Origin of the sequence: Peribacillus glennii (assembly GCF_003429105.1) — a bacterium.
GTDB lineage: Bacteria > Bacillota > Bacilli > Bacillales > DSM-1321 > Peribacillus > Peribacillus glennii.
In genome coordinates this window covers 1-115,343 of the sequence record NZ_QVTD01000012.1, presented here as the reverse complement: position 1 = coordinate 115,343, position 115,343 = coordinate 1, and the positions used below count along the sequence as shown (strand labels likewise).

At 41.2% G+C, this 115,343-nt stretch carries 103 protein-coding genes, 3 pseudogenes and 4 riboswitches (1 of these 110 running past the window's edge); of the genes and pseudogenes, 82 read left to right on the top strand and 24 right to left on the bottom strand.

Annotation, left to right across the window (positions count from 1 at the left end; translation table 11 throughout):
* The 10 genes from ligA to D0466_RS16950 form a co-directional block, all read left to right on the top strand.
* Positions 1–507 carry the end of an NAD-dependent DNA ligase LigA gene (gene ligA, locus D0466_RS16995; protein WP_117323737.1) on the top strand. The gene continues 1,500 nt to the left of window position 1, outside the view, so the window shows 507 of its 2,007 coding nt (coding positions 1,501–2,007); its start codon lies off the left edge, out of view; its stop codon occupies positions 505–507.
* A 12-nt stretch (positions 508–519) separates the two neighbouring features.
* The gene (locus D0466_RS16990) at positions 520–1,686 is read left to right on the top strand and encodes a CamS family sex pheromone protein (protein WP_117323736.1); all 1,167 of its coding nucleotides are present in this window, start codon (positions 520–522) and stop codon (positions 1,684–1,686) included.
* A 148-nt stretch (positions 1,687–1,834) separates the two neighbouring features.
* Positions 1,835–3,382 (top strand): L-glutamate gamma-semialdehyde dehydrogenase, encoded by a 1,548-nt coding sequence (gene pruA, locus D0466_RS16985; protein WP_117323735.1) that lies wholly within the window; start codon positions 1,835–1,837, stop codon positions 3,380–3,382.
* Between the two features lie 341 nt (positions 3,383–3,723).
* Positions 3,724–4,014, top strand: coding sequence for an Asp-tRNA(Asn)/Glu-tRNA(Gln) amidotransferase subunit GatC (gene gatC / locus D0466_RS16980; RefSeq protein ID WP_117323734.1), 291 nt, complete (start codon positions 3,724–3,726; stop codon positions 4,012–4,014).
* Between the two features lie 12 nt (positions 4,015–4,026).
* Positions 4,027–5,484 (top strand): Asp-tRNA(Asn)/Glu-tRNA(Gln) amidotransferase subunit GatA, encoded by a 1,458-nt coding sequence (gene gatA, locus D0466_RS16975; protein WP_117323733.1) that lies wholly within the window; start codon positions 4,027–4,029, stop codon positions 5,482–5,484.
* A 12-nt stretch (positions 5,485–5,496) separates the two neighbouring features.
* Positions 5,497–6,927 carry an Asp-tRNA(Asn)/Glu-tRNA(Gln) amidotransferase subunit GatB gene (gene gatB, locus D0466_RS16970; protein ID WP_117323732.1) on the top strand — a complete coding sequence of 477 codons (1,431 nt, stop codon included), beginning with the start codon at positions 5,497–5,499 and terminating at the stop codon, positions 6,925–6,927.
* 248 nt (positions 6,928–7,175) lie between these two features.
* Positions 7,176–7,262, top strand: a riboswitch (cyclic di-GMP riboswitch).
* 158 nt (positions 7,263–7,420) lie between these two features.
* The gene (locus D0466_RS16965; RefSeq protein WP_158555935.1) at positions 7,421–8,299 is read left to right on the top strand and encodes a methyl-accepting chemotaxis protein; all 879 of its coding nucleotides are present in this window, start codon (positions 7,421–7,423) and stop codon (positions 8,297–8,299) included.
* Positions 8,300–8,328: 29 nt separating this feature from the next.
* Complete coding sequence (locus D0466_RS16960; protein ID WP_117323730.1) at positions 8,329–9,789, top strand: aldehyde dehydrogenase family protein; 1,461 nt, start codon at positions 8,329–8,331, stop codon at positions 9,787–9,789.
* A gap of 298 nt (positions 9,790–10,087) precedes the next feature.
* Positions 10,088–10,786 (top strand): DUF2306 domain-containing protein, encoded by a 699-nt coding sequence (locus tag D0466_RS16955; RefSeq protein ID WP_117323729.1) that lies wholly within the window; start codon positions 10,088–10,090, stop codon positions 10,784–10,786.
* 195 nt (positions 10,787–10,981) lie between these two features.
* Positions 10,982–11,548, top strand: coding sequence for a GNAT family N-acetyltransferase (locus D0466_RS16950; protein WP_117323728.1), 567 nt, complete (start codon positions 10,982–10,984; stop codon positions 11,546–11,548).
* Positions 11,549–12,043: 495 nt separating this feature from the next.
* Here D0466_RS16950 and D0466_RS16945 read toward each other — a convergent pair whose 3' ends face one another.
* The 3 genes from D0466_RS16945 to D0466_RS16935 form a co-directional block, all read right to left on the bottom strand.
* Positions 12,044–12,907, bottom strand: a complete 864-nt coding sequence (locus D0466_RS16945) for a carbohydrate ABC transporter permease (RefSeq protein ID WP_233522687.1) — start codon at positions 12,905–12,907, stop codon at positions 12,044–12,046.
* Entirely contained in the window at positions 12,904–13,932 is a 1,029-nt protein-coding gene (locus D0466_RS16940; RefSeq protein ID WP_233522686.1) for a carbohydrate ABC transporter permease, read from the bottom strand. Before D0466_RS16940 ends, D0466_RS16945 begins: the two co-directional genes overlap by 4 nt.
* Positions 13,933–14,002: 70 nt before the next feature.
* The gene (locus D0466_RS16935; protein WP_233522685.1) at positions 14,003–15,313 is read right to left on the bottom strand and encodes an ABC transporter substrate-binding protein; all 1,311 of its coding nucleotides are present in this window, start codon (positions 15,311–15,313) and stop codon (positions 14,003–14,005) included.
* A 329-nt stretch (positions 15,314–15,642) separates the two neighbouring features.
* Between D0466_RS16935 and D0466_RS16930 the strand changes: the two genes are divergently transcribed.
* On the top strand, positions 15,643–16,557 hold the full coding sequence (locus D0466_RS16930) for a diacylglycerol kinase (RefSeq protein WP_117323726.1): 915 nt from the start codon (positions 15,643–15,645) through the stop codon (positions 16,555–16,557).
* A 290-nt stretch (positions 16,558–16,847) separates the two neighbouring features.
* Here D0466_RS16930 and D0466_RS16925 read toward each other — a convergent pair whose 3' ends face one another.
* A complete protein-coding gene (locus D0466_RS16925; RefSeq protein WP_117323725.1) occupies positions 16,848–17,063 on the bottom strand; it encodes a methionine aminopeptidase in 216 nt (71 codons plus the stop codon).
* A 321-nt stretch (positions 17,064–17,384) separates the two neighbouring features.
* Between D0466_RS16925 and rlmD the strand changes: the two genes are divergently transcribed.
* The 4 genes from rlmD to D0466_RS16905 all read left to right on the top strand — a co-directional run bounded on the left by rlmD (position 17,385) and on the right by D0466_RS16905 (position 22,425).
* Positions 17,385–18,755, top strand: a complete 1,371-nt coding sequence (gene rlmD, locus D0466_RS16920) for a 23S rRNA (uracil(1939)-C(5))-methyltransferase RlmD (protein WP_117323724.1) — start codon at positions 17,385–17,387, stop codon at positions 18,753–18,755.
* Positions 18,756–19,027: 272 nt separating this feature from the next.
* A riboswitch (cyclic di-GMP riboswitch) is annotated at positions 19,028–19,114 on the top strand.
* 55 nt (positions 19,115–19,169) lie between these two features.
* Positions 19,170–19,850, top strand: coding sequence for a hypothetical protein (locus tag D0466_RS16915; protein WP_117323723.1), 681 nt, complete (start codon positions 19,170–19,172; stop codon positions 19,848–19,850).
* A 25-nt stretch (positions 19,851–19,875) separates the two neighbouring features.
* Positions 19,876–20,796: an HD-GYP domain-containing protein gene (locus tag D0466_RS16910; protein WP_117323722.1), complete on the top strand. Its 921-nt coding sequence runs from the start codon at positions 19,876–19,878 to the stop codon at positions 20,794–20,796.
* Positions 20,797–21,450: 654 nt separating this feature from the next.
* Positions 21,451–22,425 (top strand): tRNA dihydrouridine synthase, encoded by a 975-nt coding sequence (locus tag D0466_RS16905; protein WP_117323764.1) that lies wholly within the window; start codon positions 21,451–21,453, stop codon positions 22,423–22,425.
* A 1,167-nt stretch (positions 22,426–23,592) separates the two neighbouring features.
* Here the strand turns inward: D0466_RS16905 and D0466_RS16900 are convergent.
* Positions 23,593–23,745, bottom strand: a complete 153-nt coding sequence (locus D0466_RS16900; RefSeq protein WP_117323721.1) for a YjcZ family sporulation protein — start codon at positions 23,743–23,745, stop codon at positions 23,593–23,595.
* A gap of 1,099 nt (positions 23,746–24,844) precedes the next feature.
* Here D0466_RS16900 and D0466_RS16895 point away from each other — a divergent pair.
* The 3 genes from D0466_RS16895 to D0466_RS16885 all read left to right on the top strand — a co-directional run bounded on the left by D0466_RS16895 (position 24,845) and on the right by D0466_RS16885 (position 27,384).
* On the top strand, positions 24,845–25,342 hold the full coding sequence (locus tag D0466_RS16895; RefSeq protein ID WP_117323720.1) for a YehS family protein: 498 nt from the start codon (positions 24,845–24,847) through the stop codon (positions 25,340–25,342).
* Between the two features lie 28 nt (positions 25,343–25,370).
* Positions 25,371–26,078, top strand: a complete 708-nt coding sequence (locus D0466_RS16890; protein ID WP_117323719.1) for a M48 family metallopeptidase — start codon at positions 25,371–25,373, stop codon at positions 26,076–26,078.
* 346 nt (positions 26,079–26,424) lie between these two features.
* Positions 26,425–27,384 carry an aldolase catalytic domain-containing protein gene (locus D0466_RS16885; protein ID WP_117323718.1) on the top strand — a complete coding sequence of 320 codons (960 nt, stop codon included), beginning with the start codon at positions 26,425–26,427 and terminating at the stop codon, positions 27,382–27,384.
* An 18-nt stretch (positions 27,385–27,402) separates the two neighbouring features.
* Here D0466_RS16885 and D0466_RS16880 read toward each other — a convergent pair whose 3' ends face one another.
* Entirely contained in the window at positions 27,403–27,699 is a 297-nt protein-coding gene (locus D0466_RS16880) for a glycosyl hydrolase family 95 catalytic domain-containing protein (RefSeq protein ID WP_142919943.1), read from the bottom strand.
* 203 nt (positions 27,700–27,902) lie between these two features.
* Positions 27,903–28,058: a hypothetical protein gene (locus D0466_RS22300; RefSeq protein ID WP_158555934.1), complete on the bottom strand. Its 156-nt coding sequence runs from the start codon at positions 28,056–28,058 to the stop codon at positions 27,903–27,905.
* Between the two features lie 670 nt (positions 28,059–28,728).
* Between D0466_RS22300 and D0466_RS16875 the strand changes: the two genes are divergently transcribed.
* The 19 genes from D0466_RS16875 to D0466_RS16785 all read left to right on the top strand — a co-directional run bounded on the left by D0466_RS16875 (position 28,729) and on the right by D0466_RS16785 (position 52,652).
* Positions 28,729–30,798 (top strand): bifunctional aldolase/short-chain dehydrogenase, encoded by a 2,070-nt coding sequence (locus D0466_RS16875; RefSeq protein WP_117323716.1) that lies wholly within the window; start codon positions 28,729–28,731, stop codon positions 30,796–30,798.
* A gap of 187 nt (positions 30,799–30,985) precedes the next feature.
* Positions 30,986–31,645 (top strand): transaldolase family protein, encoded by a 660-nt coding sequence (locus D0466_RS16870; RefSeq protein ID WP_117323715.1) that lies wholly within the window; start codon positions 30,986–30,988, stop codon positions 31,643–31,645.
* 16 nt (positions 31,646–31,661) lie between these two features.
* Positions 31,662–33,170, top strand: coding sequence for a xylulokinase (locus D0466_RS16865; protein WP_117323714.1), 1,509 nt, complete (start codon positions 31,662–31,664; stop codon positions 33,168–33,170).
* A 62-nt stretch (positions 33,171–33,232) separates the two neighbouring features.
* Positions 33,233–33,664 (top strand): RbsD/FucU family protein, encoded by a 432-nt coding sequence (locus D0466_RS16860; protein ID WP_117323713.1) that lies wholly within the window; start codon positions 33,233–33,235, stop codon positions 33,662–33,664.
* Between the two features lie 204 nt (positions 33,665–33,868).
* The gene (locus tag D0466_RS16855; RefSeq protein ID WP_117323712.1) at positions 33,869–35,371 is read left to right on the top strand and encodes a sugar ABC transporter ATP-binding protein; all 1,503 of its coding nucleotides are present in this window, start codon (positions 33,869–33,871) and stop codon (positions 35,369–35,371) included.
* A gap of 42 nt (positions 35,372–35,413) precedes the next feature.
* Positions 35,414–36,415: an ABC transporter permease gene (locus D0466_RS16850; protein WP_117323711.1), complete on the top strand. Its 1,002-nt coding sequence runs from the start codon at positions 35,414–35,416 to the stop codon at positions 36,413–36,415.
* An 89-nt stretch (positions 36,416–36,504) separates the two neighbouring features.
* Entirely contained in the window at positions 36,505–37,467 is a 963-nt protein-coding gene (locus D0466_RS16845; protein WP_117323763.1) for an ABC transporter substrate-binding protein, read from the top strand.
* Positions 37,468–37,631: 164 nt separating this feature from the next.
* A complete protein-coding gene (locus tag D0466_RS16840) occupies positions 37,632–38,369 on the top strand; it encodes an SDR family oxidoreductase (RefSeq protein ID WP_117323710.1) in 738 nt (245 codons plus the stop codon).
* Positions 38,370–38,384: 15 nt separating this feature from the next.
* The gene (locus D0466_RS16835; protein WP_117323709.1) at positions 38,385–39,353 is read left to right on the top strand and encodes a Gfo/Idh/MocA family protein; all 969 of its coding nucleotides are present in this window, start codon (positions 38,385–38,387) and stop codon (positions 39,351–39,353) included.
* 25 nt (positions 39,354–39,378) lie between these two features.
* Positions 39,379–40,029, top strand: coding sequence for a class II aldolase/adducin family protein (locus tag D0466_RS16830; protein ID WP_117323708.1), 651 nt, complete (start codon positions 39,379–39,381; stop codon positions 40,027–40,029).
* Between the two features lie 30 nt (positions 40,030–40,059).
* The gene (locus D0466_RS16825) at positions 40,060–41,532 is read left to right on the top strand and encodes a rhamnulokinase (RefSeq protein WP_117323707.1); all 1,473 of its coding nucleotides are present in this window, start codon (positions 40,060–40,062) and stop codon (positions 41,530–41,532) included.
* A gap of 24 nt (positions 41,533–41,556) precedes the next feature.
* The gene (locus tag D0466_RS16820) at positions 41,557–43,347 is read left to right on the top strand and encodes an L-fucose isomerase (protein WP_117323706.1); all 1,791 of its coding nucleotides are present in this window, start codon (positions 41,557–41,559) and stop codon (positions 43,345–43,347) included.
* Positions 43,348–43,440: 93 nt separating this feature from the next.
* A complete protein-coding gene (locus D0466_RS16815) occupies positions 43,441–45,123 on the top strand; it encodes a ribulokinase (RefSeq protein WP_117323705.1) in 1,683 nt (560 codons plus the stop codon).
* A 110-nt stretch (positions 45,124–45,233) separates the two neighbouring features.
* The gene (locus tag D0466_RS16810) at positions 45,234–46,268 is read left to right on the top strand and encodes a LacI family DNA-binding transcriptional regulator (protein WP_117323704.1); all 1,035 of its coding nucleotides are present in this window, start codon (positions 45,234–45,236) and stop codon (positions 46,266–46,268) included.
* Between the two features lie 196 nt (positions 46,269–46,464).
* On the top strand, positions 46,465–47,223 hold the full coding sequence (locus D0466_RS16805; protein WP_117323703.1) for a DeoR/GlpR family DNA-binding transcription regulator: 759 nt from the start codon (positions 46,465–46,467) through the stop codon (positions 47,221–47,223).
* Between the two features lie 744 nt (positions 47,224–47,967).
* Complete coding sequence (locus tag D0466_RS16800; protein WP_117323702.1) at positions 47,968–48,456, top strand: hypothetical protein; 489 nt, start codon at positions 47,968–47,970, stop codon at positions 48,454–48,456.
* Positions 48,457–48,709: 253 nt separating this feature from the next.
* Positions 48,710–50,386, top strand: coding sequence for a M4 family metallopeptidase (locus D0466_RS16795; protein WP_117323762.1), 1,677 nt, complete (start codon positions 48,710–48,712; stop codon positions 50,384–50,386).
* A 606-nt stretch (positions 50,387–50,992) separates the two neighbouring features.
* On the top strand, positions 50,993–51,778 hold the full coding sequence (locus D0466_RS16790; protein ID WP_117323701.1) for an SDR family oxidoreductase: 786 nt from the start codon (positions 50,993–50,995) through the stop codon (positions 51,776–51,778).
* A 577-nt stretch (positions 51,779–52,355) separates the two neighbouring features.
* The gene (locus D0466_RS16785) at positions 52,356–52,652 is read left to right on the top strand and encodes a hypothetical protein (RefSeq protein ID WP_117323700.1); all 297 of its coding nucleotides are present in this window, start codon (positions 52,356–52,358) and stop codon (positions 52,650–52,652) included.
* 163 nt (positions 52,653–52,815) lie between these two features.
* Here the strand turns inward: D0466_RS16785 and D0466_RS16780 are convergent, their stop codons facing one another.
* Entirely contained in the window at positions 52,816–53,163 is a 348-nt protein-coding gene (locus tag D0466_RS16780; protein WP_117323699.1) for a DnaD domain protein, read from the bottom strand.
* 259 nt (positions 53,164–53,422) lie between these two features.
* Positions 53,423–53,519: riboswitch (cyclic di-GMP riboswitch) on the bottom strand.
* A gap of 476 nt (positions 53,520–53,995) precedes the next feature.
* Here D0466_RS16780 and D0466_RS16775 point away from each other — a divergent pair.
* From D0466_RS16775 to D0466_RS16770, 3 genes are all read left to right on the top strand, one after another.
* Complete coding sequence (locus D0466_RS16775) at positions 53,996–55,849, top strand: Ig-like domain-containing protein (RefSeq protein ID WP_158555933.1); 1,854 nt, start codon at positions 53,996–53,998, stop codon at positions 55,847–55,849.
* A 168-nt stretch (positions 55,850–56,017) separates the two neighbouring features.
* Entirely contained in the window at positions 56,018–56,158 is a 141-nt protein-coding gene (locus D0466_RS22295; RefSeq protein ID WP_158555932.1) for a hypothetical protein, read from the top strand.
* 125 nt (positions 56,159–56,283) lie between these two features.
* Complete coding sequence (locus tag D0466_RS16770) at positions 56,284–58,308, top strand: methyl-accepting chemotaxis protein (protein ID WP_233522684.1); 2,025 nt, start codon at positions 56,284–56,286, stop codon at positions 58,306–58,308.
* Positions 58,309–58,405: 97 nt separating this feature from the next.
* Here the strand turns inward: D0466_RS16770 and ndk are convergent, their stop codons facing one another.
* Positions 58,406–58,867, bottom strand: coding sequence for a nucleoside-diphosphate kinase (ndk, locus tag D0466_RS16765; protein WP_117323697.1), 462 nt, complete (start codon positions 58,865–58,867; stop codon positions 58,406–58,408).
* A gap of 425 nt (positions 58,868–59,292) precedes the next feature.
* Positions 59,293–59,372: riboswitch (glycine riboswitch) on the top strand.
* Positions 59,373–59,529: 157 nt separating this feature from the next.
* Between ndk and D0466_RS16760 the strand changes: the two genes are divergently transcribed.
* From D0466_RS16760 to D0466_RS16735, 5 genes are all read left to right on the top strand, one after another.
* On the top strand, positions 59,530–60,873 hold the full coding sequence (locus D0466_RS16760; RefSeq protein WP_117323696.1) for an amino acid permease: 1,344 nt from the start codon (positions 59,530–59,532) through the stop codon (positions 60,871–60,873).
* 199 nt (positions 60,874–61,072) lie between these two features.
* Positions 61,073–61,228 (top strand): DUF1540 domain-containing protein, encoded by a 156-nt coding sequence (locus D0466_RS16755; protein WP_117323695.1) that lies wholly within the window; start codon positions 61,073–61,075, stop codon positions 61,226–61,228.
* 241 nt (positions 61,229–61,469) lie between these two features.
* A complete protein-coding gene (locus D0466_RS16750) occupies positions 61,470–62,438 on the top strand; it encodes an NAD(P)-dependent alcohol dehydrogenase (RefSeq protein ID WP_117323694.1) in 969 nt (322 codons plus the stop codon).
* A gap of 846 nt (positions 62,439–63,284) precedes the next feature.
* Positions 63,285–63,479, top strand: a complete 195-nt coding sequence (locus tag D0466_RS16740) for a YwbE family protein (RefSeq protein ID WP_117323692.1) — start codon at positions 63,285–63,287, stop codon at positions 63,477–63,479.
* 518 nt (positions 63,480–63,997) lie between these two features.
* The gene (locus D0466_RS16735) at positions 63,998–64,369 is read left to right on the top strand and encodes a cyclic-phosphate processing receiver domain-containing protein (protein WP_117323691.1); all 372 of its coding nucleotides are present in this window, start codon (positions 63,998–64,000) and stop codon (positions 64,367–64,369) included.
* Between the two features lie 770 nt (positions 64,370–65,139).
* On the opposite strand, the gene D0466_RS16730 is transcribed toward D0466_RS16735, so the two are convergent.
* Positions 65,140–65,244, bottom strand: a complete 105-nt coding sequence (locus D0466_RS16730; protein WP_117323690.1) for a YjcZ family sporulation protein — start codon at positions 65,242–65,244, stop codon at positions 65,140–65,142.
* 129 nt (positions 65,245–65,373) lie between these two features.
* Here D0466_RS16730 and D0466_RS16725 point away from each other — a divergent pair.
* The 6 genes and pseudogenes from D0466_RS16725 to D0466_RS16700 all read left to right on the top strand — a co-directional run.
* Positions 65,374–65,562: pseudogene (locus tag D0466_RS16725) on the top strand (EamA family transporter); the annotation flags it as partial.
* A gap of 43 nt (positions 65,563–65,605) precedes the next feature.
* Positions 65,606–65,857, top strand: coding sequence for an ABC transporter permease (locus D0466_RS16720; RefSeq protein WP_117323689.1), 252 nt, complete (start codon positions 65,606–65,608; stop codon positions 65,855–65,857).
* Between the two features lie 314 nt (positions 65,858–66,171).
* Positions 66,172–67,398 (top strand): serine/threonine transporter SstT, encoded by a 1,227-nt coding sequence (gene sstT / locus D0466_RS16715; RefSeq protein WP_117323688.1) that lies wholly within the window; start codon positions 66,172–66,174, stop codon positions 67,396–67,398.
* A gap of 417 nt (positions 67,399–67,815) precedes the next feature.
* Entirely contained in the window at positions 67,816–68,241 is a 426-nt protein-coding gene (locus D0466_RS16710; protein WP_117323687.1) for an ASCH domain-containing protein, read from the top strand.
* A gap of 385 nt (positions 68,242–68,626) precedes the next feature.
* Positions 68,627–68,770: a hypothetical protein gene (locus D0466_RS22290; protein WP_158555931.1), complete on the top strand. Its 144-nt coding sequence runs from the start codon at positions 68,627–68,629 to the stop codon at positions 68,768–68,770.
* 362 nt (positions 68,771–69,132) lie between these two features.
* Positions 69,133–70,593, top strand: a complete 1,461-nt coding sequence (locus tag D0466_RS16700) for an aldehyde dehydrogenase family protein (RefSeq protein ID WP_117323685.1) — start codon at positions 69,133–69,135, stop codon at positions 70,591–70,593.
* 286 nt (positions 70,594–70,879) lie between these two features.
* On the opposite strand, the pseudogene D0466_RS16695 reads toward D0466_RS16700, so the two are convergent.
* The 3 genes and pseudogenes from D0466_RS16695 to D0466_RS16685 form a co-directional block, all read right to left on the bottom strand.
* Positions 70,880–71,452 (bottom strand): annotated as a pseudogene (locus tag D0466_RS16695) (thiazole synthase); the annotation flags it as partial.
* A gap of 2 nt (positions 71,453–71,454) precedes the next feature.
* Complete coding sequence (locus D0466_RS23655; protein ID WP_407675644.1) at positions 71,455–71,544, bottom strand: hypothetical protein; 90 nt, start codon at positions 71,542–71,544, stop codon at positions 71,455–71,457.
* Between the two features lie 836 nt (positions 71,545–72,380).
* Positions 72,381–72,887 (bottom strand): hypothetical protein, encoded by a 507-nt coding sequence (locus D0466_RS16685; protein WP_117323683.1) that lies wholly within the window; start codon positions 72,885–72,887, stop codon positions 72,381–72,383.
* 97 nt (positions 72,888–72,984) lie between these two features.
* On the opposite strand from D0466_RS16685, the gene D0466_RS16680 reads away from it, so the two are divergent.
* Both D0466_RS16680 and D0466_RS16675 read left to right on the top strand, forming a co-directional pair.
* Positions 72,985–73,587, top strand: coding sequence for a vWA domain-containing protein (locus tag D0466_RS16680; RefSeq protein ID WP_117323682.1), 603 nt, complete (start codon positions 72,985–72,987; stop codon positions 73,585–73,587).
* Positions 73,588–73,899: 312 nt separating this feature from the next.
* Positions 73,900–75,360, top strand: a complete 1,461-nt coding sequence (locus tag D0466_RS16675; protein WP_117323760.1) for a protein adenylyltransferase SelO — start codon at positions 73,900–73,902, stop codon at positions 75,358–75,360.
* 621 nt (positions 75,361–75,981) lie between these two features.
* Here the strand turns inward: D0466_RS16675 and D0466_RS16670 are convergent.
* Complete coding sequence (locus tag D0466_RS16670; RefSeq protein ID WP_158555930.1) at positions 75,982–76,194, bottom strand: hypothetical protein; 213 nt, start codon at positions 76,192–76,194, stop codon at positions 75,982–75,984.
* A 408-nt stretch (positions 76,195–76,602) separates the two neighbouring features.
* Between D0466_RS16670 and D0466_RS16665 the strand changes: the two genes are divergently transcribed.
* The 8 genes from D0466_RS16665 to D0466_RS16630 all read left to right on the top strand — a co-directional run bounded on the left by D0466_RS16665 (position 76,603) and on the right by D0466_RS16630 (position 85,734).
* Positions 76,603–76,926, top strand: a complete 324-nt coding sequence (locus tag D0466_RS16665; protein WP_199484580.1) for a thioredoxin family protein — start codon at positions 76,603–76,605, stop codon at positions 76,924–76,926.
* 116 nt (positions 76,927–77,042) lie between these two features.
* The gene (locus tag D0466_RS16660) at positions 77,043–77,708 is read left to right on the top strand and encodes a haloacid dehalogenase type II (protein WP_117323680.1); all 666 of its coding nucleotides are present in this window, start codon (positions 77,043–77,045) and stop codon (positions 77,706–77,708) included.
* Between the two features lie 568 nt (positions 77,709–78,276).
* Complete coding sequence (locus tag D0466_RS16655) at positions 78,277–78,921, top strand: LytTR family DNA-binding domain-containing protein (protein WP_117323679.1); 645 nt, start codon at positions 78,277–78,279, stop codon at positions 78,919–78,921.
* Between the two features lie 136 nt (positions 78,922–79,057).
* Complete coding sequence (locus D0466_RS16650) at positions 79,058–80,578, top strand: acetyl-CoA hydrolase/transferase family protein (protein ID WP_117323678.1); 1,521 nt, start codon at positions 79,058–79,060, stop codon at positions 80,576–80,578.
* Positions 80,579–81,289: 711 nt separating this feature from the next.
* Complete coding sequence (locus tag D0466_RS16645; protein WP_117323677.1) at positions 81,290–82,090, top strand: SDR family NAD(P)-dependent oxidoreductase; 801 nt, start codon at positions 81,290–81,292, stop codon at positions 82,088–82,090.
* A 770-nt stretch (positions 82,091–82,860) separates the two neighbouring features.
* A complete protein-coding gene (locus tag D0466_RS16640; RefSeq protein WP_117323676.1) occupies positions 82,861–83,640 on the top strand; it encodes an SDR family NAD(P)-dependent oxidoreductase in 780 nt (259 codons plus the stop codon).
* 1 nt (position 83,641) lies between these two features.
* Positions 83,642–84,628: an aldo/keto reductase gene (locus D0466_RS16635; protein ID WP_117323675.1), complete on the top strand. Its 987-nt coding sequence runs from the start codon at positions 83,642–83,644 to the stop codon at positions 84,626–84,628.
* A 584-nt stretch (positions 84,629–85,212) separates the two neighbouring features.
* Positions 85,213–85,734 (top strand): YbaK/EbsC family protein, encoded by a 522-nt coding sequence (locus tag D0466_RS16630; protein WP_117323674.1) that lies wholly within the window; start codon positions 85,213–85,215, stop codon positions 85,732–85,734.
* Positions 85,735–86,035: 301 nt separating this feature from the next.
* Here the strand turns inward: D0466_RS16630 and D0466_RS16625 are convergent, their stop codons facing one another.
* The gene (locus D0466_RS16625; protein ID WP_117323673.1) at positions 86,036–87,205 is read right to left on the bottom strand and encodes a pyridoxal-phosphate-dependent aminotransferase family protein; all 1,170 of its coding nucleotides are present in this window, start codon (positions 87,203–87,205) and stop codon (positions 86,036–86,038) included.
* Between the two features lie 517 nt (positions 87,206–87,722).
* On the opposite strand from D0466_RS16625, the gene D0466_RS16620 reads away from it, so the two are divergent.
* Positions 87,723–88,700, top strand: coding sequence for a ring-cleaving dioxygenase (locus D0466_RS16620; RefSeq protein WP_117323672.1), 978 nt, complete (start codon positions 87,723–87,725; stop codon positions 88,698–88,700).
* 47 nt (positions 88,701–88,747) lie between these two features.
* Here the strand turns inward: D0466_RS16620 and D0466_RS16615 are convergent, their stop codons facing one another.
* Positions 88,748–89,647 carry a TetR/AcrR family transcriptional regulator gene (locus D0466_RS16615; RefSeq protein WP_117323671.1) on the bottom strand — a complete coding sequence of 300 codons (900 nt, stop codon included), beginning with the start codon at positions 89,645–89,647 and terminating at the stop codon, positions 88,748–88,750.
* A 185-nt stretch (positions 89,648–89,832) separates the two neighbouring features.
* Here D0466_RS16615 and D0466_RS16610 point away from each other — a divergent pair, with 185 nt between their 5' ends.
* The 6 genes and pseudogenes from D0466_RS16610 to D0466_RS16585 all read left to right on the top strand — a co-directional run bounded on the left by D0466_RS16610 (position 89,833) and on the right by D0466_RS16585 (position 97,353).
* Positions 89,833–91,341 (top strand): DHA2 family efflux MFS transporter permease subunit, encoded by a 1,509-nt coding sequence (locus tag D0466_RS16610; RefSeq protein ID WP_117323670.1) that lies wholly within the window; start codon positions 89,833–89,835, stop codon positions 91,339–91,341.
* 65 nt (positions 91,342–91,406) lie between these two features.
* Positions 91,407–92,015: a methyltransferase gene (locus D0466_RS16605; RefSeq protein WP_117323669.1), complete on the top strand. Its 609-nt coding sequence runs from the start codon at positions 91,407–91,409 to the stop codon at positions 92,013–92,015.
* 281 nt (positions 92,016–92,296) lie between these two features.
* Positions 92,297–93,190: a 50S ribosomal protein L11 methyltransferase gene (locus tag D0466_RS16600; RefSeq protein WP_158555929.1), complete on the top strand. Its 894-nt coding sequence runs from the start codon at positions 92,297–92,299 to the stop codon at positions 93,188–93,190.
* An 879-nt stretch (positions 93,191–94,069) separates the two neighbouring features.
* Positions 94,070–94,951, top strand: a complete 882-nt coding sequence (locus D0466_RS16595; RefSeq protein ID WP_117323667.1) for a hypothetical protein — start codon at positions 94,070–94,072, stop codon at positions 94,949–94,951.
* Between the two features lie 165 nt (positions 94,952–95,116).
* A pseudogene (locus D0466_RS16590) lies at positions 95,117–95,320 on the top strand (oxalate/formate antiport family MFS transporter); the annotation flags it as partial.
* Between the two features lie 848 nt (positions 95,321–96,168).
* Positions 96,169–97,353 carry an ABC transporter substrate-binding protein gene (locus D0466_RS16585; RefSeq protein ID WP_117323666.1) on the top strand — a complete coding sequence of 395 codons (1,185 nt, stop codon included), beginning with the start codon at positions 96,169–96,171 and terminating at the stop codon, positions 97,351–97,353.
* Between the two features lie 304 nt (positions 97,354–97,657).
* On the opposite strand, the gene D0466_RS16580 is transcribed toward D0466_RS16585, so the two are convergent.
* Positions 97,658–97,861: a hypothetical protein gene (locus D0466_RS16580; protein ID WP_142919941.1), complete on the bottom strand. Its 204-nt coding sequence runs from the start codon at positions 97,859–97,861 to the stop codon at positions 97,658–97,660.
* Positions 97,862–98,172: 311 nt separating this feature from the next.
* Here D0466_RS16580 and D0466_RS23375 point away from each other — a divergent pair, with 311 nt between their 5' ends.
* Entirely contained in the window at positions 98,173–98,301 is a 129-nt protein-coding gene (locus D0466_RS23375; RefSeq protein WP_267897400.1) for a hypothetical protein, read from the top strand.
* A 66-nt stretch (positions 98,302–98,367) separates the two neighbouring features.
* Here D0466_RS23375 and D0466_RS16575 read toward each other — a convergent pair whose 3' ends face one another.
* Both D0466_RS16575 and D0466_RS16570 read right to left on the bottom strand, forming a co-directional pair.
* Positions 98,368–98,799 (bottom strand): hypothetical protein, encoded by a 432-nt coding sequence (locus D0466_RS16575; RefSeq protein ID WP_199484582.1) that lies wholly within the window; start codon positions 98,797–98,799, stop codon positions 98,368–98,370.
* Positions 98,800–98,816: 17 nt separating this feature from the next.
* Positions 98,817–99,167 carry an ASCH domain-containing protein gene (locus tag D0466_RS16570; RefSeq protein WP_117323663.1) on the bottom strand — a complete coding sequence of 117 codons (351 nt, stop codon included), beginning with the start codon at positions 99,165–99,167 and terminating at the stop codon, positions 98,817–98,819.
* Between the two features lie 173 nt (positions 99,168–99,340).
* On the opposite strand from D0466_RS16570, the gene D0466_RS16565 reads away from it, so the two are divergent.
* The 6 genes from D0466_RS16565 to D0466_RS16540 all read left to right on the top strand — a co-directional run bounded on the left by D0466_RS16565 (position 99,341) and on the right by D0466_RS16540 (position 105,596).
* Positions 99,341–100,069, top strand: coding sequence for an SGNH/GDSL hydrolase family protein (locus D0466_RS16565; protein ID WP_117323662.1), 729 nt, complete (start codon positions 99,341–99,343; stop codon positions 100,067–100,069).
* A gap of 432 nt (positions 100,070–100,501) precedes the next feature.
* Positions 100,502–101,158, top strand: coding sequence for a 5-bromo-4-chloroindolyl phosphate hydrolysis family protein (locus D0466_RS16560; RefSeq protein ID WP_117323661.1), 657 nt, complete (start codon positions 100,502–100,504; stop codon positions 101,156–101,158).
* Positions 101,155–102,330 carry a toxic anion resistance protein gene (locus D0466_RS16555; protein WP_117323660.1) on the top strand — a complete coding sequence of 392 codons (1,176 nt, stop codon included), beginning with the start codon at positions 101,155–101,157 and terminating at the stop codon, positions 102,328–102,330. The genes D0466_RS16560 and D0466_RS16555 overlap by 4 nt, the downstream gene beginning before the upstream one ends.
* A gap of 688 nt (positions 102,331–103,018) precedes the next feature.
* Positions 103,019–103,840, top strand: a complete 822-nt coding sequence (locus D0466_RS16550; RefSeq protein WP_233522683.1) for a GNAT family N-acetyltransferase — start codon at positions 103,019–103,021, stop codon at positions 103,838–103,840.
* A gap of 32 nt (positions 103,841–103,872) precedes the next feature.
* Entirely contained in the window at positions 103,873–104,982 is a 1,110-nt protein-coding gene (gene menC, locus D0466_RS16545; protein WP_117323658.1) for an o-succinylbenzoate synthase, read from the top strand.
* A gap of 191 nt (positions 104,983–105,173) precedes the next feature.
* The gene (locus D0466_RS16540; RefSeq protein ID WP_117323657.1) at positions 105,174–105,596 is read left to right on the top strand and encodes a hypothetical protein; all 423 of its coding nucleotides are present in this window, start codon (positions 105,174–105,176) and stop codon (positions 105,594–105,596) included.
* A 94-nt stretch (positions 105,597–105,690) separates the two neighbouring features.
* On the opposite strand, the gene D0466_RS16535 is transcribed toward D0466_RS16540, so the two are convergent.
* The 3 genes from D0466_RS16535 to D0466_RS16525 all read right to left on the bottom strand — a co-directional run bounded on the left by D0466_RS16535 (position 105,691) and on the right by D0466_RS16525 (position 107,021).
* The gene (locus D0466_RS16535; RefSeq protein ID WP_117323656.1) at positions 105,691–105,909 is read right to left on the bottom strand and encodes a hypothetical protein; all 219 of its coding nucleotides are present in this window, start codon (positions 105,907–105,909) and stop codon (positions 105,691–105,693) included.
* A 211-nt stretch (positions 105,910–106,120) separates the two neighbouring features.
* Positions 106,121–106,582: a hypothetical protein gene (locus D0466_RS16530; protein ID WP_117323655.1), complete on the bottom strand. Its 462-nt coding sequence runs from the start codon at positions 106,580–106,582 to the stop codon at positions 106,121–106,123.
* A gap of 22 nt (positions 106,583–106,604) precedes the next feature.
* The gene (locus D0466_RS16525) at positions 106,605–107,021 is read right to left on the bottom strand and encodes a hypothetical protein (RefSeq protein WP_117323654.1); all 417 of its coding nucleotides are present in this window, start codon (positions 107,019–107,021) and stop codon (positions 106,605–106,607) included.
* Positions 107,022–107,132: 111 nt separating this feature from the next.
* On the opposite strand from D0466_RS16525, the gene D0466_RS23055 reads away from it, so the two are divergent.
* The 5 genes from D0466_RS23055 to D0466_RS16505 are packed head-to-tail and all read left to right on the top strand — an operon-like array spanning position 107,133 to position 112,334.
* A complete protein-coding gene (locus D0466_RS23055; protein ID WP_233522682.1) occupies positions 107,133–107,351 on the top strand; it encodes a hypothetical protein in 219 nt (72 codons plus the stop codon).
* A gap of 20 nt (positions 107,352–107,371) precedes the next feature.
* A complete protein-coding gene (locus tag D0466_RS16520; RefSeq protein WP_233522681.1) occupies positions 107,372–107,896 on the top strand; it encodes a hypothetical protein in 525 nt (174 codons plus the stop codon).
* Positions 107,897–107,947: 51 nt separating this feature from the next.
* Entirely contained in the window at positions 107,948–108,247 is a 300-nt protein-coding gene (locus tag D0466_RS16515) for a hypothetical protein (RefSeq protein ID WP_117323653.1), read from the top strand.
* A gap of 29 nt (positions 108,248–108,276) precedes the next feature.
* Positions 108,277–108,657: a hypothetical protein gene (locus D0466_RS16510; RefSeq protein ID WP_233522680.1), complete on the top strand. Its 381-nt coding sequence runs from the start codon at positions 108,277–108,279 to the stop codon at positions 108,655–108,657.
* A gap of 20 nt (positions 108,658–108,677) precedes the next feature.
* Complete coding sequence (locus tag D0466_RS16505; RefSeq protein ID WP_117323652.1) at positions 108,678–112,334, top strand: cupredoxin domain-containing protein; 3,657 nt, start codon at positions 108,678–108,680, stop codon at positions 112,332–112,334.
* A 220-nt stretch (positions 112,335–112,554) separates the two neighbouring features.
* On the opposite strand, the gene D0466_RS16500 is transcribed toward D0466_RS16505, so the two are convergent.
* Both D0466_RS16500 and D0466_RS16495 read right to left on the bottom strand, forming a co-directional pair.
* Positions 112,555–113,037, bottom strand: coding sequence for a hypothetical protein (locus D0466_RS16500; RefSeq protein WP_117323651.1), 483 nt, complete (start codon positions 113,035–113,037; stop codon positions 112,555–112,557).
* Between the two features lie 132 nt (positions 113,038–113,169).
* A complete protein-coding gene (locus D0466_RS16495; protein ID WP_117323650.1) occupies positions 113,170–113,448 on the bottom strand; it encodes a hypothetical protein in 279 nt (92 codons plus the stop codon).
* Positions 113,449–113,735: 287 nt separating this feature from the next.
* Between D0466_RS16495 and D0466_RS16490 the strand changes: the two genes are divergently transcribed.
* Both D0466_RS16490 and D0466_RS16485 read left to right on the top strand, forming a co-directional pair.
* Positions 113,736–114,791, top strand: a complete 1,056-nt coding sequence (locus D0466_RS16490; protein ID WP_117323649.1) for an LSm family protein — start codon at positions 113,736–113,738, stop codon at positions 114,789–114,791.
* 248 nt (positions 114,792–115,039) lie between these two features.
* The coding region (locus D0466_RS16485; RefSeq protein ID WP_158555928.1) for a hypothetical protein at positions 115,040–115,343 on the top strand (304 nt) is incomplete at its 3' end.

Genomic DNA, 115,343 nt, shown 5'->3' with positions numbered 1-115,343 from the left:
AATTCACTGGAAAAACTGCTCTTTGGACTGGGAATCCGCCATGTTGGCGCAAAGGCAGCCAAGACACTGGCCCAACAGTTCGAAACTATGGGAAAGTTAGGCAGTGCTACGTTGGAAGAACTTACAGCCATCAACGAAATCGGGGAAAAGATGGCTGACTCGGTTGTGACGTTTTTCGAAAGCGAAGAAGTAGGGGAACTGATCAATGAGCTCGAAACGGCTGGTGTAAATATGGGTTATAAAGGAGCAAGACCTGTTAGCCAGGAGGATTCAAATTCGTTTTTTGCAGGAAAAACCGTTGTGCTTACCGGTAAGCTGGAACAGCTGACGCGCAATGAGGCCAAGGAAAAGCTTGAAGAATTAGGGGCAAATGTTGCGGGCAGCGTATCCAAGAAAACCGATCTCGTCGTTGCTGGCGAAGACGCAGGCTCAAAGCTCGCCAAAGCGCAAGACCTTGGCATCGAAGTATGGGATGAGGAGAGACTGATCAGAGAATTAAAGAAATAAGAGGTGTAATCCATGAAAAAAATCTCCTTGGTCGGACTGATGCTTGCGTTGCTTCTTGGCGGGTGCGCCCCGCAATTCGAGAAGCAGCAAGAAGTGGTCCAGGAATCGGATAATTCAAAGGAGAAAGTCATCATACCGAAATATAACATTTCGGATAAATATTATCGTACGATACCACAGTTTGAACCTTCAAAAGCGCGCGGGCTCGTCGTTTCAAATTTAAACACGCGGTACGATATAGAAGAGTTTGAAACCGGCCTTATGCGGATTGCCCAGGACCAATTCGACCCTGACCGGTATTTGTACCAGGAAGGCCAGCATTTGGATAAACGGACGGTCCAGCTCTTGCTCAACCGTAAATTTACAAAGGAACAGCTAAAGGAAGAGGGCCTGAAACCGGAAGATAATATTGGCCTCAACCCACTGGATCCCGGAAAAGGTGACATTGACAAAAGGAATCAAGAGAACCCGATTTATTTAGCGCACATTCTTGAACAAAATTACCTGGTAAGAAATAATGATGACAAACTCGCGCTTGGGGGAGTTGTCATCGGGCTCGCACTTAATTCCATCCACTATTACCAGAAAGAAGAATACGGGGCCACCTATAGTTCCGATGTAAAAAACATGGAACAGGAAGGAAAGAAGATTGCCCAGGAATTACTGCAGAGATTGAGGAAAATGGAGAAATTAGATTCTGTTCCAATCACGATCGCCCTATTTGAACAAAAAGAAAATTCATCTGTTGTACCTGGGAATTTCATCTCCTATACAAACGTTGATGAAGGAAGCAGCCGAATTGGCAGATGGAAAGATATCAATGAAAAATATTATTTATTCCCGGCCGATGAGAAAACAAAAAATAAATTCCGTGCTGATGTAAATGCCTTCGAAAGTTTCAAACAGGACGTCGAGAAATATTTCCCTAACTTTAATGGCGTGATTGGGCGCGCTTTCTATGTCGATGACCAGCTGAAAGAGCTGGATATTAATATTCCGATTCAATTCTACGGAAAATCAGAAGCTGTAGGCTTTACCCAATATGTAACAGGGAAGGTCATGCAGCACTTCCAGGATTATATTTCCGTGCAGGTATCAATTACCTCCGTCAACGGACAAGAAGCGCTTATTGTTCGAAAAGCAGGAGAAAAAGAGCCATTTGTCCATATCTATAACTGAGAAATGCCCGCAGTAAGCGGGTTTTTTTTCGTCTAAATATCTGACTATTCCTAATCATTGAAATACATTTACATGTTTGAACACTTAGAAAATATCGGTTAAAATGGTATTGGAAAGCACTTGAAGTTATACATTGGAGGGGATTTAATTGGTACAGTCATACAAGCATGAACCATTTACTGATTTCTCTCATGACACGAACAAAAACGATTATTTAACAGGCCTCAAGACAGTTCAAGCATATTTGGGCCAAGACTATGATTTACTCATCGGAGGAGAGCGGATTTCCACTGAAGATAAAATCGTTTCCTATAACCCTGCCAATAAACAAGAAGTGATCGGCCGCGTATCCAAAGCGAACCGCGAATTGGCGGAACAGGCAATGAAGGCAGCTGATCATGCATTCAATATTTGGAAAAAGGTAAAACCTGAAGTACGGGCGGATGTTCTATTCAAGGCCGCTGCAATCATTCGGCGCCGCAAGCATGAATTCTCAGCCCTTTTAACAAAAGAAGCCGGCAAGCCATGGAATGAAGCAGATGCCGATACGGCTGAGGCGATTGATTTCCTGGAATTTTACGGACGGCAGATGTTGAAATTGAAAGACGGGATTCCGGTTCAAAGCCGGGCAAATGAATATAACCGTTATGATTATATCCCGCTTGGGGTAGGCATTATCATTTCTCCATGGAACTTCCCGTTTGCCATCATGGCAGGCACGGCTGTTGCGGCAATTGTAACGGGCAATACGATCTTATTAAAACCGGCTTCCACTACTCCTGTAGCTGCGGCCAAGTTTGTGGAAGTAATGGAAGAAGCAGGGCTTCCGAAAGGCGTCCTTAATTATGTACCGGGAAGCGGGGCTGAGGTTGGAGATTTTTTGGTTGACCACCCGCGCACTCGTTTTATATCCTTTACAGGGTCTCGCGATGTCGGAACACGCATTTTCGAACGCGCTTCAAAAGTAAATGAAGGCCAAATCTGGCTGAAGCGTGTCATCGCTGAAATGGGAGGGAAAGACACGATTGTTGTCGATAAAGAAGCCGACCTGGATCTCGCGGCCCAATCCATCGTGAAATCTGCTTTCGGGTTCTCCGGACAAAAATGTTCAGCATGCTCCCGTGCAGTGGTCGTCGAAGATGTATACGATGAAGTACTAAACCGTGCTGTCGAGCTAACAAAAGAGCTTACCATCGGCAACCCGGAAGAACAATCAAACTTCATGGGTCCGGTCATCGATCATAATGCGTATAAGAAAATCATGGAATACATTGAAATCGGCAAACAGGAAGGCAGGCTGATGACAGGCGGTGCAGGGGACGATTCCACCGGGTTCTTCATTAAGCCGACCATTTTTGCCGACCTTGATCCAAACGCACGCATCATGCAGGAAGAAATCTTCGGGCCGGTCGTGGCTTTTTCCAAGGCCAGGGACTTCGACCAAGCGATTGAAATCGCGAATAATACAGAGTATGGGCTGACAGGAGCTGTAATTACCAAAAACCGCATGAATATGGAGAAGGCACGCGAACACTTCCATGTAGGAAACCTTTACTTCAACCGCGGCTGCACAGGGGCCATTGTAGGCTACCAGCCATTTGGCGGCTTCAATATGTCCGGTACAGATTCAAAGGCGGGCGGCCCGGATTATCTCTTGCTTCATATGCAGGGCAAGACAACATCTGAAATGTATTGAGGAAAATTTCGGCCTTCCCCTGAAAATGCGGGAAGGTTTTTTATAAAGACAATCTTCAGCATTTTTCTTATTTCCCGGACAATATTATTGGTATTTCCTGAAAAAACAGCAGATTTCAACAAATTGTCGACGTTAATTTAAAAAGTTATTACTGAGGGCAGTCTTATGGTTATTGCTTTACTATGAAAAAGTTTGATATGATTATATTATTGTTTTTAGACAATTTCCGGTATAATTGATATTGTGTTTCTCAACTGAAAAAACGGGTTCAAAGACGGCTTACCGGTTCAGGAATTAAGCCGCTTTTTTAATAATTGAAAAAAGCTTTGGAGGTGGAGAGAGTGTCACGTATTTCTAAGGACCAGGTTAAGCATGTTGCCCATCTGGCACGGCTGGCGATAACTGAGGAAGAAACAGAAATGTTCACGAAACAGCTGGATCAAATCATTTCATTTGCCGAGCAATTGAATGAACTGGATACAGAAAATGTTGAACCGACTTCTCATGTTCTGGATATGAAAAATGTCATGAGAGAGGATATCCCGCAAAAGGGGCTGCCGGTTGAAGAAGTGCTGAAAAATGCACCTGACAGTAAGGGTGGACAAATCCGCGTTCCATCTATTTTGGATTAAGGAGGGGAAATAATGTCACTGTTTGACCATAAAGTATCAGAGCTTCATCAGCTTTTACATAAGAAAGAACTATCCGTATCTGATCTTGTGAACGAATCGTACGAGCGAATCGGCCAGGTGGAAGATAAGGTGAAATCGTTTTTGACATTAAATGAAGAAAAAGCGAGATCACAGGCAAAAGAGCTGGACGAAAAGATTGCAAAAGGGGAAGTGAAGGGCAACCTATTCGGAATGCCGATCGGCGTTAAGGATAACATCGTGACGAAAAACATTCGGACAACCGCCGGCAGTAAGATTCTTGAAAATTTTGACCCTATTTATGATGCAACAGTTGTCCAGAAGCTTCAGGATGCTGAGACTGTCACAGTCGGCAAGCTGAATATGGATGAATTTGCGATGGGATCCTCGAATGAAAATTCAGCCTACCAGGCTACCCGTAACCCGTGGAACCTTGAGTATGTACCCGGAGGTTCTTCAGGTGCGTCGGCGGCTTCCGTCGCAGCGGGCGAAGTCTTGTTTTCCCTTGGTTCGGATACAGGGGGTTCCATCCGCCAGCCAGCAGCTTATTGCGGTGTGGTCGGCCTTAAGCCTACTTACGGGAGGGTTTCTCGTTTCGGTTTGATTGCGTTTGCCTCTTCACTCGATCAAATTGGTCCAATCACAAATACAGTAGAAGATAATGCTTACCTGCTTGAAGCGATTTCGGGCATTGATCCGATGGATTCCACTTCAGCCAATGTTCAGGTGCCAAGTTTTGTGAATTCCTTAACAGGGGATATCAGAGGATTGAAAATCGCGGTTCCTAAAGAGTACCTTGGCGAGGGTGTCGGCGAAGAAGCGAGAAACTCTGTCCTTGAAGCGTTAAAGGTACTAGAAAAACTGGGAGCGACATGGGAAGAAGTTTCATTGCCTCACTCAAAGTATGCCTTGGCTACTTATTATCTGCTTTCTTCTTCGGAAGCATCCGCAAACCTTTCGCGTTTTGACGGGGTACGTTACGGCTACCGTACCGACAATGCAGCTAATCTGATCGAAATGTACAAGCAGACCCGCGCGGAAGGCTTCGGCGATGAAGTGAAGCGCCGGATTATGCTCGGAACCTTCTCATTAAGCTCCGGATATTATGATGCGTATTATAAGAAGGCCCAGAAGGTCCGTACACTGATCAAGAAGGACTTTGAAGATGTCTTCCAGAAATATGATGTGATCGTCGGGCCGACAACGCCGACTCCGGCTTTTAAAATTGGTGAAAAAACAAGCGACCCATTGACAATGTATGCAAACGATATTTTAACGATTCCTGTAAACCTTGCCGGGGTTCCTGGTATTTCCGTGCCATGCGGCTTTGCGAATGGGCTTCCGCTTGGGTTGCAGATTATCGGAAGGCATTTTGACGAAAGCACAATTTACCGCACTGCCCACGCATTTGAGCAGGCGACTGATTTCCATAAACAAAAACCGCAGCTGTAAGGGGTGAAAAAAATGAAGTATGAAACGGTTATTGGACTCGAAGTGCACGTTGAGCTTAAAACAGATTCCAAAATATTCTCGGCAAGCCCGAACCATTTCGGCGCTGCCCCGAATACAAATACGACGGTGGTGGACCTTGGTTACCCAGGTGTGCTTCCTGTACTAAACAGAAAAGTCGTGGACTATGCAATGAAAGCTGCCATGGCGTTAAACTGCGAAGTGGCGACAGATACGAAGTTTGACCGAAAAAACTATTTTTACCCGGATAACCCGAAGGCTTACCAGATTTCCCAGTTTGACAAACCAATCGGGGAGCATGGCTGGATTGAAATAGAGGTAAACGGCAAAAAGAAGAAAATTGGAATTACGCGTATCCATATGGAAGAGGATGCGGGAAAGCTGACCCATACAGGGGACGGTTACTCGCTATGTGATTACAACCGCCAGGGGACGCCTTTGATTGAAATCGTGTCCGAGCCGGATATATCTTCTCCTGAAGAGGCGTATGCTTATTTGGAGAAATTAAAGTCCATCATCCAGTACACCGGTGTTTCCGATTGCAAGATGGAAGAAGGATCGTTGAGATGTGATGCAAATATCTCGCTTCGCCCGGCAGGTCAAAAGGAATTCGGAACAAAGACGGAACTGAAGAACTTAAACTCCTTCAACTTTGTCCGAAAAGGCTTGGAGTATGAAGAAAAGCGCCAGGAAGAGGTATTAAGTTCCGGAGGTGCGATTGAACAGGAAACGCGCCGTTTTGACGAGGCAACCGGCAAAACATTATTGATGCGTGTTAAAGAAGGTTCAGACGATTATCGTTATTTCCCTGAGCCGGATCTATTGAACATTTATATTGATGAAGATTGGAAAGCCCGGGTCCGTGCGGAAATTCCGGAGCTTCCAGATGCCAGGAAGCAGCGCTACATGGAAGAGCTTGCCCTTCCGGCTTATGATGCAGCTGTTTTAACGGTAACAAAGGAAACTGCTGACTTCTTTGAAGCGGCAGTTGCAAAGGGTGCCGATGCAAAACAGGCATCCAACTGGATCATGGGTGAACTTTCCGGCTATCTAAATGCAGAAGGAAAAGAACTGCATGAGGTTGCCTTGACGCCTGAAGCATTGGCGGGGATGATCAAGCTGATCGAAAATGGTACGATTTCTTCCAAAATCGCCAAGCAAGTCTTTAAGGAACTGGTTGAAAACGGCGGGGATGCCGAGACAATCGTGAAAGAAAAAGGCCTTGTCCAAATTTCGGATGAGGGCGCGCTGAAGAAGATTGTCGGCGAGGCATTAGATAACAATCCGCAATCGATTGAAGATTTCAAAGCTGGAAAACAAAAGGCGATTGGCTTCCTTGTCGGCCAGATCATGAAGGCGACAAAGGGACAGGCCAACCCGCAGCTTGTCAATAAAATCCTTTTAGAAGAGATTCAGAAAAGGTAAGAAAAACTCTCCCATCACAATCCTGGTAGAGTCATGAGCAGAGGGACTAGACTTGCGCAGATACAACTATCTGTGAACAAAAGGCTGTATCACTTAATAAGTGGTACAGCCTTTTTATTTGATTACAATAGTAAACAATGCATTAAAATAGCGATGAACCAAATATCATAGGTATATTATCCTAATTACTGTCAATAAACGTCAAAAAACGTTGAAATAATAAGCTGAAAGATTTAACATTTAAGTGACAATCGAAACGGCAAACTTATTGAAAGATAAGGACGCAAAGCCACGAGTCTAAGGCATTTTACTGCTATGACAGTCGGGTTGCCAAAAAGGTATGAAAGTAACAGGGAATATGTTTAATGATTAAACTGCCTTCGCGAATCTTTTGGCGGATTTTTTTATATTCAATTTGGGAATCAGCATTAAATTATGAAACTAGAAATTTATGATCTGCCTTCATAACTATCAAAAGAATGGAGATTCTATTATGAAAAGTCTATTGGATGGACCGCATGATATAAATCCTGATCAAGAATTACATCCTAGAATTGCAGCATTCATGGAAGTTGCCCCGCTTCTTAAAGATTTGTTCCCGCAAGACTTCACAATTGGTGTTTCTGACAGGGAAAAATTGTTATTGGGTGTGGGTTCCAAGACGATACCACCATTGGAGACAGGATACATACTTCATCAAGGTGATGGGATGTATGAAGCAGTTCAATATGGAAAAGTACAACAAACCATTTTACCAAAGGAAATCTTTGGATTTCCAGTACAGGCCAATGCCATTCCTATATCTGATGAGAAAGGAAATGTCATCGGGGCTGTAGGGGTTGCCAGTTCCTTGGAACAATATAACAACTTATTTGATATTGCATCAAAGCTATCCGTGGCCGTGGAACAGGTAACGGCAACCATACAGGAATTAGCCGGGTCGGTCACTTCTTTTTCAGAAACGATGCATTTCATTTCCGAGCAATCGAATAGTGTGTTGGAAAGTGTGCAGGAAATAGAAAAAGTGGCGAAAATGGTAAGGGAAGTTTCAGACCATAGCCAAATACTTGGTCTCAATGCTTCAATAGAAGCTGCAAGGGCGGGTGATTATGGGAAAGGGTTCTCGGTAGTCGCACAGGAAATCCGTAAAATGGCCGGCAACTCCAAGGAACATACCGAAACAATAAGAAGCACGGTTTTAAAGATTGATGGGCTTATTTCACAGCTGCATAAATCCGTCTCTAAAAGTAATTCAGAATCAGAGAGCCAATCGGCTGCACTGGAGGAGCTTGCCGCCACGATGCAGGAAATCAATCATAATGCAAATTCCTTGGCGGAGTATGCTGAAAAGATTATTAAGAGTGAAATATAATCAGGTAGTATTAAGGGGAGAGATTTATAATGGTTCGCTATGAAAATTTAAATAAAAGCTTTATAAACGGTGAATGGACAGAAGGTCTCAGCGAAAGAACCTATGATATACTAAATCCTTATGATAATTCAGTTATCACCAAAGTTCGGCTGGCCACGCAAGACCAGCTTGGCAAAGCCTTTGAAATTGCAAAAAGTGCACAAAAAAAATGGGCAAAATCTTCCGTGGAAGAAAGAAGAGCAGTGCTTATTAAAGCAGCGGAGTACTTAAAAGCAAATCGTGAAGAAATTGTGGATGTAGTAGTTCGGGAAACCGGGGGAACAATCATTAAGGCAAATATCGAAGTTCAAGTATCAATAGATGAAATAGAAGAAGCGATTGTTATGGCTGATGAACTTTATCAGGTTCGGGAAGTTCCCTCTATGGTAGATGGCAAGGTGAATCATATTCATCGCTTGCCACTCGGGGTCATTTCTTCGATTTCACCGTTTAACTTTCCTATGAATCTATCGATGAGAACGATTGCACCGGCAATTGCGTTAGGAAACAGTGTCGTTCATAAACCTGATATCCAAGTTGGGTTATCAGGCGGTTCCATTATTGCAAAAGCATTTGAAGAAGCCGGTCTGCCGAATGGGGTATTTAATATGATATTGACCGACCTGCAGGAAATCGGCGATGAGATGTTAACCAACCCAGTTCCAGGCTTGATTAGTTTCACAGGTTCCACTCCGGTCGGAAGACATATCGGCAAGATTGCGGGGGAAAACCTTAAACGTGTGGCACTTGAGCTCGGAGGAAATGGCCCATTTGTTATTCTTTCCGATGCAGATATTGATGCGGCTGTTGATGCAGCTATTTTTGGTAAATTCCTTCATCAAGGCCAAATCTGCATGATTACAAATCGAATTATTGTTCAAAAAGACAAATACGACCAGTTCGTTGAGAAATTTGTTGAAAGAGTGAAAGGCCTGCCTTATGGTGACCCAAGAGATCCAAAAACAGTTATTGGTCCGCTTGTGAATGAGCGTCAGCTTGAGAAAGCACTTAATGTGATTGAGGATGCAAAACATGCGGGCGAAAAACTTATACTTGAAGGAAAACGTGAAGGCAATATTTTAACACCGTATGTATTTATTGACGTAAAGAACTCAAGCAAACTTGCACAAACCGAATTATTTGCCCCTATTGCTACCATTATAAAAGCGGACTCTGATGAAGAAGCTATCGATATGGCGAATGAAACTGAATATGGGCTAGCTTCAGCTATTTTCACAAGCGATTTGGTAAAAGGGGAAGAACTTGCCCTTCAAATTGATGCCGGAATGACACATGTGAATGATCAAACCGTTAACGCACATCCTAACTTACCGTTTGGAGGAAATAAGGCGAGTGGCTTAGGCCGCTTTGGAAGCCCATGGGTAGTTGAAGAATTTACAGTGACCAAATGGGTATCGGTTCAAACTCAATTTAGGAAGTTTCCTTTTTAATCGTGCAGAATAAATAACATTATTTCAGGTGGGAGCAGGCCAAGGCCGCTCCTTTTGTATTTGTTCTTAATTACATATAAAATCACATTGAAATAATAGAAGTTGAATTTTAAAGAGTATTTTACTAGTTTAAATATTTGTCTTTTCTTTCGCCAACGGGGAGGAAGAGGTTGAAAACGGATAAATTTTTGTTGAATAAATTATATAAAAAATGGTAGGTTTTGTTATATATGGAATATTAATTCTCGGGAAGCTGGTTGATAAATCTGAATAAAATGGAATAAAGGGGGTCAATTACTTGGCAGTTTTTTCTTTATTTAGAATTATCCATATCATCGCAGGCTTTTTAGCCTTGATTATTTTTTGGATTCCTATGGTGACTAAAAAAGGAGGGAAAATACATAACAGGGTTGGATGGATTTATGTGTATTCAATGAGTATAGTAGCGGCATCAGCCTTTTATATGGGGGTTTATCGGGTTTTTTTTGATACAAATGCTGATAATGAAAGAATCTCTTTTTCGTGGTTCTTAATATTTATTTCCATTTTAAGTGGTGCTTCCGCATGGTATGGAATACGTGTACTTCGTTTCAAAACAAGGAAACAGCCCCATCGGAGTATCCCGGATCTTCTTGTAAGCACTTTATTAGTTGTTTCAGGACTTGGAATTGGGATTTACGGTTTTACGATTGGGTCACCGTTAATTACTTATTTCCCACTGCTTGGACTTTTTCTTGGCGGAATTCAGTTAACCTACTGGATACGCAGGCCTGTGAAAAAAATGCATTGGTATTTTGAACATTTCGGAGGTATGATTGCCTGCTGTATATCAACGGTGACTGCTTTTACTGTTTTTGGCGCTCCGAAATTATTAAATATACAATCCTCGAACCTGCTATTATGGTTACTGCCGACTGCCATCTTAGTGCCGGTTCTAATAGGCTTTAAGATTTATTACGAGAAAAAATTCGATATCAATAAAAACCGTCAAGGTTAGTTAACCTTAGATCAGGGGCACCTGCCTTATGTTTCCCGCAAATTTCAATGATTTTAGATTTAAAGTGGAAATTGCCTGCAAGCAGTATGGTGCTGTTGAATTTCTTAAAAGCAGGATTGTAGGGTCACCGAGAAGTTTATTAAAACTGCCCATATAAAATTATAGGTGTTAGAAAAACTCGAGGGGGGATTGGGGATGCAAGGACAAGTAAGATTTTTAGAAGGTGAAAGGGTATACTTAAGGCCATACGATGAGGGGGATCTTGATTTTTTTTACCGCGGTTTATATATTTTCGAAACAAGAAGATTAACAGGGTTAAAAAAGGTATACAACAAAGAGTTTATGGGTGAATACCTCTCTAAAATCAGTAAAGATGAAAACCGTATTTTCCAAGTTATCCTTGATAAATCGACGCATGAATTAATAGGTGATGTAGAATTAAGCTATATAGATCTGTTAAACAGAACTTCATATATCAGGATTCAAATATCCAATGATAAATATCTCTCAAAAGGCTATGGAACGGAAGCTATGAAATTATTATTGGATTATGGGTTTGGTGTGTACAATCTTCATCGAATCGAGTTGGAGGTTTATTCATATAATCCCAGAGCCATCAGGGCATACGAAAAACTTGGGTTCAAGCAAGAAGGCATCAGACGTGAAAGTATGTATTACAATCATGAACATCATGACACGATTATTATGGGGCTTCTTAAACCGGAATATCAGAAAATGACTAACAACGGTCAGAAACAATAGAAAAATACGTACATGAAGAACAACTGTTAACTGCACCCCAATCGAATTTCACTTTTCCAATTTAATCAATCGTTTGATTAATTAATCCAAAACCGAGTGAGTATTGATATTTCACTGCCCCATCAAGTTTAATTAATCGTTTGATTAACAAATATGCTAAAAGGTTACGAGAAAAACCAGTAGCATTAATGATTCAGAATGAAAGAAGAACTTGGCGAGTTATATCCTCTAACGATTGAACAGTTATTATAGAATATGGTGTGGATACATATCGAGGCACCTAATTATATCTATTATTTGTTTATAGGTTTCAGGTGGGTATGGAAAACAACAATGGCAGGATAAGTGTAGAGAAGACACTTTGACTCGGAGTGTGAAGGGTGTAGGAACGAATAAGTATCTTTAAAAACATCGAGGAGACTGTGGGGGGTTAGCGTATAAAGGCGGAAACTTAAAGCAAAGAGGACTGGTCGTTAAAACCAGTCCCCTTACATATCAACCCTTCGTCCCTGATGAAATGTTGGCTCCATTCATAAAGAATCTTTGGAAAATAAAGAATAAGAAGACTGTCGGAAGCAGGATCGTCACGGACATGGACATTAAATAATGCCATTGCACCTGGACGCTGCCTTTAAAAGTTTGCAAACCAAGCTGGAGCGTATACAGATTTTCATCATTCAGATACAGAAGCGGCCCCAATAAGTCATTCCAGGCGCCGTTAAAGGCAAAAATGCCAACTGTAATGAGTGCGGGTTTTGTCAGCGGCAGCATAATATGCCACCAAATTTTGAAATGGCTTGCCCCATCCATAATGGCTGCTTCACTGAATTCTTTCGGAATTGTCAGCATGAATTGGCGGAGCAGGAAGATGAAGAAAGCACTGCCCAGGAAAGCAGGGACGATAAGGGGCAAATAGGTATTTACCCAGCCGAGCTTCGAGAACAGCATATATTGCGGGACCAGTGTAACAAATCCCGGAATCAGCATCGTTGCCAGTATGATTACAAATAAAGTATTTCTGCCTTTGAAACGGATTTTTGCGAAGCCATAGGCAATGAACGAGTTCACAAATACGCTGCCAATTGTGACGATCACGGAGATGAATAGCGTATTAAGTCCCCAGCGGGTAAACGGGCCGGTTTGCCAGGCCTCGATATAATTCGAAAATTGAAAGGACTCCGGCATGAATGCGGGAGGATGCTGTGCAATCTCAGCGGGTGTCTTCAAGGAAGTAGAAACCATCCACCACAGCGGAGTAAGGAGCACCAGGCTCCCAAGAATCAAGATGGACAGGATTATTGTATTCTTAACATATCGCCTGAATTTCATAGTTTGATAAAACTTTACGCTGCCGTTCACTTGTTGTCCCCTCCATCGTAGTGTACCCATTTTTTGCTGAATTTGAGGTTGAATACTGTCAGAACCATGATGATGACGAATAAGAACCAGGCCATGGATGACGCATACCCCATGTCGAACACTTCAAAAGCTTTATTCCACATATGTAGGTTGAAGAATAATAAAGAACCGCCCGGGCCGCCGTCACCATTTTCTGTCATGACATATGCTTCCTGGAAGATCTGGAAAGAGGCAATCGTACTTGTGATGATGTCAAAGAAAATGATCGGTGTCAGCATCGGCAGGGTAATATGCCAGAACTTCTGGAAGGCATTGGCCCCGTCGAGGTCAGCAGCTTCGTATAATACATTGGAAACGCCTTGCAACCTTGCTAGGTACAAGAGCATACCGCCGCCGACACTCCATAATTTCATTAAAATAAGGGCAGGCTTTGTCCATTCGGGATCAAACAGCCACGAAGGACCCTGGATGCCGAACCAGGCAAGCACGGTATTAATGAGGCCTGTAGTCGGGCTTAACAGCTGCATCCAAAGAAAATACACGGCTATGCCGGAAAGTACGGCTGGAAGATAGTAAATCGTACGGAAAATTTTCATGCCGGGGATCTTCTGGTTTAAAAGTACGGCAATGAAGACGGCACCCGCTGTTGTTAACGGGACGGAAAATAGGACAAAATATAAGGTATTCCATAATGAAGTCCAAAATAAGTCATCCATTGTAAACATACGTTTATAGTTATCAAAACCGATGAAGTTCATTTTAGAAGTGATATTATAATCTGTAAAACTGACATATAAAGAAAATAGCATGGGGCCTGCTGTCAAAAAGATCAGCCCAAGAAGCCAAGGGGAAATGAATAAATAGCCGATCAAGTTTTCTGAGTTTCCCGGCCGCCATTTTCTTTTGCGTGCCGCTTTTGGTATAGAAACTGCAGCCTCCCGTTCGATTTCCTTTTTTGGAGCATATGATTCGGGCATCGGCATTGCATTTGATTGTTGTTCCTTTAATACGGTCTCGTTCATCATAAAGCCCCTTTCACTATAGAAAGAAGAGAAGCCAAATGACTTCCCTTTTTTCCAAATTATTAGTTTGGGATTACCTTTTAAGTTTTTTTACGTCATTCTCCGCTTTTTGCAATGCCTTTTCCGGAGTGCTTTTCCCCGTGATGGCAGCTTCGAGCTGCGGATCCACACGTGATGCATAGTCAGGATAATCGATTGGAGCCGGATGGAAACGAGTATCTTTCAGATTTTTCAACGCCTGTTCATACACAAGCTTCTCGTCTCCGGTAAAATCTTTTAGCACACTTTCGGCGGCTTTTTTATTAGCTACATTGTCATAATTCTTCTGTGCCCAGTATTTCTGTGCCTTTTCGCTGGCTAAATACTCGATGAATGTGGCTGCCTCTTTCGGATGTTTGGCCCCTTTAGGGATTTCCATCACAAAGCCGCCGCCTTCATTCCAGTTTCTGCCTTCCTCTTTAAAAGCAGGGATTGGAGCAATGCCAAAGTTCATGTCTTTTCCAGTGTCACGAATTTGTGTGTAGAAGCTTGCAATGTCAGTCCAAATGGCAACTTTTTCGGAAATGAAAGGGTTAGTCTGGCCGCTTCCGAACTCTGCTTGAAACGCTTGAACATTCTTGGCGCCTAAACGCTTGTGCCAACCTGCAACCCACTTCAGGGCTTCCACTTTATTCGGGGTGTTAATATACATTTCATTGCCCTCAAAGAAACCTTTCCCGTCATCAGCATTGGCCATCCAACTGCCGGCACCGAAACTTCCCCATGTCGGATAGAAACCGATGCGCTCATAAATGCCGTCTTTTTTAACGTCCAGTTTTTTTGCATGATCTTCAAGCTCTTTCCAAGTTTTCGGCGGCTGTTCCGGATCAAGGCCAGCTTCCTTATAGGCATCTTTGTTATAAAATAGAACCCGTGTATCTGTAGTGAATGGAACCCCATAGAATTTATCTTTATATTGAACCGTTTCCCAAAGGTTTGGGTATAACTCATCTTTAATACCTTCATCTATATACTGGGATAAGTCTTCGGATTGTCCATTCTCTGCGCGGTGGGCGACTGTATTTATGTCATTTACAATCACATCGGCAGGATTGCCGGCTGCTACAGCTGCCGTGTTCTTGGTCCAAATATCTCCCCATGGGACGAAAGTGTGTTTTACCTCAATTTCATCCTGGGACTTATTAAAGTCATCGACAATTTTTTCAATAACCGGCCTTCTTGTTTCCGATCCCCAGAATGTCTGAAAATCAATGACTACCTTTCCGTCTTTATTTTTTCCTTCAGCCTCGGTATTGTTTGAACAAGCTGATAAAACGAGGCTGCATAGCAGAAGAAGAATAAATCCTAAATGAAAACCTTTTTTCATGGCTGTTTTTTCCCCCATTTTTTGATATATAACTTACATCCTCTCTTATATACCACGAGTTCAAATTGCAAAACCTGTAAAATTTTACCTAACCCTGTCGAACGGTGTAGATGAGCAGAAGGTTAATAGGACGTTTGGCTAGGGTGTATAGGGCAGTTGGCGTACATACTAATATTTGATTTAACGGCGGATATAGAGGTAATATAGGGAAGAGCCAAAGAATAGGAAACTAAGCTGTGTGCATAGATGGACAGGGGATTTAGACCTGTTTCGTTGCTTTTTGAATCCTAAATCGTTAACATGAAAAATATGGAATTTGTTTATTTTACTAATAGGATGATGGGAAAATGAAAAGAGCAAGATTGATTTACAATCCGACATCGGGTCGGGAAGCGATAAAGAAGCATCTGCCTGAAGTGCTGGAAAAGCTGGAGCTTGCCGGTTACGAAGCATCATGCCATGCAACGACGGGGGAAGGCGATGCAACAAGGGCAGCGCGGATTGCGATTGAGCGGGGATACGATGTCGTGATTGCTGCCGGCGGTGACGGGACTATTTATGAGGTTGTCAATGGTCTTGCGGATACGGAGAAGCGTCCGAAGCTAGGGATTATACCTGTTGGAACAACTAATGACTTTGCAAGGGCCATCCATGTACCTAGGTCTGTCCAGGCGGCGATGGATATTATTGTTGCAGGCCATACGATGCCAATAGATATAGGGAAAATGAATGATCGATATTTTATTAACATTGCGGGCGGGGGACGCCTGACGGAGTTAACATATGAAGTGCCAAGCAAGTTGAAAACAATGATCGGGCAGCTTGCCTATTACTTAAAAGGCATCGAAATGCTTCCTTCCATCAGGGCAACCGAAGTTACCATCGAATATGACGGGAAGATTTTCGAAGGTGAAATCATGCTCTTTTTGGTTGCGAACACGAACTCGGTCGGGGGCTTTGAGAGATTGGCACCAGATGCTTCATTGAATGATGGCATGTTCACGATGCTGATTTTGAAAAAAACGAATCTCGCCGATTTTATCCGGATAGCAAGCCTGGCGATCCGCGGCGAACATATTCATGACCGTAACGTGATTTATCAAAAAGCAAACAGAATCAAGGTCACGACCAAAGACAAAATGCAGCTGAATCTGGACGGGGAATTTGGCGGATTGGCCCCGGCTGAATTCGTCAACCAGTACAGGCATTTTGATGTATTTGTCCCGCAAGGTGAATTGCCTGATGATCCAGCAAATCAGTAAGGCATGGAAATATGATGAAAAAGTTTTTTATCCAATGGAAAAACCTATCTCTAATTAACTTGCAGAGATAGGTTTTTCCTTTTTCGGATACAGGAGCATAAATAAAAATATATGAGCAGAATTACGGATATGAGTGAAAGTTAAAATATAGGAGCGAAAATCCAAATATGTAAGCGAAAAAATATCGAGAGAAATTTGATATAGTGCACCCAATTAAAAAAGGACCAGGTCCCCTTATTTCATTGTTGGCGGCTCAGTCCTTTGATTTAAAAATTGCACAATTGTCCATCTTATAATTCTGCATTCGTCTCGGCCCAATCTGAAAATGAGCCTGACCCATTGCAGCCGGAACAATCATATACGTGAGAATAGTAATATTCATTTGGCGCATAGGCGTTAAAACCTTTACCGCGGCAATCCGGGCATAACCCTTTTTCCTCCATATTAGATACATGCTTGGCATACCTGGAGGCATTCCATGCTGAAATGGCACTGAATAATCCCATTCTACTCACCTCACCTATTTGTAATTATTTTGCATATAAATAGGATTTTTATACACGAATTGAAACAATTTCCAAAGAATATTGTTATTACTATTTTTTATGAAAAAGGCCGGCATTTTGTGACTAAGCCCGGCAAAGAATTCTTGGCGTAGACGATATACTGCTTTGCAGCGAAACGATGACGTTGTCGACTTATAGCAAGGTTTCCGATTCAGCGTTTTTTCTAACGCTTTGTTTCACTGCCGCGATATATGATAAAATACTGTCAGTCTAAATAGCGGAATTCCTGGCAGGGGATTCTGATAGAAAAGGAAGTATAAAATGAAAAAAACAGCACCTGTTGCTAAAAATGATTTTATAGATGTTGTGTTCGAGGACCTGACCCATGACGGAGCAGGCGTTGCCAAGGTGGACGGATACCCGGTGTTCGTGCCCAATGGCCTCCCTGGGGAGAAGGCGAAAATTAAAGTGATAAAAGCAGGTAAAGGTTACGGATTTGGCCGGCTGATCGAGCTTTATGACAAAAGTGAGTATCGTGTTGAGGTTCCCGAAGGGGAAGCGCACAAATATGGAGGAACCCAGCTTAAGCACATCAGTTATGAAGGCCAGCTACAGTTCAAGGAAAAGCAAGTGCGTGAAGTGCTTTCACGTATAGGCAAGCTGGAGGACTTCAAAATTCATCCGATTCTAGGCATGGAAGAGCCTTGGCAATACCGGAATAAGGCGCAGGTTCCAGTCGGGGAAAAGGACGGCAAGCTAATTGCCGGATTTTTTAAGCCGCGAAGCCATGAAATCGTTGATACAAATGAAAGCTTGATCCAGCACCCCGCTGTCAATGAAGCCGTTCAGACCGTTAAGGAAATCTGCAGCCAGCTAGGCATCCAGCCGTATGATGAGGAAGCCCACAAAGGAGTGCTGCGCCATATCATGGCCCGATACGGAAAAACAACCGGGGAGCTTATGATTGTGATGGTCACCAGGACAACGGAGCTTCCCCAGAAAAATAAAATCGTTGAACAAATTGTGACCCGTCTTCCACATATAAAATCCATTGTTCATAATGTCAACTCGAAGCGGACGAATGTGATTTTAGGTGAAAAGACGAAAGTGCTGTGGGGAAATGAAGTGATTTATGATTTTATTGGGGACATCAAATTCGCTATCTCGGCCCTGTCATTCTACCAGGTGAATCCGGACCAAACCAAGGTTTTGTATGACAAAGCCTTGGAGTACGCAGGACTAACCGGTGAGGAATCAGTCATAGATGCCTATTGTGGGATCGGAACGATTTCCCTGTTCTTGGCGCAAAAAGCAAAGAACGTTTTTGGTGTGGAAGTAGTACCGGAAGCAATTGAGGATGCTAGGCGGAATGCCCAATTGAACGGCATAAATAATACGGAATTTGCAGCAGGGGAAGCGGAGGTTGTCATTCCGGAATGGTATAAGAAAGGAAATAAAGCTGATGTTTTGGTTGTGGATCCGCCCCGAAAAGGTTGTGATGAGGCACTCCTGCAGACAATCATAGACATGAAGCCGAAGAAGGTTGTGTATGTGTCGTGCAATCCTGCTACGCTTGCCAGGGATTTGCGGATTCTGGAAGATGGCGGATATAAGACGGTTGAAGTGCAGCCGGTGGATATGTTTCCGCAGACTACGCATGTTGAAGCTGTAGTGAAAATAGCTTTAAAATAAGGCAGCTACCCTTTAATGGGTGTTGCCTTTTCATGTTTCTTGAAATGGATTTACAAATCTGTATTGGATATTGATTGTTCTATCTGATTGACAGGTTACTTTTTCCATTTGGGGAGGAGAAAAGATGTATATTTAATCGAAGCTGGTCAATGAATGGCCGACTCAAACCTCGTGCATGATTTATTTTTCTGACAATGATGGGCAAAAAGTTATAAAAATTATCGAAATATTTGGTTAAATAATGGAAACTTGGTATAATGGTCCTGTTAGTACTATTCAAAGGGCAACCTATCTGAAAAGGTAAGGGCGCAAAGCTATAGGGGCTAAGGTATAAGGGACCATGCCAGCCAGCTGCAAACTCACATTTTCTGCATCAACCTTTCAAGATGGTTTTCCCAAAAAAGGGGGATTCCAATGTTCAGGAAAGTAATTAGTCTTGCCATGGTTTTACTGTTGACTGTCTCGTTTGGGACAAGCACTTTCGCTTCGATGGAGAGAGACAGGGAAGAAGCGTTGGAACAGATTGAAAAAACGAACATCGAAATCGACAAGAAAATCTCTGAAGCAGTCTTAAAAGCTGACGAAATGACTGGGAAATTTGTTAGAGATCTTCGCATTATTGAAGAAGGCAAGGAAGTTGTTGAGCTGAAAGAGAAAAAGGCTAAACTGGAAGTTGAATTACTAGGCGCTGACACTGAACATGCGATCAAAATTCGGGCGGAACTGATTAAAATAGACTTCGCCCTTGTTGAAGAGACTGGTGAGATTAACGCCAAGATTGCGGACATCAATGCCGATATCGCTGAACTGAATGCTTCGCTTGAATTTGGCAAAGATCCGCAAAAGATTACCGAGAAAATAACAGCGCTCGAAAATAAACTGGACCAAAGATCAGTACTATACTCGGAGAGGACCCGGAAATATACAGAGGAACTCGATAAGCTAATTCTTGAACTATATAATCAGACACTGAAGATGTCCCAGGAAACAATCAAGAAGGCCGCCGAGAAAGGGGTTCAAGCTGAATGTTCCTGGACTCTTGTAAAGTTGGGGAATCAGTGGGTATGGATTGATCCGATTCGGGTCCAGTATTAGGAGCTAGCCAATAGGGGGAACAGGTGTGGAAGGACTTTATCTGGGTATTGGTGACCAATACATCGAGAAAACCAAGCATGATTCATCAGAGTTTAGATTGCTTGCTAGAGGAAATGGAACGGAAATCATTATGCAAACGATTAACCGGGAAAAGATATTCTACCTCTATCCAGGTGATGTTCCGGATGCACTCGAATTCTTCTTTATTATCGAAGGAAGTTGTTGCGGCGAAGCCAGGGACAAGGAACATATTTTAGTATCAGGTGATTATTTTTATATCAAGAATTTAAAGGATGCAACGTACTTTAAAGCTTTAACGGATATAAGGTTGTTATGGATTTCAACCGAGCCTGTTTTCCATTATCTCAGCGAAAGCATTACCGAGTTGGTCAAAATCGTCAAGCAGGTAGAAGATAGAGACAAATATACGTTCCAGCACAGTCTTCGGGTTCAGGAATACTCGTTAAAAATTGCCAAGCATCTTAAGCTTCCAAAAGATGTTTTGGAAAACCTTTATTTTGCCTCGATCTTCCATGATGTCGGCAAAATCAAGATTCCCGAAGAAATTCTTAATAAACCCGGGCGTTTGGAAAAAGAGGAATTTGACGTGCTAAAGAAGCATTCCGAAGATGGTGCTGAACTGGTTCAAAAAACGTATTATGCCCACATAGGAGATATCATATTACAGCACCATGAGAGACTTGACGGATCCGGGTATCCATTTGGCCTTAAGGGTGATGAAATCCTGCTCGAGGCCCAGATTATAGGGGTAGCGGATACATACGATGCAATAACATCAGACCGAGTATACCGGAAAGGTGCTTCGCCTTCAGTCGGAATCAATGAATTGAAGCAGCACGTTGGAAGGCACTTCAGCAAACTTATTGTAGATGCATTTGAATCGATTCTTTTGGAAGAGTCAGCTGTGGAACGGGATTTAAAATAAGAATGTTTTGAGGAAGTATTGTTGCTTAAACATTTGGATGATGCTTAAATACGGCTAGGAAAAAAGGGTTTAATTCAATTTTTATAGTTAGCACTATAATCCGAGCTACCATTTTAATAATTTAAAGGTAGCTCTTTTTTATTTAGTAAAAGACTATGAAGAGATATAAGTAAACTTATGTTGAAAAATGTGTAAACTCACCAGGCATCTGTTATGTTGCCACATACACTCAACGCATGTAGAAGTCGTGACGAATTTGGAATTGAAGATGTCTAATTAAAAAATGCTCTTGCTAGTTAAAATAAACAATTGCCAGTCTGACCCTGATCCGCAAAAAATAATTTTGCGAATTCGGGGTCTTTTTCCTGTTAAACCCTTGTCAATCCAGTGTTCTTCCAATTTTCTTTTCAGTCTTTTTTAGCAAAACTTTATTTTAACCCGAACAGTGGAATACTGGTAAATGGGGTGAATTTTAGCAGGAGATATTTTGGTTGTACAGAGATGATTGTCAAGTTAAAATAAACATTTCCGATCAGTTTGATAAAAAGTTCTTAAGCATGGTATAAGTGTAAAAGAAGCAGGGACATTTTGCTTTTTAATTTTGGGATAAGGATTTGGCCTCGTATCCCATAATGAGAGGATTTGAATTTGAATATGAAAGATAATTTTTGGCGTGATTTACCACGACCTTTTTTTATACTGGCACCAATGGAAGATGTGACGGACGTTGTTTTTCGCCATGTGGTGACTGAAGCAGCCAGACCTGATGTGTTTTTTACAGAGTTTACAAATAGTGAGAGCTATTGTCATCCGCAGGGAATCCAGAGTGTGCGCGGGCGTTTGACTTTTACAGAGGATGAGCAGCCAATTGTAGCCCATATATGGGGAGATAAGCCTGAATACTTTCGGCAAATGAGTATTGGTATGGCCGAACTTGGGTTTCGGGGTGTGGATATCAATATGGGCTGTCCTGTACCGAATGTAGCACAGCATGGGAAGGGGAGCGGCCTTATCCTTCGTCCGGATGTTGCGGCAGATTTAATACAAGCAGCAAAAGCAGGAGGATTGCCCGTAAGTGTAAAGACAAGGCTTGGCTACACGGATATAGACGAATGGCGCGACTGGCTGACACACATATTGAAACAAGACATTGTTAATCTTTCCATTCATCTGCGTACCAGAGAGGAAATGAGCAAAGTAGATGCTCATTGGGAGCTGATTCCGGAGATTAAGAAACTTCGTGACCAGGTGGCACCAGATACACTCTTGACGATCAACGGGGATATCCCTGACCGTCAAACTGGCATGAAGCTCGCTCTTCAATACGGTGTTGATGGGGTTATGATTGGGCGTGGTATTTTCAATAATCCATTTGCCTTTGAAAAGGAGCCGAAAGATCATAGCAGTAAGGAATTACTTGATCTCTTAAGGCTGCATCTGGATCTTCATGATAAATATTCGCTGCGTCCGTTCAAGGCTCTTCATCGCTTTTTTAAGATATATGTCCGTGGGTTTCGAGGGGCAAGTGAATTAAGAAATCAATTAATGAGCACAGAGTCAACAGATGAAGTGCGTGAATTGCTTGATAACTTTGGGTTAATGAATCTTGATGGAATGGGGGAACAGTAGAAGTGTCCCCATTCAAGGTAAAAGCGAAGCACATTATTGCTTCCTTATTTTGATAAATTGTCAGCCTATAAGTAAAAAACACAATAAAATGGCGTTTTAAATGAAGTAGTGCCCAAGGAAACAGGTGATACTGGTTTCGTTAGTTTTTTTGTAAAATCACCACCATCCCTTGTGTTGTCAATTACAGTCCACAGATGGAAGTTGTGGCACGATTAAAAGTTTGAGTTATCTAATGCTTTTCCGAATTTGTCAGCTGTATTTTTTGCATGTTTGGTGTAACATGGGAATAAGTATCTAGGGTCATTGTTACGGTTGAATGTCCTAGACGTTCTCTAACAACTAGGATTTTCTGCTAATTTTAAAAGTATGATTGCATGGGTGTGTCTAAAATCGTGGAGGCGAATCTTAGGTACACTCGCTTTTTTTATTATTGAATCAAAATGAAGTGCTAAGGTTCTAGCGTATAGGGGTTGTCCATCTTAACGGCAGCATACTAAATCCATATTGTTATACTCAGAACCTAATGCAAGTTTGAATTGATTTTGTTGTGCTTTATACTTTTTCCATTCATTTACCAGGTCATCATCGAGGCAAATCATTCGTTTAGAGGAAGCTGTCCTCAGGCCGGAAAATCGAAAACGATCTTCGTCATAAATTTCTGATTGAGTAACACTTATCTTTTTTTTCAGTTAGATCAACATCTTTCCAACGTAACCCTAAACCAGCTATTACACTGGTAGAGGTAATCCCTTATCCCTGAAATAAGGGAAGAAGATAAATGTGTTCACGATATATGTATTCAAATAAAGGTCAACGGTATAGGTAACTTAATTAGAAGTAGCCGAATTTTCAAAAAACGGCCCCTTCGATCAGAGGTTTTCATGTTGTCGCCATTAACAATATAACTTATGTTGATTTCGCCCACATTGTTACTGGAATGTAAAAATATTATTCTGAAAAATTTACAGTAACAAAATAAGTACTTTATTCCGAGATAAAGCGCTGAGTGGTAAGTCTCAGCGCAACGTTTATATTAACGAAGTGAATCTCATAAACAGGACGCGGATATCCTGTTGGATACGGTTGGAGTTTGACTAAAACACGGATAAGGCAGGATGCTGTTAAAAACGGTGTATTACTAGAAAAGATGGTACAGAACTAGGAGGTTTAAAAGTTAAAACATGAGCAGCCAATGATAACCAATAAAATGAAAAGTACAATGATTAGAGCGAAACCGCCGCCAAAACCGCCGCCGAAACCGCCGCCATAGCCACCGTATCCATAACCACCGTAGCCACCACAACCACAGCCACCGAACATAACAACACCACCTTTCGAATGGGGATAGAATACCTTATGTCATGTTTCTTGTTTAGGTATAGGCATGTGTCTAGAAATGGGTATTTTTATTTCAGGAATTTTTTGAAGGCTACGAATTTGTTTGGGGTACGGGCAAGTAGCGAACAATACAAATCCCTAAAACAGTCCAAAAATATTCCTAAATAAAGTTGTGTTGCTTGGTAAATATCCTGTTAAATTTACATCATCGGGAATTGATTAAGGGACAATCTTTCTCAATTCCTATTTTTTTAACCGATACGCCATTCCTGGTGTCGGCTTACTGTGGCTGACACCAGGAATGGCGCTCATACCCGTTACATGCTTGCTTTAGTGAAACTAGATAAATACGTTCAGTTTTATCAATCCAATTCGTTTGAGAGTAATTTTCCGAATGTATTGATTGGGGGGGGGAATAATCACAAGTTTTATGAAAACGAATATCCATTTGTGGTTAGGTAAGTCAGATCCATTAAGGAGTAAGAAGCGGTTATTCGAAATTACAAAGAAAAGAGGTATCAGGAATTTAAAAGAAACGTTAGTTAGCACGAATGCTATGTCAATGAGTGATGAAGGAACCTTTAAAATCGTAATTCCTAATTAAAAAAGCGGCCACCGTTTAGATGACCACATGACCACAAAAACATCACACACTCTCTTTTTTTGCCCACCTTTAAGATTATTTTAAGTTATAATCTCAGTAGTAGCGTTATTGAGAATGCTTTAAAATCAGGAAAAGATAAATGGAGTTTGAATCATATCTAACCCTACGCATGTGGAAGCAGTCACTAAATTAATCTTGAAAGAGGGCAGCTAACGCGCTGGGAAGTTGCCTATTTACTTTTTTGATATCCGATTTAGCATCTATGGGACAAACAGCATTGATATAGCTTAATTGGACTGGTTTCAGTATGTGGCGATTAAAAAAGTGAAACATGGAAACTCTAACTACATTTGAGTGTTATCATGGCTTGAATACTAAAAGACAGCCGTGGAACATGCGAAGATTGAAATAAAGAGTGAACCAATAGTTCCTGTTTCTTTAGAGGACAATAATTAATTTAAATATAGGAGGTCTATTGTGGATAATAACGATATATTAGTTCGATTGAGATATGCAATGGAAATAAAAAATAAAGAAATGGCAGAGATATTTAAACTTGGCGGCGTGGATGTAACCGTACCAGAAGTAATAAAGATTCTCACAAAATCGGAGGAGGATGATGCTGAAAGTGACAATCAAATAAAATGTAATAACAGTATGTTTGATTCATTTTTAAATGGTTTTATTATATTTAAAAGAGGAAAACAAGAGCCGAGACCAGGACAGCTTGATACGCCAGAATCTTCCATAAAGAAAAGTGCAAACGTCAATAATCTCCTGTTAAAGAAAGTAAAAATAGCATTAGCATTAACTACTGAGGATATCCTGGATATATTCGAACTAGCAGGAATCACGGTTTCAAAAGGAGAACTTGGCGCTTTACTAAGAAAAGAAGGGCATAAGAATTATAAAGAGTGCGGAGATAAATACGCCAGGAATTTCTTAAAAGGGCTGGCTGTCAAATACAGAGGATAATGCATTAAAGAAGCTTACAGGTGATTACATGATACATACCTACTCAGGTGAAACAATACGTTTTGAAATCAGTTACAAAAATCGAACATCTATAGGAATTACGGTAGATCGTTTTGGAAATATTGAGATCCAGGCCCCAAAAGGGACACCGGATGATAGAGTGGTGCAGGTTATAGAGGAAAAATGGAATCTTATTCAGCAAAAAATAAAAGAAATGAAAGATAGGATGCTTGGGCCACAGAAAAAGGTCTATGAGTATGGCGAGAGTTTTCTTTATTTAGGAAATATCTATCCAATAGAGATCTTTCAAGATATAAATATAACGCAAGAACATGTAATGTTTAAAGAAGAAAAGTTACATATATATGTAAAGCAGTATGATGCTGAAAAAATAAAACAAGCTTTAAAACGGTTTTACTACCAGCAGTGTAAAGCTTTAGTGGAGAAAAGCATATCCTCCTATCGAAGTGATTTCAAAACAAAACCACGTTCTGTGCATATCTTTGATAGCAAAACAGCCTGGGGAACTTGCGATTCAAAACGGCAGTTAACATTTAATTGGAGACTCGCAATGGCACCACGGGAGGTAATCGACTATGTAGTCGTTCACGAAATGTGCCATATGGTTCATCTGAATCACGACCGATCCTTCTGGCGCCTAGTTGGTAAAATAATGCCTGATTATAAGGAAAAAGAAAACTGGTTGACTTTATCAAGCTGGAAAATGACTGTTTAACAGCCCCACACTAGTTACTAAATGCAAATGTGACAAAGAAAAAAATAAAATGCACCTTTCATGGGGAAGTAACAACTCACCATCATCCTTTGTATTGCCACATACACCTCGGATATGTCAGTGCGTGGCGCAACTGATTTTAAAATAAGGCAGTTAGCCCTCAAAAAAATGGGGGCTGCCTTTTGTGTTTCCTGTAACGGCTGTCGGGAATACTGGTGGCTTTACCTTCAGCTGCTCAGATTCTATACAGTAAATCTATTAAAGATTGACGTCTTTATATGAATCATGATATAAGCATAGATAAAACTATGTATGAGTAATCAGCAGAATAAGGGGAGGTTACAATTTGGAACATCAGAGCAAAATTTTAGACTGTACCATCCGTGATGGAGGTTTAGTCAACAATTGGGATTTTAGCGTCGAATTTGTTCAGGATTTGTATAATGGCCTAAGTGCAGCCGGCGTTGAATATATGGAGATCGGATACAAAAATTCCGCCAGACTTCTGAACGTGTCTGAGCCCAATCCGTGGAGATTTTTGGACGATAACTTTCTGAAAGAAATCATTCCTGAGAAAAAGTTCACGAAGCTGTCTGCGTTGGTGGATATTGGACGAGTGGATCCAGATGACATCCTTCCCCGTGAGCAAAGTGTTTTAGATATGATACGGGTGGCTTGCTATATCCGTGAAGTGGATAAAGGCTTAGAGCTAGTAAAACTATTCCATGATTTAGGTTATGAGACTTCACTCAACATAATGGCCTTATCCAGTGTACCTGAACAGCAGCTTTTAAAAGCGTTTGATATGGTGAAAGCAAGTCCTGTAGATGTTGTATATATTGTTGACTCGTTTGGAAGCTTAGACCCTGCGGATATTGAACATCAAGTGAAAAAATTTAGAGAGATGGTTCCGAATAAACAACTTGGGATCCACACGCATAACAACATGCAACTTGCATTCGCCAATACATTGGCTGCTTATCAAAGTGGGGTTACTTTCCTTGATTCATCTGTTTATGGCATGGGGCGTGCGGCGGGTAACTGTAACACAGAGCTTCTCGTTAGCTACATACAAAAACCAAGCTATGAACTGAAGCCGGTTCTTGGAGTTATTGAAAAGCATATGATAGAAATGCGTCAAAAGTGGGAATGGGGCTATATCATTCCTTACATGATCTCCGGTGTCCTCAATGAACATCCGCGAGTGGCGATGGCGCACCGTGACAGTGCAGATCGGGATAAATTTGTAGAGTTCTATGATAAGGTAACGACCCCAGAAGCCCCTTTGGCCCCAGCGTCAAAGTAGGTTAAAAAACTATCCCTCTCAAATGAAATGAAACGGATATGTATCCATTGTGGGAGCATAAGTAAGGCGGGCGGCTTTCCCTGTCCCTGGCATTTTGAAGCTGTTTTCAGGGGAATAAGAGGGAGCCGTTACCAGCCTGCCTTTATTGTCCTCCACCAAGAAATCTAACACAAATTCAGCAGAGCCTTTCATTAATGGGTAGGCCACATTTTCTAGATGCTTTTTGTCTTTATGAAATACATAGTGTTCCCTTAATGGAAGCGTCATCCATGGACCGCCCATCGGGAACATTCCCCAATCAATACCATCATGCACTCCGGTTCTGCCAATTCACGCCGGTAATTTTGCACTTAGCCATTTTCACCTAGATCTATGGTTAAGTCCCCCAAGGTCTGATATGATCGGACACTTGGCGGTGTAGCAAGGATATATTATCTGCTAATGATTTAGCTTCTTCATTTTTCCCATTAAGCAGTAATCGTTGCATTTCAGGCAAATATTCTAATGCCTTCGGATTGTTATCGTTTACCGGAGCACCAGCCTAGAGACTTTCCACGTACAATTGTAGATGTTCCTGTATCACGCCTCCAAAAACCCATGGCATCCAGTCTCCCATTACCAATAGGGAAAGCTTGCAGCCAATCATTTGCCGCCTGGTCAAACCGTAACGTCATGTCACTATCTGAACCATTTTTTATCAGTAGAGTTTGCTTTTTGTGATACTTGTGTAAGACCGTTTACAGTAACGATAAGAGAAGCAGAATATAAAAATTATTGATAGGCTTTTTTTCTTAATCATGATCTTTTTCTAACCTCCAGCATTCATAAAACTCCAAAATGAGAACGGTTACATTTCTCTGTGATTAGGCAAGTATTCTATCCATGGAAAATTCACCTCGTTTAAAATGATGGGTCGATTAGTAGCCGAAATTGAAAAGAGTACCGCTAATTTAAACGGAACTTGTGCTGGTCGGGGTGTATATAGAAATAAACACTCTTTTAAAGGATAGTCACACTATTGTTGTTTTTAATTTAACACTAGGTAAAATAAATCAACAAAAATACATTTGTTTTGATTTATTTAATTCTGTTTGTTCTTTTTGTTGGTTTCGCTAAATTTATTTTTTTTCGGAGAGGGTGCATCCTATTATAACATTCACACAATCTACTAATTTTACCGGGCAAATAATGCTAATTGTAAATTGTTTTCAGTTATGGGCAACTGTTTTTTTGTATACACACATAATACAAAATAAATAAAAGTTTATCTTTATATTTCAAAAGCAAACAAACATAGATTATAATGATAACAGGATATAACAAACATAAAACGGAGGGATACGGATGGTTAAGAATCTTTGGGAGTCTGAAAAGGCTTCACAGATAACAAATGGGGTAGAGGAATTGGTTTACCGATCGAATTTGATTGGAACAGACCGCACAGTTTGTAACTGGGGTGGCGGCAATACTTCCATGAAGACGATTGAGAAGGATTTTCGCGGACGTGATATAGAGGTTATGTGGGTAAAAGGAAGCGGCTCCGATTTGGCGACTATGAAAGCGCAAAACTTTACCGGGCTCAAGTTGGATGATATCCGTCCTTTGATTGAACGCGAGGAAATGTCAGATGAAGAGATGGTTGCGTATCTTTCTCACTGCATGATCGACAGCAAGCATCCAAGGGCTTCGATTGAAACACTGCTGCATGCATTCCTGCCTTTTAAGCATGTGGACCACACGCATCCGGATGCAATCATCAGTATTTGCTGCGCTGATAATGGCAAGCAGATTGCGGAAGAGATTTTTGGGAACCGTTTTGTCTGGGTACCGTATGTGCGCCCTGGTTTCACACTGTCGAAAATGATTGCCGAGGGAGTCAAAAACAATCCGAATGCCGAACTTGTTTTAATGGAAAAGCACGGGCTTGTTACCTGGGGAGAGACCTCCGGGCAGTCCTACGCAAAAACAATAGCAATCATTAACGAAGCCGAAGAATATATGAATGAACGGATAATTGAACAATCCGTTTTCGGCGGGCAAAAATATGAATCTCTCTCCGACGAAGATGCGGCAGTGTTGCTTGGAAAAGTAATGCCGGTCATCCGCGGCTCTGTAAGCGATGAAAAGAAAATGATTTTATCCTTCGATCGCGGGGAGGATGTCCTCCAGTTCGTTAACAGCCTCCAGGCACCTGAACTGTCACAGATTGGAGCGGCTTGTCCGGACCATCTGGTGCATACGAAAATGAAACCGCTGTTTGTGGAATGGGACCCCCAAACAAAGGACGCAGAATTGCTGATTTCCAGCATCAAAGAGGGAATTGAGGGATTTAAAGAGGAATACAGAAATTACTTTGAACGGAACAAGTATGAAGGCGATAAAATGTTCGAACCGGCACCGCGCGTCATACTGATTCCCGGAATTGGCATGGTGAACACGGGCAAGGATGCAGCAAATTCCAGAGTAAGCGGAGCCCTTTACAATCGGGCAATTGCCGTAATGAAAGGCGCTACTGCACTCGGGAATTTTGTTTCTTTGAGTGAGAATGAATCCTATAATGTGGAGTACTGGCCATTGGAGCTTTACAAATTAACCTTAGCTCCAGCCGAAGCTGAATTTTCCAGGAAAGTGGCATTCATCACCGGAGGCGCAGGCGGAATTGGAAGTGAAACAGCACGGCGCCTTGTATCTGAAGGTGCCCATGTTGTACTGGCAGACCTAAATCTTGAAGGGGCGGAAAACGTCGCTGCCGAAATCAATGAAAAGTTTGGCGCCGGGCGCGCAATGGCAATCAAGATGGACGTAACCAAGGAAGAGCAGGTGCTTGAAGCATTTGCGCAAACAGCACTTGCATTTGGCGGAGTCGACATTATAGTCAACAACGCCGGCCTTGCAACATCAAGTCCAATAGATGAAACTACTCTGCAGGAATGGAACCTGAATATGAATGTGCTCGGGACAGGATACTTTCTTGTGGCCCGTGAAGCGTTCAGGCAAATGAAGCAGCAGGGACTGGGCGGCAACATGGTATTTATCGGGTCGAAAAACTCTGTCTACGCCGGTAAAAATGCCGCAGCCTACAGCTCGGCCAAGGCACTGGAAACTCATTTGGCCCGCTGCATTGCTGCTGAAGGCGGGGAATTCGGTATCCGTGTCAACTCTGTCCTGCCGGATGCCGTCCTGCAAGGTTCGGCAATATGGGGTTCAAGGTGGAGGGAGGAAAGGGCTGCCGCATATGGCATACACCCGGACCTATTGGAGGAGCATTACCGCAAACGGACAACGTTGCTTGTGAATATTTATCCTAGAGATATTGCCGAGTCTATTGCATTTTTGGCGTCTTCAAAAGCAGAGAAAACAACCGGCTGCATGATCACCGTGGATGGCGGGGTAGCGGCAGCGTTTACCAGATAATCAAAATCAAAGATTATCAACAACTTAAGTCAAGGAATTTTTATCTTTCATTACGAAGATAAAAGTTCCTTGTTATGTAGTTTTATTGATAAGTATAATTACAGATTTCCCATATGACCGAGTTCGATACCAAATAATTTTTAGTAATGTTAACAGGAAATTTATTATTTCGAGGTGATTGTATCCTATGGAGATTTTTATTGATACGGCGGATATAAAAGAAATTAAATCTGCTTCACAGCTGTCTATTCTGGATGGTGTTACAACAAACCCTACGATTTTGTCTAAGCAAAAACTGCCGCCAAGGGAAGTTTTGGTGGAAATTAATTCATTAGTGAGGGGCAAGGTGTGGTACCAGGTAACAAGTGAAAAGGCTGGAGATATGGTGGATGAAGCAAAGGAGATGATTTCGGTTATTAACAGACCGGTCATCAAGCTTCCAATGGGTGTGGAAGCATTAAATGCCTGTCATATCCTCTCCAAAGAGGGAATTGAGACAAACATGACCCTGGTTTTTTCTGTTTCACAGGCGATACTTGCAGCAAAAGCAGGGGCAAGCTATGTCAGTCCTTATGTAGGAAGGATTAATGATACAGGATGGTCGGGATACCAGCTTATAAGAGAAATAGTGAGTGTCTATGAAAAACAGCAATTTAATACAAAGGTAATTGGAGCAAGCTTAAGGGGAAGCTATGACATAGTCGAAATGGCCATGCTTGGTGCCAAGGCTGTAACAATGCCTTATAAAATATTCTCGGAGCTGATACGGCATCCAATGACAGATATAGGAAGGACTCAGTTTGATAATGATTGGCAAGGACTGCAGGACCATTTAAAAAATATGTAAGCCTGGAGGAGTAGCAATGCCTGCATACATTATTGCTCATGATATTGGTACGACCAACCATAAATGTACTGTTTTTAATGATGAGGGGGAAGTTGTTTCCTCCGCGGCAAGAGCTTATCCTACTTTTTATCAAAAAGGCGGCATTGCAGAACAAGATCCGTCGGACTGGTGGAGAAATTTCTGTGAGACAACGGTACAGGTGTTAAAGGATATTAATCCCCGGGAAATTGCGGGTATCTCCTTCAGTGCCCATATGAACGGCTGTCTGCCAGTCGATTCGGACGGCAAACCCCTAATGCGGTCGATGATCCATGCGGATACAAGAAGCAGTGAAATAGAAAGTGAGATTTACTCAAAAATCAGTGAAGATCAGCTGTATGGGATCACGGGAAATCGGCTTGAATCACGGTATCCATTATTAAAGATGTATTGGATGAAGAAAGAGAACCCTGAAATGTACAGCAAGGCAAAATACTTTCTTCAGGCTAAAGATTATCTGGCCTTTAGGCTGACTGGCAATTTAGGGGTCACGGATTATTCAGATGCCTCTTTGACGGGTGCTTTCAATTTGGAAACCAGGGATTGGGAAGCTTCTATCTTTAAAGAAACCGGACTTGATTTAACCAAAATGCCAACACCAGTCCCTTCAACCGAGGTAATTGGTTATGTGCAAAAAAGTACAGCACTGGTAACGGGATTGGTCGAAGGAACCCCTGTCATCATTGGAGGAGGAGATGGGGCTTGTGCAACAGTAGGAGCCGGCTGTCTGGCAAAAGATGAGACATATCTCAGCCTGGGAACAACTGCATGGGTTTCAAAGGTTGCGGACAAACCATTTATTGACCCAGATAAGCGTGTTTTCACCATTTGTGATTTAAATCCAAAATACTATAATGTCCTGGGAACGATGCAAACGGCCGGTTCCGCTTATGAATGGGCAATAAAGCAGCTTTCTTCAATAACAGATTGGGAAACTGTGTCCGTGGAACCCGAATACAGTGATTTTGAGACCCAGCTTAAAACGGTTCCTGCGGGTTCCCGCGGAGTAATCTTCCATCCGTATTTACTAGGAGAACGTTCACCTATATGGAATGACAAGGCGAGAGGAAGCTTCTTTGGACTAAGCCTCGAACATAATCGTTTTGATATTGCGAAATCTGTACTGGAGGGCATTGCCTTTTCCCTTGCCAGCATATCAGAAATTATAAATAACGCAGGCAGCAAACGAGAAATAAGAATGATCGGCGGACTGGCCAAAAGCGGGACATTTATCCAAATCATAAGCGATGTTTTGAATCTCCCTGTCCGGTTAACAGAAAATGCCTCCGAAGCAACTTCAATCGGGGCAGCCATTGCAGGAGGAGTTGGCGTTGGTATGTTTCCAAGCTTTGAAGATGCCGCTTCCCTGATTCATACTGGAAATATATACGAACCAAACCAGCAGCATACTGAAATCTATGCTGAACAACTTGAACGATTCAAAGTCCTTTATGATCGAATAAAAGATATACCTTTTTACACATAAAACAGATGAAAAATAAAGCGTTTTTTAAAAACCAAAATATTTATATAGTGAGGAAATTTGCCATGTTAAAAGGAATACCAAAAATTATTAGCCCTGACCTAATAAAAATTCTTATGGAAATGGGACATGGAGATGAGATCGTGCTTGCCGATGGCAATTTCCCGGCTGCTTCTTGTGCGGCAAACCTTGTAAGGTGTGATGGGCATAATGTCCCTGACATATTGGATGCGATTTTAAAGTTTTTCCCGCTTGATACTTATACGGAACAACCTGTTTCACTGATGAAAGTAGTTGGGGAAAACTCGGAACCGCCAATTTGGAGAGAATTCAGTCATGTAATAAAAAAATATGACTCTCATTTTAATTCGTTTGAAATGATTGACCGGTTTGATTTTTATGAACGCGCCAAAAAAGCATATGCCATTGTGGCAACGGGGGAAAGTGCGCTTTACGCAAATATTATTCTAAAAAAAGGGGTTGTAATTGACAAATAGAAATAAGATTTTCGAATATTTTTAATTTTTTGGTTGATTTTTCAAAAATACTCAAATACAATTAATTACAAACAAACCCAAAAAAAAGAAAAAAATGTAGAATTACCTGTTTTTTCTTTTAATTTTTTTGTCTTTTAGGTCAAATTTTTTTGCTTCATTGTGTAAACGTTTACACACATATTGATAGAACTGGTAGGTGATAAAATGGGTGAATTATTGCTAAGAATGGAAGGGATCAGTAAAGCTTTCCCTGGAGTGCAAGCGCTATCAAACGTTGATTTTGAACTCAATAAAGGTGAGGTTCATGCCCTTCTAGGGGAAAATGGAGCAGGTAAATCCACGTTAATGAAGGTTCTCACTGGCATTCACAGTAAAGATTCCGGTTCAATCCTTTATCAAGGGAAAGAAATCGATGTTCCTGATACACGTACAGCTCAAAATCTGGGAATAAGCATTATCCATCAGGAATTGAATTTGGCTCCGGATCTGACTGTGGCCCAAAATATTTTTATCGGCCGGGAACCAAAAAAAATGTTCGACCTTTTCCTGGATGAAAAAAAACTTAATGACAGGGCCAAAAATTTGTTTGAAACATTAAATATTAAGCTGAATCCAAAAGATAAAGTAGGGAATTTGTCTGTTGCAATGCAGCAGATGGTTGAAATTGCAAAAGCGCTTTCTTTCAATTCCAAAATCTTGATTATGGATGAACCTACAGCAGCACTGACAGATACAGAAATAGATTCACTATTTACAATGATCAGGAAGCTACGCAGCGATGGTGTAGGAATCATATATATATCGCACCGGATGGAAGAATTAAAAAGGATCACTGACCGCGTTACCGTAATGCGTGATGGTACATATATCGGAACCGTAAATACTCAAGAAGCAACTATTGATCAGATCATTTCCATGATGGTTGGAAGGCAAATATACCAAAACCAAAGGCCTGAAATAAAAAACAGGAACAGCGAGAAAGTCCTCGAAGTCAAGAATTTAAATCGTGGGAATGTCATAAAGAATGTAAGCTTTGACCTCCACAAAGGTGAAATCCTAGGCTTTGCCGGACTGATGGGTGCCGGCAGGACTGAAGTGGCCCGTGCAATCTTTGGGGCTGATATGCGTGATTCAGGTGAAATCATAATCAATGGGAAACCAGCCCGGATAAAAAGTCCAACCGATGCTGTGCAGCATGGCATAGGCTACCTTTCGGAGGACAGGAAACAATATGGTGTAATGCTCGAGATGGATGTAAAAGCAAACATAACCATTGCCACGATGAAGGATTATCTAAAACTTGGAAGCTTAAATAATCCTAAGATAAACGATCAATCTAGCGCGATGGTCAAATCATTACGCATAAAGACTCCGTCCATAAACCAGCTGGTCAAGAACCTCTCCGGTGGAAACCAGCAAAAAGTCGTTATAGCCAAGTGGCTGACCCGGGATTCAGATATTCTAATTTTTGACGAACCAACGAGAGGCATCGATATAGGTGCAAAAGATGAAATCTACAATTTATTGAATGAATTGGCCGCACAAGGAAAATCGATTATTATGATTAGCTCGGAACTTCCCGAAGTTTTAAGGATGAGCCATAGGGTTATCGTAATGTGCGAAGGCAGGATAACGGGCGAGTTAATCAATGACGAAAATATCTCGCAGGAATCGATTATGACCCTGGCTACCCAGAGAATTGGTTAAACAGAACATCAGCTTTCAAATTTCTAAGGAGAGTGTTGTTTAATGGAAACTCCAAGTACACAAATAATAATAGAAGACAAAGAGAAAAAGATCAGGTTTAAATCGAATGCACTACAGCAGTTTCTGGCATTTGCCAGCTTAATAGTTATGGTAATCTTTTTTTCACTAGCTTCACCCAATTTCTTTCAATTTGATAACATTATCGGAATCCTGTTATCTACTTCTGTTATTGGAATCCTTGCCCTAGGTGCAACCTTTATTATCATCACAAGCGGTATCGACTTGTCTGTCGGGACAGTCATGACCCTCACATCGGTAATGACGGGTATTTTTATAACAAGCATGGGGCTTCCGGTTATCGTTGGCGTAATTGGAGGGATATTGACAGGAGCCGTAGCCGGATTAATTTCCGGGCTGGCTATAGCCAAAATGAATATACCGCCTTTCATTGCAACACTTGCAATGATGATGATTGCAAAAGGGTTGGCTCTTGTTATATCAGGTGCAGCTCCAATCTATTTCACTGCTTCTCCAGAATTCACAAAAATTGCTATGGGCAATATCATTCCTGGCTTAAAGATTCCTAATGCCGTTCTTATCTTTTTTGTAATGGCGATCATTGCAGGGATCATCCTGAATAAAACCATAATTGGCAGGTATACTTTTGCGCTTGGGAGCAATGAAGAAGCAACACGCCTTTCTGGCGTAAATGTAAACAAGTGGAAGATCATCATTTATGTTTTGGCAGGTGTTTTCACAGGTATTGCCGGCTTGGTAATGGCAGCCCGTTTGAATTCAGCACAGCCGGCCCTTGGACAAGGCTATGAATTGGAAGCGATTGCAGCAGTTGTTATTGGCGGTACTTCATTGGCCGGAGGAAAAGGCACCATTCTTGGCACAGTCATTGGAGCTATGATCATGAGTGTACTGACAAACGGGCTTCGCATCATGTCAGTTCCCCAGGAATGGCAGACAGTGGTTGTAGGTATAGTCATCCTGTTTGCGGTATACACAGATGTTCTGAGAAATAAAAAAGCAAAGTAATTCCGGGTATTACTCTCTTTTTGAGATTAATATAAAAATTTTAGGGGGAATAGGACTTGAAAAAGAAAAAAAGTATTTTTTTAACTGCAATGCTTTCACTCTCAATGGTTTTGAGCGCATGTAATTCAGATTCCGCGAACTCAGATGAAAAAGATTCTGGTTCGGCAGGAGGAAATGATGACGGACAAAAGTATGTTGCCATCATTTCAAAAGGATTCCAGCATCAATTCTGGCAGGCTGTTAAAAAAGGAGCTGAACAGGCAGCTGATGAAATGGATGTAAAAATAACATTTGAAGGTCCTGAAAGTGAGTCACAGGTTGACAAGCAAGTAGAAATGCTGCGGGCTGTTTTGGATAAAAAGCCAGATGCTCTTGGATTTGCAGCATTAGATAGCCAGGCTTCCGTTCCTCTTCTACAGGAAGCAGCAGATAAGAAAATTCCTATTATTGCATTTGACTCCGGGGTAGAAAGTGACCTTCCGCTTGCTACGGCAGCAACTGACAGCCGCGCAGCGGCTGCCCTGGCTGCTGACAAGATGGCTGAACATATTGGCGGTAAAGGCAAAGTGGCGGTAGTAGCACATGACCAGGTTAGTCAGACAGGCATCCAGCGCCGCGATGGATTCGTTGATAAAATCAAAAAAGATTATCCAGACATCGAAATTGTTGACATTCAATACGGTGGCGGAGACCATCTCAAATCTACCGATGCTGCAAAAGCAATCATGCAAGCCCATCCAGACCTTGCTGGTATCTTTGGAACAAACGAAGGGTCTGCCATCGGTGTTGTTAACGCTGTATCCGAATTGAACAAAAAAGACCTGGTGGTAATCGGATTCGACTCTGGTAAACAACAAATAGACGCCATCAAAAATGGTTCAATGACAGGGGCGATTACACAGAATCCGATTGGCATTGGATATGAAACTGTCAAAGCTGCAGTTGCTGCCATCAATGGCGAGAAAGTAGAGAAAAACATTGATACTGGTTTCTTCTGGTATGACAAAGAAAACATCGATGATAAAGAAATCAAGGCTGTTTTATACGAATAAAAAATAGAATAAGGGGGGCTGCCCGAAGGATGCGGGCACCCTCTCTTTTTCTAAAAAAATCATAGAATCTTTTTTATGCATAATAAATGCGCCTACAAATATCTTTCATACAAAACTATTACATAGAAGAACAACACTTCCCCTAATGCTAAGGAGGAACCATTATGACTTTTGAGGGAAAAACGGCTATCGTTACCGGCGCCGGCAAAGGAGTAGGCAAAGAGCTTTCCAAACAATTGCTGCAGCTGGGAGCAAACGTAGTAGCTATCACAAGAAATGAACAAGATCTAAGGGACCTGGACAACGAAACAAGGGAAATCCAGGCTTCATCCGGAACAACATTACTTCAGATTTCTGGGGACGTTTCGAAAGAGGAGACGGTGGATAGGGCTATTAATTATACAATAGAACATTTTAGAAAAGTGGATATTCTTGTTAACAATGCAGGTATCGGTATTTATGGGCCGTTGGACGATCTTAGTATTGAGGATTATGACGCGATGATGAATACCAACATGAGGAGCACTTTCCTATTCACAAAGGCTGTCCTTCCATTTATGAAACAGCAAAGATACGGCCATATCTTGAATGTTGCTTCTGTAGCTGGGAAAAAGGGACTTCCGAACGAAACCGTCTACTGTGCGACCAAATTTGCCCAGATCGGGTTCTCGCAGGCATTAGACCATGAGGTTCGGCAATACGGTATTAAAGTCGGCAGCATATGTCCAGGAGGAATTAATACAAATTTTGCTATTGGCACGGGGCGCACTTTAAATGACCCGGCGATGGAACAGTTCCTGGATGCCGAGGACGTGGTAAAGGGTATTCTGTTTATGCTGGAGCAGTCTCCAAAAAGCAGAGTCATAGAATTATTCATGAGACCAATATCGGAACCACTATAAGCTGAGGTGAATTCAATGAACAATAAAATCAAATGGGGGATATTAAGCACCGCCAATATTGCAGTGGAGCAGTTAATTCCTGCTATTAGAAAATCTTCCAATGGTGAGGTTTACGCTATTGCAAGCAGCAGCGGAAGGGCGGCGGATGCAGCACATTCGCTTCAAATTCCCGTGGCCTATGATAGTTATGAGCAGCTGTTAGCTGACCCTTATATCGACGCTGTATATATACCGCTTCCCAACAACATGCATTACGAGTGGACTATTAAGGCTGCCAAGGCAAATAAGCATGTGCTTTGTGAAAAACCGGCTGCACTCGAAGTCGGACAGCTTGAAGACATGATTTCAGCATGTAAGGAAAACGGAGTACTTTTTATGGAAGGATTCATGTACCGGTTCCATCCACAGCACCAGAAAGTGAAGGACTTACTTGCTGAAAAAGCAATCGGGAATATTAAAATGGTGCGTGCCTGCTTCTCGTTTTATATGGAAGACAGGGAGGGGAATATTCGTCTTAACCCTGAGCTTGGTGGAGGAGCCCTTTATGATATCGGATCTTATTGTGTAAACTCTATCAATAATATTCTGGGAACAGAGCCCCTTAGCATCGAAGTCACAGCGGAAATGAATCAGGATGGGGTGGATACAACCGCTTCTGCGGCCTTATTCTATCCGGGCAATATCCATGCAACCCTCATGTGCAGCTTTGATGCAGTAATGAAAAATGAATATGAAATTATCGGTTCGAATGGGTCTATCCGTGTTCCGCATTCCTACAGGCCTGATTTAAATTCAGGAGTTGGGATTGTAGAACTTACACAGGAAAATGAATACAGAAAGTTCACTATATACGGAGACCAGTACTTATTGGAAGTTGAGCACTTCGCAGACTGTGTAATTAATAACAAAAAGCCGGTGTATTCTGGTGAAAGTTCACTTATGAACCTGAAAGTCGTCAAGTCTTTAATAGAGAGAATAAAATAGCAAACAAATATACGGGGTGATTATTTTGTCACAAGTACTTAAAGACTTAAGAATATACGCAGATAAGATTGTAACATCCGGTTTGGTTGTCGGGGCTGGCGGCAATCTTAGTATGCGGGAAGGAAATATCATGTACATATCTCCAAGCGGCTTCGATCTGCAGGAAATTGAAGACAGCCAATGGGTTCGCGTCGATATTGATACAGGTGAAGTGCTTGATGATTTAAAACCTTCATCCGAGGTACTCATGCATCTGGAATGCTTTCGCAAACGCCCTGATATTACAGCTGTAATGCATGCGCATCCAAGCTACTCGGTAGGTGTGTCCTCGGCCGGATGCAGCATTCCAAGCATGTTCCCGGACTTTCCGGCAATGGTCAGAAATGTTTCCTACCTGGATTATTTAATTCCGACAACAGATGTGCTGGCAAACGCAGTAGCAGAGGTTATTGCTGATACAGACGTGATCGTAATGAGAAATCATGGAGTGTTAACGGTTGGAAAAACAATGAAGGAAGCCTATTTTTTCATGCAAATTATAGAAGAATCGGCGAAGGTTTTTACAATCGCATCCACTGTAGGGGTTCCAAGAATTTTAACGGAAGAGGAATGTCAAGATTTGAGGGATCTTTCCTCCGAAAAGTACAGGCAGAAGCTTTTGAAGGAGTCAAAATAACTTAGATTCTTCCAAAAAGGGGGAGAATGAATGAAAAAAGTATGGGCTTTTGATTTAGGTGCCTCAAACGGCCGCTTGATGGTAAATGGATTTGATGGCAAAAGCTTTTTTCTCGAAGAAATTCATCGTTTCCCTAATCAACCGATACATCTGACTGGCCATTATTATTGGGATATACTCAGGATTTTTCAGGAAATGAAAAATGGAATGGCCAAAAGTTTCCTGAAAGGGCATAAGGCCATTGAAAGTTTATCAATCGACACGTGGGGCGTTGATTTTGGGCTTCTCTCTGCAACAGGGGAGCTTCTTGGGAATCCCTATTCATACAGAGACCCGCAGACGAAAGAAAGTTTAGCGGAAATATTTGGCCGCATTCCAAGGGAAGAATTATTTGAGCGGACAGGTGTAGAGCCGGCCGCAATTAATACGATTTGCCAGCTGTATGCCATTAAACAAAGAAACCCGTATCTATTGGAGAAGACAGAGACGCTTTTGCTGACTCCCAGCCTAATCAGCTATATGCTATCAGGTGTCAAGGCGAATGAGTTTACGATCAGCACAACTTCCTCCCTTTTTAATTTTAAAAGGCATAATTGGGATTATGAAGTGATGGAAAGGCTGAATCTTCCTTCTGAATTCATGGCAGATATTGTACAGCCTGGAACTGTGCTTGGTCCTACGCTTGACTCGGTAAATATCGAGGCAGGCATCTCCTCTGTCAAAGTTATTGCCGGAGCCGGACATGATACAGCATGTGCCCTTGCATCCCTGCCAATCCAGTCGGAAAGCGCGGCTTTTATGAGCTGTGGAACATGGATTCTGATGGGAGTTCAGGTGAATGAGCCTGTTGTTAGCAAAAATGCACTTATGTGGGGATTTACAAATGAGGGGACCGCAGATGGCAAATATCGCCTCCTCAAAAATACAATGGGGCTATGGCTCATACAAAAGTGCAGATCTATTTGGGAAAAAGAAGGACAGAGGATTACATATGAAGATGAAGCACAGCTAATCGAGAATACCCGACCATTTCAAAGATTGATTGACCCAGATGATCCACAATTTTTCAATCCTGAAAATATGACCGAACAAATCAGAAATTATTGCATTGGGTCGAATCAGCAACCACCGGAAACAATGGGTGATTTCCTGAGATGCATCCTGGAGAGCCTAACATTGAAATATAGGTGGGTCATTGAAAAGATAGAAGCTCTGACCGGAAAGAAACTAGAAATTATTCATATGGGCGGCGGAGGCATCCAGAATCAATTCTTGTGCCAATTTACAGCCAATGCAACAAATAAGACTGTTATATCGGGCCCTGTGGAAGCCAGTTCAATTGGAAATTCCTTATCTCAATGGATTGCCCTTGGAGAAATAAAAGATTTGAAGGAAGGGCGGGAGATTGTGGAACGATCATTCCCGGTTAAAACCTATGAACCTCAAAACCAATCAGAATGGCAGGATGCCTATGGGCGCTTTAAACAGTTATTCAAATTATAAATCTATCGAATAGGAGAAATTTGCATGAAAACAATCAGAAACAGATACTACGGACAACTTCCAAAAATAGGAATAAGGCCGGCCGTTGATGGAAGACGGAATGGCATTCGGGAATCTCTTGAAGAAACAACAATGAATCTGGCAAAGTCAGTTGCAGCGTATTTGTCTGAACATCTTCGCCACTATAATGGTGAGCAGGTTGAGTTTGTCCTTGCCGATACATGTATTGGCGGAGTAGCAGAAGCGGCTCAGACTGCAGAAAAATTTGCAAGAGAAGGGGTAGGTGTTTCCATAACTGTATCTCCATGCTGGTGCTATGGGTCTGAAACGATGGACATGACTCCGGACATCCCAAAAGCGGTTTGGGGCTTTAACGGTACAGAGCGTCCTGGGGCAGTTTATCTTGCAGCTGTACTGGCCGCCCATAACCAAAAAGGTCTTCCCGCTTTTGGCATTTACGGGAAGGATGTCCAAGATGTCGGGGACACAACAATTCCTGATGATGTAAAAGAAAAGCTCCTGCAATTCTCCAAATCAGCCCTTGCAGTAGCCACTATGAAAGGGAAATCCTATCTTTCAATGGGCAGTGTCTCCATGGGAATCGCCGGAAGCATGGTTGACGCAGAGTTCTTCCAGGACTACCTTGGCATGAGGAATGAGTATGTCGACAGCACCGAATTCATCAGAAGGATGGATAAAGAAATTTATGATAAAGAAGAGTACGAAAGGGCATTAAGCTGGGTCAAGGAAAATTGCAAGGAAGGACCAGACAACAATCCGGAAGATATGCAAAGATCAAGGGAAGAAAAGGATCGGGATTGGGAAATCAGCGTCAAGATGGCATTAATAGCCCGGGACCTTATGGTTGGAAATCCTAAGCTTTTAGAAATTGGTTATGGTGAAGAAGCCCTTGGCCATAACGCAATAATCGGGGGATTCCAGGGCCAGCGCCAATGGACAGACCACCTGCCAAATGGAGACTTTATGGAAGCGATTCTGAATTCTTCCTTTGATTGGAATGGAATTCGCGCTCCATATATTCTTGCAACAGAGAATGACAGTCTGAATGGAGTAACCATGCTGTTTGGCCACTTATTAACAAATACAGCCCAGGTATTTGCCGATGTAAGGACATATTGGAGCCCTGATGCGGTGGAACGCGTTACGGGTTATAAGCCGGAAGGATTGGCGGAGAACGGGTTTATTCACTTAATCAATTCAGGTCCGGCCGCTCTTGATGGCACAGGTGAGCTGACAAAAGGTGGCAAGCCTGCAATGAAACCATTCTGGGAAATTACAGAAGAAGAAGCACAGAAATGCCTGGACGCCACCCTTTGGAGACCTTCCAATACTGGATATTTCCGTGGAGGCGGATATTCAAGTGACTTCCTGACCAGGGGGAAAATGCCTGTAACCTGCGCAAGAATTAATCTTGTTAAAGGCCTGGGTCCTGTTCTTCAGATAGCTGAAGGTTACACTGTTGAGCTTCCTGAACAGGTTCATGAAACACTCGACAATCGTACCGATCCAACCTGGCCGACTACCTGGTTTGTCCCTAATCTAACAGGAGAGGGCGTTTTTAAGGATGTTTATTCTGTAATGAACAGCTGGGGCGCAAACCACTGTGCCATGAGTTATGGCCACATCGGGCATGAACTGATTACTTTGGCTTCGATGCTGCGAATTCCGGTAAACATGCATAATGTTAGCGAAGAGAAAATCTTCAGGCCAAGTGCATGGGGCATGTTCGGAACCAAAGATCAAGAAGGTGCAGACTACAGAGCCTGCAATGCCTATGGACCGTTATACCGTTAACAATATCTGAAATAAAAACCCCTGATTAGTTTTCAGGGGTTTTTTCAAAAAGTTAAGGCCAACAGAGATGATATCGAAAGAGGGTAAAAAAAGATGAAGAAATATTCGATTGGAGTCGATTTTGGAACGGAATCCGGAAGGGCTGTTTTAGTCGATGTATCAAACGGTGATATAGTTGCAACCCATGTCACTCCCTATAAACACGGGGTCATTGATAAAGAGCTGCCGTATTTAGATGTTAAATTGGATCAGGATTTCGCTTTGCAAAATCCTGAAGACTATTTGTCTGTTTTGTCAGCTTCTGTTCCGCAGGTCATAGGTCAATCAGGCATTGAGCCAACAGATATAATCGGTTTAGGACTAGATTTCACTGCCTGCACGATTTTGCCAACAGATGACCAGCTCGAGCCCCTCTGCAACAAGGAGAAATTCAGGGGAAATCCACATGCATGGGTAAAGCTTTGGAAACACCACGCCGCACAGGATCAAGCAACCAGGATAAATACGCTGGCAGAGCAGCATGGCGAGATATGGCTCAAACGCTATGGGGGGAAAATATCCTCAGAATGGGTGCTGCCAAAGGTGTGGGAGGTGCTGCAAAAGGCACCGGAAATATATGATGAGGCCTCCTATTTCATCGAAGCTGTAGATTGGATCACCTCAAAAATGACGGGGGAACTCAGAAGAAATAGCTGTGCAGCAGGCTATAAAGGAATGTGGCATAAAAAAGAGGGCTATCTTGCTCCTGAATTCTTGAATAAGCTGGACCCTCGGTTATCGAACCTTTATGAAACAAAGCTAAGGGGAGAAGTAGTTCCGACCGGGACATCTGCCGGAACTTTGACGAAAGACATGGCCGAATTAATGGGCCTCCCTGAGGGAATTGCGGTAAGCGCGGGAATTATAGACGCTCATGCCGGAGTGCCAGGGGTAGGCGTTTCAGAACCAGGAAAAATGGTCATGGTGATGGGCACATCTACATGCCATATGCTTTTGAGTGAAAACGAGGTCCTTGTAGAAGGAATCAGCGGGGTAGTAGAAGACGGGATTATCCCCGGACTCTTTGCCTATGAAGCAGGACAGGCAGCTGTAGGCGATATTTTTGCCTGGTATGTCGAACATAATGTACCGGCTTATATTAGGGAGGAAGCTAAAGCAGGGGAAATATCTGTTCATGAGCTCCTTGAGAAAAAAGCAAGTAAACTTACACCTGGAGAAAGTGGCTTGATTGCCCTGGATTGGCATAATGGAAACCGTACTCCTCTAGTGGACTCAGATCTTTCCGGCTTGATTATAGGGTTGACTTTGTCCACTTCGCCAGAGGAAATTTATAGAGCGTTAATTGAAGCGACAGCATTTGGAACCAGGTCAATCATTGATACCTTCCGGAAAAATGGGGTAGAAGTAAATGAGCTATATGCTTGTGGGGGACTTCCGCATCGCAATAAGCTGTTAATGCAAATATATGCAGACATAACGAACATGGAAATCAAAATTTCAAACACAACCCTTACTCCGGCCATTGGGGCTGCTATGTACGGCGCAGTAGCGGCTGGGGCTGATAACGGAGGATATGATTCAGTGGTTGAGGCAGGAAGGAACATGGCCGGCTTAAAAGAGGAATCTTATAAACCAATACCGGAAAATGCAGCAGTTTATGAAGAACTTTATCATGAGTATGTGCGTTTACAGGCATATTTTGGGCGTGGAGAAAATAATGTGATGAAACGTCTTAAAGGAATTAAAGAAGCTGCTTTAAAAACGTTACAATATTAGTTGTGTTAAGAACCAAGCCACTCCCATCAATAGGCAGACAGTGGCCTATCTTTTCATTTTTATAAGCAAATTTCTCGGTTTTTGAAATCCCTTACTTTGGATGTGGTTTTTTGAACAATGTGACGATCAAAGATATAGCCAGGGAGTTAAATGTTTCTACTGCAACAGTGTCCAGAGTTTTGAACCAGAGCGGTTATGCAAGTCTGGAGGTAAAGCGGCAAGTTCTTGCAGCGGCAAAAAAAATGAATTACCAACCTAATGCAATCGCCAGGAGTTTAAAGAAACATCAGACAAAAACGATTGGCGTCATATTGCCTGATATATCTAATCCCTATTTCATGAAAATATCAAAGGGTCTTGAAGACGTCGTCTATGAAAGCGGCTATCATTTAATTTTTTCCAGCGGCAATGACAACCCTGAAAAAGAAAATGAAATGCTCAAGGTTTTATTTGAAAAGAGGGTAGACGCAATCGTCCTTGCCCCATCTGGTGAAAATGATGAACTGATCCATAAAATTAAAAACACGGGTATACCTGTTATTCTGGTCGACCGCCAACTCAGTAATGAAGCAGTGGGCTTGGATTATGTGACTGAAGATAATTTTGAGGGAGCATACCAGCTAACAAGTTATCTTCTTGAACAGGGCCATAAACAGATTGGTGTGGTCAACGGTCCTTTATCCATCAGCACTGGATTTGAAAGATATGAAGGGTTCAGGAGTGCAATTAAAAGATATAACATCGAAGTCGATCACAAGTACATCTATCACGGGGATTATACCCAGGAAGCCGGTTATAAGGCCGCTAAATATTTTTTTGATCTCGCTGAAAAACCAACAGCGATCCTTTCCTTTAATAACAGGATGACATTTGGAGTACTTCTCGAGCTAGCTGAAAGAGGTTTATCCAATTATGAACATCTTGATATTGCATCATATGGCGAAACAGAGGCTACCATTTTTTTGAAAGCTCCCAAAATTATAACCCTTCATCATTCTTCCTATGAAATGGGAGCCCGGGTTGGTGAAATCTTAATGGAGAAATTGGTGAAGAATAAGGAAGAGTCAGTTAATGAAAAACCGAAGCAGCATACAATTTATACGCAAAAAAGTACAATTTGGCAAGAGTCTGATTTAAAGAGTTAAAGCATTTGATTATGAAATATTATGTAAATAGATTTATTTACTAGGAACTTGAATCGATTCCCTTTTGGAGTTTTTGCTGTTCCTTATGAGATCTCTTTTTTTGAAAAAAATATGCTATAATAGCTAACGAAAAAAAAGCTTAAATAACAAGAAAAAACAAACAATTTAGGTTGAAAGCAAGGAAGGTGCGGATCAAGTGCTGGTAGCTGAGCGGCAAAGAAAGCTGGTTGAAGTGGTTAATGATAGACTGAGCATTCGAGTCTCGGAACTGAGTAAAATTTTTTCTGTGACGGAGGAAACGATCCGCAGGGACCTTGAGAAGCTCGAGAAGGAAAATTTGCTGCGCCGAAGTCACGGTGGAGCTGTCAGCATTCAGAAAGAGCAATCGGAAATTTCTTATCTTGAACGGGAAATTACAAATGCGGAGGATAAAAAGCAGATAGCCATGGAAGCGATCAAGCATATCGAACAGGGGGACCAAATCGTCCTGGATGCGAGCACGACAGCATGGTATATGGCGAAAGAACTCCCTGACATGCTGCTGACGGTTTTGACTAATTCAATTAAGGTGGCTGTCGAACTAAGCAGAAAGGAACAGGTCAGAGTAATCTCGACAGGAGGGTTGTTATTGCCACAATCACTGTCTTATGTTGGACCGTTGGCAGAGCGATCCCTAAACGCCTATCATGTAAACAAGGCGTTTCTCTCTTGCAAAGGGGTTCATCTCGAAACTGGACTGACGGATACCAACGAATTTCAGGCATTATTGAAAAAGCAAATGATGGGAATTGCCGACATGACGGTTCTTCTTGCAGATGCCAGCAAGTTTGGGGTACGGTCGTTTGCACATATTGCAGATCTTGGCGAGATAGACCTCGTCATCACAAATAAAAGCATAGAGGCCGCAATAGAACAAGGAGTAAGGGAGCAGGGAACGGAAATCAAAACAGTCTGAGGGAAAAGTAAAAATATGCCCAATCCATACTTTTGCTTTTTTACAATAAAGGACTCGGTCCACATCTTCTACCTTAGAAAGCAGGTTTCCAATTGCTATAAATATATTGTGTGCTTCATTTGTTGACTGTTTAGACGCATGTTATACATCTTTGTGCAGGAATTCGCAATCCTATTTCTATTTCGTAATAAGCCTTATTTACTTTAGGTGTAATATAAATCATGACAGTAGTAGATAGCGCTTTATTAAACACCCGATAGCATGTGAGGTCTGTACCTTGATAACTTTGCGTTAAAATTAAACAGACGGAACAGCAAGAATCTGTAAAAGAATCGTTGCTGTTCCGTCTGTTTTTAATTCCATTCGTTCAATTAGCCGATAATATTTCTACAGAATGTCAAAGATTATTTTTGCAAGGTCAGTATTATCTATTTGTCCTGCGAATCTTTGTGTACCAGGCCCAATACCGTGGGGAATACCAGAAAACTAGGATAATAATTTCAGAGTTAACTTGATTTCTCCTTCGACATGGTTAATATAGCAAGAATAATAAAGAAGTGGATGATTATTTAGAGCGAGGATGTAAAATATGAGTATACAGGGAGTTATTTTGGGATTAACCGTTTTGTTATCTGGATCACAAATGAGTGTTCTAGAGCCACAATCTTCAATGAAAAATGTAGAAATAAATACATAGGAATGTCGGTATTTAGTGCGCTGTCTCCGAAACAGGCGAACCCAATCATGAGTAAAAGAACAAAAACAGCGGTTGAGGCTATTAAAAACAAGAATATGAAACAATTAAAAACCATGATTCATCCTGATAAGGGAGTTAGATTTTCAGCGTATACGTATGTGGACAAAAAATCGGACCTTGTATTTAAGCCTTACCAATTGGAAAAGCTCCCAACCAGCAAGAAGGTTTACAACTGGGGGGAATATGATGGCTCAGGTCATCCCATTAAGTTGACGTTTAACCAGTACTATCGTGATTTTATATATGACCGGGATTATAATAGTATGAAAAAGATTGGTTATAATCAACCGATAGGCAAAGGAAATACGATTAACAATATTCGTAAGGTGTACCCAAATTCCATTGTGGTTGAATACTATTTTGGCGGGACCAGAAAATACGCCGGTATGGATTGGTCCAGTTTAAAATTGATTTATGAAAAAAAAGGAAGCCAATGGTACCTTGTAGGCATTGTTCACGACGAATGGACGATTTAACAAACATGGATAGGGCTATATATTTATAACTTACGGATAAACCCTTACTTTAATCGTTTTCTATTAAAACACACATCTTTAACAACAATTCTTGATGATAGTTGTTTTTCAAATGGAACCTTATACCTATAATACGTGTTAACTAGCTTTATTTTTATGTTTTTATAAAATTTAAATAATTCGAATTATTCATGTGAATTCAAACCTCATTAATTATAATGAATGAAATGGAAATTGATGGGGGTATTGGATGTTGAAAAAAAAGTTTCTTGTTCCTGCAGTTCTGACGTCAACGTTGCTGGCAGGTTCTATCCCGGTAAGCAGTGTGTTTGCGGAGCCGGTAAATTCGAGTGTGGTTAGTAGTGTACAAGCTTCTAAGAAGTGGAATCAGAAAGCAAGCGTACCTGTTTTTGTGAAGGAGCGATTTGCAGAGAAATTCTCTTCTAGCACGCCCTCCAATGCATTAAATTATTTGGAGAAAAATCAAGATAAAACCGGAATTAAAAATCCGGATAAAAACCTAAAAGCAAAAGGCTCACAAAAAGATGAACTGGGTATGACTCATGTCCGGTTTAATCAGTCAATAAATGGCGTCAACGTAGAAGGATCCGAAATTACTGTTCATTTTAATAAAAATAATGAAGTAGTATCCGTCAATGGAAGAGTGAATCAGGCGATTTACGATGATGCAGTGGACACGACCGCCTCTTTAAGTAATGATTCAGCACAAAAGGCAGCATTAACCTCTGTCAATGCTCCTGAAGAGCTGACATATGAACCAACTACCGAGCTGGTTGTTTATCCTTTCGAAGGGAAACATTATACAGCGTATAAAGTGAATGTTAACTTCATGGGGAATGAACCTGGAAACTGGTTTGTCTTTGTGGATGCCAATACGGGAGAAGTTATCGACAAGTATAATGGGTTAATGCATGCTGACGAAATTAAAACACAAAAAGGTGCTGGAAAAGGTGTACATGGTGATCACAGGGAATTACATATTACCCAAGTGAAGGAACCGCAATCCGGAACAAAGTTTGCGTTAGCTGATTACTCTCATGACAATCTACAAGGTATATTTACCTATGATTCTAAAAATGATGGGATTTCCAGCAATGATACTCTATATATTGGGAATTCTGCTGCATTTATAGGCGACTATGACCGAGCTGCGGTCGATGCACACTATAATTCCGAGAAGGTATATGACTATTATCTAAATGAGCATGGCCGTAATTCCCTTGATGGGGAAGGAATGGCTATTAAATCTTATGTTCACTATGGTAACAATTACAACAATGCCTTCTGGAATGGGCGTTGGATGACGTACGGAGATGGTGACGGTGAGTTTTTTATTTCTCTATCAGCCGGTCTTGACGTTGCTGCCCATGAAATGACTCATGGTGTCATCTCTAAGTCAGCAAATTTAGTATACCGCGATCAATCTGGAGCACTAAACGAATCGTTTGCTGACGTCTTTGGTGCACTCGTTGATGATAGTGATTGGGAAATGGGCGAGGATATTATGGCAACGGCTGCTAAAGCTGATGGTGTAACAAGATTGCGCAGCTTAAGCAATCCAAACAGTGTGGTTGTCAGCAATGCGGAAAGAAGGGCGTTCAGTACAAATGGCGGAGTCTATCCGGACCATATGGACGAGTTTTATAACATGCCAACTTCTGTTGATGGTGGTGGCGTTCACGTTAACTCATCCATTACAAACCATGCAGCATACTTGATTGGTCAAGACATTGGAAGAGAAAAATTAGGGCAAATTTACTATCGTGCTTTAACTGTTTATTTAACTCCAAACTCCAATTTTAGCGAAGCACGAAAGGCCCTTGTTCAGTCTGCAATCGACATTTATGGTGAAGGCAGCGAGGAAGAGACTGCAGTTCATTCTGGATTTGATGCGGTCGGAATCTACTAATTATTTCATTGGAACTTTGTCTTCAGAAAAAAATTTTTTAACGGATTTTAGATGAATAATAAATTACGTTTTATATTCCCTCGAACCACGAGTTTGGGGGAATTTTTGTTATGGTGGTCTAACTGGATGCTCACAAATTTGGTTATGAAATCGTGATAGTTTCACAAGGTAAATGCTCCTAGGAAGTTCTGTAGAGCAACTTCCAGGTAAACTGTTAGATATGTCCTTTTTATGTGATGCAGCGACAGAACACGTGCCCATTTGAGAAAAAGCAAGGGATAGCTAAATCACTGATGGAAAAATCTAAATTCATTTTGCTTTAGACAGGTTGGGCGCGGTCCAGTGGGCTTCAGAGCCTGTAAGTAATGGGTTTCACAAAATCATAAACTATAGCAGTTTCAAGTTCATCAACAAAAACATGGTGGTCGTATATATGCTTTGCCCCGTGCTTATTATATAATCCCCAAACATAACCAGCCTCCTATTTTTAAAACAGTGACAAGTCATTCAACCTGCAAAAAATCGGCAAGGTTGCCAATGGTCGGTTTGCCTTCAGTCCTATAGGGAACAATAAATTGGCATGCTATTTGAATGGAGGAATATAACATGGGCAAAACAATTTTCATTACGGGTGCCGGGACCGGGCTCGGAAGAGGTGCAGCAATTGGTCTGGCAAAAAAAGGCCATCGTGTGATTGCAAGTACAGAGCTGACTTCTCAAAAAACAGACCTTCTGCGGGAAGCAAATGACTTGAAACTGGATATCGAGGTAATTAAAGTCGATATTACGAACCCTTTGGATCTGGAACAGATAGAGAAGTATGATTTTGACGTATTTGTTGCAAATGCTGCCATTAATGAACGAGGACCGCTCGGTGAAGTGCCGATGGACCGGTTTCGGGCACTTTTTGAGGTAAATGTTTTCGCAACCTTGGAAACAGCACAAATAGCTGCACGGAAGATGGTTGAAAAGGGAAGCGGAAAAATCGTCTTTATGAGTTCGATTTCAGGAATTTTAGCATCCCCATATGGCGGTCCATATGCCGCTACAAAGCACGCGATTGAAGCAATTGCCCATACCCTGCAGTTGGAACTTCAAGGATTTGGAGTAAAAGTCGCCACCATTAATCCCAGTGACTTTAAGACAGGCTTTAATGACCGTGCGGCAGAAGAGCTATGGAAATGGTACGATGAAGAGAAAAACTTCACAAGGAAAGAGGATATAAAAAGGGCGGAAGAGGGGTTAAAGAACCAGTTTGACCCGGAAGAAATGATTGCAAAAATGGTAGAAATCATTCCAGCTGACCATCATAAATTCCGAACCGCCTATCCTCAGCAAGCCGAGAAACAGATGAAGCAAGAAGAACAAAAGTGGTGGGAGATGGACATATAAGACGCTGCATTGAGTTCTTTTAACCGGTGGTATGGGGCAGTTGAAAAAAGGAAAAGAGGGAAGGCTCTTTTCCTTTTTTGCACTTTTTCATTTTTTTATAATTCTAGAGGTTATCCGAATAAATTTTTGTGAAAGGGTTATGATTCTCAACTTTATCTTAGAAATAAACTCTGTGTTGGGTAATATCTTCTCTAATACTCATCTTTAATATTCTCTAGATATGGATTGTATTGGGCTGGCAAGGTATTTTTCAAAGGGAGAGTTTATTCCTTAGTTAACTTATCCAGTTATATCTATTTTATTTATGATTAAATTATTTCATATTTTCATCCAGCCACTGGAGCAGTTGTTGTGGTTGTTCTAGCTCTTAATTCTTCATTCATTTCTTTTCACATCTAATCCCCTATTCTTTCTTCTTCTGATGATCAGCATATAGAAAAATTATACATTCGCCAATGGGATTGATAAATATAACGTAATTAAAGTAATAACCAATAACTCAATTACAAATAGGCTAATGTCTATTCCTCCTTCAACATGGACACATACACTATCGTTGAAAAGGAGGAGAATTATAATGGAGAGACAAATTGGAGTTTACCCTGGTTACGGCATGGGTTATGGAGGCTACCCATCCCATCACGGATATGGTGGTTATCCATCTCATCACGGTTATGGCGGTTATCCATCCCATCATGGGTATGGCGGTTATCCATCCCATCATGGGTATGGCGGTTATCCATCTCATCACGGGTATGGCGGTTATCCATCCCATCATGGATATGGCGGTTATCCATCCCATCACGGATATGGCGGCTATCCATCCCATCACGGATATGGCGGCTATCCACCCCATCATGGATATGGTCGATGATAACGATTAAGTAATATTTTGAAAGGCTCTAATTCTAAATGAGATGTAATAATTTTTGTATATAAAATAGATCAACTAACAGAGCTTTAGTTCCATAGCGAAGCTGCCGAATAAGGTGGCTTTTTTCTTATTCAAAAAAGGGCAGGTTAGCAGAATAACTCAGCTATTCACCAACCAAATCTTCTTCGCTTATTCCATACCGCTGACAAAAAAGCGGTTTAGTTTCATCGTGAATTAAACACATCGCTTCGTGCACTGATTTAATGTGTTTTTTCGACCACTGTACAGTTATTTCATCAACATACTCTTTCACCAGCTTACCGTTTTTCAATAATACATATTGAAGCAATACGTTTATAACGGGATCCGATAAGCCAGCCTGTGTCCTAAGTGAATTAATGATCTCACTATGCTCAGGTCTTATACATTCGCCTCCGGATTGGCGCATTAACATTTGCTCGGGGGATGTTTGTTCAAAAAAATCGCCTATTAATTTTATTGTTAGACACATTTCATCACGTCCAAATTCACTTGTACTTTATTTTATTTTTAAATAAGAACAAACCTGCCAGCAGGAGGTGGAGTACTAAGGGGATCAACTTTTTACTTTGCTGTTACTTTATATTCCTATTTCCTTTCCGGCAGATAATAGATTTCTTCAAACTATACATTGCTCCTTTTCCATATATAAAAAACATGACTATACCTGTAATCTTTACAGTAATAGCCATGTCGTTTTTTCATCGATTGTGAAAATTCTACACAAGCTATTCGGTAACCTGGCGATCATAGCATCTATGCAAGCACAGAAACCTTAGACCCAACGCTTTGCGTCCCTCCCTTTCAGAAGGTTTGCCTTTTCGTATCTTGAAAGTTATATAATTTATTATTTATAGTTATTATAAATTAATTATTTTTATTAAATTAGTATAATTCTACTAGTTGATTGGAATTCTATCATGACACAATGTCATTTTTCAAGGAATGTTTTTAAAATTATTTATAAAAAGTTCCCTGGGCGTGTTCCACATAACCACTGTCGCATTATCAAATCCATATTGATCAAATAATTTAATCGTCTGCTCCATTATTGACTTCTTCCGATTTATTAAATGTACTTCCTGAATTTCGTTATTATTTGAAAATAAAATGGTTGCTTTAAGATTATATCGAAAAAGATAGAATGATTTGGGAATTTTTAAACAACACTAAGTGGTAACACAATTTCCCCGCTCTTATTTGGAGAAAGCACCCTTTTTTAATGATGGGGTGTAAGTCAGATGTGGAAAATTTGATGTAAAAATAAAAGCTTACTAGAATTACAGTTAAGGAAAATGTTGTTAATGGATAATTTATACTATAAAATACAAGGTAGTTTCCTTTTTTTGGACACTGTACATACTCTTTTTCACCTAGGAGAGATTCATATGAGGAGATTTAGGCAGTGGTTAAGTATAATTTTGGTCTTGGCTCTTTGTTTTAGCTTTGCACCTGCTAGTTTAGCAGCAGAAAATACTGAAATACCTGTATATGCTAAGTTATCAGGGCATACGAGCTGGGTACGCACTACTTCTATTAGTTCAGACGGTACTTTACTCGCTTCTGGAGGCATGGATGGCGCAGTTCGCGTCTGGGATACAACAACTTTAAAAGAGTTAATGGTAAGAGTCTTATCATCTGATATAAGGATTGTGGAGATGAGTCCGAGCGGCAGGTATGTAGCAGTTTGCACGAATAATTACGATGATCCTATTTACCTGTGGGATATACAGACCAACAGCATTTCTGAGTTACAGGGACATGAGTATAGTGCGAATGTGCTGGCATTTACACCAGATGAAAAACAATTGATTTCAGGCGGTTCTGATGAAAAAGTCATAGTTTGGGACCTTGCAGCTGCAGCTAAAACACAAGAATTTACTTATGCTGATGATGTTACATCACTGTCGGTATTAGCTTCTAAACAGTTCGTTGCTGCAGGATTAAGGAATAACACAATCCAAGTCCGAAATTATAAAACGGGTCAACAAGTGAAAACCATTTCTGGTGTTGTACAAGGTGGATCTTACAGCTATCCAGTGGACCTTACGTTCACTCCTGATGGAGAATCCCTTTATGTTGCCGGCTCAACTTCATATCCAAATGTTTTTCAAGTGGATAATGGATTTAGTAGGGTTCCAAACGATCCATCTAAATTCGGAGAAACCTCCTACTGGAAAAAGGTCCAGTTCAGCCAGGATGGGTCTTTCCTATTTACAAATGACGGTTATAGCGCCTATGTTTATGACACATTAACCGGCGAATTACTCGCAAAGAGCGACAGCACCTATATTCAAGATATGGAGGTAGATCCCTCATTAAAATTCATTGCTGCAGCTGGCCATGAGGACGTTGAAATGATGGATCTTTCGGATGCGGCTAAAACAATTACAAGCTTAACCATTCAAGTTGATGATACATCCATTCCGCTTAATAGGGAAGGTTCAGTAAAAGTAATTGCAAATTATAGCAACAACACAAAGAAAATATTGAAATCTTCCGATGTTAAATGGACAACTTCAGATTTTCAAACAGCTGTAGTTAATGGAGACACTATCATTCCGCGCAAAGAAGGAAAGGTGACATTAACAGCAGCCTATAAAAAAATTGAGGCAAGCCTCGATGTGGAAGTGACACAACCTGTAAAAGAGTTAACGCATATGGCTTTTTCTTCTAAACAAATAACAATGAATGAAAAAGGCCAGGCAAAAATAAGTATTTATGGATTTTACGATGATGGCAGTAAAGAACATTTCCCTTTGGATGACTTTACTTTCACAGCTGCTGACCCGCGTATGGTTTCAATACAAGGCAACTATATAGTGGGGATTCGTGCGGGGAAAACACGATTAACAGCGAAGACTAAAAACTATACTTTTAGTACAACAGTCGTTGTAAAAGACATTACACCCCCGGCTGCACCTAAGGTAAAGGCTATCGCGAATACAAGCAGAATCATTACGGGAAAAGCGGAAGCAGGCAGTACGATTGTTGTTGTGGCAGGCAAGAAAACATACAAAACTGTGGCAAAAACAAGCGGTTCTTTCAGTGTATCCGTGCCGCCGCAAAAAGCGGGAGCTGCTATTACAGTTACCGCAATCGATAAATCAGGAAATAAGAGCAAATCTACCAAAATCGTTGTAAGTAAAAAGAAGTAAATACAAGCGGGGAGGACAATGTCCTCCCCGCTTATTATATGGGATAAACTTGTACTACTTTCTGTCAATGTTCCTCATACAATCCATTGGTGAAGTGGTTGCAAAAATTGTATTAAAATGGCCAAATAAAAAAGCCTGATATGCCCGAATGTTGTTCGAACTTGCGATATGATTCGGGAAAAAATATCACAAATTAAATATACATTACTTGAAATTGTGGCTAAAAGGACGAAATTATTAAATGAAAGGGTAAAAGCTGTTGCTGAATGGACGAAATACGAGGCTGAAGAAGATTGGACACTAGAGTAACGGATAGGATAATCTTACTATGTCGTATTGTTAGTTGTTGAAACTAAAGGACTAAATCCGTGTTGAGTAGTTGTCCATGATCCAATATTAAGGAAATCACAGATAACAGTACGACTGCATTAGATGTGCAGATTAATAGGAAGTTATATAAGAATATGGAGAGTGGCGTTGTTGTGAGGTTAGTTGTTAAAAATACGATTATTATCAGTTTATTAATTACGTTATCCATGATAAGTATCTCTGCATTTGGGTATATGAAAGCAAAAGACTTTCTATATGAAAGATTCCAGGATCAAGCTTACGGCGAGCTTAAATCGGTAAGAGCGAATATAGATATATGGATAAAAGGTAAACAGGAAACAATGGAATACATAGCTGAAGCGGATGAATTAAAAAAGGGTAACGTTAAAAAAGCAGATGCTTTAGGTGCTGGAATAGCCAAAAGAATGGATAATCCGGATGCATTCGCCTTTATGAGTGCTGAAGGGTTCTTATATTTGGGCGGAAATAAAATACCAGCTAGTGATTTTGAACACTATAAGGGCGGTATGGATAAACTTACAAAAACATATAATCCAGTTCCTTCGGCATCCCCTAGTTTAAATGGAGCACCGATTGTATTATCTTCATCACCAGTATTCGGTAATAATGGAGAAGTTGTCGGAGTGGCATCAGGCGGCCATCAAATCGAAAGTCTAATGAATATAATAACTGATATAAAATTAGGAGAAAGTGGATATGTTACCGTCTTTACGGGCGATGGCACCATTGTTGCAGGTCAAAAAAAAGAGGATATTCTTAATAAGAAAATTTCAGATTATAAAAATAGTGATTTGGCTAAATTGGTTGAAAAAAGTATCGGTGGTAAAACAGGCGTAATCGAAACAAACTTTAACGGGGAAAACAGTTTGGTTTTTTATAGCAAAGCAAAAGAGATGGATTGGGGCATTATGATTTCAGTTCCAACAAGTGAAGCTTTTGCTGATGCACATTCATTATTGAATTACTTTGTCATGATTACAGTTGCCTTTATTCTGCTAGGAGCCATTATAAGTTATGTTATAAATTCCAGATCGTTAAAACCAATAAAAGAAGTCAATGATAAAATAGAAGAATTGGCAAATAATGAAGGGGATTTAACTCAAAGATTAAACATAAAGAGAAAAGATGAAATTGGGCAACTGGCAAATAGCTTTAATTTGCTGATAGATAGTTTGCAGGATTTACTTGGCGGTATTCTCCATAAAGGGGATGTTGTAGCAGAAAACACTTCTGTCCTATCAAACCATGCTGAGGAAATGGTTCAATTATCCGGTGTCGTTACAAAGAATGTTCAAATCGCAGCAGAAATATCTACGGAACAAGAAAGAGGAAACAAAAAGAATCTGCAATCCATGAATGGGATTACACACAGTGTATCAGAGATTAAAGATCATTCTTTATTGGTATCTGAGAAAACAAAGACATCTTACAAAGAAGTTGAGAAGGCGAATGAGCAAGTTATTTCATTACTGGCTCAAATGTCTGATATACAGGATTCTGTTCGGCATTCATCCGGGATTGTAAGGAAATTAGGAAATCGTTCATCCGAAATTGGCAATATCGTAGAAATGATCACCAGAATCTCGGAACAAACCAATTTACTTGCATTAAACGCTTCAATTGAAGCAGCGAGAGCCGGCGAACAAGGAAAAGGATTTGCCGTTGTGGCTGATGAAGTCAGAAAGTTAGCAGAGGAATCTGCTCAATCCGCTAAACAAATTTATGAACTCATAAACGAAATACAAACAGAAACTGCCAATGCGGTTAAGGAAATGGAATCTGGAACAAGCCAATTTCGAACTGGTATGGATCAACTAAAAGATGTAAATGGAAGTTTACAAGATGTATACCGTTCCTCCAATGAGTCATCGAATGAAGTAGACCGGATATTTATTGAAATTGAAAACCTGCTTTCCAAGGTGGAAGATGTGGAACGAGTAATAAATGATAGCTCACAGAAATCTTTAGAATCGACCAAATACATCCGTGAAGTTGCCTCTTCTTCAGAGGAGCAGTTATATTCTATCCAGGATATAACTGCTTCCATTGAAAAAACTGCCGAATTCGCCGAAGAATTGAGGAATTTATTGAATAGATTTAAAATATAAGTTCATTTTATGAGTTGGACACAACTAATTGAATCTGGTTATGGCTATTTCAAAAAAATCCCCTTAGCTTTATTGTTAAGGGGATTTTTTTAAGGCATTAAACAGATTGTCGGCCTTCGAAAGGAAAATCATCCTCTAAGCTGCGTTTTTTCAGCAGGCTAAAAAAATTTTCAATTTCCCGTTCCGCACTTAAGAGAGAATCTGAGCCATGGATTACATTCTCTTCTTTTGTACTTGCAAAGTCGCCGCGAATTGTACCTGGCAGTGCTTCTGACGGACTAGTCTTGCCTATCATGAGGCGGGATACCTCAATGATATTTTCCCCTTCCCAGACCATTGCAAAAACAGGACCAGATGTAATAAATTCCACTAATTCTCCGAAAAATGGTTTGTCCTGGTGTTCCATATAATGATACTCAGCCTTAGTTCGGTCAACTGTCATAAGCTCTGCATTTAACAAGGTAAACCCTTTTTGCTCAAAGCGTTTGATGATTTCTCCGATTATCCCTCGTTTCACCCCATCAGGCTTGACCATGATAAACGTGCGCTGTAAAGTCATACGATCACCTCTTATATTTTTAATGAGAACCACCTGCACTATGTATGATTAGCTGCAATCTCTATGTTAGGTTGATTCTGCACATTATCCATTATGGCGAAATAATACGGATTTCAAACCATTCACCGATTAAGAAAAATAAACATTTACGGGGTGTTGGCCGAATTAATGCAGCAAGATGCCCACCTTTTCACTTTTTGAGCTGTTTCGTTCGTTTCTATTATTCAAAAATAATCATCTTGGAAGGTTTCTTCTTTTTCCATTTCGTCATTTTTCGATAAATTTCGTAATTTCCGTTTCCCTTAAAAATAAATTATAGTATAATAATATAAATGTAAAAAAGATGAACAAGGCACCGATATCTACTTCGTTCATCATTATAATCAAATAAACATGCGATGATTGTTAGGGGGAAAACTTTAGCAGGAGCAGTTTCTGGAGAGATCGCAAATTTTTGCGACGCCGAAGGGTTCACAATCTCAGGCAAAAGGACAGAAGTGTAATAAAATACGGTTTGTTATTCTGACGAGGATAATAAAGCGCTATTTATTATTCTGACGCCTAAGAGATTGGAGTATTTCCAATCTCTTTTTTATTTCTAAAAAGATTGATCTGGAAAAATTCTTTCTGAACGATTAACAAACAACATGGGGGGATGTACCGTGGTACAGCAAGAGTTAAAAAGGGATCTCAAAAATAGGCATGTACAATTAATCGCAATCGGCGGTACGATTGGCACCGGATTGTTTTTAGGTTCAGGTAAGGCGATTCAATTAGCGGGTCCATCTATCCTGCTTGCTTATTTAATCGTAGGGATTGCAGTGTTTTTTGTCATGAGGGCATTGGGAGAACTGCTTCTATCAAATGCAGGTTATCAGTCATTTACGGACTTTGCCGTGGATTATATTGGACCATGGGCTGGTTTTGTAACTGGATGGACGTATTGGTTTTGCTGGATAATGGTAGCGATGGCTGATATTATAGCCGTTGGTGTATATGTGCAGTATTGGTTCGATATTCCTCAATGGGTACCTGCTTTAATCTGTTTAATCATTTTATTGGGGCTGAATTTACTCACAGTTAAGCTTTTTGGAGAGTTAGAGTTTTGGTTTGCATTAATTAAAGTGATTACGATTCTTGCTTTAATCATTGTAGGGATCATTTTGCTGGTTATTGGATTCCAAACCAATACGGGAACTGTTTCTGTCAAAAATCTATGGGAACATGGGGGCCTTTTTCCAAATGGGATATCCGGCTTCTTACTTTCATTTCAAATGGTTGTTTTTGCATATGTCGGAGTTGAATTAGTAGGAGTATCTGCAGCGGAAACAGCTAATCCGAAAAAAAGTATACCATCTGCGATTAATAAAATTCCGATGAGAATTCTATTTTTCTACGTGGGGGCTCTATTCGTCATCTTATGCATTAATCCCTGGGATCAATTAAATGCATCGAGCAGTCCGTTTGTTCAGGTGTTTGGTTTAGTGGGTATTCCAGTCGCAGCAGGAATTATCAATTTTGTTGTCTTAACTTCAGCAGCTTCAGCCTGTAATAGTGGATTATTTTCAACGAGCAGAATTTTATATAATTTAAGCAGACATAAACAGGGACCAGCCAGACTTGCTAAATTGAATGAAAATCATGTGCCAAGTGCTGCTTTGCTTACATCTACGGTTGTAGTTTCCATTGGAGCTCTTTTAAGTAAACTGATTCCAGAACAGGCTTTTAGCATTGTGACGACCATTAGCGCGATTTGTTTTATTTGGGTTTGGGGCATCATCTTAGTTTCCCATATAAGATATACTAAATTACGCCCGGATTTACGAAAAAAGTCAACGTTCAAAGCGCCATTCACGCCATTTATTAATTATGCAGTACTGGCACTGTTTGTGTTGATTTTAATTATTATGTTATTTGCTCAAGCAACCCGTTTATCTGTATTGATGACGCCGTTATGGTTTGCGCTTTTATTCCTATTGTATTCATTTAGCGGAAACAAAAAGTAAACAATAATTCCAAACGGCAGTAGTCTTTACTTTAGCCCAACGCAACTCTATATTAAATTGTTCTTGGCATCATGGCTTATCTTCTTCTCTAAGTTAACCTTAATTAGACGACTACAAGCCCTTTATTCAAAAATATTGATTTAATTCTCTCAAAAAAAGGGTATAAGGAACACAACCTTTGTAAAGGAGATGGTATTAAATGGGCATTGAAGTATTATGCAATGTGGAAAATTGTAAGTACTGGGCAGAAGGAGATAAGTGTATTGCTGACTCAATTTATGTCATCGGTGAACGTGGCAGAGTAGCTGGGAATGTTGAGGAAACTGCGTGCAAAACCTTTGAACACCGAGAATAAATTAAGGATTATCTTTTAACTGGATGGGTTAATTCCCCATCCGTTTTTTTTTTTTTGCGTTATCTCTGCTGAAAGGAAAACGATTAGTGAAAATGATGGTACCGTTTAGGCCTAAATAAATATTCTTAGGAAGTTCCAGTCTTGAATATGCTTTAGTTTGAATACCTTTAAATTATTGGGTCTTCTGCAGGTTTTAGCTATATAGAAATTGAATAGGTCAAAATAAATAAGGAGGAATGTTATGAAAGCTATAGTTTATAACAAATATGGGCCACCGGATGTTCTTGAGTTGAAGGAGGTCGAAAAGCCTAATTCCGGGGACAACGAAGTACTGGTAAAAATTCATGCAGCCGCGGTGAATTATGGTAACCTGGTCCTTTTAAAAGGAGAACCGTTTTTAGCCCGTTTTGCTTTTGGCCTCCTAAAACCAAAATACTCCATACCCGGAGGTGACATAGCGGGCCGGGTGGAAGCGGTTGGCCCAAATGTAAAGCAGTATCAGCCAGGCGATGACGTGTTTGGAGACCTGTCCGGTTGTGGTTGGGGTGGTTTTGCTGAATATGTATCTGTTCCTGAAAATGCACTAGCCCCGAAACCATCGAATATGTCCTTTGAGGAAGCTGCAGCGGTTCCCATGGCGGCAGTCACGGCCCTGCAGAGTCTACGGGATAAAGGTAAGATTCAACCGGGGCAAAAGGTCTTGATTTATGGTGCCTCTGGTGGTGTGGGGACCTTCGCAATACAGATTGCTAAATCATTCGGGACCGAGGTAACAGCTGTGTGCAGTACGAGAAATGTAGAAATAGTTCGATCGATTGGTGCAGATCATGTCATCGATTACACGAAAGAAGATTTTAGCAAACAAACAGAGCAGTATGATCTTATTCTTGGTACTAACGGATTTCAATCGATTTCAGTTTTTAAGCGTGCCTTAAGACCCGATGGAATTTTTGTTCATGTCGGGGGTTCCGGAGCGCAAATGTTCCAAACCATGGTCCTGGGGCCTTGGATATCTATGGCCGGCAGCAGGAAAATGGCCAGCTTTCTACAAAGGCCTAACCAAAAAGATTTGATCTTTATGAAGGAACTTTTTGAAGCAGGCAAAGTAAAACCTGTTATTGATAGACGTTATAAGTTGAGTGAAGTTCCCGAAGCTTTTAAGTATTTTGAAGAAGGACACGCTCAGGGAAAAGTGGTTATAATTGTGTGAATAACATTCGTGAAATTCCTGCCAACCGGCAGCTGATGTAATCGTTTGCCAACTTTTATAAGGAAGGTTTAAGAGATCCTGACTTATTGCTCCAGTACCATTATTGAGACATCACTCAGGACATATTGAGGCGATTGCCAAAAATGCTTATAATTTAATAGGCGGGGACTGGATAAGGTCACTGCTTTTTTATAGGCATTTAACAATCTTATCCAGGTCGTTGAATGGGCAGGTAGATGAAAATGTTTTTTTCTGGTATTTGCTGGTTTTTAAAGGTATTCTTTTTATAAAATGTCAGGGGGATTTAACTACCGGCGGTATTATGTTTAAAAAATGGCTTGGGCATCAACTGCGAACTCCAAGTGGCATTTTTAAATGGGTAGGAAGGTATATGGGAGAAAGGCAATTACGAAATTAACAAATGGACATTAGACCTCTATATTTTACAAAGATCAAGTGATATTAGAAATGGGAGTCGGTAATGGTTACACTATTACACTATCTAATGCAGCCCAAATGAACGGTTGGTGTTTATGAAGCATCCATGCCTAACCCGTGCTCAATTTAATGAGCGATTTATATATGGATAGCTCAAGGGTTTTATTGAAAACTGGAAGGTAAATAGAAATTGAACCAAAATCACTCGATCGCAAAACAACAAAACATTGTTATTGGATTAAAAACCAGTAACCAATATAATTCAGAAGAAATAGCAAATATTATGGAAGACAACATTAAAGCTAATACATAACTAAAAATGATTAACTTTTGTTTATGTACTCTACTTTACTGAATGATCAATTAACGTTTCGCTTCAGTTGATGAAACGTAAGGAGATGAAAGGTTATGCAAGGAACTAAAAGAGAAAATATAAAAAAAGGAACAAAAGTAAAAGTTGTACAAAAACAAGACCAGCGCACCGGAAAATTAACAGAAGGCGTCGTTTCAGAAATTCTGACTAATTCCGTTTCACATCCACATGGGATTAAGGTGAGGCTTGAGAACGGTATTGTGGGCAGGGTGAAGGAGATAGTGAATTGATAGGTAATATTCATCATGTTGTTTTTATTGTATAATATTCTTATATTAGCCTCTATCCTATGGTCAATTTACAGCCTGCTTTAAGAGCCGGGTAAACCGAAAAAGCTGATTGTGATGACAATGATTTCATCGGTGATTTCAATCGTGTTTATCCTTGCTGCATTATTGAAAGATGGTTGGTGAGTAGGGATGTGGATATGGTAATTAACAATGCTATATGTGGCATATGGTTTTTTTAATAAAATCAGTCGATTTTATAAAGTTATGAATAGAATTCTGACTATAATTGGTTTTTTTAAGGGAGATGCTTATGGAGTTAAACAACCCGTTGAATTGAAAAACCCACACCATAAGTATAAAAAGAATATTTTTTAAAAAGGTTGTCATATATTAGCTTTTAAAGACGAATACGCCCCGTTCTTACATTACTGTGGTATACTCGGTATATATAATCATATTATCTAGGGATTATTTGACTTTTCTTAGTCACTCCTTGTATAAGGGAAGGAGTATAAGAAATGGAGAAAATTAGCGTTTTCCTCGATGACTATCGGAAAGCACCCGATGGCTATGTATTAGCCGAGACTATTGACGAGTGTATGGAGCTATTGCGAAATTTTGATATTGAACACCTCTCTTTGGATCATGATTTATTAAATAGAACCAGGAATGGTTTAATGCTTGTTCAAAAGATGATTAAAGAAAATCTATTTGCAAAACGCATAACTATTCACTCTGCCAACTCAGTTGGCGGTAAAGCTATGTACCACTGTTTGAAACAAGCACAGCAAGATTTAATAATGTCCCCTGCGATTATTGTATCCTTACGCCCGCTGCCCCTAAATTTCTTCCCATCAAAGGTATTACAACATTATTTAGAAATACGGTAACTCTTCTCGCTTATATTTCATCCTGGATATTCTTTTTAATTAAATGTGTTTATGGAAATAGTAAAGCAAAATAAGACCCTTATGCCTTGTTTTTTCTTTAATTTCTTATAATAGAGACAGTAGTTAAGATAAAAAATATATTCAAAGGGCAACTTTATTACAATTTAGAGTTGCCCTTTATTCATTTTTCGCCTAACGGTAAATTGGGGCCGGTGAGAAGTTGAACTGCTATTAAAATGCCCGTTAGATTTTACAATCCATTTATGAATGTAAGATTGTTTGTGTAAAGACAAGAATAATATGCAATAAGCTGTATTCTAAAAACATACAACGCATGCTATTTTAGTTGAATTGCTGCAAGATTATTAGTTGTAATCTTAGTCATTTTAATATTTTACTAACATTGCTATTTAAAGTCACACGGATCATAAATTTTTTATCGTTTAATTTTTGTGAGAAAATTATGGATTGTCCTAAGGATAATTTGAGCTTTTAAGAAAAATAGAAAAATGATTTCGGACAAGATATTACAACTAAAAAGAACGGCATCCTGGACACGCTGAGGGGTACTTTCAATTTACTTTTATACAAAAAACCAGTGGATAGGTTTCACTGTTTTGATGTAGACCACCCCACATTTTAAGGAGCAGGTATATGGTGATAACGGCTTAACGTATTATATGTAACATACTGTTGGGATGCCGGCCTAAAATCAGTCAAAAAAAGCCTGACAGCCTGTCGGAAGCACTATCAGGCTTGATTTATCTACATTAATAGCCGCCAAAGCAAGCACAGCCAACAATCACCAATAATACGAATACTACAATGATGAAAGCAAAACTGCCGCCATAGAAGCCGCCAGCGTATTCACCCATATATAGCACCTCCTTTTGTTTAGTAAAAATATCTTACGGTTCATAGTATGTACAGCTTATTTAAACGGACAGGGTGAAGAGTTTGTCCTAATTCAAAATGAAGAAAAAGCCCAATAAATGCCTTGTCGATTTCTACTTTGGAATCGTGGATTACAAAAGCTTAACGCCTCAAGTGGCGGGATATTTTTCTTCTTTCAACCCGTGGTTGGAACACTACTTGGATGGCTGATTCTAGGAGAGCACATAGGTGTAACGTTTTGGATAGGCTCTATCCTATTTCTTTCAGGTGTTTTATTCGTTATCAACGAGAAAGAATAGTATTTAAAAACCCCTTCAACCGTATCTGAAGGGGTTTTGATTTTTGACTTTTTTGTTTGATCTAAAAGAAAAGCGTCCAAAGAGGGAGATGGATCTTCAACTCGAGCACCCGTCAATTTCAGTCGAAGGGAAAAACGATGTGTATTTTGCCAGAACAACTGACCTTGTTGCTTCTGGAAGAGGCATTACCAAAATTGATATAGAAAGTAAGAACAAAGTGTGCCTGATCGGTTCAAATATTGCAAAAAGAATTATTCTGGGGCCTCCTTGGAACTGGTTATATTTCAACTGTTGATGTCTTCATGGAGGATTCCGCTCAATCAGAAAAATATTGTAATATATCAAAAAGATCATTATAATGATATTTATTAGAAAGACAGTTGTCTTTATGGAGTGGAATTGAGGGTGTTGGCAGTCCACCTAGACAATATTCCTTCATAGTTTATTTTGGTTATGACCTCTGCAGCAACGTCTCAACTTTGCTGAAAAAGCATGTGAAACCAGGGTTTCACATGAATGAGCCAAAAATATATTGATCAACAGTTATAAATTTATTCTATCGCAGGGTGATTAAAGACAATTTTATCTTAATTTAGTGGGGGAACATCTATGAAAAGCATACTGAAAAAGTGGGGTCAAATCAGTCTGGTAAAACAAATCTTCATAGGTTTGATTATTGGTATAATCCTGGCTGTAACGATGCCGGAAGCAGCGAAACCTATTGTAATTTTTGGTTCTTTATTCGTAGGTGCATTGAAAGCAATTGCACCTGTATTGGTACTGTTCCTGGTTATGTCGGCCATCGCCCAACACAAACGTGGTCACAAAACGAATATGAAATCCATTATCGTCCTATACCTTTCAGGAACCTTTTTAGCTGGATTAATCGCAGTTGTTGTAAGTTTTATCTTTCCTGTAAGTTTAACGCTTGCAAAGGGTGCTGAGGGCGTGACGCCTCCCGGCGGTGTTGTCGAGGTTCTCAAAACATTACTGCTGAACATCGTTGATAACCCGGTTAAAGCAATTGTAAATGCGAACTATATCGGCATTTTAGCTTGGGCGGTACTCCTAGGCTTGGCATTAAGAAATGCTGCTGAAACGACAAAAACAATGATTGCCAATTTTTCGGATGCTGTTTCCAAAATCGTTGCATGGGTTATTAAGTTTGCGCCATTAGGAATCATGGGCCTTGTATTTACATCAATTACCACAAATGGATCAGAAGCGATATTGAGCTATGGGAAATTGCTTGCCGTATTGATTGGCTGCATGGTTTTTGTGGCGCTGGTTGTCAATCCGATCATTGTGTTTGCCGTTATAAGGAAAAACCCTTATCCGCTTGTTTTTAAATGCTTAAAGGAAAGCGGCATTACGGCGTTCTTTACACGCAGCTCAGCTTCAAACATTCCTGTAAATATGAAATTATGTGAAAAACTCGGATTAAATAAGGATAGTTATTCAGTATCCATTCCATTAGGTGCAACCATCAATATGGCTGGTGCCGCTGTTACTATTTCGGTTTTGACACTTGCAGCGGTCCATACACTCGACATTCAAGTTGACCTCCCTACAGCAATTCTCCTCAGCGTATTGTCAGCTATATGTGCTTGTGGTGCTTCAGGGGTTGCTGGTGGATCTTTATTGTTGATCCCTCTTGCATGCAGCTTATTTGGAATCCCGACTGATGTCGCCATGCAGGTGGTTGGAGTAGGCTTTATCATTGGTGTTTTACAAGATTCTTTTGAAACGTCCCTTAATTCATCCACTGACGTACTCTTCACAGCAGCAGCGGAATTTAAGGAATGGCGTAAAGAAGGAAAAATAGTAGATATCTAAAAAGCAGCATAAAGTAAAAAACCACGTAATCTCGGACCGCACCCCAATTGTTACACTTTGGCCAACAATTGGAGGTGCAGTTTTTTATGGCAAAATGGCCTGATTTGAAAGTGATTTAATTCCATTATCCAGAGAGATAATAAAATTTAAGATAATGAATTAAAGACCATGTTTTTGCTATAATAAGGAAATCTTACCCGTTAAAATTTAACCTTCTCACCTATGTAAACCCCTGTTCAAAAGTTGAAACAGGGGTTGTTTGAGCAAGACAAATTTAAATACGTGTGATAAAGACATCCAAATAATGAAGCGCTTTATAATGCCTTCTAAAAAGGAAGATGCTGGGCAGTTTAATAATATTTTTCTGGCGGGACACTATATACGTAAAAGTGATCTTTATAAGGTGGAGGCAATCTAATGAAGGTTTTATCAATGATTCAGCCTTGGGCAAGCCTTTTTGTTCTAAGAGAAGCGACATATGAAACACGATCATGGAGAACAAGTTATCGTGGACCTCTGGCCATTCACACAAGCAAAAAATTGGATAACGCTGTCTGTAGTAATGCCGCCATTCAGGCATTGCTTGGCAGGCACGGATATAACACTCAGGATCTTCCAACTGGTAAAATCATCGCCGTATGCAGGCTGGAAAAATGTTTGAGGGTAACTGAAAACAACGCAACTTGGGCGATACTAGAGGATGGAGCAATAGTATCAGGAAATGACTACTATTTAGGTGACTTTCCTGTGGGGGGTTACGCTTGGGAAGTTAAGGATATGAAAATGCTGGATAAGTTCATCCCAGCTAAAGGTAAGCTCGGATTATGGGAGTATGACATATAATGATTCACGGAATAGTAACAACATAATTTAGAGCTAGCATCTAACTTTTTTTACAAATAGGCGATGGGTTTTGGCCGGGGTAATCGATAAGCTTGATTCTTGATGAATTAGTCAAATAGCAATATACTTGCTATGCGGAAATTTGTCGAATGGTGTTCATGCCGAATAAAAGACGAAACCTTTTTGCGTGGATGAGCCGTGCTGTTTATTTTAGAAAGTATAGTACTTTCAGGGATGAATCGATAAATACATCTACCCAAGCATTTAACGAAATTCGCAAAGCGACAGATGGTGTTACACAGCAGACGGAACAAGTGGCTGATGCAAATTTCAGAGAGTAAAAAGGTGATCGTGCGCTTCAATTGATTCCAGTGCAGAAGCGGCAATGAATGCGGCAGCAGGAAAACAAAATGTATCAGCATCCACTCAGGAACAATTAGTTTCTCTGGAAGAAGGATCCGCATCCGCACCTTCATTATCGGGAATGGAAGAAGAGTTACAAACGCTGGTTCGTAATGTTAAAATATAATTTTGTTGAACCATCCGTCCAGCGTTGGTCCAAGAGACTATATTATTCAGTCATAGAACAATTTGGAGGGCCGATTTGGTTTTTTATCCAGCATAGGCAATACTATAGGTAGAAAACCACTAGTGCTGAAGAAAAAATTATATTTTTTTCAGTTTCTTGCTGTTTGTATTGAGTAGAACTATTAATAGTTTAAAAGAATTAAGAACAATGATGAAACAAGTGGATAATAGAGCCGATATAATCATTGTGCACGTAAGAAGTTTCCTATTTTTATTTACCAATAATTTAATAAGTGTGAGGGGATTTCTTATGCTACAACACAAGTATTTCTCTTGTAATATAAAAGTGGGGTGTTTTTGTCAATGTCAAGATTTGAAGAGTTGAATAAAAGCTTTATAAATGGTGAGTGGGTGGAAGGTGAAAGCTCACGCACTTATGATATAACCGATCCTTATGACAACTCAGTAATTACAACTGTCAAATTAGCAACCGCTGAACAGTTAAAAGAAACTTTTAAAATTGCGGAAAAAGCTCAAAAAGAATGGGCTAAATCCACAGCTGAACAAAGAAGAGAAATTCTTAGAAAAGTGCTGGAATACTATAAACAAAATCACGATGAAATCGTGAAAGTGATCGTTCGTGAATCAGGTTCTACCATTTTAAAAGGCAATATCGAATTAGCCATTACATATGATGAACTGGAGGCAGCAATCCAATCAGCTGGAGAACTGGATGAAGTGAGAACTATTCCTGCCCAGATTCCCGGAAAGGAAAATTATATCCACCGTCTTCCGTTAGGTGTCATTTCATCGATTACACCTTTTAATTTCCCTACCAATTTAAGCATGAGAACAATCGCTCCGGCTATTGCTTTAGGAAACGCGGTTGTTCATAAGCCGGATATTCAGGTAGGTCTGACTGGCGGCCAAATCATCGCAAAAGCTTTTGAATATGCCGGTCTTCCTAAAGGCGTATTCAATTCCATCCTGACTGATTTAGATGAAATTGGAGATGGAATGCTTGATAACCCAATTCCGCGTTTGATCAGTTTTACTGGTTCCACTGCTGTCGGCAGACATATTGGCAAGATTGCCGGGGAAAATCTGAAGAGAGTTGCTCTTGAACTTGGCGGAAATGGCCCACTGGTAGTCTTAAGTGATGCGGATGTTGACCAAGCTGTTGATGCTGCCATTTTCGGTAAATTTGTACACAATGGGCAAATTTGCATGATTACAAACCGTATCATTGTACACAAACACAAATACGATGAGTTCGTGGAAAAGTTTGTTGCGAAGACAAAGACACTAAAAGTTGGAGATCCAAAGGATCCTTCTACTGTAATTGGCCCGATTATCAATGAGCGGCAAGCTGAAAAGGTATTGGGGTTTGTTCAACAAGCCAAAGAAGATGGGTTAAAACTGGCTCTTGAAGGCAAGCGCGAAGGAAATGTGATTTCTCCATTCGTATTCATTGATGTACCAAACGATTCTACACTTGCTCAAACGGAGATTTTTGGCCCGGTGGCTCAAATTATCCCTGCTGAAACAGACGAGCAGGCAATTGAATTTGCCAATGACACTGAATACGGCTTATCTTCCGCAATCTTTACTGCTGATCTAGAAAAAGGCCATGAATTAGCCCTGCAAATCGATGCTGGCATGACTCATATCAACGATCAAACAGTAAACGCACAAGCTGACGTAGCATTCGGAGGCAACAAAGCCAGTGGTCTTGGCCGATTTAGCCATCCTTGGATTGTTGAGGAATTCACAGTAACCAAATGGGTTTCTGCTCAAAAACAACCACGCCAGTTCCCTTTCTAAGTAACGTAACCGTTGCAAGAAAGGCTAGTTTCATAATGATATGATCCCCTTAAGAAGACAGTGTAAGAAATAGGGTATTACACTTTTCTTGGAGGGGATTTTATATAGGAATTAGGGATGAAAATACTAACATAACAAAGAATAATTGAATTGAGGCTGAATTACAGGTCTATGTAAGTTCAGCCCTGTTTTTTCCTCTTTTCTGCGAACAGGTGTTTATCATGTTCAGCTGGCTGGAGATGTGGCTTGGTGGTTGTTTATGCCATGGAACTTGGAGCTGACGGTGTGCCGCATCCTTTGGAGAACCAATGCCGGCATCTATACAGGGACGGACTTTTATTCAATGATCAGTTTTAGGTTTAAGGGATTTACTATTCCTTTTCCGGAACCAATTGGCGAGGCACCCGGCATAATCGCATGTACCCCAAGCTGTTCCAGACGTTTTGCCAGGACAACATCATCAGACGTATAAGGCAATACTGTAATACCTTCGTCCAATAACATTTCAGACGCTTTCAAGGTCTCGACCGGATCAGGCAGAAGAGATTGATCGCAGCCGATTACCTCGACCTTAATTTCATGTCGCTTAAGCCTGATGCTTTAGCAAGCTTGGCGATTCTAACCGCTTCTTCAGCTGTTTTTGCTCCGGCGGTATTAGGATGTAATTTATATTTAGAGGGATCCAGTTGTTCAAGAAAATTCGGCTGGGATTCTTCAAAAATGTTCATTCGTCTTACCGCGAAAGTCAGGATTGCAGCCCCTGATTCTTCAACCGCTTTCTTCTGGATTTCAAATGATGGATATTTGCCTGTTCCAAGCAAGAGCCTGGAGTTAAACGTTTGTTTGCTATTTTTATCATGTTCATCCTCCTCCAACAAAATGAACGATTTCAACTTTATCTCCATAGGACAAAAGCCGTGAAGCATATTCTTCCTTGTTCAATTCAACCACAAGAATTTTATTGTCTAAATTGTAAAACAAAAGCAAATCCTGAATGGAGCCTACTTCCTCTGGTGGAAGGAAGTCCAATCCGCAGATGGGGGAATTGATCTTTTACACACTTCACTGGAAGGCCATGTGAAGGCAGGTAAATGTTAGTGAAATTCATAAGCAATACTGCATCCAAGCGATCGTTTATGACGATTTTTTTCTTTTTTAACCCCTCCCTTATCTAACAGCTGAATTAGGGAAAACAATTGCCGGGCATTTTTTGTTTTTTTCCGAATAAGTACGTAATCTACAATATTCCTTATTGAAATAATGATGGAAGCCAATCCTTGAACAGAATGCAAATCTCGGTTACTACAATTAATTTCATCAGTCTTAGCCCTCTATGGGGAAAATAGAATAAAATTTTTTGGTAAAAAGAAAAACCACTCTCCGAAACAGGAAAGTGGTTTGTAATTTGTACGTTAAAAATTCAGGGACAAATAGAATTATGGGATTCCCTAGTGATTACTGCCTTTATTAAATTTTGAGATAAAAATAATAAAATTTTGAACAATGTAAAAATAGTTGGCACAGGGTAAATTTTTGTGTTATCACAAAACCTGAAATAAAACAGCAAGGCCAATCCCTCCGCCGTTTCCGATTACGGCTAGTACATATTTTTCATGCTTCTTAGAGGAATGTTAACTTTTTCAGTTATATTTTAAAAGCTTGCAATGCAATATGTAAAACTGATTTTGAATTATGTTTACGCTTTTCTTGAACTTAGGAGTTAAGCTGGATAAAAAAACTGAGTGGGAGTATTTCTTCACTCAGTTAAATTAATTAATTTATAACAGCTATCGAATCAATGGCTTTAGGCTGAAATGGTCAAGGGCTTGATTGACAAGATCGATATCATATATTTTCTTCTCCAGACAGAACTGAATGACTAAATCAGAGGTGTCACTGTTTGATAACGTGTAACCAGCTGCACCCAAAAGCTCCTCGGTTTCCGTTTGATCCAGCTCGAGTGCTAAAGCGAGAGCGATGGTGGTGTTTTTCCCGGGGCGATAGTTGGGAACGGTTCGTATTTTGGAAAAATGCCTGCGGTCCATTCCGGCTTTTTTGTATATCTTTGAGTCACTTGCATCTTTTTTATCGAGAAAGCTAAACAAAACCTGACTCAAGGTTGGTTTACGCTTGGTGTTTATAAAATTTTCTATTTCATCTTCATCTATTTCCTCTAGGATACTGTGCTTTACATCATTGGATTCCAGATAAATATCCAATATATCCTCAGTCACGATGATTAAGTGACTTTCGACATACTCCTTCATTTGGATCAGTATCCTGTTATCTAGCATTTGGCCAGCCTCCTCAAAATGTCGCTTACCAGGCGACCACAATATGGAAAAACTCAGCTAATATTATATCATCAAAAAACAGAGAGGATGACTTATTATGGTTAGCGATGTAACAGAAATTATTTTCCTGCTTGATAGGAGCGGGTCTATGGCGGGGCTTGAGAGTGATACCATCGGCGGCTTTAACGCTTTGCTTGAAAAGCAATGCAAACGGGAAGGGGAAACAATTCTTACAGCCGTTCTTTTTGATGACAAGTATGAAATATTATGGAATGGAATTGATGCAAACAATGCCAGGCTCACGGACAAGGAATATTATGTGAGGGGGTGTACGGCACTGCTGGATGCAGTGGGAAAGACCATATTGGATGTCGGGCATAGATTATCGGAAATGAGTGAGGAACAAAGGCCAGGCAAGGTTATCTTTGTTATTACAACCGATGGTATGGAAAATGCAAGCCGTGAATTCAACTATGATACGGTGAAAGAGCTTATCAATCACCAGCAAGAGAAATACAGCTGGGAATTTATTTTCATCGGGGCAAATATTGATGCTGCAAAAGAAGCGGAGAGCATCGGGATTCATATAGAGGATGCATACGATTTTGAAGCGACAAGCACCGGTGTGGAAAGCATGTACCTTATGGTCGAGGAAGAGCTGTCAGAAAGAAGAAGGAAAAAATCCAGCGGTGAACTTTAATGGCGGATATGTAGTTTTGGCCAGTTAAAGAACGGGGTTGATTGTACTTATAAAACTATGGAGTGCCAAAAGCGATTATGTAAGTTAAGGATATCCGATGATTTACTCTCTGACGTCCCGGCTTTCGTATATACCTAAAGAGCATTAAAGGGCGTCAACTTTTTGTAGAAAGGGTATAATAAATGTATGGAAGCAGACGTAATTAAGAGCTGCCATGTGCGGATATAAAGCCAAGTGATAAAGAATGCTATCATTTTACTTTATGTGAAAGTAACTTTAGGAAAGAATGACAAAACAGGAAAAGGGGATACGATGACAAACAAAATAGGATGGAACTTAGATAACAGTTATGCCCGTCTGCCCAAGGCGTTTTATACCAGCCATACTCCGGAGCCTGTAGAATTTCCGAAGCTGGCCATTCTGAATGAACCGCTGGCGGCAGCATTGGGGTTGGATGTTGAGGCTTTGCAAGGTGAAGAGGGACAAGCGTTCTTTGCCGGCAACAAGGTTCCTGAAGGCGCTTCCCCGCTTGCCCAGGCTTATGCGGGCCATCAATTCGGGAATTTTACTATGTTGGGCGATGGCCGGGCAGTGTTACTCGGGGAACAGATTACTCCCGAAGGTGAACGGTTTGATATTCAGCTCAAGGGTCCAGGGCGGACGCCATACTCGCGCGGGGGGGATGGCCGCGCAGCACTTGGGCCGATGCTTCGCGAATATATCATCAGTGAAGCCATGCATGCGCTGGGCATCCCTACGACCCGCAGCCTGGCGGTCGTGACTACCGGTGAGGCAGTAATCCGGGAAACACATCTGCCTGGTGCTATCCTGACCCGAGTGGCTTCCAGTCATCTGCGTGTCGGCACATTTCAATACGCGGCTGCACGGGAGGCAGTGGAGGAACTTAAAGACCTGGCTGATTATGCAATAAAGCGCCATTATCCACATATTGAGGCGGATGAAAACCGCTATCTTTCATTGCTTAAGGAAGTAATTAAACGTCAGGCAGCACTGATTGCCAAATGGCAGCTGGTTGGCTTTATCCACGGGGTCATGAACACCGACAACATGACCATTAGCGGAGAAACCATCGACTACGGTCCTTGTGCTTTCATGGATACATATGATCCAGCTACGGTATTCAGTTCCATTGATACCCAAGGACGGTATGCCTATGGTAACCAGCCGGGTATTGGCGGGTGGAACCTCGCTCGATTTGCAGAAAGCTTGTTGCCGCTCATTCATGAAAAACAGGAACAGGCTGTCGAAATGGCCCAGGGGGCGATTTCTGAATATCCAAAGCTGTATCAACAAAATTGGCTTGGGGGAATGAGAGCTAAACTGGGATTGTTTAATGAAGAGACACAGGATGAATCCCTCATTAAAGACCTCTTGGATTTGATGAAAAAGCATCGTGCAGACTTTACCAATACCTTTCGCTCATTGACCTTTGGCAAAACAGAGGGTACGGAACTGTTCGGCAGCCCAGAATTTGCAAAGTGGCATGATCAGTGGCAGGAGAGACTTGGCAGACAGGAGGAAACAAAAGAATCCTCACAGGAGTTAATGCGGAACAGCAATCCTGCGGTAATCCCCCGGAACCACCGGGTAGAAGCAGCATTGGAAGCGGCAGTGACAGAAGGAAACTACAGCGTGATGGAGAAGCTTCTTGATGTTCTTTCAAGACCCTACGCGCATGCTCCCGAACAGGCTGAATACACCACGCTGCCTGCACCATCAACTCTTCCTTACCGAACCTATTGTGGTACTTGAATATAGGCAAGGGATCATTCCATCTGTGTTTCACAACCAATTTGACGCTGAATATTGGGATGCGGGCATATGGAGTTTGTCCAAGATTACATGAGGAATAGTAGGGGAAAAGGTTGTCCTGAAAGGGAAATGGCTTCGTAATTGAAATTTGGAAATGTTACTGTATCAAGCATAAAAAGGCTGTTTCATAGTCGGGAAATCAACTTATGAAACAGCCTTTTTTATCGCTGCAACCGAAGTGAGAGTTTTGTGTGTTATTTTGTAAGGATGCCCAGCAAGTTATGTATTTCACTATGTAAAATTCAACAAGTTCGCTGAAGATCCCTTTTTTCTATCTGCGTTTAACAAAGTTTTTGAATATCACATAGGCAATTGCTACCACTGCGACAATAATAAGTATTTTCATCATAATCAAAATTCCCCCATCCTTTTGTGTTTGTTCTCTTATTCCCCGAGTTGTTCATTAAAAAACACCAGAATGGTGATTTCGGTCTTTTTTAACCATTTAGTTTTATGAGGGCATGGTGGAGGAAAAAATAAAGGATTATGAAATTAATCAACATGCACATTATTGTAACAGCTGCATCAGTCGTCAGGGTTTTACGATGACAAAAGCCCTCCTTAAGGAGGAGCAACTTTCGTTTTGACTTCCATCTGTTCTAACACCCTTGCATATGACAAAATAGTCATAGTTTGAACGGCCATTTGATATCCCAACCATTTATTCCCATCTTCCAAATCTCCATTTAACGTATACTTTTGCAAAGGTTCCGGAAGGCATTTTGTTCCCGCTCCACCGATGACAAAATCTATGTTTGTCCCTTTTGACATCATATGTGGGACGAGCAATTTCAAATTCTCCTTGTTGCTTATACAACGCACCATTCTTACTATTCACAAGTGCCGTAACAATCATCCAAATATATGTAAAACAAAGGGAAACAGCATTACTTTAAAAAGAAAACACAACACAGAAGTCGCTTATTAATGAGATGATGAAAAATAAACGCGACACCGTCAAGCAAAGTCATCCAAAGTACTGAACAAATTAAAACCGGCACACAAGAATCTGCCTATGCCAGCCATAACATTACCAGTTCAATCCAGAAAATGGCATCAAGTTCGGAAAAACAGCATCACAGAACTTCAAAAAATTGTACAATATAAAAAAAAAAATTAAAATCTATTATAAGGACAAAACTTTTTTTCTGTTCTTTATCTATAGTGACGGAGGTTAAAATAATGATCGTAATCGAATCAGAACAACAGTTTAACGAAACAATCAAGGACGAACGTCCTGTGGTAGTCAAGTTTTTTGCAGGTTGGTGTCCGGATTGTAAAAGAATGGATGCTTTCTTGCCGTCCGTTTTAGAGAGTGGTTTTACAGAAATTCCTCTCTTCGAAATAAATAAGGATGCTTTTCCTGACATCGCTGAATCTTATGATGTTATGGGAATACCAAGTTTGCTGGTGTTTAAAGGCGGAGAAAAGCTGGGTCATTTGCATAGTGCAAACGCAAAAACTCCAGAACAGGTATCAGAGTTCCTTTCAAAATATTTTTCTTAAACTTTTCAAGAGCTTACTGCTTACGGGTGGTAAGCTTCCCTTTAGCTTCCATGTTTCCGGGGTGCGGCAAATATCTTAAATCCTTACTGCAGCACAGCAAAAGGAGGTAATATAACATGAATTCTAGTGTTAAAGCATTTATGTTCGATGTGTATGGGACGTTATTTGATGTACACTCCGTAAAAGAAAAATGTGATGAACTTTATCCTGGCAAAGGTGAAGAAATCAGTTTTTTATGGAGGCAAAAGCAGCTGGAATACGCTTTTTTACGTCAAATGATGGGCAGATATGATACGTTTATCAACATAACCAGGGACTCTTTAAAATATGCGCTGAATACATTTAAGCTTGAATATAGCAAAGAAAATGAACAATCGCTAATGGCGGCGTATAAAAACCTATCCTATTATCCAGAAGTGGAAAATGTGTTAACACAACTGCGGCATAAAAAACTTGCCGTTTTTTCAAATGGGTCCCGCGACATGTTAGAAACGCTTATTCACAATTCGGGCTTATCCTCCCTGTTCGATGAAATGATTAGTGTGGATGACGTTAAACAATATAAGCCAACACCTGCTTCTTATGGTTATGCATTGCATATCCTGGGTCTGGAAAGGGAAGAAGTGTTGTTTCTGTCTTCCAATGGCTGGGATATAGCAGGAGCAAAAAACTTTGGCTTTAAGACGGCATGGATCAACCGAAACAATCTTCCAATGGAAGAACTGAGCCTAGAACCTGACCGTGTTTATCCGGATATAAATGGCATCGTGGAGTGGCGATAATTTACATACCCCATTTTTGTAATAAGGTTATCTTCAAAAGTAATGGTGATTCTTTGATTCCAGAGTAATCATAGCTATTGGTCAAACTTTTTTTCAATCGATTCGTAACGGTTTTCGACAATAGTTCTTTTTTCTTGCAGAAATCTCTATAGTAATCTATGGTATTCCTTTGCTCAATATGCCCCCCTGTATAGCTGATTCTGCTCGCTTGTGCAGCTCATCCAGATCCCAATAACCATCATCGTGCCCTTAGGACGTTTCATTTTATTTTTACACTGAAAATGAATGTTTCAGCTTCATCTTTAATAGATCTTTTCACCTGAACAAAGTAGCAGGTTATGAAAAAATATATCCTCATAGTTTTGTTGGAAGCATGCAGCAATTGTTTTTATGCCATAATATTCGTGCAGTTTGGATTCTCTCTCAGATATTTTGGAATTCGCCAATTCGCTTATTGTTTTTACCTTGCTTCAAGCCTTAAGACATCCACAAGACATAGAAACTGTGACAAAAAGGATGTAAAATAATACTAGCTTTGAAGACTTTTACATCATGGAAGGTGCTGAAGATGGAAAGTATAACGGTTGTTTCGCTTTTAGACGTGATTGGCGAATTGTTTTCAGATGAAATATCCATTGCTGTATCGAATACCAAGGAATATATTTATTACCGGCCAAGTAAACGGATTGATCTCAAAATTCGGCCGGGGGATCCTGTTAAGGAAGGGACCATCACTTATAAAGCATTAATGACCAATCAAAAAGTCTCTGAATTTATTAACCGGGACGTGTTTGGGGTTCCATATCACGGCATGGCTATGCCATTTCTGAACGAAGGAAAGCTGGAGGGTTGCGTAACGGCTATCTTGCCTGCCTTAACAGATGGAAAATCGGTTGTTACGATAAAGACCAATGATGGATGGATTCCGATTCCTTTTTCGCGGGTAACCTTCATAGAGTCAAAAGATAAAAAGACTTTTGTTCACACCGAAGGCTCCTCAGGCATCCATAAAAATTCGCTCCAGGAATTTGAATTCATGCTGCCAAAGGATTATTTTATCCGATGCCATCGCTCATTTATCGTGAATGTGAATCATATCAAGGAAATTCTTCCTGATACACATTCCACGTTTTTATTATCGATGGATAATGGGCACAGCGTACCTGTAAGCCAATCCTATTCCAGCTATTTTCGTAAACTACTGGGATTTTAAAGCCGAAATATGCTGTATCAGGAGTTTAATTTGCTGGTTTATCTGAATTTTTCGTAATTTATCACCTATTTCCAATCTCATGAACGATTTTGGGTAAAATGAATTTATATTCACTTTTTGAGAGAGGGATGGGTTAATGGAGAACTTTATTGAACGTATAAGAGACCATCATCTTCGGAATCGTGTAGTAACAGCTGAAGAAGCTGCGTCCTGGATTCAAGACGGCATGACATTGGGATTGAGCGGTTTTACACGTGCAGGTGATGTAAAAGCGGTCCCATTCGCCTTGGTCAAACGCGCCGAAAAAGAAACATTTAAAGTGAACGTGTTTACAGGAGCATCTTTAGGTTCCGATGTTGATAAAATGTTTGCGGAAGCTGGCATCCTGGGCAAGAGGCTTCCTTTCCAAGCCGATCCTACAATGCGCAAGGGGATTAATCAGGGCGACTTTTTATTCGTGGACCAGCATTTGTCCCATACCGCTGAATTAGTGCGTTCAAATGTTATGGACCCAATCGATGTTGCAATATTGGAAGCGGTTGCAGTGACTGAAGATGGAATGGTCATCCCGACTACGTCAATCGGGAACTCGTTATCCTTTGCCCTGAACGCGAAGTCCATCATCATTGAAATTAACCTGGCCCAGTCCACGGAACTTGAAGGATTGCATGATTTATATGAACCAAGGAAACAAGGGGAAAGGGATCCAATTCCGTTAAAGAATGCCGATGATCGTATTGGCTCTGCTGGAATACCCATTGATGTTGAAAAAGTGAAAGGAATCGTGTTTACGAACCAGCCGGATTCTCCCTCAACGATTGTAGCCCCAGATGAGGAAACGGTGATTATGGCACAGCACTTGATTGGATTCCTGCGGAAGGAAATAGAAGCCGGCCGGTTGACCGAACGTCTAGCCCCGCTTCAATCAGGAATCGGATCCGTTGCAAATGCCGTTTTGCATGGAATGCTGGATTCAGAGTTTGAAGATTTAGAGGTATATTCGGAAGTATTGCAGGATGCGGTTTTTGATTTAATGGATGCGGACAAGGTCCGTTTTGCGTCTTGTTGTTCCATTACTCTTTCAGATTCAAAGATGCAAGAGGTGTTCTCGAATTTTGGAAAATACCGTGACCGTTTAATCATGAGGCCGCAGGAAATTTCCAATCATCCTGAAATTATCCGCCGGCTCGGATTGATTTCCATTAATACAGCATTAGAACTGGACATCTATGGAAATGTGAATTCGACCCATGTGCTGGGAACGAAAATGATGAACGGAATTGGCGGATCCGGCGATTTTGCCCGGAATGCCCGTCTTGCGATATTTGTGACAAAATCAATCGCCAAGGATGGAAAAATATCCAGCATTGTTCCCTTTGTCTCCCATGTGGACCACACTGAGCATGATGTGGATGTCATTGTCACTGAGCAAGGGTATGCAGACTTGCGGGGGTTGGCACCAAGGCAACGGGTTGAATTAATAATCGAACGCTGTGTCCATCCTATGTATCGTAAACAGCTGTGGGAGTATTATCAGGAAGCCCTCACAAGAGGCGGTCAAACCCCTCATGTGTTGGAAAAAGCCTTTTCCTGGCACACGAATTTTGCGAAAAACGGTACCATGCTTGAATCTGCCGCTGTTGCAGAAACTATATAATTTATTAACAGATATTGAGGTTTTCCCGGGTGGAAAGCCTCTTTTTTATGGGTCTGAATAGCTATATAACCAATGGGGTTATAGGTTATTTTTTCTAGATATATAATTTTTGGTTGGCATCATATTACTATTTCATGGAAAATATAGCGACCATCCTTGAGAGTGAATGAAATATTCAATTAAAATGAAATCAAACCATTATTTTACAGGTAAAAATATATCGTCTGAATCAAAGATATATCTATTGGGCCGCACTATATTGGCTACATCTAAGATATATCAGCTAAAACGGTTATAGGCTTTTCACTGTTTTGACAATCGGGCTGCTTTTTTGAGGCCTACCTTTGACATTCTTTCATCTATTAAGCTTTGGAGCGATGAAACCAAACCATCCGCTGCTCTGAAAAAACTTGACCAGATTCCAAGGAATTGTTAAGGACCAGTTCGCAAAAGCCCAGCAGATGGTAAAAAAACTGGGCAGAAAAATAGGGCAAATGTAGGTGCCGGTTAAGATTCGTGTTCAATCTGCGTCTATTGGGACTGGATTAACATTAATCATCGGAAACGTGTCTGCATTTTTTTCAGAACACTTAAGTTTATCATTTGATTACGTATAAAGAATATGACTAAATGAATAGAGAATGGATTATTGCTCCAAGAACGGGACATTAATTTCCATATACATAGAAAATAGAAAGGACTGATTATGAAATGAAACTCGAATTGGAAAATAAAACGGCACTTGTTACAGGAGGAAGCAAGGGGATTGGGAAAGCCATTGCCCTGGCGTTTGCTCAGGAAGGTGCAAACGTAATCATATGTGGACGCGGAAAAGAGGCATTGGATGAAGCCAAAAAAGAGATAGAGGAAAACGGCGGAAAGGTCCTTAGTGTGCAGGCCGATTTGTCGAAGCAGGAGGATGTGGATCGTCTTATTTCTGAATCGATAGGCCGTTACAATACCATTGATATTCTTGTTAACAATGCAGGGGTGGCGAGTGGCTTTGATGACTTTGAATCCCTGGACATTGAGGACTGGCAGCGTCTTTTTGATATAAATCTTTTTGGGACCGTACGCGTCACAAAAGCCGTTATCCCATATATGAAAAAAGCGAAATTTGGGCGGATCATTAACATTTCCTCGGAATCCGGGGTGCAGCCGGATCCATTCATGCCGCATTACAATGCTTCTAAAGCGGCGCTGATCAACTTTACTAAAAGTTTATCAAAAGCATATGCCGATCAGGGGATTTTGGTCAATACGGTTTCTCCTGCCTTTATCATGACGCCGATGCTGGAGAACTTATTGAAAGATAACGCCGAAAAGCAAAATATCTCTTATGAAGAAGCTACACAGCAATTTCTGAAGGAAAACCGGCCGCATGTAGAAGTAAAACGTCCCGGAACAGTGGAAGAAGTGGCTTCAGCTGTTTTATTCCTGGCCTCAGGCAAGGCTGGTTTTATTAATGGAGTGAACCTTCGCGTAGACGGCGGGTCGGTAGCAAGTCAATAATCTAATTGTCTATAATAAAAATGAGGCACATTTCATGTGAAACGTGCCTCATTTTTATCCATGCTTTCAATAGAAAAGATTGATATTCGTATGTAGATGATTTATTTCGACAATATTCGAGGCAGTGACAGGCACCCGAAGAATTTAAAAAAGGGGAATGACTATTCGTGGAAAATACTCTGTCCCATCGAATAAAAATGGTAGTGATTCTTTAAAAAATAATCTGTGGAATATCATGGTCATATAGCAATGTCACAGTTATTCCATTAGGAAAAACCCTTATTTTTTATTTGATCCTAACATAGGAGCTTCTCCGCAAAGCTTTCCGTAATTCTCCATAGATTCAGATAAAAGTTTAATGATTTTTTTCATTAGTGGTTGCCTCCTTGGGAGTTTTGTTATGTTTTTATTATGATACAAGATATGCCTTTTAAGCAAAGCCTTTGAAAACGTAAACATTTCCTTTGAAAACGTAAACATTGCCATTGAAAGCGTCCATCATTTGGTTTTTACTCACTATTTCTTGAATTTTCTAGTAATGTTTATTTTCCTGCTTTTAACGTTTTTCACTAAAATAGGATTTGGTTAGGAAATGGGGATCGAAGATTAATCAAGTACCATTTTTAAAAAATATCATTAATATCAATTTTATCAAAGGATTGATAAGTCAATACTATTAAGCGGAATATAGGGTTAGGAAGAAACTTTTTTTAAAAAAACCCAATGACATTAGGGTAAAAGTTTAATGTTCTCTTAAGGGAGGAATAAAAATGATAGGTGAATTAACCAATCAGCGCATTATTGTTACAGGCGCATCAAACGGTCTGGGTTTTGCGATGACAAAAGCTCTGCTTAAGCAAGGGGCGACCGTCGCCTTGGCTTCCCGCCCGGGTCCTAAGCTATCTAAGGCAGTTCAGCAATTGAAAGAACAAGGTTTTGACGCTGTAGAACTGGGCATGGATGTCCGTTCGGAACAATCCATTGAAGAAGCGGCAGCATGGGTTAAAAGGGAATGGGGAAGAATTGATGTTCTCGTTAATAACGCCGGGATTGGGATGAAGACGGTTAATCCAAATTTCTTAACAGAACCTCAGCCTTTTTTTCGTGTTCCTCCGGAAGGTTTTCGTGATTTGATGGATACGAATGTAACAGGTTATTTTTTGACGTCACGCGCTTTTGCCCCTCTTATGGTGCAGCAGGGGAAAGGAAAGATTATTAATATTTCCATGAATTACGAAACAATGAAACGAAAGGGCTTCGTACCGTATGGCCCGTCACGTGCCGCAACAGAATCCCTCTCATTTATCATGGCTGAGGATTTAAAGGAATATGGTGTAACCGTAAACATGCTTCTACCGGGGGGAGCTACAGTAACAGGGATGATTCCTGATGAGGTCAGGGAGCAGCTTCAAGGGAAAGTCACGCTGCTTGAGCCAGGGGTGATGGCAGAACCGGTTGTGTACCTGGCTTCCGAAGAATCAAACGGGATCACCGGGGAACGAATTGTAGCAGTGGATTTTAAAAAATGGTTGGAAGAAAGGGGAAATTGATATGGAAAAACGGAAATTGGGTTCACAGGGTCTTGAAGTTTCAGCGCTTGGATTAGGTTGTATGGGCATGTCCGATTTCTATGCAGGCCGTGATGACGACGAGTCGATCAAAACGATCCAATATGCGCTCGAGCTCGGAGTGAATTTCCTGGATACTGCTGATATGTACGGTGTTGGCAGGAATGAAGAATTGGTTGGCAGGGCCATAAAGGATCGGCGTGACAGTGTTATTGTCGCAACGAAGTTCGGAAACGTCCGGGGAGAGGACGGCGCTTTTTTGGGAGTCAACGGGCGCCCCGAATATGTGAAACAAGCCTGTGACGCCAGTTTGCGCCGTTTAGGGTTGGATTATATTGATTTATATTATCAGCATCGGGTTGACCCGGATACACCAATTGAAGAAACCGTAGGTGCGATGGCAGAACTGGTTGCTGCAGGAAAGGTTAAATATATCGGATTGTCCGAGGCTTCGCCTGCAACCATTCGAAAAGCACATGGTGTCCATCCGCTTTCCGTGCTTCAAACGGAATATTCACTATGGAGCCGCGATGTGGAGGATGAAATCTTGCCGACTATCAGGGAACTTGGAATTGGGTTTGTGCCGTACAGCCCATTAGGACGAGGTTTCTTAACTGGTCAGATTCAGAAGTTTGAAGATCTTGCAGAAGATGATTACCGCAGGTTTTCACCGAGATTCCAGGGAGAAAATTTTGATAAGAATATTCAACTAGTTGAACAAATCAAAGAGATAGCAAAGGAAAAAGGCTGCGAGGCTTCTCAGCTGGCTCTGGCATGGCTCCTTTCACAGGGGGATGACATCGTGCCGATCCCTGGTACAAAAAGAAGAAAATACTTGGAGGAAAATGTCGGCGCTCTAGACCTGAAGTTGACCGAAGAGGATCTGAAACGCATTGACGAGGCAGCACCACAAGGGGCAGCAGCCGGCTTGCGATACCCTGAGGCCGGTATGAAGGGTGTGAATTTATAACTATCGGGTTCAGGTAGTTTCCCAAGCTATGAAAGCAGGCATAAAGTCTGGTTCTGAAGTGTTCAGAACTTCGAAAACCATGTGTAAATTCATTTGCAAAAAATCTTTGCTTGCGCAACTATAACCCATACTTCGCAACTAATACGCTGCTTTCGGAACCAAGCCAGAAATCCCGAAGCAAAGAAATTCGCAATAAAAATGGATATGTCCTTCGCTCTACGCCATATAATAGCAATTTTACCCTCGAACGTCATATGATTGTCGAGGGTTATTTATACATAAGAACAAAGCGGGAGCAAGGGAAAGCACCAAGGAAAACAGGCCATGGTACCAAAAGTCAGGGAATGCACGAAATCAAGAGAAATAATCATAGGATGAGGCAGTTTAAGACCCGCAACAAACAACTTTTACTCGCCTAAATTCCGGCTCTTCATCCTTTATATCTCCGCTGAAGGACATTTGCCGTGCTTGATATCTGGATATGTCCTTCATGTAAGGGTTTTAAATGAGTGGACCTTTTTGCTCTATCATATTATAGAATGATATCATTTTATGTAGTTATGGTAGAGAAAGGATGAGCTGGTTTGTCATTAGAAAGTGTAAAAGGCCATTTTAAACAGTGGAATCGCGAAACAGATGTGATGGAGTTTATTACATCAAGTGCTACGGTGGGACAGGCTGCTGACACAATTGGCGTCATCCCTGCGCAAATCGCGAAAACGCTGTCGTTCAGGGGAGAAGGGGACAAAGCAATTTTGGTTGTCGCTGCAGGCGATGCTAAAATCGACAATAAGAAATTTCGGGATACTTTCCATTTTAAGGCCCGTATGCTCGAACCTGACGAAGTACTGGAGCAAACAGGACATGTAATCGGCGGCGTTTGTCCTTTCGGATTGGCAAGGGAATTGGATGTCTTTCTCGATGTATCGTTAAAACGATTCGCAGAAGTTTATCCCGCCTGTGGAAGCGTTAACTCTGCAATCAAATTGACATGCGATGAATTATACGAATATTCATTTGCGAAACAGTGGGTGGATGTTTGTAAGGGATGGGTAGAAGGAAAGGAACAGGAACAGGAGCAGGCATCTTCAACATCGATAATTTGAGCCAGGACCTGAAATCCTGTAAGGAAGAGGACCAGTTTTGGCGTGAATCGTACGATATTTTGTGAAGGCTTATATGGAAGATCCCCTGCATAGCTAGAATAAGAAAATATCCCCATGTGAAGTTTAGTTGACATGGGGATTTCAATGTATAATCCGAATTTGTAGGTTAAGACTTTTCGGTATTATGCAATAACATAGTGATTCTTATATTTTGAAACGAATCTTTGTTGATAGTCGGAAGCACCTCTTTCGAATGATGCCGGTGACTTTTCCTGGTATACTTTTATTTTGAATTTTTTTCCTACACTGTGCGTGCAGACGAAAACTCTTTAAAGCATTCCACTGCCTTTGACGGATCAACCGAATAACCCAGCTCGTTCATCGTTTCCCCAATCAATACAATGGCTCTTTCCAGCATACGTTCAGTGGTATTGCCCATATGGCCGATACGAAACGCCTTTCCTGCCAAATGAGCGAGCGCTCCGGCGACAATGAGACCTTTCTTGGCAAGAGCAGCACGGAACGCGGCATCGTCCATTCCTTGCGGATAGAGAATGCAGCTGAGTGTGGCAGCAGCAGCATCTTCGGCAGCTAAAGCATTCATCCCATATACAGCGAGTGCAGCTCTTACTGCTTTACCGAATGCTGAGTGGCGCTTATATCTTTTTTCCAATCCTTCCTCCAATACCAGTCGCATTCCTTCTTCCAATGCATAAATGAGGTTTACTGGCGGAGTCGCAAAATACTTTTGGGGATCATTCATGATTGGGATCCAATTGTATATATCACAATAGTAGGCCGGCACATTCTTAATTTGTTCCCGGGCGGCCAAGGCAGTTTTGTTAAAAGCTACGATAGCCAGGCCTGGAGGCACACCAATGGCTTTTTGGGAACCGGTAAGAATGACATCGATTTTATGGTCAGGATCGCCATATGCCTTGCTCATATCTTCTTCCATCGCGGCCGTTGCACAGACGCCATCGACAATGGCGAGTGCCCCGTGCTTTTTAATGATTGGGACAAGCGCATCCAAATTGGCCGCGACGCCTGTTGATGTGTCAGCATGGGTAATCGTAACCGCTTTGAAGTCTCCATTTGCTAGTTTCCTCTCTACCTCATCCGGATTGACCTGCTTACCCCATTCAGATTGGAGTACGTCTACCTCAATGCCAAAAGCTTGCCCCAATTTAATGAAACGATCGCCGAAATAGCCGTGGCTGATTACTAAAAGCTTTTCCCCTGCCGCTATGGTATTGACAAGTGCCATTTCCATCGCCACTGTTCCGGAGCCGGCAATAACAAACACTTCGCCGTCTGTTTTTAACATATCCTTTATTTTCTCAATCGAACTCCGATAAATAGCGGCAAATCTCGGGTCTGTGTGACTCCGTGTTTCCCCCGCCAGCGCATCATAAATGGAATCGACGACTGGTGTTGGTCCAGGGATGAGCAGCATCTCTTCGTTTCTCATTTTTTATCCTCCCAAGTGACTTTAATGAAATAAATGGGAAAACCCATTTCCTAACCTAACTATTTCTTGATTATTCTGTAAAAACCCTTTTTCTTTCTCTTCATAATGAAAATTATTTATGACAATTTTAATCAGCAAAGAAAAATTTTGTAAGAGTTTTGCTGCATGTTTTTTCCTTTCATATTCTATTGATTATTGTCCTGTCGCAGCAAGAACGTATGTATTATATAAAAGAAGGATGTTACCTTATAGCTATCGTTCAAATTTAATAAAAAATAATATATTGTATAAAAACTCCAAGGATTATTATTTTGGGGTTTCACTATAATATTAAAACAGGGTCGAACAACTAGAAGCCATTATCCAACCCATGTTGGCGAAATCGGTAACGTATTGACAGCTGCCATTATAAAATGATATATTTACTTTGAATTAAAGATATTTTAAATTGAGATAATGATAAAGATAGTGCTAAATAAATGGACACAACTTTGAGGAACAATTGGAGGATACAATAATGAACGGACTAAAAGGAATCCATCACGTAACAGCCATTACAAGCAGTGCAGAAAAGAACTATGAATTTTTCACATATGTGTTGGGAATGCGTTTAGTGAAGAAAACCGTTAACCAGGACGATATCCAAACGTATCATTTATTTTTTGCGGATGATACAGGCAGCCCGGGTACGGATATGACGTTCTTCGATTTCCCTGGCATCCCGAAAGGCGTTCATGGTACAAACGAAATTTCGAAAACATCGTTCCGTGTGCCAAATGATGCTGCTTTGGATTACTGGGTGAAGCGTTTTGACCGGCTGGAAGTAAAGCATACCGGAGTTAAAGAGCAATTTGGCAAAAAGACACTTTCTTTTGCTGATTTTGACGACCAACAGTACCAATTGATTTCTGATGAGAACAATGTGGGGGTTGCCCCCGGTACACCATGGCAAAAAGGGCCTATTCCTCTTGAATATGCGATTGCCGGTTTAGGGCCAATCTTTGTCCGTGTCGCTAATTTTGATTATTTCAAAGAAATGATGGAGAAAGTTTTGTTATTCAAAGAAATAGACCAAGAAGGTGAATTCCACTTATTTGAAGTTGGAGAAGGGGGAAATGGTGCCCAGGTTATTGTGGAATATAATGCGATTCTCCCCGAGGGAAGGCAAGGTTTTGGAACCGTTCACCATGCGGCATTCCGTGTGGAGGACCGCTCTGTATTGGAAGAGTGGATTAAACGTATGGGAAGCTTTGGATTCCGAACGTCCGGTTTTGTAGATCGCTTCTTTTTTGGATCATTGTACACCAGAGTCGCACCACAAATTCTATTTGAATTTGCGACAGACGGACCGGGATTCATGGGAGATGAGCCGTATGAAACACTTGGGGAAAAATTATCCTTGCCACCATTTTTGGAACCTAAGCGTGAACAAATAGAAAAAATGGTCCGCCCAATCGATACAGTAAGAAGTACTAAAGAATTTGTTAAAGAATAATAAAGTGAAAGCTCATCCTTGCTATTTGAGGATGAGCTTTGTTGATTTTATGATGTTTCCTCTATCTGGCTAAAGAAGACAGCAACCAGTCGTTCCAGATTTTGGAGGATTTCTTGTTCAAAAGAAGGTTCGCACCCCTTCAAAGATAAAAGTGCACTTTCCACCAGGAATTTCCTGGGTTCTTTTGAGTTTAATAGTTCTTCCTGTACAAAGTCCAGCAAGTCTAAATATTTCGACTCTTCATTATTGTTTTTTATCTGTTTTTTTAATGTTAATACAGTATGATATAGCTGCTGTTGGAATGCCGGGCCTGGATTTTTGCTGTCCGGCAGCCAATGATCTAATAGTTCAGGCGGAATCAATTGATCACCTGATTGGGAAACTTCTTCGACCATCTTCATTATTCGCTCAACACTATAACGCACGATTTGGTTGATACTGGCATTTGATTCAGGGACTATAGCTTGATATTTAAGGTTTTGGTGTAATATTCCCATGAACATAATGGCACAATCCAACAAGCAAGGTCGTTTGTTTTCGCCGAAGATGTCGATGAACCGAAGGAATAACCAGTGCAAAATCCTCATCTGGCCTTGTTTTATAAATTGTTTAAGGTCAGCATCATTTAGTATGAGTACTTCTTCAAAAAGAGAAATTAATTTATTTGCCCTGTTTGTATTCAGGTGCAATTCGATTTGCTTTATAAAAACATCTATATCGGAAGGGTCCTGGCCAATCAGCAACTCGTTGCGATCCTGCTCCAGCTGTTTATAAATCGTTTTAATGAGAGTGATTAGCAATTCATTTTTTGAGGAAAAATAATTATAAAAGGTCCCTTTAGAAATGCCACTATAGTCCAATATGTCCTGAATGGAAGTGTTTTGGAAACCTTTATCTGTAAATAATTGGTGGGCCATCTTGATAACATGCTGCTTCCTATCGTTCATATAATCACCTTTGTTGTTTGTTGTACTGCCTGTATAACATCCATAGTACATGATTTAAAACTATTTAACAAACCCCGTTAAATAAGAAGATTTTTGTTTTGCAAAATTTAGACCGATGGTATATGATATGGTTTGTGTGAAATTGCGGTATAATAATTTGAACCAAAAGTATATAGGGGGTACCAATGGACCATACAAAAAAAGAAACCAATCGACCGCCATACGGCATTCTTGCTGTCCTGATGATTGGGGCGTTTATTGCTTTTTTAAATAATACATTATTAAATATCGCGCTGCCTTCTATTATGAAGGACTTGGATGTTGTCGCTTCAACCGTGCAATGGCTCACTACTGGATTTATGCTGGTTAATGGAATTCTGATCCCGACAACTGCATTTTTAATTCAAAAATATTCTGTGCGCCGTTTATTCTTAGTAGCGATGGGCCTATTTACTGTCGGAACGATTATAGCCGGCATCGCCCATACTTTTCCCATTTTATTAGCGGGCCGTATGGTTCAGGCATCCGGTACTGCCATCATGATGCCGCTGTTAATGAATGTCATGTTAGTGAGTTTCCCGATTGAAAAGCGGGGAACTGCGATGGGGATCTTCGGCTTAATTTTAATGTCTGCACCCGCAATCGGCCCGACGTTATCGGGATGGATCGTGGAACATTATGATTGGAGAATGCTTTTCCATTTTGTAACTCCTATTGCGGCTGTTATCTTTTTGAGCGGCGTTTTATTGTTGAAGGATAAAAAAGAAAAAGTGGATATCAGGCTTGAGACATTTTCACTTCTGTTATCTAGCGTGGGCTTTGGCGGTTTATTATATGGATTCAGTTCTGCCGGAAACAGAGGGTGGGACAGTCCTCACGTTTTTCTAGCGCTAATCGCCGGGGCCATTGCTTTGGTTTGGTTTATATTGCGCCAATTAAGGCAGGAAAGTCCTATGCTTAATTTCAGGATATTTAAATATCCAATGTTTTCTTTATCATCAGCGATAACGATGGTCCTTAATATGGCCATGTTTTCAGGTATGCTTTTACTTCCGATCTATGTGCAGACAATCCGGGGGATTTCTCCATTTGACGCGGGGTTGATGCTATTGCCAGGGGCAATCTTGATGTCTCTTATGTCTCCCATTACAGGAAGATTATTTGATAAGTTTGGAGGCCGGATATTAGCAATCGTTGGATTAGCGATTACCACTATCACGACCTATTATTTAAGCACACTAACATTCGACACTACCTATACTTATTTAATGATTTTACATGCTATTCGGATGTTGGGTATATCAATGGTGATGATGCCTGTTTCGACAAATGGCTTAAATCAGCTGCCGGCGCGCTTCTATCCACATGGTACGGCCATGAACAATACATTAAATCAGGTATCTGGGGCCATTGGTACGGCATTGCTGGTCACAGTAATGTCGAACCGGACGGAAACATACGCCGAGGAAATGGCTGCCGATGCCATGAAACATGCGGCTGGCCAGCCAACAGCGGCAGCACTGGCTGAAATGAAACAGCAAATTGCCATGAAAGCCATGCTGGAAGGCATTAATGATGCGTTCTTTGTGGCGACATTTATTGCTGCCGTTTCATTGATTCTTGCCTTCTTTATTAAACGTGCAACACCAGCGGAAGATACAATAACGGAACAACCTTCCCACAACAGAATGTAACGATATATCACGAACGTGGGCAGGCACTCGAGTTTTTGAGTGCCTTTTTCAATAGGAGTGAATCTATGAAGGAGAAAGAAATTGACAAATTACTGAACATTAGAACAGAAGGGGACCAACAAGGGTTCAATAAGTCGTTTCATTATCATCGATATGAACCGACACCTTATAGCGCGCTGGAACAATTATTCAATGAATATGAATTGAAAAGCAGTGATCGCATCGTGGATTTCGGCTGCGGAAAAGGACGATTGGTTTTTTACATCCATTATTTGTGCAATGCCACCGTCTCTGGCATAGAAATGAACGAGGAACTATATATTGCAGCCAATGAAAATAGATCCAGTTATTTGAAAAAAAATAAAAAGAGTAAAGATAAAATTCATTTCCAATTTGGCCTTGCGCAAGACTATCAGATTGATCCGTCTGACAATCGTTTTTATTTTTTTAATCCGTTTTCGATCCAGGTATTTATGACTATCATCAACAATATTTTGCTTTCAGTGGAAAAGGCAGAGCGGGACACAGACCTGGTATTATATTATCCGTCAGAAGATTATATCTATTTTTTAGAAAACCAGACCGCTTTTGAATTACAAAGGGAAGTCAAGATGACCGATTTATATGAACGTGACGCTGACGAGAGATTTTTAATTTATGGATTGGGTTCATAAAGGACCATAACATGGAATCAGGCAAGGTAAATGTCCTTCTTTATGTGAAAAAGGAGATAATCTGGGAACTCACGATATCCATCAATTGCATAAAGTTTTTCCTTACTCCACTTAAAATTTATTTGCGCCCTGCATTAAATAAAAATGTAAAGAATGTCTGGATGGAACGCCAGGTGGTTCAGGTATAATAAGAGGGTCGAATAGTATGCTATAGGATTTACCATTAGGATAATACATGCCACGCATACTAAATATTAAGTGTTTAAGTTAGGATGATTGACATGTTGCATGAATTTACAATTTCATTAGTACACAATCAAGTGGATGAAATCATGGAAAAGCTAACCCTGCACGGATATTACAACTTATATTACGAGCAACCGATCGAACAATTTACAGAGGAAAATGGGTATGGATTTCATGAACGATTGAATACCGATGTTGACTTGAAGATTATATTGGAAGAAAGCGAAGAAAGGCCTGTCCATGTTGAACAAGCAAGGAGAGAGATTGCATCCATTTTAAAGGTCGGGAAGGAAGCGATCCACTATCAGTTTATCACAACACAAGATTGGCAGCAGCCCTTCCCTATTATTGATCTTCAAAACGGTTGGTATATCAAGCCTGCTCATTCTGAGGAAGACATTCAAGGACGTGTCATCTCCTTTGAACCGCCACGGGCTTTTGGGTCAGGGTTGCATGGAACAACCCAAGATTGCCTGCGATTTATCTTACGGGAGGATTTGCGAGGAAAAAAAGTATTGGACCTTGGCGCAGGGGCGGGTTTGTTAAGTATAGCATCAGCCCTTGCCGGCGCTGAACAAATAGTGGCTGTCGATATAGAAGATGTAGAATCCGAAGTGTTATACAATGCCGGGCTAAATAATGTGGAAAACCGTATTTCAGTTAAACAAGGTGATGTACTGTATTCAGGCCTTGAATTGGACGGGTTATTTGATTGGATTTTAGTAAATATCGCCGCAAATGAAATCAAGGAATTACATGCTTTTTTAGATTCCCATCTTGTTGCAGGTGGCAAATTGCTGTTATCGGGCATGGTGGAATGGAATTATGAAGAGACCCTGGCGTTATACATAGAAGAAGATTATGAGGTTGATCAAATTTCACACTCCGATGAGTGGGTTACTGCCTTATTAAAGAGCAAAAAGGAATGAAATACAGCCTTAAGAACGATAGAAGCGGCCTCAAACCAAAAAATGCTGAATAATCACTTAAGATGGTAATTGGTGGATAGGATTAAAGCCGTACGGTTTTTTTGATTATAGATTTGTTGTGGAAAATCTGTTTTGATGAGGTATCTGCGTTTTTCTGCGGAAACTATTTTTGAATCGATAAGTTCGGTGTTTCCTGGCAGCTTAATCTGCCGAACTAGAATAGGTACGGCTAAGCAAAAATCTTAAAATGACGCACAAGCAATTGACTGGATGTCTTACGGAAACACATAAAAAATTGGTTTACAGTCATAATCTATTTAGCATTTTACCTAGCGCTACGACATTATTTTGGGTTTTTACCATTAAATAGAAGATGTGAAAGTAACCTGCTGCCTTACACTATCATTATTAAAGCTAAGGGGGTTGCTTTTTTTGTGCCAAGGTTGTAAGAATCAGTAAAGGCATGTACAGAATAATTAACAAACGTGGATCCATCGAATAGGAGTTTTAACTGAGGTAATCAATATCCTGGAAAATGGAATAACTTGAAAAGTCTATTCACTTGATAAGATATTCTTAGGGTTAATTCCTTGAATGATGAATGAGTATCGTCTCGATCATAGATGAGGGAGTAGATAAGGTACCATAAAATTGCACATGATTTTTCTTTTTGGCAACCTGGATAATATCTGGCTTAACAAGTCGTTATTTTGGTTTTTTTATATACCGGAAAAATGGGAAATTGATATAAAAATAATGGTTTTTCTACCGAATAAAACTAAGGAGAACGTATTTTCTATATAGTTTTCCAGGTCATTGTTCCACTTAAACAATTCCTGGATTATGGTCTCTATAGCATTTTAAAACGGGAGGAAGAAAATGAAGAAAAAAAAATTTAGGTTTTATGCCGCTGTATTGTCCGCTTTCATAGGGATTTATGCTCTTACTTTAGCAGCCATTGCAAGACCGGATGTTGAAGCGAGTACAGTCTCAACCCCTATTCATACTTTAAAGTTCAGTAACAAAGTTCAAGTTAAAACTCTGTTTTACCCTTATCGTGATCCTGCGAAAGTGTCCAGTAAGGAAGCTAAGGGTTTACAAGGAATTACAGTGGACAACAGCAGCAATATTTATTTAACTTATGTCACTGGCGACAAATACCGTTATGGGTACATCTACAAATACAACAAAAAAGGGACCTTGTTGAAAAAAAGTAAACGTCTTACAATTGGCCACGGCCAAGCGATCTCATATAAAGATGGTTCTCTTTATCAACTGGCAGATGTGAGAGGACAATCAAACTACACACTTCAAAAAATCAATCCTAACACTTTAACTGTTGAAAGGGCATGGAAGGTTCCTTCCACTATTCATCCGAATGTTATGGCTATGCAAGACCGCAATACTGCCATTGCGATTTCAAAATCTGGCGATGGATACGATATTAATAAAATTCATCTGGGGGCCGGGAAAGAAGCAAAAAGAGACTGGCGTGAAAAAATTCATATCAGAGGACTTATTGGAAAAACACCTGGCAAAGAAATACAAGGCTTTGCCATTGGAAACGGCCAATACTATTTACTCTCAAATGGTGAGTATATCACTTTTAAACCTGATGGAACAAACATTAAAAGCGTTTTATTGAACACAAAAAGAGAACCCGAAGGCATTGCCATCGAAAAGAATGGAAAAATTCTAATTACATTCAATAAATTAAATGAAGTATTCATCCAAGAAGGTCCCACTGGTTCAAAACGGTAATCTTGGACCTGAAATGAATTGATTGGTAAAACGCTCATCCTAAGACAATTGGGGTGAGTATTTTTTTACAGGGAAAAAATGTTGCTGGTAAATCACCATAACACTATTATTTCTTATCTTTTGTGACACCTTAGATTATAAACCGGACGAAAAGAGGAGATCGGAATGAAAGCATGGAAAGGGAATCGTTGGCTGATCGTGCTGGGAACCGTAATTGTGCAGATGGGTTTAGGTACAATCTACACATGGAGCTTATTCAACCAACCTTTGGTGGAGCGGTTTGGCTGGGAATTGAGCTCGGTTGCGATAACATTCTCTGTTACGAGCTTTGCATTGGCGGTTTCCACACTGTTTGCCGGTAAACTGCAGGTCGAGGGAGTTTGATGGCGGATGAGACGCAGTTCTTGTCTGATAATTTTTTTTCAGCCGGAAGGACGGATATTTTCAATAGTAATCAAGAGAAGGTTGGTGAGTTGTATTTGAAGAATCCTTTTCATCAGACATTCATGTCTTGGATCCGAATGGAAGCGTTGTTGTAAGCGGGAGGTTTGGCACCTTTAGCAATAAGTGGAGAGTACGGATCGAGAGTTAGGAGAATTGAAGGAGAAGTTTTCTCTCTCCAAAAAATACTACTACGAAGCTTATGGACGTGGGTTATATGATATTCATGCAGAGGCCTTTTCCCAGCTTTATGAATTTTGGGTGAGCAATCGAACCTGGCGGGAAAGTTCGAAAGGGTAAGCCTCGCCAGCTTTTTAGCTAACAAACTATAGTGAAAAGTTTACTGCGAAGAAATTGATTGCTGTTGTAAAGGGGGGAAATGCAACCAGAAGCGGAGACGGAGCAGCAGTGCGTCTACCTGATGATTAGCAGTAATCCAAGTAGTTTGCTAGTTTACATAGATTTAGCATAATAGGATTTACTGGTATTAAAAGTAGATGGAACAGGATGGGTGAAATTTTCAGTGTTGAGGGAATGATAGACTTGAATGTTTTTCAGAAACGGCTAAATGGGGAATCAAACATAATCTTTTCTATATATTGCACAAATATATCAATTTTGTGATTGGTATATTTTTACCTTCAAATTCAGAAATATTATAATATTAAAATTATACTAGACTATAGAGAAAAATTGTTTTACAATACTATTTATTCATCAGGGAGTTCTACACCTGTATTTATCAGAAAAATCAGACACAAGGGAGAGTCATTTCTATGAAGAAAAAATTTACTAAGGTCCTTTTGGCTTCCACACTAATGGCCGGGATATTGGCCGGTTGTTCCGGAGCTAAAGAAAGTTCAGGAGGAAGCGGAAGCGGCGGCGACACGATTAAAATCGGGGCTAACCTGGAATTATCGGGGCAAGTGGCTTCCTATGGAGAGTCAATTGCTCAGGGCTTGGATATTGCTGTTGAGGAAATCAACAAAGATGGCGGCATTGATGGCAAGAAGATAGAAGTTGTTAAAGCAGATAATAAGTCAGAGGCTGCAGAGGCTACAAACGCTGCAATCAAGCTGACCAGCCAGGATAAGGTAACTGCCATAATCGGGGCAGCCACCAGCGGAAACACACTGGCTCAGGCGCAGATCGCAAAAGATAACAGCACAATCCTGCTATCTCCATCAGGCACAGCTCCAAACGTGACTGTCGGAACGGATGGAAAAGTTAACGAATTCGTTTTCCGAACTTCTTTCATTGATCCATTCCAGGGAACTGTTGCCGGAAATTTTGCGGCCAAAGAGTTGAAGGTGAAAACAGCGGCCATTTTTGCGGATAATGCAAGTGATTATGCTAAAGGACTGGCGGCTTCTTTTAAGGAAACCTTCGAAGCAGCAGGCGGTAAAGTAGTTTCGGAAGAAGCTTATATGGCTAAGGATACGGATTTCCGTTCTACATTAACAAGAATCAAAGCAAAAAAACCGGAATTCGTTTTTATTCCTGGATACTATGAAGAAGTAGGCTTGATCATCAAGCAGGCCCGTGAGCTGGACATTACGGTTCCATTTATGGGGGCTGATGGCTGGGATTCTCCAAAGCTGGTGGAATTAGCCGGAGCTGATGCTCTAAATAATACTTTCATCACGAACCATTACTCTTCCGAAGATCCTGATGAAACGATTCAGAAGTTCGTGGATACTTACAAAAAGAAGCACGATGGAACTTCCCCTAACGCTTTCAATGCACTTGGCTATGACTCCGTTTATTTATTGGCAGATGCAATCAAGCGTGCGGGAAGCACGGACTCAGACAAAATTAAAGATGCACTTGCAAAAACAAAAGATCTATCCCTTGTATCCGGGGTAGTCACAATCGACGAAAACCACAATCCAATTAAATCAGCAACCGTATTGGAATATAAAGACGGAAAACAAGTCTTCAATACAAAAGTAAATCCATAAAATAAGAAATAAACTGGGACATTTTCTCCCAGTTTATTTTTTATATACGGGAGCATAGCTAAGTGGCTTTTAAAAGTGATATCAACAAGTTTGGTTGTGATATGTTTGTGTTCATATTTAACAAATCAAGGTTTAAATCAAAAATTGTCGATGGTTATCAATAAAGTTGGTGGTGATATCAACAATCACCGGTTATATCAACAACTTTGCTGATCATGTCGACATTTGTCCGTTATACCAACAATTAAAGCGGACATTCATGAATTTAAGATGAACCCCTCCTGGACTCCTTCCAAGAAAATTATTACCGATATAGATCCCCATCAAAATACTCACGATGAGTATTTTCAAAAATCCCCTCGTTCAACATCGTCGCATTTTGGTCATCAAGGATGACAGGACCACGGCCTCTTGAACCAATTTCCGGGTGTTCGTTTCTGTTTGTTGGCAAACTTTCAACATTTACAGATGCATCTTTCGTGGAATGTGCTTTTTTCTTGCGTTTCATATATCTGCGCCGCCTGTCTGACATAAGTTTCACTCCTTTCCATAAGATACCCCTATTAACTTCCCTCATAATAAAAGCAATATAACTAGAAAAATTACCTCATTTTTAAATTCATATTCTTTTCAGCTTCCATTTTCACAAAAATTTGGGAGTGGTAGGTACTCAAGAAGTTCATACTAAGGGATAGTGTATTTGGAAGTGGGTAAAAAAAAATGGCCACAGTAATTGTAGTTATAAGGAAGCTGTATTGGAAACCGTTTCATCCAATATGTTTCACATGAAACTGTATCGAATGGGAGGTGAGTGGAGGAATGAACATCATGCATATGTATTATCTTTCATCGGCATTAGGAATTTTGGCGATAGCTGCGAGCTTTTTGATGCTGTACTTAACGGATGGGAAGCGGGAAACCCTTGTTGATAAAGAAACTAATGAGTAGGGAATATTAAAAGCCTTGTCATTCAATAAAAGACAAGGCTTACATTATTGTGCCAATAAATGCTATTTACCATAAATCCGGCTTTCCAACCATAAACCAAAGCATGGCCAAAAGGAGAATGATATATATCCAAATGGAGCGAGTTAGTTTCTCTGCAAGAACTCTCCTGTTTTGGCCTTCTTGATTAAACTTCTGGAGTGTCGGGGAAAATGCCCGGGCCAGAAAGAACAGGGAGCAAAACAGGATAACCAGTGTCATTACAATCCATGGTGTACTCCACGTCCATGGACCCGAAACAACGAGCAGGATTCCCGTCCCGACCAGCACGTGCCCGGAATGCTTGGCGAGCCTCACAACAAATCGAAATGTCTCCAGATAGCCATCCACTTGCATATGCCCCATGCGCAGTTTTTTTGCAATGGGAAGCAAAATAAAGAAAGGGCCGATTGAAACGATTACGCTTATAACATGAACATAGATTAAAAGCCGGTACCAAATATCCATTTCGTTGCCTGTTATTCGTCAACCCGGCTGAATTCATGCACCCAGACTTTCATGTGCGGAAGCCAGGGCATACCAGGATGAAACGACAAAATGGATTGCTTGTATTCTTCTACGGTCTTATATCCCTCCTGGCGGGCGTCTTCATCTGTCAATTCACCAAGCGACTGGGAATATACACGATCCACGACGTATTTCTTATCCTTTAATACCATGATCTCTCCGACATCAGCATATCTTCCATTCCGGCGTGTAGCTTTTTTCTTGCCTTCTATTACTTTGTTAACATCCTCCGGCACCGTTACAAGCCGATCAATCGAGCATGTTTTCGGCGGCAATGACTCATGATGTTCTTGATTCTTCATCAAAACAACTCCTTCATCCCTTATCCCATTAATTTATCATAATTCCAAAAAAACGAATACCTTGTAGTTATTTGTCGCACAAATAACCTCAATTGTAGGGAGGATATTTGTGATGGATATAGAAAATGAACAGGGTGTGAAAAAACAGGTATTTTATACCAAGGGGGAATTGGATGAATAGCAAAAGGAAGGCCGCAGGTTTCTTGGTGGCGGGGTCATTATTGTTTGGTTTGCCATTTGCTTCGTATGCAAAACCGCAAACGGCGCCGGTTAAGACGGTACAGTATGTCGCTTTAGGAGATTCATTGGCGGCTGGGCAAACGCCAGAAAGATATCTTGATTATGGGTATCCCGATTATGTTGCAAATACTTTTACGTCAAATAAATACAAACTTGCTGATTTCGACAATTTTGGGGTACCGGGTTATACTTCTTCGCAATTGTTGAATGATGTTACAAAAAGCTCCAAGATTAGAAAAGAAATCAAGGAAGCGACCCATGTTACCATAGACATTGGGGCAAATGACCTTCTGGGCGCAATCCGTACAGATCCTTCCAAGGCTACGGATGCAATTATGGCCGTTTCCAACAATCTACAATCCATTCTGAGCACAATTGACAAACTTAATCCGCGTGTGAAAGTTTATGTGATGGGTTACTACAACCCTTACCCGTATATGCCAAAGGAAGAACAGGCTTCTCTCCTGCCGCTTTTAAATGCCTTGAATTCACAAATTGAGTCGGCTGCCAAAAAAAATCGGGATGTGTTTGTAGCAACAGAGAAGCAAATTGCCAAAAAATATAAAGAGTATATCCCTAACCCGGCAGATATACATTTGAGCAAGACTGGATACAAAGTGGTCGCGGCTGAATTTTGGAAAGCGATTGCAAAAAAGAAGTAAATAGGAATCGAGTTTCATTAAAACCACTAACAGGTTTTTCCTTTAGTGGTTTTTTCATGTCTTTAAAGTCCTACCCAAGGATTTCAGTGTTGATTTAATAGATTATTCTCGATCAGGCGATAGTTTAGACAGCGGAATCGATAACATTGTAAGGGTCAGTCCCCCGAAACGTTAACGCGTTAAAGCACTGGGGGTCTGACCCCGAATACGTTAAAGCGTTAAACCGCTGGGGGTCTGACCCCCTAATTGAAAAATACGCCTTAGGTCTTATAATGCTTTACTTTCTTGGGTCTATAGAAAAAATATCCATTTTCGTGTATTGTTAAGGTGAACATAAGAAATGACATTTTTATACTTTTTTCCTAGCGATTTGAAACCTTTTGGCCATTGATCCGTAGATAATAACAAGAATATGTCAGGAGTCGATATACAATGAACCCATTTATCGCCTTTTTTGCTGGAGTGTTGTTTGCAGTTCCGACCGCTGTCATTGTGTGGCTGGTAAGCTTTTTTGCTTTCAACCAGCCGTTTTTGTCATCGGCCGCCCTTTCACTTGCGGGAGGAACACTCCTAATTTTGTTGGTGCCGGCCTATATTAAACACCGCATGTTAAAGAAGCACGGTTTGAGCAGAAAAGAATATCAATATATCAGCCAAAATTTACGGGAAGCAAAGGTGAAAATTTCACGCTTGAACAAAGCACTTTTTTCCATTCGCCAAATTGCTTCGCTAAAGCAAAATATTGAATTAATACGGGTCATAAGGAAGATATACAGCTTGACCAAAAAGGAACCGAAACGTTTCTACAAGGCGGAACGATTTTATTTTTCCCACTTGGATTCGGCAGTCGAGCTGACAGAAAAATATGTGTTCTTATCCTCACAGCCAAAGAAAAGCCATGAGCTTGAGCAATCATTGATGGAAACCCGCCGTATGATGAATGAAATCAACCGCTCGATTGAGCAGGACCTGTACGGGGTGCTGTCTGATGACATCGATGAACTGCAATTCGAAATAGATGTGGCCAAGCATTCGGTCAATTCAATCAAGAAATCACCATTACATGAAGAAAGCAGGAGTTTAAGATGAATGAAACCAATCCATCCCTGTTGAATAAAACCGCCAGTACGGATTTAATGGATGACTTGCTTTCCAATCCATTCGGGGACAGCCAAGCGGTACCCAATCTTCAAGTCAATGAAGAGAAGCCGGTGCGTCTCATTGACGTCATCCCTGAGGAAAACAGGGCAAAAGCCTATCAGCTTGCAGACCAGATTGACCCGAAGAACCACCAGGCGATGATCTCTTACGGTACGCCTGCACAATCAAAGCTGCTGTCCTTTTCCAATTCGATGCTTGAGCATGTCCAAAAGAAAGATATAGGCCAGGTTGGTGAAATTATCAGTGACTTGATGAGGAAGCTGAACGAAGTAAACCCGGATGAGTTAAAGCCGGAGAAGCCGGGCTTTTTCGGCCGCATGTTCGGGAAGCTGTCAGGCTCGATCCAAGAGGTCCTCTCCAAGTATCAGAAAACGGGTGCGCAGATTGACAGAATCAGCGTAAAGCTCGATACCAGCAAAAATGTCCTGCTTTCTGATATCGTGATGCTGGAAAAATTATATGAAAGCAATAAAGAATATTTTCAGGCGTTGAATGTGTATATCGCTGCCGGTGAACTTAAACTGGAGGAATTGACTGCAAAAACGATTCCTGAGCTAAAAAAAGCAGCAGAAACAACAAACGACCAAATGAAGTTCCAGGAAGTGAACGACATGGTCCAGTTTGCGGACAGGCTGGATAAACGGGTTCATGATTTGAAATTAAGCAGGGAAATTACGATTCAAAGCGCCCCGCAAATCCGCCTGATCCAAAACACAAACCAGGCGCTCGTTGAAAAGATCCAATCATCCATCATGACGGCGATCCCGCTTTGGAAGAATCAGGTTGCGATTGCCCTGACCCTGATCAGGCAGCGCCATGCCGTGGAAGCACAAAAGCAGGTCTCAAAGACAACAAATGAGCTATTGCTCAAAAATGCAGAAATGCTTAAGACCAATACGATTGAAACGGCTAAGGAAAATGAACGGGGCCTTATCGATATCGAAACGCTGAAAAAAACCCAGGAAAACTTGCTCTCTACACTTGAAGAAACAATGCGCATTCAGGAAGAAGGGCGAAACAAACGACGCCAGGCAGAGCATGAACTAGCTTCCATGGAAAACAGCTTAAGGCAAAAGCTTTTGGAAATAAAAGGGGGATAATTCCTCTGTAAATAGCATAAGTATAAGAAGCCTCTGGCCATCAGCCAGGGGTTTTCTTCATTCGTATAAGGAAGAAAAGTTTGATCTTTTTGTGATAAGGTATATTTGAAGGATGGACTGCGCTAAAAAATAAAGAATGAAGGGTTGGCTTCTTTACTTGACGTCATGAAGCAGATTCCTTTTAAATGATTGGTCAAATAAAAATTTGACCGAAGGTCCGCACGTCAAATAAAGCTGCTTGCTTATCTAATTGGGCATCCAAATGGAAGGACCATCATAACCGATTCAGCTGCGTGCAACCAATCATTTCGCATATTACAAGGATATTAAATGCCGCAGACTTATCCGGAGTCATATCCTGGCCTGGGATCTCAATTACTCACTATCGTTTTCGGAAGGCATGCCTTAGACAGGGCAGGAACTTAACAGATTGCTTTATGTTTCAAAATGGTACCCATTTGAACCGATTTTCGCTACGATAGTATGTGTGCCCGTGATTCTCAGACAAAATTACTTCGCATTTTTCGGGCAAGAGATGGATGGTATGGAATTATCGTCTCTTATATCGGGCTTCCATTATTTTTGTTGGCGTTCCTCCCGCCATAAAATCGTGAAGACCAAAAATGGTACCATTAAAAGAGGCTGATTTCAGCCAGGAATAATGATTATTACAGGAGAGAAGGCCATCGTGAAAAAAGACGAGATTGAAATCCGTTCCCTTTATCGGATTGAGGAGCTTGAGGAAGTTAGAAAGCTCGAAGGAAAGATCTGGGGAGCAGAGGATTCCATCCCTACCCATCAAACGATCACTGCTGTGAAAAACGGCGGGATGGTTTTAGGGGCTTATTCTGGCGGGCAGCTGGTTGCATTTCAATACAGCTTTGCAGGCTTTAACGGTAAAATGCCATATCTTTGTTCACATATTTTGGGGACCGATCCCGACTTCCGAAATAAAGGAATTGGCGAAGAATTAAAGCGGGCTCAGCGTGTGGAAGCATTAAAACTTGGCTATTCCCTGATTACCTGGACATACGATCCTTTGGAGAGCATAAATGGTTATTTAAATATTGCCAAGCTTGGGGGTGTGTGCTCCACATATATCCCAAACTGTTACGGGGAAATGGAAGATCTTCTGAACAGCGGGCTTCCTTCTGACCGTTTTCTCGTGGAGTGGCATATTGAAAAGGAAAAAACTGCCGACTTCAATGATGGGGAACTTGGATTGGATTTTATGCTTGCGAACTCCCTGGTTCAATGGCATTGGGATGAAAAAGAGTTGCCGGTTCCTTCTGGCATCCTTCCTTTACCTAAACAAGAACCTGCGTTTGTGGCTATTCCAAAGAATTTCCGGAAAATAAGAGAAACAAGCATGCAAGCCGCGGTGGAGTGGCGAATGAAAACAAGGGCAGTTTTTACTGAGTTATTTGAACGAGGATGGCTAGTTACCGGTTTCCATAAGAATTCGATGGCTGAAATCCCGGTTCAGTTCTATGTCCTTTCGAAAAAATGATGGAGTCATATAGAAAAAGGAGTGCTTCCTTAGTGAAAATTAAACAAGTGGTTATGCGGCAGCTTAAATTGGACCTGCTTTATCCCTTTGTCACCAGCTTTGGAAAGCAATACGACAGAGAGTTTATTCTAATCGAGGCGATAAGCGATGAGGGGATTTCCGGTTGGGCAGAATGCGTGGCGATGGTTGACCCTTTTTATAATGAAGAGACAGTTAAGACAAGCTGGCATCTTCTTGAGGATTTTTTGATTCCAACTCTATTGCAAAATGAAATCGAGCATCCAGATGAAATCTCTGAAAAACTTTTCAGTCACATCCGCGGCAATTATATGGCCAAAGCGGCACTCGAGGGTGCTATATGGGATTTATATGCGAAAAAGCAAAAAGCATCTCTTGCTAGTTTGCTTGGCGGGACAAAAAAGAAAATCGATGTAGGGGTAAGCATCGGAATCAAGGATTCGATTGATTCGACTTTGGAAGTGATTCAAGCCCGCCTTCAAGACGGGTATAAACGTTTTAAACTGAAAATCAAGCCGGGATGGGATATCGAGTTGATCGACAAGGTCCGTAAAGCATATCCGGACATCCCCCTTATGGCAGATGCCAATTCCGCCTATACGTTGGAAGAAATGGACCGTTTAAAGGCGCTTGATGATTATAATCTGATGATGATCGAGCAGCCGCTTGCTTATAACGACATCATCGTCCATGCGGAATTGCAGCCGAAGCTAAAAACACCGATTTGCCTGGATGAGAGCATTCATTCATTGGCGGATGCAAGGAATGCAATCAAGCTGGGCAGCTGTAAAATTATCAATATCAAAATCGGCCGGGTTGGGGGCTTGACTGAATCAAGGAAAATCCATGATCTATGCCAGGAACATGGGATTCCATTATGGTGCGGGGGCATGCTTGAATCAGGCATTGGCCGGGCACATAATATTGCGATTACCTCCCTGCCTAATTTTACCCTGCCTGGAGATACTGCAGCCTCATCCCTTTACTGGACAGAAGATATCATTGAGCCGGAAGTGACTGTCGAAAACGGAACAATCACTGTTCCAGATGCACCGGGAATCGGATATGAACCAAGCCTAGAAAAAATAGCAAAATACACAATGTACACTAAAACATACAAATAAGGGCCGCTAAGGGGGTCAGTCCCCTGATGGATTAACGCATTAACGTAATGGGGGTCAGTCCCCCGATGGATTAAAGTATTAACGTGACGGGGGACTGACCCCGGATCCCTCGGAGCCTTTTGTGTCATGTTAGGAATGTATACATACAATATTCTGTATATATTTTTACTGGTGGTGAGGAGAGATAAGTTTTGTCTTCTTCGGTATGTAATCCAAAGCTGTACTTGGAGGAAATGGCGCAAACACAAGGGTCAAATCAGAAGATTTATTATTCAAGCAAAGTTATCGATTTAAGCAAACAGGTTCAGGCCCAAAAGGAGTCCATTCAACAATTAAAAAGACAACTGATTGGACACGAATCCCTCCAGCATCAAATATTCGAGCATCTGTTCAAGAACCATGAGAAGGAAAATCCTTTTGCTTCACTGCTGTCGCTATTGCCGGAAAATTATCCTGTCGGCAGTATTTTCATAAATGGCAGACAACAAAGGGTAACAAGGTTCTTAAGCATGAACTTTAAAGATAATATTGCGATGTTTCAAGATGGTGAATCGGTAAAGACCTTTGATATCGAGAGTATTGATGGCATTATTTGGGAGCTACCCGGCAGGTGAATGATAAACCGAAAAGAGCGAAAAGCCTTTATGGCGGAAAATTCCTAGCCTTAAAGGCTTAGCCCCCCTTTTTTACAGATGAAGGCTTTTTTGTTCATTCCGCATCAGCTTCACCAAATCCGATCCCATCAATTTTTGCTATGTCTATAACAACCGCCTGGCCATCTTCATCCATAAAATAAGCAAGACCCGTTTCATGATTTTGGTTTAGGAAAGTGCTCACACGAACCGGGACCCCATTTAAATACACTATACCTAAAGGATAGTTAATCGGTAAATTTTTCAAAAAATCCTTTTTGTTATCACGACACATAATATCTCCTCCTCATTATCATGTCAGCCTTATTTCCAGGGATAGTATAATATATTGTTTGCCATATGTTTGGTATAGACTAATATAACTGAAAAGCGGAAAAGGGCAGCCATTCCATTGTAAAAAAACAGCACACCAGCGGTTAAATCATGCTACCAATTGGGGTGCCGTTCAGAGGAATAAAATGCCCTCCCCCTGATTTTTCGTCCTATTATACTCTTAAAGCAAAACACAATAATGAAAATGTTGTCGACAGAAGGATAAAACTGAACAAACCAAAAAACAATATCACGGTCTGTCCGCTGAGGGATGAAACAGGAAGGCTGCAAATGGAAGGATTCATGGTAACTGCACCAATCATGGTTCCCATTATTCCCCCGACTCCCCCGTTAAACAGTCCGGCTATGAAAGATTGCGCATTAACCATAGCACCGAATACAGCACCAATCCCTATCCCCAGAATCATATTGAGCCCGCTAATCACTGAAAAATAATCAGGAAACAACAAAAACAAATTTAGTGCCGTCACCAGGCTTACGATGGTGCTGGCGGTCAACGCTGCAATGAAGGCGAAGCGATCGCTGAATAAGTATTTTGATTTATTAAGATATCGGAAGCCCAGGAACCCAATCAAGCCATTAAAAACGAGTAGACATACAAGAAAGATTTCCATTAACCCGGTCAGCTCCCAACCATTAAGACAATTTTGAGGAGACAAGCACCATTGCAAATGACCCAACAACAAAGACTTCAAGGAAGATCATAAATATCAGGCTGCCGGATGAAGCCGCACCAACCATTGGAGCCATGATTCCCATCAATAGGCCATTAATATGCCCGGTTAAAAGAGTTTGGTAATCAAAAAGTGCCCCAAATAGCACGCCCGCGAGAATCCCTGTTAAAGCTGAAGCGACCGTGATCTCCAAGTAGTGCAATGGAAATTGATTAATCAAAATGACCCCTGTCCCCAACGAAAGCCCCCCTCCGGCAACCATCGCGATATTCATGCCGAGGTGAAACCCAATCAATTTTCTTCGTTTATAGAGATAGATATAGGAAATAAAAGCAATCAGGAAATTAGCATAGAAAAAGACGGCTAACCATTGTTCCATTTATTTCACTCCTCCTCAAGCCAGCATATGATGTCATTCGCCCATGGGTGAATGCACATCTTTTTTTGCCCACACATATAGTGTTCATGAAATAGCACAAGGGGGGATAAGGTGAAACTGAGGATGAGGCTTGATGAGTATACCGCTCTGTTGTTGGAAAAAAGGAAGCATGAAAACAGAACCAAAGATGGGATATATAAGACCAGTGAAGGCATAACTTCACCTCCTGGTGCCACACCTACTGAGGAAATCAGGATTTTTAGCGAGTATATGGAACAGGCGAACCTATTGAAGATCGCGGAGGCAGCTCCCGAAAAAAAAAACCGCTAATGCTGAAGCGATTCTTTAAGATGAAGCGGAATCAACAAGTAGTGATCTATTCAAAAATAGGTGACGAGACGGTGCACACCCTGGGCAAAGTAAACGCCATAGGACGTGATTTCGTAATGGTAACGAATTTGAAGGATCGTATTTGGATTCCTTATCAAGCGATCGAATCAGCTAATATACCCCAAGGAGTTCCAAATTTTTCAAACAGCCACCAATATTTTATATATGACAATGACCTAAAACGGAAACTGCTCTATAACTTCGGGGAAACAGTGTCTAAAAGAGATGCATTGATCCAGCAATTTTACGAAGAATCGTTTGCCACCAATTTACGGTCATGGAAAGATACATGGGTGAAAATAAGGACAGAAACTGACACGTTATTTGGAAAAATAAAGCATGCTGATAAACAAACCTTGCTGCTTTCGTTGTTAAATGAAGAAATGAAAGTAGAGCTGAAACAGATAGCGGGCGTTCAAAGCATACGTTTTTTGAGTCTTGTATCAATAATCGGCAAGAAGCAGATTAAAAAAATGTTTCAATAAAGGTTATTTTTTAAAACTCACTGATAATGCCTGAAGAAAGGAGATGTAAAAATGAAACGGACACATACCAGAAGCGACGAATTATTCGTGGAGCTAAATAACCTGATCGGTGAAAGCATTCTAATTGTCACGGAATCCACACAGTTAAATTTGCTGGGACAGACATTCAGGCCGATTTTTTGCGGACCGATCGTCGAAGTGGAAGGGGGCCATCTTACAATTTTTCCAACAACTATTAAAATATTAAATGCCCCATTCTTTCAATTTCCCACACCATTATCCATTCCACTCGAAAAAATCGCCCACTGGACTCCAAACTTTGATTGTGAAGCCCGAATCCCTCTCACATAAGAAGGAAGGTAAGAAAGGAGGATATCAGCATGGCCCAGCATCACTCTAATCGAAGAAGGCACTCATCTCGGCCCGATGGAAATCCTGAAGCTTTAAGGTCAGATTCATTTGAGCAACAGGGAAGAGCGGTGGATGACAGGCCGATAAATGAGATCCATGATGAGGAGCTCATAAATCATTTTCGGGAAGGTATCGGGAGCAAGGTGTTTGTGCTCTCGCCCTCGTATCCATTTATGTTTATCGGGGAAATTCTTGACGTGGTCGAGGATATGATTGAGATTGCCGTTGAAACGACGCATTTTCAGCCCTTGGAAAACAGGATATGGTTTATCCACGTTCATAACATCGAAGTCTTTTATATTGAACGTCCGGGAGAGCCGAGAATACCGGAATTAAATGATATGACGTAGTAACGAAACGGGGGAAGTCGATGATCAGGCGTTTTCATGTTGTCGCCATTCCAATTCGCATAGTGATTAACAACTTCGGCGATCATAATCCGGATGGAAGGATGTATGTATTAAAGGAAAATCTGTCGAAGGTAAAAGAACTCGTTGATAAAAATCCCTTTACACCTGTAGAGCTTGTTCAGCCGCTTACTATCAGGGCGAATGAAGGGGATATAGTGGAAATCCTTTTTGAAAATCGGCTTAAACTTGCCGCGGGTATGCATTTCCAGGAAGCGGATTATAACGTTTTGACTTCTGACGGGGCAAATGTGGGATTAAATCCAAGCTCGTTAGCTGAGCCTGGAACAACGATCCTGTACACAATCAATACAACTAATGAAGGGATTTATTTTTTTACGGACCTTGGAAATGTGTCCAGTACAGAGCAGGGATCCAGCCTCCAAGCCCTTTTCGGTGCCCTGCTAGTTCAAAGAAGGGGTTCGTGGTGGACGGATCCCGTAACCGGCGGGCCGATTAATAGCGGAGTATATGCAGATGTCCATAATCCGTTTCTGCCTTCATTCCGGGAGTTTGCCTGGTTTTTCCATGATGAAATGGAAGTGGATGATATAACCGGAAACCGGCCAATCCACCCTGTGACCGGACAGGATGTGGATTCGTTTCATGGTGTGAATTACCGATTCGAGCCGTTATATAATCGGAAAAGGCTGATCGAAGAAGGTGTTGTCAGCCCGGATGTGGATGGGGAAGAGGTTCACCATGATTCTTGGGTGTTCGGTGATCCGGCGACACCGATCTTACGCGGCTACAGAGGCGACCCCACTAGGATACGGTTAATTCATGCAGGTGTTAAGGAAACACACACCTTTCACTACCATGTGCATCAGTGGCTAAAAGATCAAACGAATATCCATTCTGAACTTGTGGATGTTCAGGCGATTAGCCCTCAATCGCATTACAATGTGCAGCCACTATATGGAATGGGGAGCTTGTCGGGAAGCATTGGGGATGTAATCCTCCACTGCCATTTGTACCCGCACTTTGAAGCTGGGATGTGGGGAATCAACCGTATATTCGATACGCTCCAGAATGGCAGCCAATGCTATCCGAACGGCATACCGATTGCTCCGCTTCAGCCCTTGCCTGACAGGCCCTGTCCGCCAAAGCCAACGAAGGAAAAGCCCGGTTTTCCTAATTTTATTCCCGGTAAGGTTGGATGTAAGGCTCCAAGGCCGCCGCTTGGTATCGTCGGTGGCAGGGAAATGACAGAGCTTGAAAGAAATGCAGCCGTCCCGAATGCAAGGCCGGGAGCGGTTTTTACCGATTCGTGCCTTGGAAATCCGGTGGTCGTAGAATTTGATGTCTCTGTGATTGAAATGCCGGTCGTTTACAATAAAGCCGGCTGGAATGATCCAAAAGCAAGATTTTATGTACTCGATAAAGACCTTGATGATGTTCTCTCGGGAAGAAAAGAACCCGAACCTCTTGTGCTCCACATGGAAGCCGGCTCTTGCATCAGGATGAATTTTACCAACCGGATGCCACATGTCCTGGATGGAGACGCGTTCCAGCTTGTGACAAGAACCTATGAATGTGGATTTCATGTTCACTTCGTAAAGTTTGATGTCCTTGTTTCAGATGGTTCAAATGTAGGCTGGAATTATGACAGTTCCGTCCTGCCTGGTGAGACGATCCGGTATGAGTGGTTTGCAGAGTCGGAATTAAAGGCGTTTTTTTTCCATGATCACCTATTCCCTGTTTCTTACCAGCAACACGGGGTGTTTGGTGCAGGCTGTGTTCAGCCGCGTTTTTCCAAGGTATTGGATTCACGAACCGGTGAGGAGACAGACCGGGGGGCACAGGTTACCGTGGTGAATCCAATCATTCCTGATTACCGGGATTTCGCTTTATTTGTCCAGGATTTCACATTACTGTTCGATAAAGATGGCCGACCGATTGAACCGCCGGATTTTCCGGGTTCAACGGATGACCCTGGAATATTTGCCGTCAACTATAAAAATGAGCCACTGCAATTCCGCCTCGGCAAGGATTGCGACCCGGCTTATTCATTCAGCTCGTTTGTGGGAGGAGATCCCGTTACGCCGATTTTGCGCGCTTATGGGGGCGATCCGATTCGGGTTCGGCTGTTGCAGGGCGCCCATGAGGAATCCCACAGCTTCGTTATGCATGGTTTGAAGTGGAAATCGGAGCACCCGGATAACGATTCTGTCCTCAGGGACCAACAGCATATCGGAATTGCAGAGTCATTTACTCTTGAGCTGGGAATCCCAAAGGCAGGCGATTATTTGTGGGCGTTCGAGACGGAGGAAGATGTCTGGAATGGCACATGGGGATTGGTTCGAGCGTTTGACCACGAAGTGGATGACCTTATCCCCCTTATCGACCGGCCATGGCCTCCCCGCAGGAGAAGCGCCCTGCCTGAAGTAACTGGTGAGCCACCTGCCCTTGCCGATCCGCAAAGTACCTTGCCTCCTGATTTGGCAGATTTTCCTGAGGGCGCACCGATTCGACGCTTTCGTGTTGTCGCGTTCCAAACCCCGATTATTTATAATTCCTATGGGGACCACGACCCTTATGGCATTGTTTTTGCCCTGGAAGAGGATGTGGAGGATATCCTGTCAGGAAGAAAGAATCCGGAGCCGCTTGTTTTGAGGGGAAATACTGGTGATCTTGTTGAAGTTACCTTAACAAGCCGGTTAAGATTTGAATTATTCCCCTTCCCGGACGGCATCCATCCGTATCCACCAGTGAAGGAACAGGCCTTTTATCCTCCTTCAGTACGTATTTCAATGCATCCAAGCAGTTTGCTTGATTATGATGTGACGACATCAAGCGGGGATACTGTCGGGTTCAATCCGGATCAAACGGTCGGTCCCGGTGAAGAAATTACGTATCGCTGGCATGTCGGTGATGCAGTTGGCACCTGTGCTTTATGGGATATGGCGGATTTGCGAAATCACCGTTCATTTGGAACCTTTGGGGCGTTTATAGCAGAGCCCCGTTTTACGAGATACCTTGACCCAAATACGCTGGAGCCTGTCAGTACGGGCACGAGTGTCATCCTTAGGAACCCGTTATTGCCGACTACAAGAGAATTTGTGTTAATCATGCATGATGGTTTAAGGCTGGAAGATAAAGCTTGCATATTAATAGTTGATCCGATGGCAGGTATCGTGCCGGAACCGGAGGAATTTGACATAGCGGATACCTATGATAACGGTTCCCGCGGTTTTAACTATCGCACGGAAAGACTTATTAACCGCTTTCGGGACCACCCTGTGTTAGCAGACTTATTCAGTTCAAAAGTATTTGGCGACCCGGCGACCCCTGTTTTTGAAGCATATCCGGGCGATCCGGTAACCGTGCGTCTTGCGAATCCATCCGAGCGGCGCAGATCGCATACCTTTCATATTCATGGCCACCAATGGAAGTTCAACCCGCTTGATGTATTTTCCCGGAACGTTTCATTCGTCGGTCATAGTGTCGCGGGAGCAACAGATGACTTATTCCTTATTGGCGGCGCTGGCGGTATTTTGAACTTCCCAGGAGATTATATGTATCGGTCTGGAAATGTCCGGTGGGATATCGAACAGGGAATGTGGGGAATTATTCGGGTCCATGGCAAGCCTCAGCCGCACTTGCCATTGTTGGAATGATAGTTATAGTCCAGGTGCAATCAGCCCGGAAAGGTTAACTTCGGACATTTTTCCCGAGTTTGGCGTATAGCCATTGCAGAGCGTATAGCAATTGCAGAGCGTATAGCCAGATTAGGAGCATATAGTCCCGCACCTATAGTCAATTTCGCATTAAGAAACGATGTTGCCATCAACATCGTTTCTTAGTGCTACATATAAATCTCCACCCCCTAATATTTTCTTACAACGATTCCACGAATTTAATTTTTTCAAAAGGAATGATGCGGAACTTCCCTTTGCAGCCACAATCTTCTTTCACTCTTCTATTTTTCTTTTCTTTAAGCATCATGACCTCTATAAAATCTGTTCCGACATGGTCAATTCTGGCTTCTATTTCCTCATCTTCACACTCAATTTTGACATCATGGTCAAGCAGCTGGCGCAATCTAAAGGCCAATCCGCTTTGCAATCCGGCTAACCGGAGGTGGAAACGGTCCCCGCATAGGAAGCGCCTATCGAAGCATTTGTCGAATCGATTCTCAAAACGATTTTCAAATCTTTCCTCAAAATCATCCTCGAAACACTCGTCAAATCTCTCTTCAAATCTTCTGCCAAATTCAGGTGAAACATGGTCATGCTGATGAACATCTTTACTTTCGCACTTCTTTCGGTTTTGGCGGAACTTTCTGCATTCAGAACAGTTACAATGACGGTTCCTGCTCATTTACTCTTCCTCCTTCAATTTTTCTTTAACAGCCGTCAGAATCTCTATTTAGTTTAGTGGTATCCAAGAGACTATTTTGATTGATTTTCAGCAAACTGTGTTATGAAGAGGTTAAAGCGCTGCGCCTCTTCATTACTGAAGTCTCCAACTGTCCAAGGCAAGGGAACTATGTTTAAACAATTTGCGGTTTTTTAGAGGCGGCAATAAGCGAGCTTCTTTTACCAATTTGTCGATTTCTGGCAGGGATGTGAAGAATTTGTCGATGATTTCCACTGGATTATCCTTGTCAAAGAACCTTATTAAACAAGCAGAGGCACAGCACGGACCCAAGAATGTTTCCAGCTCCCGATGCCGCCTTGTAAAGCCGTGATGGGTCTTTCCGCAACTCGCACAATGCTGGAAATCTGTCATTTTCAACCTAACTCCTTCCAACAAGTTAGTAATATACTATGTGAGACATTTTTACCTGAATAAGCATCAGCCCTCTTGAGTGAAAATTTATATGGGCAATTGTGTGTTTAACCAACTCTCAAGGTACCCCCGCTGTACCGGTAACATAATATGAACTGTGAATGATAGTCACGTGGCGAAATCTGATTGTTGATTCCAGTTGTTAACGCAAAATTTATGCAAATTAGGCTGTTTTTTTCACAAGAATATATAAGAATCGTTTTTCCTGGCAGATGGGAGGTGACCAAGTGAAAAGAAGGAAACGTAAAAAGGAAGGTATCCGTTGTCCGGAAATTGTCGCGCCCAATGCTCCTGATGATTTTTGCATCCCGGAACTTTGCTGCCCCGACTGTCTGGAAACTCCTAAATTTCCTTCTCCCACGTCTTGCCTCCCAGAGGCGGAGACAGAAGAGCTTGAGGAAAGAATTGATGCCGCAAATGAATTGCTGTTGGACTTGGCGTTATCCAATGAACGGTCCGAAGAAGGACTGATGCGGGCTTTTGAAGGATTATCAGGACAGTGGGTCGAGCTGAAAATCGGCGAAGAACCTGATGAAGAGGAACAAGCGGAAGAAGAGCAAGCCGATGAAGGCGTTACATCCCGCGAAATAGGAGAAGCCGGACTAAATCGTTCTCCCCGTGCAAGGAAAGCCGCATCATTTCCAGGGAATTCGAACACCTTGCCGCAAGAAGAGGTAACGACGTCCCGTTCAACTGGTACACTGCTTCTCGACGAGCCGGACATAGCCGAAAAGAAACCGGTTCGAAAAGGAGTGAAAAGAAAAAATAAAATATATATTAGATGGCAAAAAGCAAAAAAGCGGAAGTCAAACAGGGGTCTTCAAGAGCAGGAACCAAGCCAGCAAGAAACGGCCAGTGACGAAAGTGTAATTTTAATGGGTAGAGTAGAAGTTGTTGGCAAAGATTTTGTGATGTTAAAGGATGACATGAAGGAATTCCTGATCCCATTTGCCCAAATACGATTTATTAAACTTCAAAACCGTTTCGTGCACCGGCCCCATGAACCAGAGTTGTTAGATATCGATCCATGTTTGCGAAGATCGATAACCTTCAATTTCGGGGAAACAGTTGCCTCCTCACCGGAATTAATCCGGATCTTTTTTAAACTGAATCTCAGTATCTTTTTATTGCTGCAATTACGGAAACTAGTAAAGATCCAGCTTAAAGATGAAGTGTTTGTAGGGATTGTGGATGAGGTTAGTGAAGAATCAGTTGGCCTGCAGATGGAAAATGGAAAATTAAGGGAGATACCATTCCGTTCCATTTTATTTATGACGATTTAACACTCACACATGAGTTTCAACAACCCTTGCATGGCAAGGGTTATACATAAGACATCAGTTTTGTTTCCCATAGATAAAACAAGAGGGGATAAGAGTGTATTTTTTCAATTCATGTCATTTGCCGTTTCAGCTTGTCCTTCAAAACGTATGATATAGCATACCGTTTCAGAAGGGGGAAGACAAAATGGGTTATTACAGCCACAAGGAGCATTGTTACTATTGTCATTGCAGTTATTTAAAAAACTACTATGATAGCCACAAGAAATATTACTATGATTCCTGCAAAAAAGACGATCAGGGTTGGGATAAAGATAAAAAAGAATGTCATGACTGCAAAAAGCATTACTGGTGTGACAAGGAGCATTATCATTGGTGGAAGAAATATTATTGGGAGCATTGTAAGAAATATGACCATGATTCCCATAAAAAAGACGATTATGATTGGGGGAAAGAAAAGGAAAAGCATAACTGCAAGAAGCACTACTGGTATGACGAGGACCACTATGATTGCTGCAAGAAACATGATTGGGATCCTTGCAAAAAACATGACCA

Bases quoted from the DNA above. Each gene is read 5' to 3' on its own strand.
- D0466_RS22300 (WP_158555934.1), bottom strand. From the start codon at position 28,058: ATGACGTTACGGTTTGACCAGGCGGCAAATGATTGGCTGCAAGCTTTC.
- D0466_RS16585 (WP_117323666.1), top strand. From the start codon at position 96,169: ATGAAGAAAAAATTTACTAAGGTCCTTTTGGCTTCCACACTAATGGCC.
- D0466_RS16700 (WP_117323685.1), top strand. From the start codon at position 69,133: ATGTCAAGATTTGAAGAGTTGAATAAAAGCTTTATAAATGGTGAGTGG.
- rlmD (WP_117323724.1), top strand. From the start codon at position 17,385: ATGAAAAAAACAGCACCTGTTGCTAAAAATGATTTTATAGATGTTGTG.
- D0466_RS16965 (WP_158555935.1), top strand. From the start codon at position 7,421: ATGAAAAGTCTATTGGATGGACCGCATGATATAAATCCTGATCAAGAA.
- D0466_RS16525 (WP_117323654.1), bottom strand. From the start codon at position 107,021: ATGGAACAATGGTTAGCCGTCTTTTTCTATGCTAATTTCCTGATTGCT.
- D0466_RS16960 (WP_117323730.1), top strand. From the start codon at position 8,329: ATGGTTCGCTATGAAAATTTAAATAAAAGCTTTATAAACGGTGAATGG.
- D0466_RS16555 (WP_117323660.1), top strand. From the start codon at position 101,155: ATGAATGAAACCAATCCATCCCTGTTGAATAAAACCGCCAGTACGGAT.
- D0466_RS16750 (WP_117323694.1), top strand. From the start codon at position 61,470: ATGAAAGCTATAGTTTATAACAAATATGGGCCACCGGATGTTCTTGAG.
- D0466_RS16535 (WP_117323656.1), bottom strand. From the start codon at position 105,909: ATGTGTCGTGATAACAAAAAGGATTTTTTGAAAAATTTACCGATTAAC.
- D0466_RS16600 (WP_158555929.1), top strand. From the start codon at position 92,297: ATGTTGCATGAATTTACAATTTCATTAGTACACAATCAAGTGGATGAA.
- D0466_RS16530 (WP_117323655.1), bottom strand. From the start codon at position 106,582: ATGGAAATCTTTCTTGTATGTCTACTCGTTTTTAATGGCTTGATTGGG.
- D0466_RS16605 (WP_117323669.1), top strand. From the start codon at position 91,407: ATGAAGGAGAAAGAAATTGACAAATTACTGAACATTAGAACAGAAGGG.
- D0466_RS16820 (WP_117323706.1), top strand. From the start codon at position 41,557: ATGAAAACAATCAGAAACAGATACTACGGACAACTTCCAAAAATAGGA.
- D0466_RS23375 (WP_267897400.1), top strand. From the start codon at position 98,173: ATGAACATCATGCATATGTATTATCTTTCATCGGCATTAGGAATTTTG.
- D0466_RS16660 (WP_117323680.1), top strand. From the start codon at position 77,043: ATGAATTCTAGTGTTAAAGCATTTATGTTCGATGTGTATGGGACGTTA.
- D0466_RS16915 (WP_117323723.1), top strand. From the start codon at position 19,170: ATGTTCAGGAAAGTAATTAGTCTTGCCATGGTTTTACTGTTGACTGTC.
- D0466_RS16580 (WP_142919941.1), bottom strand. From the start codon at position 97,861: ATGAAACGCAAGAAAAAAGCACATTCCACGAAAGATGCATCTGTAAAT.
- D0466_RS16785 (WP_117323700.1), top strand. From the start codon at position 52,356: ATGGAGAGACAAATTGGAGTTTACCCTGGTTACGGCATGGGTTATGGA.
- D0466_RS16755 (WP_117323695.1), top strand. From the start codon at position 61,073: ATGGGCATTGAAGTATTATGCAATGTGGAAAATTGTAAGTACTGGGCA.
- D0466_RS16865 (WP_117323714.1), top strand. From the start codon at position 31,662: ATGCCTGCATACATTATTGCTCATGATATTGGTACGACCAACCATAAA.
- D0466_RS16650 (WP_117323678.1), top strand. From the start codon at position 79,058: ATGGAGAACTTTATTGAACGTATAAGAGACCATCATCTTCGGAATCGT.
- D0466_RS16685 (WP_117323683.1), bottom strand. From the start codon at position 72,887: ATGCTAGATAACAGGATACTGATCCAAATGAAGGAGTATGTCGAAAGT.
- D0466_RS16855 (WP_117323712.1), top strand. From the start codon at position 33,869: ATGGGTGAATTATTGCTAAGAATGGAAGGGATCAGTAAAGCTTTCCCT.
- D0466_RS16940 (WP_233522686.1), bottom strand. From the start codon at position 13,932: ATGATGAACGAGACCGTATTAAAGGAACAACAATCAAATGCAATGCCG.
- D0466_RS16670 (WP_158555930.1), bottom strand. From the start codon at position 76,194: ATGATGTCAAAAGGGACAAACATAGATTTTGTCATCGGTGGAGCGGGA.
- gatA (WP_117323733.1), top strand. From the start codon at position 4,027: ATGTCACTGTTTGACCATAAAGTATCAGAGCTTCATCAGCTTTTACAT.
- D0466_RS16735 (WP_117323691.1), top strand. From the start codon at position 63,998: ATGGAGAAAATTAGCGTTTTCCTCGATGACTATCGGAAAGCACCCGAT.
- D0466_RS16730 (WP_117323690.1), bottom strand. From the start codon at position 65,244: ATGGGTGAATACGCTGGCGGCTTCTATGGCGGCAGTTTTGCTTTCATC.
- D0466_RS16900 (WP_117323721.1), bottom strand. From the start codon at position 23,745: ATGTTCGGTGGCTGTGGTTGTGGTGGCTACGGTGGTTATGGATACGGT.
- D0466_RS16610 (WP_117323670.1), top strand. From the start codon at position 89,833: ATGGACCATACAAAAAAAGAAACCAATCGACCGCCATACGGCATTCTT.
- D0466_RS16825 (WP_117323707.1), top strand. From the start codon at position 40,060: ATGAAAAAAGTATGGGCTTTTGATTTAGGTGCCTCAAACGGCCGCTTG.
- D0466_RS16565 (WP_117323662.1), top strand. From the start codon at position 99,341: ATGAATAGCAAAAGGAAGGCCGCAGGTTTCTTGGTGGCGGGGTCATTA.
- gatB (WP_117323732.1), top strand. From the start codon at position 5,497: ATGAAGTATGAAACGGTTATTGGACTCGAAGTGCACGTTGAGCTTAAA.
- D0466_RS16845 (WP_117323763.1), top strand. From the start codon at position 36,505: ATGCTTTCACTCTCAATGGTTTTGAGCGCATGTAATTCAGATTCCGCG.
- sstT (WP_117323688.1), top strand. From the start codon at position 66,172: ATGAAAAGCATACTGAAAAAGTGGGGTCAAATCAGTCTGGTAAAACAA.
- D0466_RS16800 (WP_117323702.1), top strand. From the start codon at position 47,968: ATGAGTAAAAGAACAAAAACAGCGGTTGAGGCTATTAAAAACAAGAAT.
- ndk (WP_117323697.1), bottom strand. From the start codon at position 58,867: ATGACTTTACAGCGCACGTTTATCATGGTCAAGCCTGATGGGGTGAAA.
- D0466_RS16625 (WP_117323673.1), bottom strand. From the start codon at position 87,205: ATGAGAAACGAAGAGATGCTGCTCATCCCTGGACCAACACCAGTCGTC.
- D0466_RS16515 (WP_117323653.1), top strand. From the start codon at position 107,948: ATGAAACGGACACATACCAGAAGCGACGAATTATTCGTGGAGCTAAAT.
- D0466_RS16950 (WP_117323728.1), top strand. From the start codon at position 10,982: ATGCAAGGACAAGTAAGATTTTTAGAAGGTGAAAGGGTATACTTAAGG.
- D0466_RS16740 (WP_117323692.1), top strand. From the start codon at position 63,285: ATGCAAGGAACTAAAAGAGAAAATATAAAAAAAGGAACAAAAGTAAAA.
- D0466_RS16615 (WP_117323671.1), bottom strand. From the start codon at position 89,647: ATGAACGATAGGAAGCAGCATGTTATCAAGATGGCCCACCAATTATTT.
- D0466_RS16495 (WP_117323650.1), bottom strand. From the start codon at position 113,448: ATGACAGATTTCCAGCATTGTGCGAGTTGCGGAAAGACCCATCACGGC.
- D0466_RS16500 (WP_117323651.1), bottom strand. From the start codon at position 113,037: ATGAGCAGGAACCGTCATTGTAACTGTTCTGAATGCAGAAAGTTCCGC.
- D0466_RS16875 (WP_117323716.1), top strand. From the start codon at position 28,729: ATGGTTAAGAATCTTTGGGAGTCTGAAAAGGCTTCACAGATAACAAAT.
- D0466_RS16640 (WP_117323676.1), top strand. From the start codon at position 82,861: ATGATAGGTGAATTAACCAATCAGCGCATTATTGTTACAGGCGCATCA.
- D0466_RS16675 (WP_117323760.1), top strand. From the start codon at position 73,900: ATGACAAACAAAATAGGATGGAACTTAGATAACAGTTATGCCCGTCTG.
- D0466_RS16935 (WP_233522685.1), bottom strand. From the start codon at position 15,313: ATGGGGGAAAAAACAGCCATGAAAAAAGGTTTTCATTTAGGATTTATT.
- D0466_RS22295 (WP_158555932.1), top strand. From the start codon at position 56,018: ATGATTCGGGAAAAAATATCACAAATTAAATATACATTACTTGAAATT.
- D0466_RS16780 (WP_117323699.1), bottom strand. From the start codon at position 53,163: ATGTGTCTAACAATAAAATTAATAGGCGATTTTTTTGAACAAACATCC.
- D0466_RS16710 (WP_117323687.1), top strand. From the start codon at position 67,816: ATGAAGGTTTTATCAATGATTCAGCCTTGGGCAAGCCTTTTTGTTCTA.
- D0466_RS16775 (WP_158555933.1), top strand. From the start codon at position 53,996: ATGGATAATTTATACTATAAAATACAAGGTAGTTTCCTTTTTTTGGAC.
- D0466_RS16840 (WP_117323710.1), top strand. From the start codon at position 37,632: ATGACTTTTGAGGGAAAAACGGCTATCGTTACCGGCGCCGGCAAAGGA.
- D0466_RS16860 (WP_117323713.1), top strand. From the start codon at position 33,233: ATGTTAAAAGGAATACCAAAAATTATTAGCCCTGACCTAATAAAAATT.
- D0466_RS16905 (WP_117323764.1), top strand. From the start codon at position 21,451: ATGAAAGATAATTTTTGGCGTGATTTACCACGACCTTTTTTTATACTG.
- D0466_RS16850 (WP_117323711.1), top strand. From the start codon at position 35,414: ATGGAAACTCCAAGTACACAAATAATAATAGAAGACAAAGAGAAAAAG.
- D0466_RS16835 (WP_117323709.1), top strand. From the start codon at position 38,385: ATGAACAATAAAATCAAATGGGGGATATTAAGCACCGCCAATATTGCA.
- D0466_RS16655 (WP_117323679.1), top strand. From the start codon at position 78,277: ATGGAAAGTATAACGGTTGTTTCGCTTTTAGACGTGATTGGCGAATTG.
- D0466_RS16815 (WP_117323705.1), top strand. From the start codon at position 43,441: ATGAAGAAATATTCGATTGGAGTCGATTTTGGAACGGAATCCGGAAGG.
- D0466_RS22290 (WP_158555931.1), top strand. From the start codon at position 68,627: ATGAATGCGGCAGCAGGAAAACAAAATGTATCAGCATCCACTCAGGAA.
- D0466_RS16665 (WP_199484580.1), top strand. From the start codon at position 76,603: ATGATCGTAATCGAATCAGAACAACAGTTTAACGAAACAATCAAGGAC.
- D0466_RS16505 (WP_117323652.1), top strand. From the start codon at position 108,678: ATGATCAGGCGTTTTCATGTTGTCGCCATTCCAATTCGCATAGTGATT.
- D0466_RS16645 (WP_117323677.1), top strand. From the start codon at position 81,290: ATGAAACTCGAATTGGAAAATAAAACGGCACTTGTTACAGGAGGAAGC.
- D0466_RS16990 (WP_117323736.1), top strand. From the start codon at position 520: ATGAAAAAAATCTCCTTGGTCGGACTGATGCTTGCGTTGCTTCTTGGC.
- D0466_RS16595 (WP_117323667.1), top strand. From the start codon at position 94,070: ATGAAGAAAAAAAAATTTAGGTTTTATGCCGCTGTATTGTCCGCTTTC.
- D0466_RS16680 (WP_117323682.1), top strand. From the start codon at position 72,985: ATGGTTAGCGATGTAACAGAAATTATTTTCCTGCTTGATAGGAGCGGG.
- D0466_RS16570 (WP_117323663.1), bottom strand. From the start codon at position 99,167: ATGAAGAATCAAGAACATCATGAGTCATTGCCGCCGAAAACATGCTCG.
- D0466_RS16560 (WP_117323661.1), top strand. From the start codon at position 100,502: ATGAACCCATTTATCGCCTTTTTTGCTGGAGTGTTGTTTGCAGTTCCG.
- D0466_RS16890 (WP_117323719.1), top strand. From the start codon at position 25,371: ATGATACATACCTACTCAGGTGAAACAATACGTTTTGAAATCAGTTAC.
- D0466_RS16510 (WP_233522680.1), top strand. From the start codon at position 108,277: ATGGCCCAGCATCACTCTAATCGAAGAAGGCACTCATCTCGGCCCGAT.
- D0466_RS16635 (WP_117323675.1), top strand. From the start codon at position 83,642: ATGGAAAAACGGAAATTGGGTTCACAGGGTCTTGAAGTTTCAGCGCTT.
- D0466_RS16620 (WP_117323672.1), top strand. From the start codon at position 87,723: ATGAACGGACTAAAAGGAATCCATCACGTAACAGCCATTACAAGCAGT.
- D0466_RS16930 (WP_117323726.1), top strand. From the start codon at position 15,643: ATGAAAAGAGCAAGATTGATTTACAATCCGACATCGGGTCGGGAAGCG.
- D0466_RS16925 (WP_117323725.1), bottom strand. From the start codon at position 17,063: ATGGGATTATTCAGTGCCATTTCAGCATGGAATGCCTCCAGGTATGCC.
- D0466_RS16790 (WP_117323701.1), top strand. From the start codon at position 50,993: ATGGGCAAAACAATTTTCATTACGGGTGCCGGGACCGGGCTCGGAAGA.
- D0466_RS16870 (WP_117323715.1), top strand. From the start codon at position 30,986: ATGGAGATTTTTATTGATACGGCGGATATAAAAGAAATTAAATCTGCT.
- D0466_RS16520 (WP_233522681.1), top strand. From the start codon at position 107,372: ATGAAGCGGAATCAACAAGTAGTGATCTATTCAAAAATAGGTGACGAG.